The following is a 115343-nucleotide window of genomic DNA, read 5'->3' as shown; positions in this document are numbered from 1 at the left end:
TGTTGCCTCGCTCTGTGGTGGGAGAGTGAGGTGATTGTTAACCCTAAAGGTTATGTAGTCAATCCTTTGGGTTACACAGCCATGTCTTTTCTTCCAAAGCAAAACCGGTATGCCCCCTGGCAGAACTCATCAGATTCGGTTAGAGCTTTTAAAAGTGCGGATCTCCAGTGATTCATTCCGAAGTCTTGGCGCGATTGCTCATAGCATTGCTGAAGGTAACTGCGCAACGCATTTTCACCATGTACAGCCATTAGCTCTATGCTTGTTCTCAAAGATCCGATGTGAATATTTACTTGACTGACATATCTATCATTCAGATTAAGCGCTGAAAATTGATATTTAAGTCTTTGGAATTCATCATCATTTAGGTTTGGTGTCTTTTGAATGGAGTAGGTTACAACGAGCCCGCTAATATTTGCTGTGGCAGATGCAACTAAAAAAACTTCTTGTGGTACTTGCCCAAAATACACATGAGAGAATTGTGTGTCCGGCGTATCTCCGGCTTTGGCCCTTTTAAGATTATTACAGGCACTGCAGCTTGGAATTAGGTTTCTAGCATAAATTGCATGGGCTTTATACGTTGACCGTGGTAGATGGTGGTCTAAATCAGTAATAGCTCCGAAGCCGCAATATGGGCAGCACTCTGCATTCAGCTTGATTTTATCTCTATAGTCCTCTAGTCGCCCTCTGATCTGCACTTGTGAGCCATAGGCGTCGTGTATGGCTTGTCTTAGATCTAAAACAATATCCTCGCCTTTTAGGTTGTCATGGGGGTTTCCAGAGTTATTGTCGTACTCTTGATACAGCTCGCGAATGCGTTGTCTTTGGTTGTCGCTTATAGGGTATACAGGGTTACCGTTTACGAGAGTTAGAGCGGTTAACAGTTCGCGGTCTGTAATTTCTATATTAGGAGTGTTTAGTCTCCACATTTATAGCAACCCCTTGCTCGCCAGTTGACTCATAACATAAGCTCTGGCTTGCATGCTTAAACCGTTAGGTTGGAAGAAATACTCTATAGTTTGGACGCTTTTGTATTCGTCTATCAGTCGATCCAGTATCGTATGGAAATCTGTCACTGTTGAGTCAAGGCCAAAAACATCTCCAGTGAGAGTTCCAATGTTTTCACCAAAAGTTTCCTTTGGGGGTTGTGCTATCGTTGTTTTACTGCCTTCTCGCCTAATTATGAAGGTATGAGTTTTTAAAGACTCTTGCAGTACAACTGGAGAGTGTGTTGCCACAATGGCAAAAGCTTTTTTTATGTTTAGTAGTATCCTGACAGCATGCATTAATGCTGCAAGTAACGGTGGGTGAAGATGAGTCTCTGGCTCATCTATTAAAATTAGTGACGACTGAGTGGTGTGGGCAGCTAAATTTGTCAGGATCTGCATGACTATTTTGTGACCAGTGCTCCAGTCAATAAATAGATTGATGGGATCGTTTTCAAGTAGTTTTTGTGTTGTGAGAATATGTTTGAAACTTGAGAAGGAAGCGTCGCTAGAAATGCAATTTAATGCTCTGTCTAAAATGTGCGAAGCTCTATTCCTTTTGACAATAGTTAGGGTGTCATAGAATTCTTTAGCAAGGCGGTCTACAGGCTTTAATAGGGTTGTCTTGACCTTGTCGGAGATCAAAGGGGATAAAGTGTTATTTGACTCGCTTTCGATTGTGATTTTAAGTTCGGTAGCTATATCTCTGAGTCCGCAAAAAATAAATCGTCCTCCGCCTTCTTCAAGATCTTTTATTATTTGTAGTCTTTCATCGGGTTCTCCTTCTTGCTCAGGCTTAATGCCGGGAAGCCGAAAGCTATCAAATGCACTATAAGAAACAGTAATGATTCTAGGGAATCCAATTCCTTCAGGAGTAATTTTGCCTGCAGTTATAAAGTTAAGACTATTTCTATCTTTGGTTGTGGCGTAGGCAATACGCGCAAGGCGTGCGAGTAGAGTGCTTTTTCCGCAGCCGTTTCTTCCTATAAGAGAGATGATTCTGTTCGGTATAGGGTGAGATATACCGCTCACTCTATTTACAAAATCAGGCAGCGAATAGTCAAAATTTATACTTTGATCCCAGCCTGCAACATGAAATGTAAACTTTAAGTTAGAGTCTAAAAGCCCTTCAAATGTTTTGTTCAGTAATGAAGTGGCAGTTAGCAGGAAGCTTTCGTTTTCTGAGAAATCTCTGAATAAAGAGGTTTTCCAGCCTGGCTCGGTCCGAAATTCATTTCCGAAGCTTGGGTTGTGTACAAAGTCGTTCAGCGATTCTAAAACTTTAATTCGCAAGTCTTCGGTTAGCGCTGATAGACGCTGATAATAATCGAGAGATTGGCCTACAGAAATAAAATTACCGTCAAGAGCGTTAAAGTCTTCTGTGATTTGGAGGGTGTCTAGTTCTGTTTGACCACGCTTAAGTATCTTTACAGTGCCGATTAAATTGTGGCCTCTTTTACTTGCTGGGCCCAAGTAAACAAGACTGTATTGTGTCTCAAAGCTGTAGTCATTCCAGTTGTTTTGGATTAATGCGAATGAATCTTCGCTATCGTAGTTGGGAGCTGTTCTCGGAGGTAGTACTTGAAAGTCCATTTTTAAAAATCCTAGCGCTTATTTTATAGGTCTGAAATCTTCCACCGAGCCCTTCCACAAACGCTCCACTCTTCATTCATCCGAATAATGCGCTCTGGCCAATCAGGGTTGAGCGCGTACAGATACATCTCGCTGCCTTCCTGCCTCAATTGTTTCAACGTAGTGGCTTCATCGCTCGCGCGTTTGGCGGCAACAAAATGCCCCGCAAATGCCTCAAGTGACGGGTCTATAACGACCTTGTCACCTTCCATGAACTTCGGCTCCATGCTGATGCCTTCTACACGCAGAATGAACGCACGCGGCCCAACAGGCCCGGGTGCCTCGATCCATTCCTCAGCATCGCGAGGATCGAAACTTTCTTCTGATGAGCACCACGAGCCAGCAGCAATTGATCCGATCACAGGTAGTTTCCTGCCGGTGTAGCCAATAACGGAGCCGTTGTCGAAGTTCGCATAGCCATGTGGCACATCAAGCGATCCGTTAGGCAGGCTTAAGGCTCGTTCGATTTCGCGCGCAATTTGATCACCAATCCCTTTGGTTGGGTTCTTCCCGCCGAAAGCGCTCACTTGCGCAGGCGCTTTGCCTAGCAGCTCGGCAATGTCGATCAGGCGTAGTTTTTTCTCGGCCAGGATGTGGCGGAAATTGTGCAGTCGGGTATCTGAAATTCTCATGCCGTGATTGTGCCCAGATTAACCTAGGGGGTGAATGTCCTTATAGGTGTTGCAAAAGTTAACCTTTGTGGTTAAATAGCACCTCCCGGAGGTACACCACATGAAATTGCGTGACTACATCGACAGCCTGGATTCAGAAGCTCTGCTGGCTTACGCCGGCCGTTGCAACATCGCGGTGAATTACCTGCGCTTGCATGTGAAGTACGCGAGTAAAGATCCAAGCGTTTCGCTGATCAGGTCGCTGACCCGAGAAAGCGAAGGCTGTGTATCGCTTGCTGAGGTTCTTGAGCACTTTGGTGTGACGGAAAGCAAAGCGGCATAGAAAGAAAAAAGGCGACCCATAAGGCCGCCCAGTTCCTCCCAGCACACACCACCACAGTGTCGCCGGGTCGCGGTAAAGGTAGGCGGGCACACCACATGCTAAACCACCTCTCTTTAACCGCGCTTTCCAAAGCTCGGAAGCTTTGGGTTGCTGCCTTCTCCACCACAGAGGTGGCAGCTGTTGCGCCAGAGGTGAGCGACGGATCGTTCGCCTCGGCACGGTGCCGGTTTTGATCTTGAGAATCTAGACCGGCTTTTTGGGCCTCTTCAAGCCACGCGGCAAATGTACCACCACTGCACGCCGCGCGGCACTGGCAACATTCAAGGATTAATGCCATGAGCCGTATTGCTCTGAGTTGCACCCAGCGAGCGCGACGCGAAATTCTGCCGCTCGATTTGGCGCTTTATCATGCTGCCCGCGATTACCCGGGCGGCGCTGCTGCCATTGCCGCCACCACCGGCCGCAACCCCACCACGCTGCAGCACAAACTCTCGCCAACCCATCCCAGCCACACGGTGAATGTTCAGGAGTTCGCCGAGATTCTGGAGCTGACCAAAGACCGCCGCATCCTGGATGCGGTGCACGCGTTAGTGGGCGACACGATTTGGCAGGAGCTGGCCGAGGCTTATACCGACGATATGCCCGAGACGCTGACCACCGGCCTTGCCGTGTATTTCCGTCAGGTCGCCGATCTGGCAGATACCTGGGCCAAGAGCATTGGCGATGGCGTAGTGACTGACCGCGAGCTGGCCGAGATTCGCCTGCAGGTGTTTCGCGGTATTCAGGGGTTGCTGGGAATGTTCAACCGCGCTTGCTACGTCAACTCGACCACGCGAGGTGCCGACCGTGGCTGATATCGCTGATTTTGCCAACGACCTGGTGCAGGAGCGTATCGATCAAGCACTGGCAGCGCGTAAGGCGTTGCCGGTGTTTGAGTCTTTCGAGTTTTGCGTGGATTGCGATTCGACTATCCCTTTGGCCCGTCGCTTGGCCGTCACCAGTTGCACCCGCTGTGCAGCCTGCCAACAACTGAATGAACAAGTAGGTACTCGTTATGCTCGATGACGTTCTCGGTCAATTCGCTGACCACGGCCTTGAGCCTGCGCAACCGCTGACTTACGGCAAGCTGACCCGATGCAAGACCACGCAGGATAAGGGCAAGGAGAAAAACGGCTGGTACGTGATCCATGAGCACCGCACCGAGAAAAACGAAATACTGATTTTCGGCAGCTTCGGTGATTGGCGGTCGGGCGACAGCAATAAGATCAAGGTCAAGGCCGGGCGCATGAGTCAGGAAGAGCGCGACGTCATGCGTGCTCGTCAGGAAGAGGCCAAGCGTCGGGCTGCAGAGGTTGCCGCCAATGCGGCGCGTCGGGCTGCTAATCGTGCCTCGGGCTTGTTTAAGCGCATGCCCGAAAAGGGTCGTAGCGCCTATCTGGAACGGAAGCAGATCGTCGGTATCCGTGTGCGTTATGCCCCGCGCACCGGCGCATTGCTGATCCCCATGACCACCGCGCGCGACCAGATCGTTGGGCTGCAAGTGATCTACCCGGAAAAGCAAGAAGACACCGGCCGCGACAAATCCTATTGGCCGCATGGCATGTCCAAAGAAGGCGCCTATCACCTAATCGGCCCGCACCCTGAACCGGGCGAGCCGGTGTTGGTGTGTGAAGGTTATGCCACCGGCGCGAGCCTGAATATGGCCACCTCGTTAACGGTGGCCATTGCTTTTGATGCAGGCAACCTCAGCGCCGTGGCCAAGGCCATGCGCGAGCGTTTCCCCGGCAGAGCGTTGATTGTCTGCCGCGATGATGACTGGAAAACCAAACGCCCAAATGGCGAGCCTTGGAACCCCGGTGAAGAGAAGGGCAGTAACGCAGCGTTGATCGTCGGTGGCCAAGTGGTCGGGCCGATCTTTTCAGGCGAGCGCGAGATCAAGTGGACTGACTTCAACGACCTGCACTGCTCCGAAGGGCTGGACGCAGTGCGCCGTCAAGTGTTGGCGGTGGTCAAACCGCCGGCAGCGGGTGGCTGGAAAGACCAACTGGCCCGCACTGAAAACGGCTCATTGATCGCGCACATGCAAAACGTCGAGCTGATCCTGGGTAACGATGAGCGCTGGTCGGGTGTAATCGCTTTCAGCGCGTTCAGCTCCAAGATCGTCAAGTTGCGCACGCCGCCGTATGGCGGTGGCACCGGCGACTGGGGCGATATTGATGACATTCGCGTGATGAAGTGGCTGGCCCAGCAATACAACCTGCGGGTTAAAGCTTCCAGCGTGATCGAGGCCGTCAGTGTGGTGGCTCACGACCATGCGTTTCACCCGGTGCGCAACTACCTCAACCAACTGGAATGGGACCGCGTGCCGCGCCTCGATACGTGGCTGAACAAAGTCATGGGTGTAGCCCAAAGCGGCTACAGCGCCAAGGTCGGCAAGCGCTGGATGATCTCGGCGGTTGCACGGGTGATGCGTCCGGGCTGCAAGGCTGACTCGGTGATGATCCTTGAAGGCGGGCAGGGCGAAGGCAAGTCGACGGCCATGAGTATCCTCGGCGGTGACTGGTTTATGGACACGCCGTTTGCCTTGGGCGACAAGGACGGTTTTCAGGCGATCCGGGGCAAGTGGATCATCGAGCTGGGCGAGCTGGACAGCTTCAACAAGGCCGAAAGCACCAAGGCCAAACAGTTCTTCTCTGCATCCACCGACACCTACCGCGAGAGCTACGGCCGCAGAACAAATGACGTGCCACGCCAGTGTGTGTTCGTGGGTACGACCAACCAAGACGAATACCTCAAGGACGCCACGGGCAACCGGCGTTATTGGCCGGTGGCCTGCACCAAGGTCGATCTGGATCTGCTGCGCGACATGCGCGACCAACTCTGGGCTGAAGCTATGTTTTGCTACAAGGCTGACGAGATCTGGTGGGTCAATCGCGACGAAACCGCCATGTTCTCCGAAGCCCAGGACGAGCGCTTTGTGGTGGATGAGTGGGAAGGCCCGATTCTGAACTGGCTGGAAGAGTCTCAGATTGGCGAGACCACCAGTGGCAGCGAAGTGTTGGCCAGCGCCCTGAAGCTCGACTTCGGCCATTGGGGCAAGCCTGAGCAAATGCGCGTCGGCGCGATCATGCACCGGCTTGGATGGCGGCGCGTGCGACTGGCAGCGTTGGCCAAGAGCGGACAACGGCCTTGGGCGTACAAGAAGCCGGACAACTGGGGCGGTCACTCAGCCTTGCAGGTGCAAAAGATCGAGGAGCCTTGCTTTGATTAAGCGCATCGACACCTTGCTCAAGCTCTGGGCGGAAGACCTGCACAGCGAATCACCCGAAGGTACGGGCAGCGGCAACATGATTGCCATGCTGATGGAAACCAAGGGCGAGCTGATACGCGGTACGCGTGGCAGTCGGGTGCTGCTCGATGAGTCGGCTGACATCGAGCTGATCGTCAACAAACACCTGCCGCCGCAGTTGTCGGTGTTGGTCCATGAGCACTACTGCAACCACGACAGCTTCTTGTCGCAGAAGATGATGCATTGCGGATGCAGTGCGCCGACCTATTACCGTCGCCTTCACGAGGCACACCAGTGCATCGCTAACCTGTTGCTCGGGAAGGTGGCTGCGTGATCGTTTCCTTGCTCCGTGCCTGTCTTGCCTTGTTGGCCCGCCTTGTCCCGCTGCTTTCTATGGCAGTGGGTCAGGCGCAGGCCACGTCTTTGCTGGTCTGTCCCACCGTCCCGCTTGAAAGTGCCTCCCGCCCATGTGAGCGCAGCGGGCATCTATACGCGCGCTTCACGCGCACGCGTGTTTTTATAAATCTCCCTTTATACGAGGAAAAGGTAAAAGAAGTAGGACAGTGGGGCACAGCCTTTGATTTAGGCGCTCTCCCTTGTCCCACCTCGAATGTGAACAGTGGGGCAGGGCAGACAGCCCCCAAAAGCGTAAGCCGGGGTGATGTATTCGCCGACATTCACCCGGTGTTTCCCCGCCTGACCCACTTATTCGCCGATGGCATTAAAAGCGGCTTGCTGCCATGAGAATCCACCTGTAAAAAGTAGCCATCTTCGATAGGTGCGACCGCAGAGAGCGGCAGGCACCCACCACTAAACCCGGCCATTGCGCCGGGTTTTTGCGTTTATGGGGCAGGCGATGACAACAGAGCAACAAGCGTTAGCTGATATGCCGATCTGGTTACTGATCGTCCTCTCCATGATCGGCGGGGTGTCCGGCGAGATGTGGCGGGCGGACAAGGACGGGGCGCGAGGCTGGTCACTGGTGCGGCGGTTGGTATTGCGCTCCGGTGCCTGTGTGGTTTGCGGCTTGTCAACGATGATGCTGCTGCACGTCAACGGCGTTTCGCTCTGGGCGTCCTCGGCGCTGGGCTGCCTTACGGCAATGGCCGGGGCGGATGTCGCCATCGGCCTTTATGAACGCTGGGTCGCCAAACGGCTGGGTGTTTGTGAAATTCCGCCCCGTTCTGACTCCTCAGAATAATTCCCGTCTCTCCAAACATGCCGGGGACCCTGTGGAATTTCGGGGGGTACGGGGCAGGAAACCCGCGGGAAATCGTTAGCCGCTGGGCTGGCAGCTTATTGAAATTCAATCCATTGAAATTGAAAGGCTTGCATTGAAAAGCCGTTGAAAAGGAGGGCTTGTGACAGACCCCATCTTTCTGTCGAAGAGCGCCTTTGCGGCTCACATCGGCAAGGCGCCGAGTTACATCACCTGGCTTCGAAAGAACAACCGACTGGTGCTGTCGGCGGACGAAAAGCTGGTTAACGTCGACGCCACCATCGCGCTGATTCGCGAGACGGCCGACCCCAGCAAGGCCGCCGTCGCGGCCCGGCATCAAGCGGATCGGGTGCAGCGCGACGTGACCAGCCAGTTGTCCCCGCTGGTCGAATCCACGCCGAGCATGGCTGCGCCGCAGCCCGCCATCGGCCCGGCTGGCAAGCAACCTGACTTCCAAAAGGCCCGTGCCCATCGCGAGTACTACCTGGCGCAATTGGCCGAGGCAGAATTCCACAAGGTGCAGGGCTCGCAGGTCGAGCTGGAAGCAGTAAAAACAGGCGCGTTCAATGCGGGGCGTTTGCTGCGCGATCAACTGCTGGGCATGCCACCGCAACTGGCCCCCGAGTTGGCCGCCATGACTGACCCGTGGGAAATCGAACGCCGCCTTACCGCTGCAATCCGCGCTTCGCTGGAAGACGCCGAGCGCATGTCGTCGGCTGACCTGGTTCACGCCCTCAACCACAAGAGTTAACCCATGCACACGGAAATCCCGAACGGTGCAGAGGTGTACCGCGAGGCGTATTTCCGTGGGCTACGGCCTGACCCTTCGCTGTGGGTCGACCAGTGGGCCGACGAGTACATGCGTATCCCGCGTGACACCGGTGCCGCCGAGCCCGGTCAGTACCGCACCTCGCGCACGCCGTATGCACGCGAGCCCATGCGCTGCCTGTCACCGGCGCACCCCTGCAAACGCGTGGTCACGATGGTGGCTTCGCAGTTGATGAAAACCCAGATCGCACTGAACTGGATTGGCGGCCTGATCCACATGGTGCCGTCCAACATCCTGACCCTGCTGCCCAGCCTCAGCTTGGCCAAGCGGGTGTCGTCGCGAATTGGCAAGACCATCAAGGCCACGCCGGTACTGCGTGAGCGCGTGGCCGCGACCCGCTCGCGTGATGCGCGCAACACGATGGACACCAAAGAGTTTGAAGGCGGCTCGCTGTACGTCACCACCGCCGGTTCTGCGGCCAACCTGGCCGAGCTGTCGGCGCGCTACATCTACGGCGATGAGATCGACCGCTGGGACGTGGACGTGGGCGAAGAGGGCGACCCCATCGAGCTGGCCGAAACCCGGGGTAGTACCTTCGGCCGAAACGCCAAGTTCTACTTCTCCAGTTCGCCGACGATCAAGGGTGCGTCGCGTATCGCTGACCTGTTTGAGACCAGCGACCAGCGTTACTACTACGTGCCGTGTCCGCACTGCGGCCATATGCAGGTGCTGGAATGGGAAAACCTGCACTACTCGGCCGATTACCGGGTGGTGCATTACCAGTGTGCCGCGCCAGATTGCGACGTGCTGATCGAAGAACACCACAAGGGTCAGATGCTGGCCCGGGGCGAATGGCGCTCCCACGCGCAGGGCGACGGCGAAACCATCGGCTTTCACCTCAACGCCCTGTATTCCCCGCTGGGTTGGATGGACTGACCGTCGCTGGCCAAGCAGTTTGAAAAGGCCAAGAAGGCGCAGAACCGGGGCGACCTGGAGCCCATGCAGGTGTTCTACAACACCCGTCTGGCCAAGGTCTGGGACAGCGCCCAGGAACAAACCAAAGCCACGGTATTGAGAGACCGCGCCCGCCTTGAACCCTACGGCCTCGGCGCGATGGTTCACCGCGTGCTGATGCTCACCGCCTCGGTCGACGTACAAGCCAACCGTCTGGAACTGATGGTGATGGGCTGGGGTGTGGGCATGGAGCGCTGGGTGATCGACTTCCAGATCATCTGGGGCGATCCGGCAGACGAGCGCACCTGGGCTGTGCTAGATGAAAAACTAAAGGTGCGCTACCCGCACCCATGCGGCGTCGGCTTGGGCATTCTCGCCACCGCTGTGGACTCCGGTGGCCACCACACCGACGAGGTCTACCAGTTCTGCCGAGTGCGCCGGTGGCGCAACATCTTCGCCATCAAGGGCGCGAGCAAGCCGGGCAAACCGGTGATCGCACAACGCCCGTCGATGGTCGACGTGACCTGGAAAGGCCAGACCGAACGCAACGGCGCCGAGCTGTGGTTCGTCGGTACCGACACCGCCAAGGACTGGATCTACAACCGTTACCCGTTTGAAGACGGGCCGGGCGCCTTGCACTTTGCCAACGACTTGCCGGACGAGTTCTTCGACCAGTGCGTGGCCGAGCGCAAGGTGGCGCGGTACGTGCGCGGTCACAAGCGCATTGAGTGGGTGAAGGGCAAAGCCGAGCGCAACGAAGCCCTCGACTTGATGGTGTACAACTTGGCGATGGCGCATTACCTGGGCCTGAACCGCTACAAGGAACACGACTGGGAACGCATCCGCCAAGCCCTGGCTCAGGCCGGTTTATTCGATGAGAAATCGGTACAGGCCGAGCGCCTCACCGCCCCGGTCGCAGCTCCTGCGTCGCCCGTGCAACAAGTGGTCGCATCAGTTCCACTCTCAGCCACCCCGGCTCTGCCACCGCAGCCGGTCGCACGACCCCCACAACGTCGCAGCTCCAGCAGCGGCTACCTCAAGAGACGCTGACTATGTCCTTTACCCAAAAGCACCTCGACGCCGTTGAGTCGGCCATCGCGCGCGGCGAGAAAACCGTGCGTTATGCGGATCGCACCGTGGAGTACCGCACGGTCGATGAGTTGCTCAAGGCCCGCGATCAAATCCGCACTTCGTTGGTCGCATCAGCCGGACCGCGCTCAAAAGTGGTCCGGCTTTACCACGGAGGCAAGGGACTCTAATGGCGCGCCAATACCCAACCCTGACCCGCAACGGCTTTCTGTTGCCGGAGCGGATCAAAGCCAGTTACGAAGGGGCCGGTGAGGGCAGGCGCTCGGCCAGTTGGGACGCGCCCGATGTGGGCATCAACAGCCTCAACACCCCGGCCTTGCGCAACTTGCGCGCCCGTTCACGCTCGGCGGTACGCAACGATCCGTACGCGTTCAACGTCATCGACAAACGCGTCAGCAACCTGATCGGCACAGGCATCACCCCGCGTCCCAAAACCGAAGATGATGCCCTGCGAAAATTGCAGCAAGACCTGTGGGATGACTGGGTCGACGAATCAGACGCCGATGGCCTGACCGACTTCTACGGCCAGCAGGCGCTGATTGCCCGCACTGTCGAAACCGCCGGTGAGTGCTTTGTACGCTTACGGCCACGCGGTCTGGACGAGGATCTGGCAGTGCCATTGCAGCTCCAGGTACTCGCCCCGGAGTTTGTGCCCCATGACAAATTTGAGCCGTGCAAAAACGGCAACAGCATCCGCGCCGGGATTGAGTTCAACCCGGCGCACAAGCGCGTGGCCTATCACATGTACCGCGTCCACCCACGCGATGCCTCGTCGCTCAATGCCGGCTACAACCAGCTGGTACGCGTTCCGGCGGAACAAGTGCTGCACATCTTTGAACCTGTAGAGCCCGGCCAGTTGCGCGGGGTGCCGCGTTTGGCCCCGGTGCTCAAACGCTTGCGCAGCCTCGACAACTACGATGACGCGGTGCTGTTTCGTCAGGAAGTGGCCAACCTGTTTGCCGGTTTTATCTCGCGGCCACCGCCCGAAGCCACGCAGCAACCGCGCGATCCGATCACCGGCTTGCCGCTGACCGAAGACCGCGACGGCTTCACCCCGATGGTCGCGCTGGAACCCGGCACCATGCAGGAACTGGGGCCGGGCGAAGAGGTGGAGTTTTCCAAACCGCCGGACGCGGGTAACAACTACCCGGACTTTATGCGTCAACAACTGATGGCCGCAGCCGCCGGGACCGGCACGCCTTACGAAATCCTCACCGGCGACATGCGTGAGGTTAACGACCGGGCGCTGCGGGTAGTACTCAACGAGTTCCGCCGTCGCCTGGAGCAACTGCAATTCGGCGTGTACGTGCACCAACTTTGCCGTCCGGTGCGGGCCGCATGGCTGGACATGGCTGTGCTCGCCGGACGCCTGACACTGGTCGACTACGCCCAACGGCGCCGCGAGTACCTGCGCACCCGCTGGGTGCCGCAAGGCTGGGCCTATATCCAGCCGGTGCAAGACATTCAGGCGCGAATGATGGAGGTCAACGCGGGGTTCAACTCCCGCAGCGAAATGGTCCTGCGTCAGGGTTACGACGCCGAAACCGTCGACGAAGAAAACGCCGCCGACCAAAAACGCGCCCGCGAGCTGGGCCTCAACTACAAAACACTGGTCGACCTGCCCATCGAACCGGCCGACAAGGAGACGCCATGAACAGGCTACGCATTTTCAACAAGGCCGGTGATCCACCGCTGCCGCAGGACAAACACTGGTACAGCCTCAAGGCCAGCGGCGAGGCCGAAGCCCGCAGCATCGAGGTGTACGTTTATGGCGAGATCGGCACCTGGGGCATCACCGCCAACCAGTTTGTCCGCGATCTGGCGGCGCTCGATGACGGTGTGTCGCCGATTGTGGTGGCGTTCAACAGCATCGGCGGCGACCTCTTTGATGGCTTGGCGATTCACAACGCCCTGTCGCGGCTGGGTGAGCGCTGCACCGGCCGGGTCGATGCCTTGGCAGCTAGTGCGGCCAGTGTCGCGGTGTGCGGCGCACACAAGGTGGTGATCGCGTCCAATGCCATGCTGATGATCCACAACCCTTGGACCTACGCGGCAGGCGATGCAGAGGATCTGCGCAAGGTCGCCACGGCGCTGGATCAGGCGATGGAAGCCATCATCGCGGCGTACAAGGCCAAGGCGCCGAACATTGATGAAGTCGAACTGCGTCGACTGGTTAATGCCGAGACCTGGCTCACCGCGAGCGAAGCGGTGGCTCTGGGGCTGGCCGATGAAGTGGGTGAGGGCGTTAAGGTCAAAGCGTGTTTGGGACAGGGCGGTGTGTTGCAGCGTTATCAGCATGCGCCGCAAGCCTTGCTGGCTCAGTTGGACGAGCCGCCAGAGCTACCGCCAGAACCAGAACCAGAAACGGAAAAGCTGCCCGTTGTTGACTCGGCCGCATTGGCCTTGCTGATCACCCAAAGCTGCAACACGGCTGGGATCAGCAACCTGATCGAACCCATCATCAACACCACCAAGTTGGCCGACGAAGCTACGGTCAACGCTGCGATCAGCAACGCCAAGGCCGTGCGCGACCTGTGTGTCGCGGCACGCTTGCCCGAGTTTACTCAGCAGTTCGTAGCCTCCGGTCTAACCGCCGAAGCGGTGCGCGGTCGTCTGTTCGACAAGCTGGTCAGCGGCGGCGGGTTTGAGATCGACAACAGCCTGCCGATCAACGACGACCCGGTGCCGAAAACCCAGGCCAAACAACCTGACACCAACGCGATCTACGCGGCCCGTCGCGCCGCCCAGACAGGGGTAAAAGCATGACCATCAAACATGAGCCGATGCACGCGGGTGAGTTCCTGCTCTCGGAAGGCGCGGGCAACATCTCCCGCGAAGCCATCAATGTGGCCGCAGGCCCGGCATTGAACCCCGGCCAAGTCCTTGGGCTGGTCACTGCTTCGGGCGAATTTGCCCCGTACGTGCCGACCGCCGAAGACGGTAGCCAGACCGCCGTCGCTATTCTGTATGGCCCGCTGGGCGAGTCCGACATTGTGCGCCGTGGTCGTGCAGTGGTGCGCCTCGCCGAAGTCAGCGAAGCGCACCTGACCGGCCTCGATCCCGAAGGCGAAAAATCCTTGGCTGAGCACTTTGTGATCGTGCGCTAAGCCAACCGCCCCCTTATTGCACCCCGCCACCGAGCGGGGTTTTTACTTTCTGGAGAGTCCCAATGGCCGACATCGCCATCTTTGAAGACGATGCGTTTTCTGTTTCGTCGCTGACCGCTGCCATCAACGAACAACCCTACCAGCCCGGCCGCTTGAGCAGCCTTGGTCTTTTTCAGGAAGAGGGCATCACCACCCTGACCGTGCAGATCGAAAAAGACGGCGACACCCTGGCCTTGGTGCCGGCCGGTGAGCGCGGCACTTCGGGCCTGATCGTCGGTGCCAGCAAGCGCACGCTGATCCCGTTCAATACCGTGCACCTGCCGGAGCGCTTCACCATCAAGGCTGACGAGATTCAGGGCATTCGTGCCTTCGGTACCCGCAGTGAGTTGCAAGCGGTTCAGGACGTGGTCAATGCACGCTTGCTCAAAGCGCGTCGTCAGCTGGACGTGACCCACGAATTCCAGCGAGCCGGCGCCTTGAATGGTCAGATCCTCGACGCAGACGGCAAGACGGTGCTGCTCGATCTGTACAAAAGCTTCGGCGTTGAACGACAAAGTATGTCGATGGGGTTGAACATTGCAGAGACGGACTTCCGTGTTAAGTGCGGTGAAGCCCTGGACCTGCAAGAAGATGCGCTGGGCAGTGTCACCAGCACCGGTGCCCGCGCGTTCTGCGGCAAGCACTTCTGGAACAAAATGATGGGCCTCAAGGCAATCAAAGAGACCTACGTGAGCTCGGCACAAGCCGCAGCGTTGCGCGGTGATGCTCGTGAGAGCTTCGAGTTCGGCGGCATTGTCTGGGAGCGCTATCGCGGCAAGATCGCAAGCGTGGCGTTCGTCCATGACGACAAAGCCCTGCTCGTACCCGAAGGCGTCCCCGACCTGTACATCTCCGCCTTCGCCCCGGCCGACTATATGGAAACGGTCAACACCCAGGGCATTCCGTACTACAGCAAGATCGAACCGATGCCGTTCAACAAAGGCATGGCCGGCGAAGCGCAGTCCAACCCGCTGCACATCTGCACCCGACCGCGCGCGCAGATCCTGCTGGAGTTGTAGCCGTGGGCATCCGCGATCTGGTGGCCGACATCGACAGCGTGATCTTCGACGTGCTGGCCGACACGGGATACATCGAAGGCCGCGCCGAGCCGGTGCTGGGCATGTTCTCGGCGCCGTGGAAACAGCCGCAAATCGGCCGTCTCAATACCGGCCTGCGCGAACCGCATTTTGTGGTGCGGGTCGCGGACTCGGACGGCCTGAACAAAGGCCTGAAAGTCACCATCGACCTGCCTGCGCTGGATGGTGGCGGCGATTACGACCTGTTGCAACTGGAACCCAGCGGTGACGGGCTGGTGTCACTGATCTTGAGGAAACGCCTATGAGTATTGGCAGTTTCAGTGAAGTCAAAAAGAACAGCGGCATGCTGCATATTCAGGCCTCAGCCGAAGACCTCAAAGCCTTCGCTGACTTGGTTACCTTGGTGCCCGGTGCTGCCGCCAAAGCGCAGCGCCGGGCAATCAACAAAACCTTGGGTTGGTTACGCACCCATATCGCCCGGGCCGTGGGCAAGCAGGAACGCATCGCGGTCAAGGCAGTGCGCCAACGCTTGCGCAGCTACCCGGTAGACGGCGGCGCACTGCGCGGCAAGTTGTGGTTCGGCATCAACCCGCTGGAAGCCAGCCGGGCAGGGCGCGCCCGGCAGACGAGAGCCGGGGTGTCCGTGGCCGGGCGGCGTTACCAAGGCGCGTTTTACAAAAAGGTCTATGGCAATCAGGCCGAAGTGTGGATTCGTACCGCGAGCAAACACTTTGACCCGGCGGATTACCCTGATAGCAACGTCACCTCTCAGACCGGGCCCAGCTCTGGATTTGTGGGTGAAAACAGCGACCGCTTTCCGCTGGCCAAAGCCAAAATCTCACTGGAAGCCGTGCGGCCCCACTTTGAAGCCTGGAGCCGCAAAGCCGACGACCGTTTGATGCAGATCCTCAAGCAAGAGATGAACTTCGAGCTGCAAAAATACTTGAAGGGGGCGCGCCGTGTCTGAGCAACCCTTTAGCCTCGACCAGCTGTATCAGGCCATCGAACAGCACATTGGGCAGCATTTGCCGGGTGTGCAAATGGTCGGCTTTTGGCCGGACGTTCAGCACCATATCCCGCTGCCTGCGGTGTTTCTCGACATTGCCGAGATCGAACCCGGACAGGAGGCGGGCACCGGACAAACCACCCTGACCATCACCTTCGAAGCTCGGGTGATTGTCGACGTGATTCGCGCCGACCACTACCCGCAAGCGGTGCATCTGGCCACGCAACTGGCCGTGTTATTGCGCGCTCAATACTGGGGCTTGCCCGTGCAGGCCGCAGAGTTCCAGCGCTCGACCCAAGACTGGACGCGCCCCGAGCTGGACGGCTACACCGTGTGGCTGGTCGAGTGGACACAAACCGTCTACCTCGGTGAGCTGTCGTGGCCGTGGCCCGATGAGCCGCCCGGATCGCTGCTGATCAGCGTCAACCGTGAAGACTACGTCGCCCCCGAGGATCTGTAATGAGCTACGCCATCGCCGAACATGACCGCATGATCGCGGCCATGCTGATCCCGTGCTATGTGGTCGCCGTGGACTTGGCGGCATCGCCACCGGCCTGTCGGGTCTCTACTGGCAACTGGACCAGCGCCTGGGTGCGTTGGCACAGCGTGGCGGCGGGCAAGGCCCGGCACTGGCGCTCACCGAGCCTTGGCGAGCAGGGTGTGCTGTTCAACCCCAGCGGTCAGGCAGGCATGGGCACCTTTGTGCCGGGCTTGTACGGCGACGCCGGGGCACCGCCTGACAATCGTGATCATGTCGAAGTGTGGCGGTTTGATGATGGAGGCTCGCTGGTCTACGACTGGCAGGCCAAGAGCTACACCATCACCTTGCCCAGCGGCACTGTGACAATCGAGGTCGGCGGCAGCTCGGCGGTGGTCACCGACAGCGCAATTACTGTCAAGGCCGAAGCGATCAACCTGACCGGGAAAATCACCCTGAATGGCGACGTGGTGATCAACGGATCGAGCTTGACTCACAACGGGCTGAATGTGGGATCGACGCACACCCACAAAGGCGTAACTCCCGGTGCGGGATTAACGGGCATACCGTCTTAACCAACCTCGCTACGGCGAGGTTTTTATTACCTGGAGAACACCATGAGCAAAACACCTGACGACAAAGCCACCGTCCCGGCGCTGGAAAAGAACGCCCCGGTATTGAGTCCGGCTCGCGTCTTTCGCGACAAGGTCTACACCTCACGCACCCTCATCCTGCCCAGCGGCGCCGCGCTGCCCGTCGCCAAAGGCCGTGTCCACGCGGCGGACGATCAGCAGTTCCAGTTTCTCGGCACCCACCCGGACTTTGAACGCCTCACGGAGTAACCCGCCATGATCGGAATGGATCGCCACACCGGCGCGGCCCTTTCCGGCGTTGAGCATTTGCGCCAATCCATTGCCGACATCCTCACCACCCCGGTGGGCAGTCGGCGCATGCGACCGGCCTACGGCTGCCAGTTGCGCCGCTTTGTCGACATGCCGATCACGGCGGGCTGGAAAAGCGCGGTACAGGCCGAAGTCGCCCACGCCCTGAACCTCTGGGAGCCGCGCTTCAAATTGCAGTCGGTGCGCGTCTCGGCAGTGCTCGAAGGCGTCATCAGTTTTGAACTCAAGGGCCAGTACCTGGGCGATGCCGTAGCAATGGAGGTGAGTGCATGAGTACCGTGGATTTGTCGGCCCTGCCGTCACCGGAAGTGCTGGAATCGCTGGACTTTGAAGACGCCTATCAGGAGGAACTGGTGGTGTTTCGCGCTTACATGGGCGACAACTGGAACGCGGAGCTGGAGAGCGATCCAGTGGTCAAGCTGCTGGAACTGGGCGCGTATCGCCGGTTGCAGATCCGCGCGCGGATCAACGATGCCTCCAAGTCGCTGCTGTTGGCCTACGCCCAGCGCACCGACCTCGATCACCTCGCGGCTAACGTGCGGCTCAAACGCTTGGTGATTCAGGAAGCCGATCTGCAAAGCGTGCCGCCGGTGCCGCAGGTGATGGAGCTGGATGACGCGTTACGCGAGCGCATCCAGCTGGTGTACGAGGGCCTGACCACCGCTGGGCCGCGCAACAGCTACATCCTGCACGCGCGCAACGCCTCGGCGCTGGTGGCCGATGCTCAGGCCGAAAGCCCAAGCCCGGCTCACGTAGTGGTCACAGTGTTGCACCTGGAGGGCAACGGCGTGGCCGATCCAGCGCTGCTGGCCAAGGTGCTGGAGTACCTCAGCGACGAAGACATTCGCCCGGTCGGGGACCGGCTCACGGTGCGCAGCGCCGAAGTGAAGGAGTACCGCATTGACGCCGTGCTGCACATGGCCGGTACCGGCTCTGAAAACGAAGCGATTCTTGCCGAAGCGACCCGACGCCTCGCGTCATGGATCAACCCGCGTCGGCGTCTGGGCGTGGAAGTCGCCCGCTCGGCGATTGATGCGCAACTGCACATCACCGGTGTTAGCCGTGTGGACTTACCGGGCTGGGTCGATATTCCACGGGCCAAGCATCAAGCCGCCTACTGCACCGGCTACAGCGTGACCCAAGGCGGTGCCGGATGAGCCTGTTGCCGCTCAACAGCACCCAACTGGAGCGGGGCATCGAAGCGGCGATTGACCACAACCCCGCGATTCCGATTCGCACCCTGTACAACGCGCGAACCTGCCCGGTCCACTTGCTGCACCAGTTGGCGTGGGCATGGTCGGTAGACCGTTGGGACAACCGCTGGAGCGAACAGACCAAGCGCGCCGCGATTGAGTCGACGTTTTTCATCCACGCGTACAAGGGCACCATCGGCGCGTTACGCCGCGTGGTCGAGCCGCTCGGCTACCTGCTGGAAGTGATCGAGTGGTGGCAAACCGTGCCGCAGGGCGAGCCGGGCACCTTCGCCCTCAAAGTCGGCGTGTTGGAAACCGGCATCACCGAGGAAATGTACCAAGAGCTGACCGCTCTGATCGACGACGCCCGTCCTGTCAGCCGCCACATGAGCGGCTTGGCCATTAGCCTGGAAACCAGCGGCACGGTCTTCATGGGCGCCTGTGTTTACGAGGGCGACGAACTCAGCGTTTACCCCCCGACTCAACGGGACATCGACGTCAGTGGCTACGTGCCAATCGGCGGCCGCGAACATCATATCGACACGATGGACATTTACCCATGACCGATCAAAACAGCCAATTCTTCGCCATCCTCACCGCCATCGGTGAGGCAAAACAAGCCAATGCCGACGCCTTGGGCATCCCGTGGACATTCTCCAAAATGGCCGTGGGGGATGCTAACGGCACTGAGCCGATGCCTGATCGGTTGCAAACCAAGCTCATCAACGAGCGACGCCGCGCGCCGTTGAACCAGGTGAAGGTTGATCCCAAGAATGCCAGCGTCATCATCGCCGAACAGGTCATCCCGGAAAACGAAGGTGGCTGGTGGGTGCGTGAAATCGGTCTGTACGACGCCGCCGGCGATCTGGTGGCCGTTGCCAACTGCGCCCCCACGTTCAAGCCGCTGCTGACCCAAGGTTCAGGGCGTACGCAAATCATTCGGCTCAACTTGATTGTCAGTAGCACGTCGAACATTGAATTGAAGATTGACCCCTCCATCGTTCTGGCGACCCGCGAGTACGTGGACACCTGGTTTACCAATGTGCTGCCGCCTACGCGTCCAGCGGGCACTTACACCAAGGTTGAGATCAATACCCGGGGCATTGTGGTCGCAGGCAGCAACCCCACCACGTTAAAGGGGTACGGCATCACCGATGCTTTACCCCTCACGGGCGGAACACTGACGGGCGCGATCAATTTGACCGATGCCAAGAGCCTTTATATTCGAACTGTTGAGTCGCAGACTTGGGCTGCTGGAGTCATTGCCGGGCAGTTTGGTGGAGAGAAGGCCGGGGTTGGGTTTCTGGGAAGTTACGGAACAGTTACGCGGGCGTTTATGGCGTTGGGGGCAACGCCTTGGGTCAACGGCAATGGCATGCGCATCTCGGCTGACGGCGTGGAAATAGCAGGGCCGATTACCGGTGAGGGTTCAGGATTGACCAATCTTAGATTTTCAGCCCTGACAGGTACGCCCAACTCACTCGCCGGCTATGGCGTTGCCTTTGCCAGCCAAAGCGAAGCGGAAACCGGTGCTGATACCAACAAGCCAATGAGCGCATTGCGGGTATTTCAAGCCATCGCCAAGAAGGTTGTTCAAGCCACCGAGAGTGCATTGGGCATCGCAGGTATCGCCACTCAGATGCAGGTCAATGCCGGCACCGACAACAGCACCATCGTCACGCCTAAGAAATTGCGCTGGGGGTTTCAGATGGTGATTGGCCGAACTGGCTACATCATTTTGCCAACGTGGCTAAACGGCTGGATTGTCCAATGGAGTGCTGCCATCTCGCTCACAGGCTCTGCAATCAACACTACACGTTTCCCTATTCCGTTCCCTAATGATGCCGGGGCTGTGATTGTAGGGGCGTACAACAACGCTTCATCAGGCGACTACACCGTCAGACTTAGCGATGGCGTGAACGGGGCGAACGGCGGTGCAGTTTCAAACGACAGCTTTAAAACTTACAACACTGGCGTGACAGGTTCTGCGGGCCTCTCTTACATCGCAGTAGGCAATTGAGTTCACATTATGAAATATGCGACGTTTCACCCAGACGGAACACTCAACCTGCGTCTGATCAAGGGCACTCACGTCATCCCTGACGATGCTATCGAAGTCGACTCAGTGCTATGGCAAAAACTGATCTGTGAAGCAGACGGTATCTGGACACTGGGCACAGACGGGGAAATTACCAAGCAGCCCTTTCCTGTGATCGAACAGACGCGTGAAGACATTGAGCGTTTGAGACTGGGAGCCTACGCCGAACCCGTTAGCGGATCTGACCGCTTCTTTGCCGAAGCGAACCGCATGCAGGTCATGGGTGAGCCGGGCTGGGAAGCCGTCCGGGATGCTGGCATCAAACGTTTCAATGAGATTCAGGCGCTGTATCAGTGGCCTGAATAGCCAGAGCGCTAACCCTAAGTTCAACACACTACACAAGCCCCGCACTGCGGGGCTTTGTCGTTTCTGGAGCATGACCCTATGAGCACAACCAGCCGTTTTCACGGCGTCACCGTCGCGCTGGTCGATACCGGCGCGCGTACCATTGCGCTGCCGTCGACCTCTATCATCGGCCTTTGCGACACCTTCACCGTCAGCCCGGCCGCATCGGCCAAACCCAATGACCTGGTGCTGTTGACCAGCGAGCGCGAAGCCATTGCCGCGTTCGGTGAAGACGCTGCCATCACCCGCGCGGCCAAGGCTGTGTTCTTGAAAGCCAAAGCCGTGATCGTCGCCTGCGGCGTGGCCGTGCTGGAAGACGCCGCGCTGCAAACCTCGGCCATCATCGGCGGCGTGCTGGCCTCGGGTCAGCGTACCGGCCTGCAAGCCTTGCTCGACGGCAAAAGCCGTTTTAATGCCCAGCCGCGTCTGTTGATCGCGCCCAAGCATTCCGCCACCCAAGCGGTGGCCACTGCGATGGACGCTCTCGCCGGCAAGCTGCGCGCCATTGCCATTATCGACGGGCCCAATACCACGGACGAAGCCGTACTGGCCTACGCGCAAGAGTTCGGCAGCAAGCGCATCTACATGGTCGACCCGGGGGTGCAGCACTGGGACACCGTAACCAGTGCCACGATTGATTCGCCGGCCTCAGCTTTTGCTGCGGGCCTGTTCGCCTGGACAGACACCGAGTACGGCTTCTGGGCCTCGCCGTCGAACAAGGAGTTTGTCGGCATCACCGGCACCTCGCGGCCCATCGAGTTTTTGGACGGCGACGAAACCAGCCGCGCCAACCTGCTCAACAACGCCAACATCAGCACCATCATCCGCGACGGCGGCTACCGCCTGTGGGGCAACCGCACGCTGTCGACCGATTCCAAATGGGCCTTCGTCACCCGCGTGCGCACCGTCGACATCGTGATGGACGCGATTCTGGCTGGGCACAAATGGGCGGTCGACCGCTCGATCACCAAAACCTACGTCAAGGACGTGACGGACGGCCTCGAAGCCTTTATGCGCGACCTGAAAAATCAGGGGGCGGTGATCAACTTTGAAGTCTATGCCGACACCGCGCTCAACACGGCCAGCCAGCTGGAGCAGGGCAAGGTGTACTGGAACATTCGTTTCACCGACGTGCCGCCTGCCGAGAACCCTATTTTCCGAGTCGAAGTCAGCAACCAATGGTTGACCGAAGTGCTGGAACCCGCCGCCTAAGGAGGCCGCTCAATGATTCCTCAAGTGCTGTATGACACCCACCTGTTTATGGGCGGGATCAGCTTTGCCGGCGACGTGCCGTCCGTGACCCTGCCCAAGCTCACCGTTAAAACCGAATCCTTCCGGGGCGGCGGCATGGGCGGTGAAATCGAACTGGACGTGGGTCTGGAAAAACTCGAAGCCAGCTTCGTCACCATTGGCGTGCGCCGTGAGGCCATGAAGTTTTTCGGCCTGGCCGACCAGACCAGCGGCAACGCAGTGTTTCGCGGTGCCTTCAAAGGACTTGGCGGCAAAGTCACTCCCGTCATCGCCACCATGCGCGGCTTACTCAAAGAGCTGGATATGGGCGACTGGAAGCCCGGCGAAAAGGCTGAAAGCAAGTACGCGATGGCGCTCCAGTATTACAAATTGGAAGTCGAAGGACGTGTGATTTACGAAATCGACATGGTCAATTGCGTGCGCGTGATTGATGGCGTCGACCAAATGGCAGATGTACGCAGCGCCCTGGGCCTATAAGGAAATCTCGCATGACCATCACCACTGAAAAGAAAGTACCGAGCTGGCTCAAACTGAGCGACGAAGGCGTCACCGTGACCCTGCGTTATCCGACCGAGCTGAACAATGTCAAAACCGACACCCTGGTGATGCGCGCACCCACGGTGCGCGACGTACGCGCTGCCGGCGCAGTCTCCGGTGGCGATGCCGAAAAGCGTGAATTGCATTTGTTTTCCAGCCTGACCGAAGTCGCCCCCAACGAGCTGGAAGGGCTCAAGGTAGTGGACTACAACCGCGTGCAGGAAGGCTATTTTCGTCTGGTCGACGAAAGCGAACTGTAACCCCGTCACCCTGAAACAACTGGCTAAGCGCTTGGCGTCGGAAACGAGCTTTTCCGCTGCCGAGATCATGGCCATGCCGTTCTCGGAAATGATCTGGTGGCTCACGGACTGAGCCACCTGCCGCGCATCACAGGGTAGGGCAAACAGATGGCAAACAAACTCGCACTCGGGCTGGTGATCGGTGGGGCCGTCAGCTCCACCGTGGGCTCGGCCTTTAAAGAGGTGGAAGGGCGGATCAAGAAACTGGAAGCCGCCGGGGCCAAGGCCCGGGTCATGCAACGCCAGATCGGCGACACCATCCGGTTGCGCAACGAATGGAAAAAAGCCCACGACACCGGCGCCGCCGGCGCATCAACACTCCTTAACAAACTCAATGCCAACCTCGACAGCCTGCGCAAGCAAGGGATCGAGGTCGGTCGTCTCGACAAGGCCTATCAGGCGCTGGGTCGCACTGCGCAACAAGCAGACCTGAAAGCCAAAGGTCACACGCAAATTAACCAAGGCCGGGCCACGGTCAAAAGCAGCATAGGCAAGGCCGCTGTCGGCGTGGCCGCACTGGCTGCCCCGACCAAAGTCAGCGCCGATTACAACGCAATCATCCGTGACATCGCGATCAAGGCCGGCGTGGCCAATGCCCCGCAAGAACAACAGATGTCGCGCACCATCATCACCACCTCGCGTGACACCGGACTGGCCCGCAACGAAGTGGCCAACGTGGTCAACGAACTGGTGGGTGCCGGCATGGACTTGGCGAAGGCGCTGGAATACGCGCCGGTGGCGGCCAAGTTCGTGGTGGGCCAAGGTTCGGGCAGTGCTGAAACGGCAAAGATGATCAACGCCCTGGGGCAGAACGCCAAGATCACTGACGCCAAAGAGATGCAGCAGGCACTGGAAGCCATCGCCTTTCAAGGGCAGGCGGGCAGTTTTGAAGCCAGCGACATGGCGCGCTGGTTTCCTGAACTGTTGGCCAACATGGGCAAGCTCGGCATCACCGGTATGGATGCGGTGACCCAACTGGGCGCCATGCTCCAGGTGCAAATGAAAACGGCGGGCGGCGCCGACGAAGCGGCCAACAACATCAAAAACTGGATGGACAAAATCGGGTCGTCACAGACCGTTGATGCCTACAGTAAAGCCGGTATCGACTACGAAGGCTCGATGCGTACAGGCCTGCAAGAAGGCATGTCCACGCTTGAGTCAAGCATGGCATTGGCCAAGAAATACATCGAGCAGACCGACCCCAAGCGCGCCGCCCAAATGGCCGAAGCCACCGCGCAAATCAGCAAGGAAGCCAACCCCGAAAAAGCCAAGGCCATGATGGCCTCGCTGGAACAGGCATTGCGCACCGGCGACATCTTTTCGGATATGCAGGTCAAGGCTGCGCTCACGGCCTATATGCAAAACAAGGAGCTGTACGGCCAGCTCAAACGCGAGTCCCGCGATGCCAGCGGCATCCTCGACAAAAACCTCAGCGAGCGTCGCGAATCGTCTTCGCAGAAATGGGCCGAGATGGCCCAGTCGATGGACGACGCCATGCGCTCGGTGGGTGACGCCATTAGGCCGATCACTGACGGCGTGGCCGAAGGGCTGACCTCGGTGGCCAAGGGCATCACCGCACTCAGCGACCGCACCCCGGGCTTGGCAATGGGGCTGACCGTGCTGGCCGGTGGTGCCCTGACCCTGCAAGGGTTGTGGGGCTCACTTAAAATCGGTAAGGGCCTGTTTAACCTGGCCCGGGGCGCGATGGGCGGCCGTGATGGGAAAGGCGTGCAGAAGGTCTTTGTCACCAACGCCGGCGACGGCGATGAAAAGGAGGAGGGCAAAGGCTCCAAAGTTCTGGCCCTCGCCGAGATAGGCCTTAAAGCTTTCGCCGGCAAAAAGGACGGTGACGGCAATGCCGCCGAAGGGGACGAAGCAGACAGCGAAAGCAAAGGCTTCAACCCCATCGAAACCGGCCTCAAGGTACTGGATGTGCTCCGCGAAGCCAAAAACGACGAAGACGGCGGTGACGACTCCGGGCCGCAAAAGGTCTTTGTCGTGAACGCGGCTGCGATGGGTGGCGGTGCCGGTGGCCAAGGCCGCCGTCGACGCGGCAGCAACCGCAACACGCGTCGACGCGGTGGCGGTCCGCCACGGCCACCCCGGCCACCGGTACCGCCCGTTCCACCTGTCCCGCCAAGCCGTACCGCGCGGGCAATGGGACTGGTCGGTAAAGCCAGCAAAGTGATCCCGGGTGCCGCCTTGTTTGAAGGCGTTATGAAGGGCGTTGATACCTTCCAGAATGCCGAAACGCAGGACGAGAAAGCCGAAGGCTACGGCGCAGCAGCGGGCAACATGGCCGGTGCATTGGCAGGCGCTGCCGCCGGCGCGGCCATAGGTTCCGTGGTGCCTATCTTGGGCACGGCGGTGGGTGGTCTGATTGGCGGCTTGCTCGGCAGCATGGGCGGCGAATCGCTGGGTATCAGCCTGGGTAAATCGTGGTTCGGCAGCGATGATGAAAAGCCCGCTGAACCTGAGAAACCTCAAGCCAAGCCAGCGGGTGACATGCCGGCGCCGGTGGTTGTTAGCCCTGTGCCGTATGACCCGCGTGGCCCGAATGTACAAAATCCCTTTGTGGTTCCAGCTGTGATCACCACGCCACGGTTCCCGGGCACGGATCGAGTGTCCCCATCACCCATGCAACAGGAGAGGGCTGCCAACCAGGACGCGTCACGCGTGCTGCCCGGCGCAGTCAACATGGGCGACGTGGTGCGTTCGTTCGCAAGTGCCACACCGCCGGCGCCGCTGGTCATGCCGCCGAAGGTTGAGCCAGTGCTCAAGGTCGAACCGCCAAAGATCAATCAAAAAATTGATGTCAACGCGGCGCTGTCCGTCACGGTGCAAGGCGACGTCAAAGACCCGGCCGCGTTGGCTCGGGAATTACAGCCGCACCTGCAACGGCAGATCGAGCAAATCAACCAGCAAATGTCGAACCGCAACCTCTACGACGAACCGCACCTCTGAATAAGGAGACGACATGGCCTATATGGAACAGCTGCTGGCAGGCTTGAAATACCTGACGGCCGCCGGCGAAACCGGGCGGCGCAGCCTCGACGGCATGCTCGGTCCGGTGAATGGCGCCATCAACGAAATCACCGGCGCCGCCTCCGAACTGGACGACTTGCCCTTTATCGGCCCGGCAGTTGGGGCCAAGGTTCAACGGCTGATGCGCGGAGTCAGCGCCGCCCAAGCCAAAGCCGGAGCCGTGGTGGCCACCTACAACAAAGCCACCCGGGCAGCCTCGCAAATTGATGAACGCCTAGGCGTCCTTAAGGAACAGACCGGCAAAGCCGCAACAGCCCTCAACAAAATTGCCGGCAATGTCAGCCCCTCGCTGGCCAACATCATCCCGACCGGCGCCTTCGGTGCAGATGCCACCCCAGCCGCCGAAGCGGTCAAACCGTTCCCGCACCTGCTGATCATGCAATCGCTCAAAGCGGGGTCAACCCCGTTCTACTTCAACCTGGAAACCGCCGCGTTTGACGAACTCAAACGCTCCAGCGAATACCGCTGGGCCTCGCAAGAACGCCTCAGCCGCCGACCGGCTCAACAGGCAGTCGGCATGGGCGAAGAACGCATCACCCTCAGCGGCTCGATCTTTGGAGGGTTCAAAGGCGGCATCAAACAACTCGACACCCTGCGCAGCATCGGCGCCCAACTGCAACCGCTGGGCCTGACCACGGGCTACGGCGACGTACTGGGCAACTGGTGTTTAAAGAACATCGAAGAAGAACAAAGCGCGCTGCTGCAAGGCGGCATCCCGCGTAAGCAGGGCTTTACCTTGGAGTTTGTGCGCTATGGCGACGACCTGCAGAACAGCTAGTGGTGACGTTCTCGACATCCTTTGCCAAAACTACTACGGCCACCTCAACGGCACCGTTGAAGCTGTACTCGATGCCAACCAAGGGCTGGCCGATGAGGCGCAGCCCTTTCGGGCGGGGGTGATTATTCACCTGCCGGGTTTGCCGGTACCGAGTGATGAGGTGGTGATGCTCTGGAGTTAACAGCGTTTCGTTACGCGTAACGCTCAACCACTTAGCCCGCCATCGCGCGGGCTTTCTTTTGTCTGGATTTCACCTCATGACCCCGACCTTTCGAATTGTTGCTGACGGTGCCGACATTACCGCCTTGATAAATGACCGCCTGCTGTTGCTGCGCACCACCGACAAGCCCGGCATGGAGTCAGACGACTTTGAGCTGCGGATCGATGACCGTGACAGCGCCGTGACGCTGCCCAGTCGCGGGGCAAGCATTGAAGTCTTCCTGGGCTACGACGGCAGCGCTTTAACCCGCCTCGGGCGCTACACCGTGGACGAGGTTGAACTGTCAGGCCCACCCGATACGCTGGTGATCCGTGGTAAAGCCAGCGACATGCGCGGCAGTGGCAAGACCACCCGCAGCGGCAGCTGGGAAAGTGTGAGTCTGGCCAGCATCGTCAATGACGTAGCCGCACGTAATGGCTGGTCGCCTGTGTGTTCAGTGACCACCGTGGTGCCCCGGGCTGACCAGCTTAACGAGTCAGATTTTAACTTCATGACACGTTTGTCAAAGCAGTTTGACTGCACCGCCAAGGTGGCGGACGGCAAACTGCTGGTGATGCCGAGACAGGCCGGTCAAAGCGCGAGCGGCACGGCGCTGGGCACCATCACCCTCACACGCAGCGACGTCAGCCGCTGGCAATTTCGCCTCAATGATCGCAGCACCCACAAAGCCGTCAGGACACAGCATCAAGACAAAAAGACCGGCCAGTTGAAGGTTGTCACCCTGGACAACGAAGAATCCCCGGATGGCCTGCCGCCCGTGCATACCGACCGCCACATCTATCCGAACAAGTCAGCTGCCGAACAAGCGGCAAAGGCCCGCCTCGCTGCCTTCAATCGTTCGACCGCTGCGGTACGTCTGGAAATGCCCGGCCGCACCGATCTGTTTGCCGAACGAACGATCAACGCCCAAGGCTTCAAGTCCGGGCTTGATGGCGAATACCTGGTGGACTCGGTGGAGCAGGTCTTTACCCAAAGCGGCTGGAGCACCACCGTCGAATGCAACGGCGGCAAAAAGGGCAAAGCGAAGGCCAAAGGCAAGAAGCCCAAAGCACCCCTCAAAGTCGTATCACTAAAAGCAGAGTAAACCCACACCCAGCCGGCCATGAGCGGGCTTTATCCTTAAGGCAAGCCTATGTCGATCACCCAGCAACAACTCCAGCAGATCCTCCCCAACGCCGGCCAAACAGCCGGCGTTTTTGTTCCTGTGCTAAACACCGCGATGTTCCGCTTCCAGATCGTCGGCACGAAACGCATCGCCGCCTTTATCGCCCAGATCGGCCACGAGTCTGGCCAGTTCCGCTACGTCCGAGAACTGGGCAATGACCAATACCTGAGCAAATACGATACCGGCTCACTGGCCAAGCGCTTGGGCAACACCCCCGAAGCGGACGGCGACGGTCAAAAGTATCGAGGCCGTGGCCTGATCCAGATCACCGGCCGGGCCAACTACATGATGTGCGGCGAAGCGTTGGCCCTAGACCTGATCAACCAACCCGAGCTGCTGGAAAAGCCTCAGCACGCGTGCATGTCAGCGGCTTGGTTTTGGGCGAGCAGGGGGCTCAACACCTTGGCCGACGCGGACCAATTCGACACCATCACCCGCCGCATCAACGGCGGCCAAAACGGCGCAGCTGATCGTCAAGCGCTGTATGCCCGCGCCCTCAAGGTGTTGGCGTGAAGCTCGATGCGGTGAAGTGGGGAGGGGTATTGCTGCTAATGCTTGGCCTCATGGGGGGCAGTGCATGGGCTGCATGGGCGTGGCAGGCCAACGCCTACGGCCAGCAACTGGCCAAACAAGAAACCTCCCATCAAACAACCCTGACCCATCTGGCTAATGCCAACTCAGCGCTAATCATCGCGGAGCAGGGCAAGCGCCTCGCCCTGGAGCAATGGCTGGCTGCCAGTGACCAAGCCCACTACCGAGCTCTGACTGATGCCAAAACAAATCAAACCCGCCTGCGTGATCGGCTTGCTACTGCTGACCTGCGGTTGTCATTCCTACTCGACACCACCGCCACAAATGGTAGTAACGGAATGCAAGCCACCACCGGCCCCGGCGGCGTGGTTCATGGAACCGCGAGAGCCCAACTTGACCGAGCGCATGCTCAACGAATTATCGGAATCACCGGCGACGGCGACCAAGGACTGATCGCGCTGCAAGCCTGTCAGGCCTACGCCAAAGAAGTCTCACACACGAAATAAAAGGAGCGGCCGAAGCTGGATGCGTCAACATCCAGCCCGGCCACCAAACCCGCAGAGTAGTCCTGCAAGCCCAGTCAAGGCTCCTGCTCTGTGCACAAAGCGGAGCGAGCCTAGCACCTGTCTATCCATACAGTAAAGGTCTTGCAAACAATGTCCTCACCCATCATTCCTTGGATGGGCGGCAAACGCCGCCTGGCCGACCGCCTTATCCCCTTGTTCCCACCCCACGAATGCTACGTCGAAGTCTTCGCCGGCGGCGGGGCGCTGTACTTCCTGCGCCCGCAGCCTGCTCCAGTCGAAGTGCTCAACGACATCAACGGCGACCTGGTCACCCTGTACCGCGTGGTGCAGAACCATCTGGAAGAATTCGTGCGTCAATTCAAATGGGCACTCAGCTCACGGCAGATATTCGAGTGGCAAAAAATGACCCGCCCCGAAACCCTGACCGACATCCAGCGCGCCGCTCGTTTCTTCTACCTGCAGCACCATGCCTTCGGTGGCAAGGTCTCAGGTCAAAGCTTCGGTACCGCAACGACAGCTCCAGCAATCAACCTGCTGCGCATTGAAGAAAACTTGTCTGCAGCCTGGCAGCGTTTGTCCGGTACCTACGTCGAAAACCTGCCCTGGCTTGAGTGCGCCGAGCGCTACGACCGGCCACACACCTTCCACTACATGGATCCACCTTACTGGCAGACCGCTGGCTACGGCGTGGACTTCCCGTTTGAAAACTACGAACGCATGGCTGACTTTATGCGGTGCTGCAAAGGCAAGGTGATGGTCAGTATTAACGACCACCCGGACATTCGGCGGGTGTTTGAAGGGTTTCATTTTGAGACGACCGAGATCCGGTATACGACCACGAATCAGCGGCAGGGGAAGGCTGAGGTTACGGGGGAGTTGATTGTTATGAATTGGGAGCCTGGTATCTATAGTGGGCTATTTTCAACTCACGTGGACGTTGCTTGAAAATGGTTTTCTCTTAACCGCTAAACCTGGATCTAGAAATGGCTTTTCTTTATTCTGTTTGAGGGGCGAGATATCTGAATTCGTCTCATTGGTAGTGCCAATAAGCTTTGGACACTTGCGGGCGCGTTTACAGATGAGGCGTTTTCTGAGCGCGCTTCTTTAGAATTCTGCTGGAGCGCAACAGGTGGTGGTAGTACTATATTAAGGTAGTGGGTGTCGTTTTGATTCGGAGGGATCTCCCTTATAGAACGATGATTTTTTAAATAACTATCAATGCTAGGGAGTAGCTGTGAGCACTACAACTCAAATTGAATTGAGACGGACATTTATAGCTATGTTGTTTGCGCTTGTGGCGGCAACTGTGGCTCAACAAATATCTGAACTATTGTTTGTGGTTACAGGCGGTTGGGACTCGGCTTCAAGTCCGACAAAAATGTTTTATAACTTGCTTGCTGAGAGAGGTGCACTATTTGCAACGCTTTCGCACTCCCTGCTAGCTCTTCTGTTAGTTTCAATGAGTTGGGTTATGTGGTCTAAGTCTCAAGCGGGAGGACTGAAAAAGGATATATCTTCTATTTTTTCAAAAGAGTTTGTTATATTGCTTGTTGAAGTGTTTTTGGTTGTTCTTTATTTTGCGATCGTCAAAACGGTTGAGCAGAACTTTCAAGAATATACCAGTAAAAAGACGATATCTGCCTATGTTGGGATTACGTCGGCAAGGCCGGAAGCCCTTCAGTTGATGTGGGTGTTCTCAGTCTATTTTGTTTGGGATTTTATCGTTGACGTTGTAACTAGTCCGAGAATCGAGCAAGGAGTTGCAGTGCCATCTAATATGTTATCATATCTGACGGGGCTTGTAGCATACTGCTCGATATCTTTTATTTGTATTCTCGGCGCTTGGTTGATTAGTGGTGTTTCGGCTTCCGAAGCGACTCCTTATGAGTCTGTTCTGGGAGACATAGCTCTGTTGTCAATTTTGTTGTTTTTTGTTCTTGGTAAGCAGCTAGAGTTTTACACAACTAACTGGATTCCAGCGGAGGCGACCAGAGATAATACGATGCGAAAAACGCCTCCAAGCGTTAAAGCGTGTATAGGTATGGTAGTGCTAGTCGCAGTTTATATATATATAGTGATGGTGTTGATATGGCCTCCGAGTTTCCTGAAATAATAGGTTTGATTGGCCCAATAAGGGCCGGGAAGTCTACAGTCACTAAATACCTTGTCGAGCGGTATGGCTATACGCAAGCCTCCAATTCGGATGTATTGAGGAAAGTACTAGCTGATATTGGATTGGACCAGACTAGAGATAATCTTGGAACGCTGGGGAATTCAATTTTTGGCATTTTTGGGAATGATCTGATCGCAAGATATAGAGTGGAAAACCTGCATCGTGGTAGAATTGTTGTAGATGGTATTAGATATCCAGAAGAGTTGGTGCGTTATTCTGAGGTGCCTGGATTCAGGTTGTTAGGCGTGGACGCTTCTGCTGGAAATCGCTTCGAGCGCTCTGTCCGAGATTCTGATCAATTTAAAGATAAGAATCTAACTCGAAATAAGTTTGATGAAATGAAGTATGCGAGGAGTGAGGCAGAGGTGCCTCAGCTTTTGCTCAAGGCCGATCGGGTCATATACAACGACGGCAGTGTAGAGCAACTACAGTTAGAGGTCGATCAAGCTATCCAGGATTGGATAGCTTGATGTGCCGGTTAATTTGTGCTGATTCGCTCTAGCGTTTTGGCACAGTTGTATATATGAGTTAGGTTTTTCCCAAGTATCCAGTATTCGTGGTCTCTGCAAAGATTTTTGGTGTCATGGACTTTTTGAATGTTAAAGCCGGCTTTTTCTATATCTTCAGAAAGTTTTCTTCTTGCCTCAACCGTCCTTCGATAGACGTTCGCAACCATTGCGCCCAGCGGGCTCATTGTGCGATAGAGCTCAGTTAGTTGATTAGGGTAGAATGGGAAGTGCAACACGAAAACTGCCATTACTAACTCGAAGTGGTCATCGCCGAAGGGGAGTGTGTATTGGCTGTTTGAAAAAATATGGCAGTTGTTTTTGTTGTTGCAAAGTTTTTTGATTACTTCTGGATCAGCATCTGATATTACATATCCAGTACTATTTTCAGGCTGGTCATAAAAAATAGGATTGGGCCCAGCTCCGATTTCTAGAAACGTTTTAGGTTCGAGCTCTTTTGCAACTTGCCTGAATAGTTCGCGCACATCTACATTAGTCTGGCTAATTAGGTCGGGGAAGCTTGCTCGCGCTCGACATAAGTGGCTGACGTCGTCAGGGTTTAGTTCGTCGAGATAGGGGGTGTAGGTATAAAAAAAATCCATGAATCGATAATAGGTTCTTCCTCGAAACTCTGTCTCCTCCGGACCTTTGTAGTTCCCTTTTACCTTGAGAACATCAGGCTCAATCATTTCAAAGTCGCGATCACTCATTCTCCACTCCATGGGAAAATTATTTTTTTATAAAAATCAAAATGTCTTCGCATTTAACACTGGCCATTAGCCGGCGTCGGCTCGATTTTATATCTCTTTCTCTTCGTAGGCTTAAGTGGAATCCTTCTGCTTCGGCTGCAAGGATGAGCTCGTTAGTTGTGGATGCTCTAGCTCCGGATTCACCCACGACGAGAGCCATCGATGAGCCTTTCTTTAGTACGCGATGGCATTGCGTAAAGAATGAGCAGATAAAGGCCATGTATAATTCGTGACTATTTTTTCTGGTTCGATTTGATCTGGCCCCTGACTCGTGAGAACGTAGTTTCTCAAAGTCTCTATATCCGAGTTGCTCTGGTGCTAGCTCGTCTTTATCAAACCACAAATAACTAAGTCTTTGCGATTTTACATAGTCCGCAACCCCGTAATAGGGCGGAGAGGTTACAATAAAATCTATGTGCTCATCAGGAAGTTGTTGCATGTTGGTGACGCAATCGCCGTGAATCAGTCTGTATCTAGATCTAGTTTGTTTCCTAGTCTCGTTCTCAGAGTGAACTTGTACCAGTTTGTGGGACTGGTCAGTGATTTTTATATAGTCATTGGCAGCATTTATGAAAGTAGATAATGCGTCCTTGAAAGTTATTTCGAAAGGCTTAGGTTTTACATTGTCGCAAACCCATCCCCAGTGACGCCCTTGTGAAGAGGTGTTTTTTAGGACCCCTGAAAATATCGCAAGGAGACAGCGTCTTGTATCATTATTGCTGATTTTTAAGATGGCCGTCAGTAATCTATTTAAAGTATTGAGAGTGTCTATGTGATACCACGCCGATAGTTCTTCGGTGTGTGGGTGCGGAATTGTTTCTTGCGTGGAAAATAGTTTTTCAGAATCTCTGATTATAGTGTCAATGTGCTTGCGTAAGCTTTTTGGATCAGGGAAATGAAGTTTGGCCTGGCTCATTAGTAAAGCAACAGGGTTTGTATCCATTCCTATAAAGTGTCGGCCTAGCCGAATAGCTTCAACGCCAGAGGTTCCAGAACCGTTAAAAGGATCAAGCACCAACCCCCCTTTTTCTGTAAAAACAGGTATTAACGTTCCTGGAATTGCTGCTACATAGGTAGCAGGGTACCAATGTAAAGAGTGTATTCCAGAGTTGCCTAGGTTTGGAAATGACCAGTCAACACTTTCAAGTTGTTCATTAATGTTCAAGTTGAAGCTCGTCCGTCTTGGAGTAAAAACTTCCTGTGTATGTTTCGGGGAAATCAAAGTCAAAGCTTTCCGGTTCAAAAAGGTCGGTGAAGGATTTTATAATCGCCCGCCGCCATTTGTTAGACTGAGCTTTAGTCAGTTTGGCTTGAGATGGACTCTTTTTAACAAGTGCTATCATACAGCTGGTAGAATTTTTGCCCAAATGGATGATTTTGTTATCATCAAGGGTGATTTTAATGGCTCTGCTGATCAAGCCTTTTTCGTTCCATACAAAGTAGCCGGAGTTTTTAACTGTCTCAGCTACGTTGCTACTCATGTAGTCTGATATCTCCTTGTTTTTAAGCTTTTTAGGAGAGGAAAAGTTTTTGAACCATACATAGTCAACGAGTTTGTATTCGCAGCCTGATATGAGTTGCCAGCCTAACTCTTCAGTGACGCTTCCTTTTTCACGTAATTTTTCTTCAAACTCCGGCTCTGTCATGTACCAATCTGTAGGCGTTATGATGTCGTGGTCAACTGCTAGTCGGACAAGGTCAGTTTGTAGTGCGTTGTAAGGGATGCACTCGGGATGAGCAATTATCATTGTATAAATACGCTCTCTAAACTCTAGCCATTTGTGCAAAGGCTCAATAGCTTCCTTTGTGAAAATTAGCCCGCTTAAACCTTTTAGACGCATAGAGTTGCGTATGATTTTAATGTTTTCTTTTGCTCCTTCCCAACCTAACATCGCCGCCATGCGGTGCACGTTATCAATGTTGTCTATATCAATATCGGCAGAAATAGGGCTGGTAGTACCTTTCTTCGGGCATACTATGTTTATAACTGACTCAATATCGACTCCATGTTTTTGTAATATAGGAGTTAGTTTTAGCTCTTTTTTTCTTATAATGTGTTGATATGAGTTTCCACTTCCCAGTGTGCCTCGGATGATTTTTGCCAAATTTTCTTCATGGCTGAAATCAGGCGTGATGAACTTAAGCTCGGACTCAACTAGGTGCCCATATGGAGGAATGGCTGCATCGTGGAGTAAAGCTGCTGCCAAGAGAGCTTTAGTGTCGCTTAATTTAAGATTGGCTTTGTGTGCTAGCTCAACAGCCAAAAATGTTACGCCTATAGAATGGGGAAGTCGGCGGGACCTTCCTAATTCTTGGATGAGCGGCACATCAAAGTTCATTTGCCTCATGTTTCTCAGTCGGTGGATCTCTGGACTGTCTATAAGGTCTGCGAGTAGTGAGGTTAGATTCTCATCAGAGAACCGCATGAGCCCATGTAAAATGTCGTGGAATTCCATATGGCCCTTCAATCAAAGCGTGTGCAGGGTGTACGTCCCAAATCGGGTACTATGCTGTGATTGTACACACATAACGTGAACAGATCATTTGTGCTGGCTTGACGTTGAAAAGCCCCGACTTTGCTGACTCGCCGCGATCTGTAGCGGCTGCCCTCGTGCGTTTTCATAACGTTCTCTACCCAACCATACACGCTTGCTTGAGGCGGGGTAGAGATCTCCAGTTTATGCCGAATGCATCTCTTCCTCGAACTCGTTCTCTACTTCCTGTTCAAGTTGATGGCGCGTCCATTGCTGCTCAATCACCGGGTTTTCCTGGATCTGCTGCTCAATGCGAGTGGTCTCGCGATATTCGAGAGCTTCAGCTGCCATCGTCCAAAGGGTCTCAACGCCAAGGATTTCGAGCTCAGCTCGAATCTCACTGATCCCAAGGCGGAAAAACTCCTTACGCGGATTGACCTTGTTCATCTGGCGGCGCAGGAAGTGGCGGTGCAGGGTTTTCTCGAGGGTCGGGGCGTCATCGCTGAAAATCATCGCATGCACGTCGAACTCGAATGGAACACTCGCATCCCCAAGCTCACGAATGCGGTCTTTAGGTTCCAGACGGCGAGTCATGCCAATTTTGAAGACCTCCTCGCCAAACGAACCAACGTTAGAAATTACGTAAACATGGCCGGTTCTGGTTTGCTGTGCCATTGACAGAGCACGTTGGTTTTTCTCTTCTGCAGCCTGGAGCTTGATTTCCAGCTCCCGCAGCTTGGCTTCAAACTCTACCCTCTGTGCATCATTGGCATTCGCTGCTTGCTGAAGAACCTTATCCATCGCTTTTTTGATGGTGTCCTCTTCCTTCGCCGCGTCTTTCATTGCGCGTTCAAACTCACGGCGGGCTTTTTCCTCTTCGCGTATTTGTTCGCGCAGTAGACGCTGCTCCTCGCGGTCTTGCTCTTTCAGCACGCGAGTTGTTGCGGCCCACTTCAGTTCCTCTAGGCGCGAGGCGAGGTATTCATCTGTGATACGTGCGTTTCTGAATGCGGTGCCGTTGTGGTTAACCAAGGCAAATGCATCCCGAATTTCTTGCTCCAGCTTTCCGTGGTTATCAGCTTTGTTTCTAGAAAGGATTGAATCGACTTTACCGTTGAATGCATCGATGACAAATCGGATGGCCGTGTCACGTCGATTTGCTTCTGCGTAATCACAAGTAGCAGCCCGGACAGCCTTGACCATCCAGCGGCTCATATCACGTGCCGCTTTGAGTTTCTGGCCCGCTTCAGTGAAGGAAAACTCTTCTGCAAGATCATCCAGCAGATTGTAGGTCGGCACTATGTAAGCATCACCGTAGCCTTCGATGATGTTCTTCATCGCTTTTGCTGTGTCAGCAAATTCCTTTGCACGGTTCATGGCGCTGTAAGCGTCACCTGCAATTTCTTCTGCGCGTTTGTTGGCGGCTTCGACAATCCTGCTCGCAGTTGCGCGAGCTGAAGCCATTTCCATCTCGCTTGTAATCAGCTCTTCTTTTGCTATGCGTTTGGCTTCATGCAATTCGACTGCAGCAGCTATTTTCGAGTGGGCGAAAACACTCTCAGCTTGTGCGTTGAGTTCTTTGGCGTGCGCCTCCGCATCGATGATGGTTTGATACTTGGAAAGGGCGTCGACGCGATTCTGCAAGGCTGTATTTTCCTGCCCCTGGCGGTCAACACGGCTTATTAGTGCTGAGTTTTCTTGCTGCTGGCGATCAATGATCTGCTCTCGTTGGCGAAGTTCAGCAGTTAGCTTGGCTGTGAGCTTTGTTTTTTTTATTGCGATGACCAGCAGCACAAGGGTGCATAAGCCGAAAATGATGAGGAACAGTTCCATGTGATCTCACTCGAGCGATTTGCTAGATTTGTAATGGATGATGGCGGTTGGCTATCTAGGGGCGAGCAGGGTATCCGCCATTGGCGTCAAAGGGTAGGGGGAGTATTTGGTATCGGGAAAATCGGAGGTGTAGGACGGTTCTGATTTTGTTGTATGTCAGGGCTTGAAGTGTTTGAAAGTATGTTGAGTTTTCTATATACGGGTTCCAGAATCGTAACACATCAAGTATGCGCAAAACCCACCCTACAGCCCACGGTTTACCGTTTGCCAATACACGAAAATCAGTGTTTTTTGTCTGTTAAAATATATATATTTCTTGTTTACTTACAATGACTTAAGAGATTTTACGAGGGGGCATGGGGTACTAGGGAGCTAACTTGCGACATTCAATCAGAGCAGCCAAAAATGTACTGTCACTGATTGGACGGACTGGGAAGGTGCTGTTGCATTGGGCGAAATCGTTATGAGCTGCTTGCTTTAAATTTGCTATAGCAAGGGTTTTTTACAATCTATCTACTTGATTTATAAGGATTTATTAATTAAATAGATCCCATCCATCATAGGGGCCACGCTAAAGCGTCTGGACACCGCAGAGCCTGTGTTTACGTGGGGTGTGGCTGAATTCTGTACCATTTTGCTCTACGTGTTTTAGGCGTGTTTTGAGGGGTAAAAGGGCGGTTTCGAAGGTGCTGGTACAACGTACCATCTCATTTTCGAATTGTACCCGTTAACTATGGCCACGATCAGAGGGCGTAAACGCATCGACGGCAGCATCAGTTACACGGCACAAATACGCCTGATCCATGATGGGGTGCAAGTCTACCAAGAGAGCCAGACATTCGCCCGTAAACAGGCGACACAGGCGTGAAACTGAGCTGGACCAACCCGGCGCCATTGAGGGGGCAAGCCGCGTGGACACTCCGGTCATTCGCCGACTGTTTGAAGAATTCACGTTGATATGGTGGATATTCGCGACAGGGGAAGGCTGAGGTCAGTGGGGAGTTGATGATTATGAAGTGGACGCCGAAGGCGTTGGGGATGTTGTTTTGATGTGAGGGGCTCGCGGGCATGAGTCCGGACCCGCTACGTGAGTTATCAGAGGCCGCATTTCAGCTCACGTTACAGGTGAGTTGAAATATGTATTTATCGTCATTGAAACGCTTGCCTATCAAAGCCTCGATGCTAGACAGTTGGGTGCTGCTAAGGTTGTAGCCCTCATCACCTCGCTGTGGAGATGACCAGTTCATGATTTTGGCTAGTTGGGCTTCGCAGCCATCTGGTAGAGCAACTTCAAAATCTAGAAATTCGTTCTCTTTATTGAATGCTTCGACGATAAATTTCATGGTTCTACCTCTCTGTTTTTATCAGCATCTTTAGTTTGTTCACCTGTTTCGTGATCAAACTCCCCAAGATGTTTTCCGCGCTTGTTGTATTTCTCAACAGCGCCATGTTGGGATGTACACCGGCTCTGGCACAGAGGGTTTTGCCCATGCGGCCCAAGACGCGCCACCGTTTGGGCGACGTTGATGCCAAGGTGAGTCTAAAAAAGGGTCGTCTTTATCGTCCTTCTTCTTCATGCGAAGTCCCTGCAAGAGTCCATTTCTAACCGAGGAGGTTGATGCCAAATTTCTGCTCGAGTCATTTTTATTTGGTAACTGAGGTTTTCATCGCCTCGTTACACTTCTGGGGATTTGACGTGCTTCAACCCCGGCGCGCGCCGTCGTCTTTCGCGTGTATCGACGAGCATCGTAATTTCCTTATCAGAGGTGCAGTACTCCGTGTGTGTCTAGGAAAAGTAACATGCTGATCATTGGACTGCCCCCTGCGCCATAGACATCTCCAGCCTATGCTGAGGCCAATCAGGAGGTGCCATGAGCAACCCACGTTATCCCGAAGAATTCAAAATCCAAGCGGTCAATCAAGTGACCGAAAAGAAGCTGCCTGTCGCTGATGTGGCAGCACGTCTTGGTGTGTCGACGCATAGCCTCTATGCCTAGCAAACCTCAAGCAGAATGGCAGCAAGACGACGATCAGCACGCTGAACTGCGTCGTCTACGAGCCGAACTCAAGCGTGTCACCGAAGAGCGAGACATCTTAAAAAAGGCCGCCGCGTACTTTGCCAAGGAGTGCGATTGAAGTACGCCTTTATCAAGCAGTGAGCGGACGACTATTCGATTCGACGGCTTTGCCTGACGCTGAAAGTCCATCCCAGTGGTTATTACACTTGGTTATACGAAATGCGTTTCCGAGGCTTGGTGAAAAACACTGCTCAGAGGGTGACGCTGTTCGCCCTGTCGAACCTTTGGATGGCGCGTCGATATTTGACTCCCCAGCGCAGGAGAGGTGCGTCTGTAATGAGGGAAATAGCTGCTGCGAGGAGCGTTCAGCGGCAAACATGGATGGAATAGGCGGCAGACTTGATCGGTTTTGAACGGCTGCCGTTTTTTGAAAGCACCTATGGATCAGCAGTCGAAAAATAGCGGCCTACTTCAGACCATCTCTAAGCCACCTGAGTAGCAAACATACCTACCGCATCGACCACTCGCTTAGCGCCATCCTGAATCTCAACAATTACTTGTCCTGCCTGTGTCGCTAGTTCAAGACCTTGCTCAGCTTGGGACTTGCTGTTTGCCATATCAGAGACGGTCTCATCTACCAGCTTCTGGTTCTGCAAGACAACCGATGCGATTTCTTCAGTGGCCGCGCTGGTTCGTCCAGCCAGTTTCCGCACTTCATCAGCTACCACCGCAAAGCCTCGACCTTGCTCGCCTGCGCGGGCAGCTTCAATAGCAGCATTTAATGCCAGCAGGTTGGTTTGTTGGGCAATGCTGCTGATTGTCTGAATAATTGAGCTGATCAATAGTGACTGTTTACCCAGCGCTTCGACCCCCTCAGATGCAGCCTGCATATCAACTGCGATTTTGCGCATGGTATGCATTGTGTCGTTGACTACGACAGCTCCTCGCTGAGCGCTGACATCTGTTTGCTGAGAAATTTCAAATGCAGTCAGGGCCGCTCCACTGACTTCTTGTTCATGGGCAACCTGGTCGGTCACCACCGTAGCAAATTTTACCACTTTGCAAAGTGTCCCTTCGGTGTCATAAACCGGGTTGTAGGTTGCTTCCAGCCATACAGGTTGGCCGCGACTGTCTATACGTTCAAATCGCCCGGCAACAAATTCACCTTTGTTCAATGTAGACCAGAAATCCCTGTATTCCTGGGACGAAACTTGTTCGGGCTTACAGAAAATACTGTGGTGACTCCCCTTGGCTTGTCCTAGGTTGTAGCCCATCGCTCGTAAAAACTGATCATTTGCCATTAGCACATGCCCCGAGAGGTCGAACTCGATGACTGCCGTCGACCGAAGTAATGCCTCAATGAAGGAGGCGTTTTCCGATGCTTTCTCTACTCGGGAGGTAATGTTTGTCGCGTAGCAAGTGACATGACTCAATTCGCCGCTCGTTTCTGAGATTGGCTGCCAATGCGCATGAAGCCACACTAATGACCCGTCAGCATGCAGATACCTGTAATCGTCGGTGACGGATTTACCTGCGGCAACTGCTGCTCGAAAGTTATGAAAGCACAGCAGCTTGGAGACGTACTGCGGAACAATCTCGGCCATGGCGCGACCTATAAGCTGACCCGGGCTGTAGCCCAACGTATTTGCAAAGTTTTCGTTGCATTCAGTGATTTTAAATGTCGAATCGATACTCAGCATTAACATTTCACGGCGTAGGCCATCACGCAGTTGGCGTAGCTCCGACAGTTCGTCTGCCTGAGTTTGAAGCTGTTTCTTAAGCGTATTGTTGAACATTGAGAGCCGCCTCTAGGGTCATACCGATACCTATCGGCAAGTTATGCCGCATTGTGAGGATGTCCGATGGGAAATCCCCCGTTTCCAAACCGCGTTTCATTTTTAATAGGGCTCATGACTGCTTCTGCACGATAACTGCCTGCCACGAAGGGCAGTTCCCCGCCAGAAGCAGGCTTTTACGAACGACGAGTTCTGGCAAAAATCGGACGTTAAAGTCATCACCGTAGGCCCCTTTTTAACCCTACAACGGCAGTATTGCGTGACTTTGTTCAAATGCTTGCTTTGGATTGGAGCTCCGTGCATACGTTGCATACCAACGCGAGCATGATCCGCCAGCGCTGCGGAACGGTGACCAATGAGCACGGATCGGATTTAGTCAGCATGTTGCAGCTGGCATTGAAGTTGTAGCCGCTTGTAGCTCTGCACACTGAGTTCTGTGCATCCCACTAGCGTGTTGTTTGGACAAAAAACCGCCTCGGCTACGCCGAAGCGGCAGACTTCTCAACTATTACTGACCTTTGACGTAGTCTCGTAGCCGTTGAAAGACATCTTCATAATGGAGTGGTGAGCGTAAACGGAAGGCGCATCTCTTCGACAGGCCCGGTATCCCGGCCACACATTTCGTCATGCACGCATTGCTGCACCAGCACGCAAGGAAATGCCGGTACGGTGTGCAGCAAGTCCCGCAGGTGGGGGACTGAACGCAGGTGCATCGGCTTGGCCGCCTCGTCAAGCAGGGTGAATTGCCCGTGATCGAGGCGGATCCGTGCCAAATAAACACCGCCTTCGAGTGACAGCAGCTCCAGCTCGCGTATTTCACTGTTGGCCGCATGTTCGGTTAGGGTTTGCAGGTTCATGCTTCACTCCTTGCCTACCAGGGCAGGCGTTCTCCATCGTAAACAAAGAAATGGCCGCTGTCGGCCGGTGTCAACTGGTCAATCAAGGTCAGTAATTGGGCCGCGGCAACGCCTGCGGGGCGTGCGCTGTCGGCTACGCGAAAAGGGTGCGACAGCCCCGACACAACCGTGCCTGGATGCAGGGTTAGCAACCGGCTGTACGGGTGGGTGCGGGTCAGTTCGATGGCGGCAGTCTTGATCAGCATGTTCAGTGCGGCTTTGGAAGCCCGGTAGGCATACCAGCCGCCCAAACGGTTGTCGCCAATGCTGCCGACCTTTGCCGATAGCATCGCCATCGCTCCGCGCGGTGCGAGCAGCGGTAAAAAGTAGCGCAACACGATGGCCGGCCCCAGCGTGTTCACTTGAAACACAGCCTGCAGCGCCTCCGGCTCGATGGCGCTGATGCTTTTTTCCGGTTTGATCCCGTCGCGATGGAGCAGGCCGGCCGCGTGTACGATCAGTTGATAGGGCGCTTCTGCGGCCAGTTCGGTGGCGGCGCTGGCAATCGTTTCCGGTCGTTCAAGGTCCAGCTCGGGAACGGTATGGCGCCCTAGCGCACGAACCCCGGCGCAGCGCGGATCCTGCCTCAGGTGTTCGCAAAACGCTGTGCCGAGGGCGCCGCTGGCACCGATCACCAGCGCGCGATACCCGTCGTCGAGGGAGGTCATGGTCAGGAGGTGGTTCATTGGCTCACCCCGGCGCCCTGGCGGCGGAAGAATATCGTCACCTGACCGACCTCAACCCCGAACTTGGACATACGGGTGCGGTTGATCAATGTGTCTTCGTCCATCAAGTACATCCAGTCGTCCATGCTCATTTCGTAGGTCGAATCATCGACTGGCAGGTTCAGGTTGTATCGCCAGTGCAACGTGTTTCCGACGACGTGGCCCCTGGCGATACCGACCACATCCTCCGCGCGGCCGCTCCAGCGTCCCTGGCCCTCTGGCGTGAGGGTCCAGACGCGACGCTGGCGGGTGCCGTCGCTATAGAGGAAGCGCTCGTCGAGAATTAGGTTGTTGCCTTCGCGACGGCTGACGATGTTGACCTCGAAACGCTTGGCCACCTCACCGTTGCGCTTCTGAAACATCCCCCAGGCTTTGACGGGCTGGCTGAAAAAATGCTCCAGATTCAACGCCGGTTGCTGATCCGCATACCGGGCAACATCCACACTGGTACAGCTCGTGACGCTGAGTACCATTGCCAGTAACAGCAGAAATCGGGTCATTGCCTTAATCCCTAAAGTACACAAGTGTGAGGATGAAGTTTCGAGCGATGCAGCTGTACATTTTGCAGTCAGTGTATAAGTTTATCGTCGTCCGATGAGCTGTAGGAATTCCTGCCTCGTCGTCGAACTATCACGGAAGTTGCCCAGCATTACGGAGGTAGTCATGACCGAATTCTGCTTCTCTACGCCGCGCATCATCATGCACATGTGCCTAGCTTCAATGACCACGGCCACACCGGCGGCATCAGTAATCTGCTGGATAGCTTCAGCAATCTGCCGGGTAAGGTTTTCTTGGATCTGTAGGCGACGTGCGAACATATCAACCACTCGCGCGACCTTCGACAGCCCCAGGACTCTGCCGGTGGGGATGTACGCCACATGCGCCTTGCCGATGAAGGGCAACATGTGATGCTCACACAAGGAATAAAGCTCGATGTCCCTGACGATCACCATTTCATCGCTCTGCGACTCGAATAAGGCTCCGTTAGTGACGTCTTCTAGGCTCAACGTGTAGCCATTGCACAGGTACTGCATTGCTTTGGCGGCACGCTTGGGCGTGTCTAACAAGCCCTCGCGCTCGGGGTTTTCACCGAGACCGACGAGAATTTCCCGGTAATGGCTGGCTAATAGTGGGTTCATTCAATTTCTCGCGGTTGGGCTATGAGTGTGTGCAAATCCATAGTCAAATAGTTATACAGGAAAAACTTCTTGTATAGGTTTGTTTAAGGTAGGCTGAAAAAAATCACCTGACAATGAATTGGCAATCTTTTTTTTGCAGATGCGAAAACCTCATTTCTCGTTTGCCCAATGACTGACCCTGCCTGGCCCAGCTTTTCAGGTTTCGCGGCATTCGGTTATGGAATAGCCTCTTTGCCAAGCGTGAGCATGGGATAGGGCATTGGCTGATTATTACGGGCTCTGAACACGCTTCATCATGGAGATATCATCATTTATGGAAAATAAACTGGTTTCCAAGACAGCGGTCGTCACCGGCGCGGCTCAAGGCATCGGCGCCGCCATTGCAAGGCTCTTTGTGCAAGAAGGTTGCTTCGTTTACGTCACTGATATTAACGACGATCTTGGTAATGCGGTTGCAAGCTCGTTGGGTAGTAGCGCCTGCTTTCAGCGTCTGGATGTGCGGCGTGAAGAGGATTGGCAACGATTGGCCACGCAGATTACAAATAAAGGCCGGAATTGGAATATCCTCGTGAATAACGCGGGCATCACCGGATTCGAGAGCGGTGCTGAGCGACATGACCCGGAACATGCAAGGCTGGAAGATTGGCGTTCCGTGCATCAAACTAATCTCGACGGAGTATTCCTCGGATGCAAATACGCCATTCGCTCCATGCGCCAGTCAGGAGCCGGTTCCATCGTCAACATTTCCTCTCGCTCCGGCCTCGTTGGCATTCCAGGGGCTGCAGCGTATGCGTCGTCCAAAGCTGCCGTTCGCAATCACACTAAAACAGTGGCGCTTTACTGCGCCGAACAAGGACTGAGCGTTCGATGCAACTCGATTCATCCGGCGGCCATCCTTACTCCCATGTGGGAACCCATGTTAGGTAGCGATGCCGGTCGCGAAGAGCGAATGGCTGCGCTGGTTCGAGACACTCCGCTCAGGCGATTCGGTATGCCTGAAGAAGTGGCCGCTCTGGCCTTGTTGCTCGCGTCGGATGACGCTACGTACATCACGGGCAGCGAGTTCAATATTGATGGTGGTCTGTTGGCTGGGACGGCTGCGACTCCGGCAGTCCTGGACGACAGCGAAACCTAGGACATTAAGATCGCGCCTGCGAAAGACAGTTTTTGACCGATTGTGTTGAAAAAGTCGATCCTTCCAGGCTGCACACGTATTGATTGCTGCAAATGCATTTTTTAAGCGCAGCTACGCCAAATCTGCCCCCGAAACCCTTTGTTCAAAGTAAAGATTTCAATTTCAAACGCGTACTTTTCTGCGTTGGAAAGCATGGCCGACTTTTTCAACAGAATCGGCCAAAAGCGGACATTAACGGATGGCTTAATTTAGTTATGGTTTTTGTACTTAATAGCGCTGGGATTATTTTTTTTGCAACGCGCTGCACTGCTCAGGCTTCAGACCAACTGTATCTACACCAAAAGGCTGTCCCGTCTACACAGCTTTGCGCAATGCATTGGCAACCAGTGTAAAGGCGGGGGACGGTTGTCGACGGCTGGGGTAATACAAATAGTAGCCAGAGAACGGTGGGCACCAATCTTCCAGCACCCGCTCCAGCCTACCTTCACGCAGGTGCGGCTCAAACTCTTCTTCTGGCAGGTACGCGATGCCCAGCCCGGCCAAGGCCGCATCTACGATATGGCTGGACGTGTTGAAAATAAGCTGGCCGTTTACACGCACGTTCACCTGCTTGCCTCGCTGCTCAAAGTCCCATACATAAAGCCCGCCAGATGTCTGCATACGCTGGTTGATACAGCTATGGTTCATCAGGTCGCGCGGGTTTTCGGGAATGCCACGGCTGGCAAAGTACTCTGGCACGGCGACAGCAGCCATCCGCAATTGCGGGCCTATCGGAACTGCGATCATGTCTTTGTCGATGGTGTCGCCCAGGCGCACACCTGCATCAAAACGATCCGCCACAATGTCCCTGAATCCGTAACTCACGTCGAACTCAACGTTGATGTCCGGGTATTCGTGGAGCAGCGCAGATAGTTTGGGTAGCAACGTGGTGCGCAGAACATGATCGCCGCAGGTGATACGTACGGTGCCCGCAGGCTTGTCGCGCATTTGCGTCAGGTTATCCAGTTCCGCCTCAATCTCATCGAAGCGATTACCGATCGCTTGCAGCAGCCGCTCGCCCGCGACAGTCGGCGAGACGCTGCGGGTGGTGCGCGTCAGCAACCTGATTTGCAGGCGCGATTCCAGACCTCTGATGGCCTGGCTCAGTGCCGACTGGGTAACTCCCAGTATCCCGGCGGCACGGGTGAAGCTGCCTTCACGCGCCACTGTCACGAATGAAAGCAGATCGTTGAGGTTTCCTCTGACCATGGTACGCAGCACCTTATGCAGCTATTGATTAGCTCAACTTATAGCCTTGTTAAGCATTCATTAGCTAGTCGCGTGAGTATTCGTTCGCCACCATGACCGGCATGAATACGATTAGTCGCGAGGACCCAATGGCCACTGTTTCAACCAGCAACGAGGCTCCTGCCTACTGGAGCGGGGTCTTTGCAATGACGCTGTGTGTTTTCGCCCTGATCGCTTCTGAATTCATGCCTGCCAGCCTGCTGACGCCGATAGCCCTTGATCTTCAGGTTAGCGAAGGGATGACCGGGCAAGGCATTGCGATTTCGGGGGCATTTGCCGTGCTAACTAGCCTGTCGATCTCGTGGCTTGCCAGAACCCTCGATCGCAAGCTGTTGCTGATGGCACTGGCCGGGTTGATGGCCGTCTCGGGCTTGATCGTCGGGCTGGCCCCCGACTATCAAACTTACATGGTCGGCCGTGCGCTCATCGGTGTGGTCATTGGCGGTTTCTGGGCGATGTCCGCGGCGACGGCTATGCGCTTGGTACCCGCCCCGCAGGTGCCGAAAGCACTAGCCATCTTCAACGGCGGTAACGCGCTGGCTACCGTAATTGCCGCACCGTTGGGCAGTTATTTGGGCTCGATTATTGGCTGGCGCGGTGCTTTTCTTTGTGTAGTGCCCATCGCGGCGATTGCTCTGACCTGGATGTACATCAGCCTCCCGCCCATGAAGGTGGGACCGCGTAGAACGGAATCAGGGAACGTGTTCAAGCTGTTAAAGAATCGTTCAGTGGCACTGGGTATGGTCGGTTGCGGAGCCTTCTTCATGGGGCAGTTTGCGCTATTCACCTACCTGCGGCCCTTCCTTGAAACGGTAACGCGCGTCGATGTATCCATGCTTTCGTTGATCTTACTGGTGATCGGCTCGACAGGCTTTATCGGTACCTTGATTATCGGCCGATTTCTAAGGCGCAGCCTGTTCCAGACATTAATAGTCATTCCGGTCTTGATGGCCTTGATCGCTCTGGCACTGATCCCTTTTGGCCACTCGACCTTCGTTGTTGGTGCACTGCTGGGGTTATGGGGACTGTTGGCGACTGCGGCCCCGGTGGGCTGGTGGAGTTGGGTAGCACAGGCGATGCCAAATAATGCCGAGGCTGGAGGCGGCCTGATGGTAGCCGTGATTCAACTGTCCATTGCTCTGGGCTCAACCGTGGGTGGACTGCTGTTCGATAGTCACGGCTATCAGCGCACGTTTTTCGCTAGTGCAATCGTGCTGCTGCTGGGGGCAGCGGTGACGGTACTGACGTCACATGCAACATCCTCTAGAGTCCCTTGAGTTACGCAACGTTCCAGGAGAATGGTTATGACCGGGAGCATTCACCCGTCGCAAATGCCTAGCAGCGCGAAAGCTGGAGCAAGCGGCCACTTCGTTGGCTTGGTGTGCTGTATTCAGCTCTCGTGCTTGGCAGTTACATCTTAATGAATGATGCCGCGTCGGCGTCTTCGATTACGGAGAAATCTCGCATGTGGATGACCGTCGGCGAGCATAGGCTGGAGATGTCTATGGCGCCGGGGGCAGTCCATTTAAGGCAAAAGGGTGTCTAGGAAACCCGGGGCGATTCATGTTGAAGCCCTGCGAGTTCCTTTTTCACTGACCGCACCTTGGTGACAGCCCCCCCCCCCCGCAAGCTTGACCCTCGGGGAAGGTTTGCGATCAGTGTGCAGCGAGCGCGGCAGTCTTCATAAAGGCCCTGCCACGCGCTTTGAGATTCCCGGTCAAGCAGCAGGAAGGGTACTGTTTGGCCGCCAACGGTTATTCAAGGACTCCGGGGTCGCGCCGTATCTCTTCGCGCGCCATGGCTTCCCACAAAAACGGAAACCCATTGGCGTCGGTACGCTTGCCGGTGGCCAAGGCTACGTTTGAGGGCAAGGGGCTGCCACCACCTAGCGTCTCTACATGCCATGCCAAACGGCTGCGCCATTCCAGGGTAATCGCTCGCAAGTGCGCCTGACGAATGCCATTGGCGACGATCAACACACCATGATTTGCGAGCATTGCCCATTTTTGCGAGCCCAATGCGTCCACCACGGCGCGGCCCAGATCAGCGTCTTCAACCGTGCCACGGTACTCGTCATAGAGCACAGGGGCTGTGTCGACCAATGCGGATGTCTGGTCATAAATCGGTGGGATACGGCCTGCGGCTGACCAGATCGAGCCCCATTGCGGGTGATTGTGGATGACCACCCCCACATCGTGGCGGGCAGCGTGCACCTCGATGTGCAGGTTGATTGCCGGGGTAATGTTCCAGTCGCCTTCGATCACTTGGCCTTGCGCATCGAGCCGCACGATGTCCGAAGCGGTTACTTCTGACCACGTCAATTCCCAAGGGTTGGCAAGGTAAGTGCCGTCATCCTGGCGCACAGTGATGTGGCCAGCAATGTGATCGTTGTAACCTTCTCGGGACAAAACCCGGCACAGCAGCGCAACGGTTTGCCGGGCGGTCAGCTCGGGTAGCAGGGCGTGACGGCCTGGCCGTGGGATGTAGCGGGCGAGCATGTCGTAATTAAGCGTGTCCTTTAACATGACGGCTTCCTTCTTCTGAACGGCGATGCTAAGCAATGGTTTATCCATGACGGGCGTGGGCAAACACCGAAGTGCGTTGCATGCGTCGTTGATGCGGTTTGTAATCCAGGATGGCGTTGTGGAGTACGCTGCGGTTGTCCCAGAGCACCATGTCACCGACCGTCCAGCGGTGGCGAAAGCCGAATTGCACGTGCTGGCAATGTGCATGCAAGTAAGCAAGCACCGCCTCGCTTTCGGTGCTGGCGAGGCCTTCAATGTGGGTGGTGTAGGTCGGGCTGAGGTACAGCGCCTGGCGTCCTGAAATGGGGTGTCTGATGACCAGAGGGTGGAGGTGCCGCCGGTTCATGCTGACGACCTCCAGATAGCGTTCATGTGTGACGACGTTCTGGCGCAGGGCGGCCGTGATAGGCGCGTTCATGTCGTGCCAGGCACTCAGTCCCTCGAGGTAGTGCTTCATGCGTTCAGACAACGCCTCGTAGGCGGTGGTCATACTGACCCAGCAGGTGTCACCGCCGGTAGGCGGCAGTATCTGGGCATGGGTCATGGTGACGACAGGCGGGTGGGGCAAAAAGCTTTCGTCGTGATGCCACATGTCAGCCCTGTCGCCCAGCTTGGAGTCGATCACCGTAATTTCTTCAAAACCATTGCCCAGATTGGGGTAAAACGTGTGGACTTCGGGCTCCCCGAAATACCGTGCGATGGCCAGATGTTGTTCGGGTTTCAGCCCGGGGGCATGCAGCACGATAACTTCATGTTTGATAAGAGCGGCTTCAAGGGCCTCCAATGTCTGCGGCAAAACGACAGAAGAAAGATCCAGATCGACGACTTCGCCTCCCAGATGTGGACCCAGGGGCAATACAGTGAACGTTGAAGACATAAACAATCTCCTGGCAGGGCGCCAACACCTGAGCGGATCAAGCGCATGGCGACACGTTTAGATGTTGTCGGATCGACCGCAATGATCATACTGAGGGCACCCGCGTTGAGATATTCGCATTCCAGAACACCCTTTACGTTTGTCTAACGTGCTGATTTACATGGGTTAATTGGATTTCATGCGGATGCTGAGAAGGTCGGGCTCGGATTTCCATACAGGAACAGGCACACAACATAATGGACCTGATAACAACACAGCAGGCGCTTCCGGCTTTACGCAAGCGACCCTCCCAGTCGCGCTCACGTGCACTGGTCGAAGCGGTAGAGCAGGCGTGTTTGCGGATTCTCGATGAATCCGGGGAGGACTCGCTCACCGTGGCCCGCATTGCAGACGTTTCCGGCGTCGCAGTCGGCTCGATCTATCAATACTTTCCCAACAAGGACGCCATCATTGCCCTGCTGTACGAACGTGTACTCGACCAAGAGGCCGAACAACTCTTGAGGGTGCGTGAGCGGCTACGGGGCGTACCGTTGAAATCGGCACTGCGGGAAATTCTCGGAAATATCGTGCGTGTTGAAACGCGCCTGTTCAAATTGAACAAGGCTTTTCACTTGCGGTACCACTCGGCCCTGCACTTGGGCATGTGGCGCGGGCCCTACAAGACGGCAGGGGAGTTTATCGAGGCGACCTGGCTGCCACTTTTGACGATGTATAAAAGTGAGATCACAACACCGCATCCGGAATTGGCCGCGTACCTGCTCGGCCAAGGATTGCGCGAGGTCATCCGTGGCGTACTGCAAGACATACCGGAGCAGCTGGAGTCGACGGCTCTGCAGGACAGTCTGCTGGCAATGGCCATGGGCTGCCTGAGTCCATGCACGTTTGGCTTGAGCAGCAGGCAATAGCGCTAAGCGTTATTGCTGCAGCTGGTATTTCGCTTTGAGCGTGGGGTGGACCTTGAGGGTGTCATCAGCTGCCCACTCCCATTGGCTGTCCAGTTCCTGAGCCACTGACTCGAGGCTCACACCGGGCTGTAATGCGCAGTAAGTTTGCTTGGGCTCGAAATACAAGGTGGGGTTTTCGAGGGCACTGTGAGCCTCGGTCACGAGTGCGAGGGCATCTTCTATGCCTGCAACGTTTAGGACGCTGGCCTGACCGGCCTGTTCGAACTTCAATACAAATGTCACTACAGCGTTCCTTGTCGAGTGGAACCTCGCTACGAGGCGCCATGTTAATGACAGCTCGTAGCGTAGTCTCTTAGCGGAAGGTCTGTAGTACTAATTACTGCGCTAGCCTGGGAATGGCTGAACGCTGTTTCTCAACTGCCTTTTGCCGAGACGATGCTGGCAACCAGCCGAGGCTGGCAGTTGAGGTAAGCCGAGGACTGGAGCCAACGCTTGTCGGGGTACCACGCGAACATGAACTGTCCGTCCTTGAGTTTGTCTACCACTTTACGCGCCACTTGCGGCCGAACCGCTGGGCAGCCCTGGCTGCGGCCGATGCGGCCCTGGCGCTCGCTCCAGAGCGGATTCACATAGCTGGCGGCATGAATCACGATGGCCCGGTCGCGTGCCCGGTCATTGATGCCAGGCTCAAGGCCATCCATGCGCAGTGAATAGCCATGGGTGCCTTTGTAACTTTCTTGAGTGCGGAACAAGCCCAGGCTGGACTGGTAGCTGCCTTCGTCATTGGAAAATTGGGTGGCGAAGTTTTCCCCGGAGTTTTGCCCGTGAGCGACCAGATCGCGTAATACCAGGCGCTTGCTTTGCAGGTCGAAGATCCACAAGCGGCGCGCAGTAGATGGCTGCGAGTAGTCAATCACTGCCAGATGCCGAGCCTGGCTGGCGCCATTGTTCACGGCGCATTGCATGGCGCTGATGGCACTTTTTAGTGCTTGGGGATTGAGTTCTGGTGCTGCCTGGGCGAGGCTGTTGAACAGTACCGGTGTAGAGGGGCTGGCGGCGAACACAGGGCTGGTAAACAGGCCCACGGTCGCGGCGGCCAGACAAAGCCGTCGCAGGAAAGTCAGCATAGGTCTAGGGTTCTCACTGTTGTATAGGCTCCAAATGTCCCGTCCAGACAGGTGCTGACCTGTGCAACGTCGACGGGTGATACGGTTATCCATCAACCATGATGGCCATGGATTGGAGTAAAGCAGTTGATCAAAAAACACGCATGTTACTTGAGCATTGCTTTGCTCGCAGCGCCATTGGTCGCTCTGGCCGATGAGGTGCCCGTTGATCCGGCGACGATGATTGAGGTCGCGCTGACGGATTTGCCCCGCGAGTGTCCTGCGCTGGCCCCACGCATTAACGCGCCGGCTCAGCAGTTATTGCAGGCGTTTTACCAAGGTCAGCACTTTCAACCGGTGTGGTCGGTGGATGGGCGTCTTGCCGCGTTGCAGGCCGAACTGCCCACGTTGGCCGATGATGGCCTGGACCCGGCGCACTACCCGTTGCCCAACGATCAGGGCTTATGCGCCGACATCGATACCAGCTTTCAATACTTGCAAGCCCTGCAGGATCTGCATTTTGGTCGTTTGAACCAATCGCGTTTCGAGCCGGTCTGGCACTCCGGCGATGAAATGCCTGATCGGCAGACCCCGATTCTGGCAATTGCCGGGCCGGGCCTGCAGGACATAGGCAGCGCATTTGACAAGGCGCGCCCTGCGCTGGAACGCTACCAGAACCTGCGCAAGGTGTACGCCCGTGAACGCTTGCAGCCGCTGCCTCACTGGCCTGTGGTGGGGCAGGGGCAACTGCTCAAACCCGGCATGCAGGATGCGCGGGTGCCTGTGTTGGCAGAACGAATGCTGAGCGAGGGGTACCTGAGCCACATGCCCACGCTGACGAACAATACCTACGGGCCGGAACTGGCCGCTGCCGTAAAGAGTTTTCAGCGTGATCATTCGCTTCAAGCCGATGGCGTCATCGGGCCGGGCACTCTGAAGGAGATGAATGTCAGTGCGCAAGCGCGCCGGGATCAATTACGCATCAATCTGGAGCGTTTTCGCTGGATGGCTCAGGACTTCGAGCCCACCAGTCTTCTGGTCAACGTCCCGGCCGCGTTGCTGATGGTCTACCAAAATGGCATGCCTGTCTGGCAAACCCGTACCCAAGTGGGCAGGCCGGACCGGCAAACGCCGTTGCTCAAATCCCGTGTCACACGCTTGACCCTCAACCCGACCTGGACCATCCCGCCGACCATTTTCAAGCAGGACAAACTGCCGCAAATCCGCCGCGATCAATCGTACCTGGCGCGCCATGACCTGCAAGTGCTCGACAGCAGCGGTCGGCAGCTTTCACCTCAAGAGGTCAACTGGGAACGTCCGGGCAATATCTTGCTGCGTCAGGGCGCAGGTCCGCGCAATCCATTGGGCAAGATCGTGGTGCGGTTCCCCAATCCGTTCGCCGTGTATCTGCACGACACCCCGAGTCAGGCACTGTTCAGCAAAGCCCCGCGCGCTTTCAGTTCAGGGTGTGTACGGGTTGAATCGGCCTTCGAACTGCGGGACTGGCTGGTCAGCCCTTCGGAAAAAGCCCGCACTGAAGAATTGCTCAGCACCGGGCGCACCTATGAGTTCCGACTGGAACAGCCCATGCCGATCTTAATGACGTACTGGACCGCCCAGGCTGACAAGGACGGTAAAGTGACGTATGCGCCCGACGTTTACGATCACGATCCAGCGTTGATTGCGGCCCTGGCCCGTAAATCACCCGTCAACTGACGGGCTTCGCAAGCGGCCAAAGGGGTGTACAGCACCCCTTTTCACCGGCCACACACCTTCGACCCCCGACGCAATTTGTCCCCGAGACGACTCACTCAGGAGAGCACTTCATGAACAGCTGGCCAGACTCACGCTTCATTGACGTGGCGGGCATTACGGCCCCGATTATTCAAGCGCCGATGCTGGGGGCGGGCGCGGATATGATGATGGGTGTGGCGAAGGCGGGCGGTTTGGGCTCACTGGCCTGTGCAACCCTCGATCTGGAGACAATTCGCGGCGAAGTTGCCACGTTTCGTGCTGCGTGCGACAAGCCCTTGAACCTGAACTTTTTTTGCCATGTCGCGCCTGTAGCCGATGCTGAACGTGCTCAGCACTGGAAGTCGCTATTCAAGGGTTACTACGACGAACTCGGTGCTGACTTTGACGCACCCACGCCCGTCTCCAGCCGCGCGCCTTTCGATGAAGCAACCTGCACCCTCGTCGAGCAGTTGCGACCGGAAATTGTCAGCTTTCACTTCGGTTTACCCGCCCCGGCATTGGTGGCTCGGGTCAAGGCCTGTGGCGCCAAAATATTGAGCTCTGCCACCACGGTCGAGGAGGCGCAGTGGCTCGAACGCCATGGCTGCGATGCGATCATTGCCATGGGTTACGAAGCCGGTGGCCATCGGGCAATGTTTTTGAGCGATGAGCTGACCACCCAGACCGGCACATTTGCATTGGTGCCGCAGATCGTCGATGCAGTCTCAGTCCCGGTGATCGCAGCCGGGGGCATTGCAGACGCACGCGGGATTGCAGCGGCCTTTGCCTTGGGCGCAAGCGCGGTGCAGATCGGTACGGCCTACCTGTTTTGCCCGCAAGCCAAATTGACTCACCCCCACCGGCGGGCGTTGCATGAAGCGAGCTCCAGCCAGACGGCATTGACCAACCTGTTCACCGGGCGCCCCGCACGCGGAATTCTCAATCGGGTGATGCGTGAAGTCGGGCCGATAAACCCTCTGGCTCCGGCTTTTCCCTTGGCTGGAGGTGTGCTGTTGCCGCTCAAGGCCAAAACAGAGCCTCAGGGGTCGGGGGATTTCATCAACCTGTGGGCGGGGCAGGCATTCGCCCTGAGCCCTGGACGGACCCAGGAATTGTCTTCCTATGCGCTCACACACAGGTTGATAAACGATTACGCGAACCGCCGCCCGCTGTAATCAGGCACGTTGGGGAGCATGGACGTAGTGGGTTTGCGCCGCATGGCCTGCGGTGCGAATCAGCAAACCGACCGAGCCTACTACCGGCAAACTGACGAGCAGCAGCGCGTAACGCAGTGACTCGATGCCAAACGCGGGTTGCAGCGCATCGCTAAGCAGCCCCGCCAGCAGGGGGCCAACACCGATGCCCAACAAGGTTGAAATAATGGTCTGCAAAGCCATGGCGGTACCGCGTCGGCTGGCCGGCACCAGTTGCGTTACCAGGTTGTAGGACGGCGCCACCCACCACACGGCAAAAAAGCTGTAGAGCGCGCACCACAGCATTGCACTGGGGATCGGTATGCTGCCCAGTTGCATGAACACGGTGCCTGGCCACAACAGGTAGGTCACCAGCGCACACAAGGCTGCGAGGTGCCCGATGATAGGAATTGCGACCTGCCAGTGCGGGTTGCGCGGTGTCAGGCGGTCGCTCAGCCAGCCGCTGAACAGAGCACCGATACCGGCAACGCCGCCGCATATAAAACCCGCCAGCAAGCCTGCGTGTTGCAGCGACAAACCGTGGGAGCGCACCAGAAAACTGGTGTTCCACATACCGATGGCATACGAACTCAAGGTGCACAGGCCGCCCGCCATAATCAGGCAGCGGTAGGCCGAATTGGCCCAGAGTTTGCGCGCCTCACCGCCCAGGCTCTGCAGCGGGTGGGCGGCATGCGCACCGGCCAGATCCCAGCGCCCCCGGGCCGGGTCTTTGACCACAAACGCCAGTACGGTTGAGAACAGCAACGCGGGCAGGCCAATCGCAATAAACGCCGTACGCCAGCCATAGTGTTCAACCACCCACGCCCCCAGACTGAGCCCGATGACCGCCGAAAAGGTCGGCGCTGCGGTAAAGCAGCTGATCGCAAAAGAGCGGCGGTGGGGCGGGTAAAGGTCGGCAATGATCGACATGGAGGCTGACGTGGTGGGTGACTCGCTCACCGCGACGGCCATGCGCGCCAGTGCCAGCATCCAGAAACTTACCGCCAGCCCGCAGGCCATGGTCGCGATGGCCCACAACAGACACGCCACGGCCAGCAGGCGAGTGCGCGACATGCGATCGGCCAGACGCCCGGCCGGCAGCCCGAGCAGTGCATAGACACCGGCAAATGCCAGCCCCGATATCAGGCCCAGTGCGGTGTCACCCACGCCGAACTCGCGTTTGATCGGTTCAATCATCACCGCCAGAATCTGCCGCCCGACAAAGTTGTCAGCAAAGACGGCAGCCAGTAATAACAGCAGGCCGTGGCTGCGCCAGCCGACGTGGGTGTTGGACATGGTCGATTCTCTGTGCGCTGAATATCCGGGGCGCTGGCGAACGGCCGCCAGCGCTCGCAACTGCGGGGTGGTCAGGCGCGTTGACGGGCCAGGGTCATGGCGGTGTCTTCGATCATGTCCTCCTGACCGCCGACCATGCCGCGACGCCCCATTTCCACCAGGATCTCCCGCGCGGGGACGCCATATTTCTGCTCGGCGCGTTTGGCGAACAGCAGGAACGACCCATACACCCCGGCATAGCCCATGGTCAGCGCATCGCGATCGCTGCGAATCGGGAAGTCCATGATTGGCACCACCAAGTCTTCGGCTACGTCCTGTATGCCAAACACGCTGACCCCCGTTTCGATGCCCATGCGGTCACACACCGCCACCAGAATCTCCATGGGCGTATTGCCCGCACCTGCACCCAGGCCGGCGGCTGCGGCGTCAATCCGAGTGGCGCCTGCGGCGATAGCGGCGATGGAGTTGGACACGCCCATCGACAGGTTGTGATGGCCATGGAAGCCGATTTCTGTGTCCGGGTGCAGCGCGGCCCGCAAGGCACTGACGCGGGCACTGATGTCGTGGGGCAGCATGTACCCGGCGGAGTCGGTGAGGTAAATGCAGTTGGCGCCAAAGCTCTCCATCAGCTTGCCTTGCTTGACCAGCCCTTCAGGGCTGTTCATGTGCGCCATCATCAGGAACCCGACAGTGTCCATGCCCAGCTTGCGGGCGTAGGCGATGTGCTGCTCCGACACGTCGGCTTCGGTGCAATGGGTCGCCACCCGGATCGTGCTAACGCCCAAGTCATGGGCCATTTGCAGGTGATCCACCGTGCCGATGCCGGGCAGCAACAACGCCGACACGTTGGCGTTTTTCATCATCGGGATCACAGCCGACAAGTATTGCTCGTCGGTATGGGCCGGGAAGCCATAGTTCACCGAGCTGCCGCCCAGGCCGTCGCCGTGGGTTACTTCAATCAGTGGCACCCCAGCAGCGTCAAGGCCGCAGGCAATGTCTTTCATCTGTTGCAAGCTGATCTGATGACGCTTGGGGTGCATGCCGTCGCGCAGGCACATGTCATGCACGGTGATTTTTTTTCCGCGAAGGTCCATGGTCGACTCCTTAAGCGAGGGCAGGTTGCGGGGCGGTGGCGCGCAGGTGCAGGTCGCCCGACAGGATTTGTTCGGCAAACATTTCGGCGGTACGTGCCGCTGCCGCAGTCATGATGTCCAGGTTGCCGGCGTACTTGGGCAAGAAGTCGCCCAGGCCTTCGACTTCCATGAAAATCGACACGCGGTTGCCGTCAAACACTGGGCCGTTGACCAGTTTGTACCCCGGTACGTATTGCTGCACTTGGGCGATCATGTGGGCAATCGCTTGGCGAATGGCGGCTTGATCGGGCTCGGTTTCGGTCAGGCAATGCACGGTGTCGCGCATGATCAACGGCGGCTCTGCCGGGTTGACGATGATGATGGCCTTGCCTTTTTTGGCGCCGCCCACCTGCTCGATGGCGCTGGCAGTGGTACGGGTGAATTCGTCGATGTTCTTGCGTGTGCCGGGGCCTACGGATTTGGACGCTGCGGTGGCGATAATTTCGGCATACGCCACGGGCTGAACACTGGACACTGCTGCCACCAGCGGAATGGTTGCCTGCCCGCCGCAGGTGACCATGTTGACATTCATCGCGCCGCGTTCGAGGTTGGCGGCCAGGTTCACCGGCGGTACACAGTAAGGGCCGATGGCGGCTGGTGTGAGGTCGATCATCAACACGCCCAGCGCATTGAGCTTGCGGCTGTTTTCGGCATGGACATAGGCCGAGGTCGCGTCAAAGGCAATCTGAATGTTGTCGTTCAGCACATGGGGCAACAAGCCGTCTACGCCCTCACTGGTGGTTTTGAGCCCCATGTCCCGGGCGCGTAGTAACCCTTCGGACGTGGCGTCGATGCCCACCATCCACACCGGTTCCAGCACCTCGCTGCGCAACAGTTTGTAGAGCAGGTCGGTGCCGATGTTGCCGGGCCCGATCAGGGCGCATTTGATCTTTTTGGTCATCATTGAGCTCTCGATCACAGGTTCAGGACACGAAACGCAGACGGGCGCTGCCCAGCCCGCTGAGGGTCAGGCTGACGTCGTCCCCCGGCAGCACGGGTACCAGCGGCGCCAGAGCACCGGAAAGGATGATTTCGCCTTTGCGAAACGGGATGTCGAACTTCCCCAGCGTATTGGCCAGCCACGCTACGGCTTCACACGGGTGCCCCTGCACCGCAGACCCCAAGCCATTGCCCGCGGGCTGACCGTTTTTCAGCAGGTTCAACTGCACCTTGGCCAAGTCCAGCTCACGGGGGTTGATGCGTTCATCACCCAAGGCGAAGACGCCGCACGAGGCGTTGTCGGCCACGGTGTCTTGAATACGGATTTTCCAGTCGACGATGCGCGAGTCGACGATCTCAAAGCACGGGGCAACCCACTGCGTGGCGGCCATTACGTCATCGGCGGTGATGCCCGGACCGTGAAGGTCTTGCCCAAGCATGAAGGCGATTTCGCCTTCGGCCCGGGGTTGCACTAATTGATGGGTTTGAAAACTCACGTCACTGTCATTACCGACCCGCATGCGATCGGTTAAAAAACCGAAGTCGGGTTGATGCACGTCGAGCATGTCTTGCACCGCGCGGCTGGTAACGCCGATTTTTTTACCGACAACCTGTTCCCCCAAGCCTTCACGACGTTGCAGGAAGCGCAGGGAAATGTGGTAGGCCATTTCCAGCGTGAGGTCCGGGTAGCGTTGAGTCAGCGGCGGTACGCTGCGGCGCTCGCGCAGGGCGTGAAACAGCTCATCGCCCAGCGCTTCAATCAGTTTGCTGTCCATATAGGTTCTCTCTGGCCCTGCCGTCGCGGCCTGTACCCGCGACGACGTTTGCGGTAGTGGCGGTATTAGCCCGGCCACACGCTCGATTCGGCGCCGCCGTCCACTTCAAGGATTTTACCGGTGACCCAGCGCGAGGCCGGGGAGGCGAGGTACAGCGCAGCGGCGGCAATATCTTCCGGCTCACCGAGGCTTTGCAGCGGTGTGGCCTTGATCATGCCTTCGCGCATGGGCACCGGCAGCACGCGGTTCAAGGCATCGGTGAGGATTGGCCCCGGTGCAATCCCGTTGACCCGCACGTGCGGCGCGAAATCCTGCGCCAACAGACGTGTCATGTGGCTCAGCGCAGCCTTGGCAGTGCCATAGGCGCTGAACTGGGTCTGCGCATATCGGGCAGCACCTGACGTTATGTTGATGATGTTGCCGCAGCCAGCCTCGCGCATGTGCGGCACACACAGCTGGGTCAAGTGGTAGGCCGACGAGACGTTGAAACGCATGATTTCTTCGAAGCGTTCAACGGTCAGGGTCAACGGATCATTTGGCCCGGCGCCCCCGGCATTATTGACCAGGTGGGTGATGCGTCCCATGTGCTCGCGTGCCTGGGTGATGAGGGCTGCGCGCTGTTCGGCGTCATTCACGTCGCACTGCACAGCCAGGGCGCGTCGCCCCAGGCCGCGCACATCCTCGGCCACCGCTTCGACATCGCTCAGGGTGCGAGCAGCCAGCACCACGTCGGCGCCTGCTTCGGCATAGGCCAGCGCGATGGCACGGCCGATGCCGCGCCCGCCGCCGGTGATGACGGCCACGCTGCCAGTGAGGGTAAAGCGTTGAATGATGTTCATGAAAATCCCTTGTTTTTGTTCTTGGAAGGCCTGCGCATCATGCACAAGACTCAGCGTGGCGCCCACAGGTCAGGCAGGCCGGGATCGCTGGCGGCAATCAGGCGCTTGAGTAGCACCTTGAGCGCCTGTGTATCGCCGGGGCCAAGCTTGGACGACAGGTCTTCTTCGACCGCCTTGGCCAGTGCCAATTGCTGCACCGAGGTCTCGCGGCCTGTGGCGGTCAGCACATAACGCGGTGCCTGATGACTGCCCTCGACGGCCACCAGATTTTGTTTCTCCAGAAAGCGCATGCTGGCGGCCGTCACGACATGGCCTGTATAGCTGACGAAGGTGTTGATTTCGGACAGGCTGAGGTTGTCACGGATGCACAGCACCGAGAGGATGAAAAACGCGTGTTCGTCCAGTTGCTGATTGCTCAACAAACGGTGCAAGGCGTCCAGCAATTGGTAGTGCGCACGCCCGAGCAAGTACCCGAGCAAGTCCTCGGTGTAGCTGCACTCGGGTGGCGGCGGGGTGGTGGCCAGGCGCAGTTCACTGCGGGGTTTGCGCGTGGCCAGGGCATATTGCCCGCTCTGGAACGCAAGCGGGGCGCGGTCGCTGTGATCGAAAGCGAGCACTTCCCCGACAAAAATCACGTGGTCGCCGCCTTCGTACTGGAACGCGGTGCGGCACTGAAAACGTGCCGTGCAGTCCTGTAACAGCGGGGCCTCACTGATGCCGTTGTCGAGCTGGATTTCTGCGAACTTGTTCTCGCCCTGCATGGCAAAACGACCTGACAGCGGCTCCTGCTCAGTGGAGAGCACGTGCACGTTCCAGTGTTTGCCGCTGGTAAAGACCGGCAGGCTGCGCGCGGTCTTGGCCAGGCTCCACAACACCAGAGGCGGGTTGAGTGAGACCGAGTTGAAGCTGTTGGCGGTGATGCCGATGGGCGAGCCGTCTTCCGCCTGTGTGGTGATGATCGTCACCCCGGTGGTGAACGTGCCCAGCGCCGTGCGGAACGCCTGCGGGTCGAAGCTGCTTTGCATTGCCATGACGAACCTCATGGATTGAATTTTCGTGCGTGCAGTATTCGCCGCCAGGCCACGCACTACATCGTCTCAACGGACTAACGTAGTCGGCCGATTATCGTCCGATCGGACGAGGCTTTTGGCACCGCGATTGGCTAGTTTCCACGTCACTAACCCGCCGGTTTTTTTCACAGGACTTGCCCATGACCTCCATCTTCGCCACTCCCGAGCAACTGTCGCAGGTGTTAACGGCCCAAAAGGAGGCGTTTATCGCCCACGGTCACGTCAGCGCTGAACAGCGTCGGGAGCGTCTGCAACGAGTGATCGACCTGGTGGTGCGCTATCAGCAACCCTTGGTGGATGCCATGGACGCGGACTTTGGCGGTAGGCCCCAAGGGTTTTCGCTGATGAACGACGTGATCGGTTCGCTGGCCTCACTCAAGTACGCCCGCGACCACCTTGAGCACTGGATGGAAGACGAACCCCGTGAGGTCTTTGCACCCTACGGCCAGTTGGGCGCCAAGGCGTGGGTGATGCACCAGCCCAAGGGCAGCGTCGGCATTATCGGCACCTGGAATGCGCCACTGTTTACGTTGCTCAGCCCGTTGGCGTGTGTGCTGGCGGCGGGTAATCGGGCCATTCTAAAACCCTCCGAGGTGGTGCCGCGCACCGCCGCGGTGGTGGCCCGAGCATTTGCCGAGCTGTTCGACCCCCTTGAAGTGGCGGTGGTTAACGGTGATGCCGAGCTGGCGGAGGTCTTCACCTCGCAGCCGTTCGATCATTTGGTGTTCACCGGCAGCACGGCGGTGGCGCGTTCCGTGATGCGCAATGCGGCCCTTAACCTGGTGCCGTTGACGCTGGAATTGGGTGGCAAATCGCCCGTTATCATCTCGCACACAGCCGACCTGGCCAAAGCGGCGTTTAGCATTGCAGCTGCCAAGGGCAATAACGGCGGGCAGATCTGTATTAACCCGGATGTGGTGTACGTACCGCAGGGGTTGCTGGATGACTTTCTGGGCGCGCTGCGCACCGCTTATGGCGAATTGTTCCCGCGCATCGACGACAACCCGGACGTGGTGGCGGTGATTAACGCCCGGCACTTGCAGCGCGTCGAAGGCTACGTGCAGGACGCCCGTGACCGCGGCGCACGCGTCGAGAGCTTTCCGCAACCGTTGCCGGTGGATGAGCAGCAGCGGCGTCGGCCTTTGCAGGTGGTGGTGAACCCGCCTCGCGACAGCCAGATTTTGCACGAAGAAATCTTTGGTCCGGCGCTGGTGGTGCTGCCATACGCGCAGCTGGACGAGGCGCTGGCAGACATTCACAGCCGCGAGCGTCCCTTGGCGCTGTATTACTTTGGCCAGAGTGAAGAAGAGCAACGGTACGTGTTGCAACACACCTGGTCCGGTGGCGTGACGATCAATGACGTGATGATGCACGCCGCGCTGCACGATGCACCCTTCGGCGGCATTGGCGCGTCCGGCATGGGCCATTATCACGGCCGTGAAGGTTTCCTCGAATTCAGTCACATGCGCACGGTGTTCAAGGCGCCTGCCAACGACCCGCGTCGTGAGTGGGGGCTGTTGCCGCCCTATGGCGAACACTTTTTACCGACGATGCAATCGATGGTCACGGCCGATTGATTACACCGCGTGCGGCCCCCAACACAACCACCCAGCTGGAGAATGACTGTGCCAAAGCCCCCTGTGTCCATGGATGAACTGCAACCCCCGGCTGGCTGGCCACGCCGCCATGTGCTCAAGGCCGGAGCCGTGGCAGTGGGTGCCGGGCTGTTGGGCCGTTTTGCCCAGGCGGCTGACAGCAATGCGCTGTCGCAAACCGATTACCTGAAGCTGGATGCCTGGGGCATGGCTGATGCCGTGCGCAAGGGCGAGGTCAGCCCGCAGGCGTTGCTGGCAGCGGCGATGGCGCGCTGTGATGCGGTCAACCCCAACGTCAACGCGGTCAACCTGCGTCACGATGAATACGCCACAGCCTTGCTCAAGACCCGTCAGGGCAATGGTACGTCCACTTCCGGAAGCCTGGCTGGCGTGCCGATTCTGGTTAAAGACCTCAATACTTATCTGCAGGGTACGCCCACCACCAATGGCTGCCGCTTGTTCAAGGATGCCGACGCGGCACCTCATACCAGTACCTTGATTGCCCGTTATCAAGCGGCCGGCGCCGTACCGTTTGGCAAAACCACGTGCCCGGAATTCGGCCTGACCACGACCACCGAGTCGTTGTTGTGGGGGCAAACCCGCAATCCGTGGAACCTGGCCATGAGTGCGGGCGGCTCTTCCGGCGGGGCCGCGGCGGCGGTGGCGGCCGGGATTGTGCCCGTCGCGCATGCCACCGATGGCGGCGGCTCGATTCGGATTCCGGCCTCGTATTGCGGATTGGTGGGGCTCAAGCCTGGGCGTTATCGCACGCCCAGCGGGCCGGGCAAGTTCGAAGGCTGGTTTGGCGCCAGTGTCGGCAACGTGGTGTCGCGCAACGTGCGGGACATGGCGTTGTTTCTGGACGCAGGGCAGGGCCATGAAGCCGGTAGCCCGTATTGGACGAAACCCCTGGCCCGGCCTTACGTCGAGGAGTTGCAGGCCGCGCCGGGGCGCTTGCGAATCGGTGTGGTAACCGATTCGCTGACCGGTGCGCCACTTGACCCTGACGTCGCCCGGGTACTGGATGAAACCGTTCAGCGCTTGTCGGCTTTGGGCCACCACGTAGAGCCTGTGCGTTTGCACGTTGATCCACGGCAACTGTTTGGGGCTCATGGCGCAGTGATCGGTGACGCACTGCTGAGCCTGGTCCACGACCGCGAGCAGGCGCTGGGGCGCAGTGCGACACCTGAAGATCTAGAGCGCATTAGCACGTGGTGTTGGGCAACGCGCAAAAAGTAACCGGCGAAGCGTTGTACCGCGCCCGCCAGTCGTTCGAGTCTATAGGTGGCCACATGGAGGAGCAGTTCCGGCAGCGCGACGTGATCCTGTCGCCGGTCACTGCTAACGTCACACCGGAGCTGGGGTTGCTGAGCCTCGATCAGCCCTGGGACAGTTATGCCCACAACGCCATGGGCAGTGCCGGGTTTACCGTGCTGGCCAATGTCAGCGGGCAGCCAGCCATCTCGCTGCCGGTGGGCATGAGTGGCACTGGCATGCCAATTGGCATGATGCTGACCGCCCCGATGGGCGGGGAGGATGTGCTGCTGCGCCTGAGTGCGCAGCTGGAACAGGCGCACCCGTGGGCCAAATTGCCCACCCTTTGATGCACCGGCCCGCGTCTTGACATTGACCTGTTACAACGCACTGCGTAGCCTTGCGCGTTCGAGGTTCTTCGCGACGCGAAGCTAAGAAGGGAACGCGGTAAGCCGCGGCTGCCCCCGCAACTGTAAACGGTCAATTGCCTTGCAATGCCACTGCTCTCTGGAGCGGGAAGGCGCAAGGAAAGGCGCAGCCACCGGCTGCTGCCAGCCGTCAGCCAGGAGACCTGCCTCGTGAGCGTTTTTTACTTCAACCGGGCGGGGTGATCCGGTGGCGAATACGGCCGTGCAGTGCGTGCGGCCGTCGTCCCGTATGCCCGCCGCTTTGCCAAAGGGCATCCGATGAAAACACTGGCCAAAACACCCGTCACCATCGTCACCGGCTTCCTCGGCTCGGGCAAAACCACCTTGCTGCGTCACATGCTGGACAACGCGCAGGGCCGTCGCATTGCCGTTATCGTTAACGAGTTCGGCGAGTTGGGCATTGATGGCGAAATCCTCAAACAGTGCTCCATCGGGTGTACCGAAGAAGAAGCCAACGGCCGCGTGTATGAACTGGCCAACGGCTGCCTGTGCTGCACCGTTCAGGAAGAATTCTTCCCGGTGATGCGCGAGCTGGTGGCGCGTCGCGGCGACATCGACCACATCTTGATCGAAACCTCCGGCCTGGCGCTGCCAAAGCCGCTGGTCCAAGCGTTTCAATGGCCCGAAATCCGCAGCGCCTGCACAGTCGATGCGGTGATTACCGTGGTCGACAGCCCGGCCGTGGCAGCGGGTACCTTTGCTGCCTTCCCGGATCAGGTGGATGCCCAGCGCAAACTCGACCCGAACCTGGACCACGAGTCGCCGCTGCATGAGCTGTTTGCCGACCAATTGGCCAGCGCCGACTTGGTCATCCTCAACAAAGCCGACCTGATCAGCCCTGAAGACCTGGCCAAGGTGCGTCTGGAAGTCGCTGAAGAACTGCCGCCTGCAGTGAAAGTGATCGAAGCCAGCAGTGGCCGTTTGCCGCTCGACGTGCTGCTGGGGCTGGGTAACAGCTCGGAAGCGCACATCGACAGTCGCCACAGCCATCACGATCATCACCATGAAGGCGATGACCACGACGACCACAATCACGACGCATTCGACTCCATTTCCATTGAACTGCCCCAAGCCGAAGAGCGCGTGTTGCTGGATGCCCTCACGCAGTTGGTGATCCGGCACGGCATCCTGCGGGTCAAGGGTTTTGCCGCGATTCCGGGCAAGCCGATGCGCTTGTTGATTCAGGGCGTGGGCACCCGCTTTGACAAGCACTTCGACCGCGCCTGGGCGGCGGATGAGAACCGCGTCACCAAGCTGGTACTGATTGGCCAGGACCTGGATGCCGCGCTGCTGGAATCCACCCTGCGCACAGCACTGAGCGCATAAGCCATGCATTTGCTCAGGACCCAGCCCGGTGGCTTTGTATCGGACGACAACATTGCTGACTTGGGGCAAACCCCCGCCGAGCTGGTAATCCTGTGCAGCGGCGACTCAAGCCTGGCATTGCTGGCCGAAGCGGCGCAGCAATTGCCTGAAGATTACCCGAGCCTGCGCTTGGCCAACCCGATGCAGGTTCAGAATCACGCCTCGGTCGACCTGTATGTCGATCAGGTGCTGCAACACGCCAAGGTCATCCTGCTGTCGTTGCATGGCGGGATTGGCTATTGGCGCTATGGCATCGAACAGTTGATGCAGTTGGCCGAGCGCGGCGTGACCTTGATCCTGGTGCCCGGCGACGACCGCCCGGACCCTGAGCTCAGCGCGCTGAGCACAGTGCCCGCCGAACAGGCTGAACGCCTTTGGCATTTTTTGCGTCAGGGCGGGCGGCATAACGCACTGCAACTCTACAACTGCCTCGCTAGCCAATGGCTGGGGCGCGCTTACCCGTGGGGCGAGCCGCAAGCCCTGCCGCGTACTGCGATTTATCACCCGGTGCACCCCACCCCGCAGCTCAGCGACTGGCAGGCAGATTGGCAGCCCGGCTTGCCCGTGGCCGCCTTGCTGTTTTATCGCTCGCATTTGCAAGCGGCCAACACCGGCTTTGTGGATGTGTTTTGCCAACGCCTGCAAGCAGCGGGGATCAATCCGTTACCCCTTGCCGTGGCCAGCCTCAAGGAACCGGGGTGCCTGACGGTGGTGCAAGACCTGCTGGATGAGGTCGACGCCGCCGTCATTCTCAACACCACCGGTTTCGCTCAGTCCAGTCCGGAGGCTCCGCACCTGCGGCCGTTCCGGCGCGACATCCCGGTGATTCAGGCAATTTGCGCCCAGGACAACGAACCCGGCTGGCGTGCCAGTGAACAAGGGCTTGGCCCGCGCGACCTTGCCATGCACATCGCGCTGCCGGAGCTGGACGGGCGCATCATCAGCCGTCCCATCAGCTTTAAAGATCTGGCCTGGCGCAGTGAGCGCAGTCAGTCAGATGTGGTGTGTTATCGCGCTCAGCCCGAGCGCATGGACTTTGTCGCGCAACTGGCGCGACGCTGGGTTGAGTTGGCCCGCGTGCCCAACCCGCAGAAGCGCATCGCGTTGATCCTCGCCAATTACCCGACCCGTGACGGGCGTATCGGCAACGGGGTAGGGCTGGACACCCCGGCCGCGGCGTTGAATATCCTGCGGGCCTTGAAGCAACAGGGTTATCCACTCGAAGGCGAACTGCCCGAGTCCGGCACAGCGTTGATTCAAGCGCTGCTCGGCGGCGTCAGCAATGACCTGGAAAGCCTCGACCTGCGCCCCTGCCACCAAAGCCTGGGTCTGGACGAATACGCGGCGCAGTTCAGGGCGCTGCCGCCCGCTAATCAACAAGCCGTGCTGGCGCGCTGGGGACGACCGGAAAATGACCCGATGTTTCGCGGCGGCCGACTGATGATTGCAGGCCTGCGCTTTGGCCTGACCTTTGTTGGGATCCAGCCCGCCCGAGGCTATCAAGTGGATGCCAGCGCTGTTTATCACGACCCGGATCTGGTGCCGCCCCATGGCTATCTGGCGTTCTACTTCTGGCTGCGGCACACCTATGGCGCGCATGCTGTCGTGCACGTGGGCAAACACGGCAATCTGGAGTGGTTGCCGGGTAAAGGCGTGGGGTTGTCAGATGAATGCTGGCCAGACGCTTTGCTGGGCCCGTTGCCCAATATTTACCCGTTCATCGTGAATGACCCGGGCGAAGGCGCACAGGCCAAGCGTCGCACACAGGCGGTGATCATCGACCACCTCATGCCACCGCTGACCCGCGCCGAAACCTATGGTCCGTTGCGCGACCTCGAGCTGCTGGCGGACGAATATTACGAAGCGCAGTTGCTGGACCCGCGCAGGGCGCGAGAGTTACAGCGCGACATTCTCAAACTGGTGCGCGAAACCCATATCGACCGCGAACTGGAGCTGGACGAAAAGCTCGATAGCGACGCCGATGCAGCCATCTGGCTGCCGCGTCTGGACACGTACTTGTGTGACCTGAAAGAGTCGCAGATACGCGACGGGCTGCATATTTTTGGCGAGTCGCCCGAGGGCCGTTTACGCATTGATACGCTGCTGGCGCTGCTGCGCATACCCCGTGGCGACGGGCGCGGTGCGCAATCCAGTGTGTTACGGGCGCTGTCCAAGGCGTTCGGCCTGGGTTTCGATCCGCTCGATTGTGCGCTGGCCGAACCCTGGACCGCGCGACGCCCGGCGCCATTGTTGGCCGTCAGCGATGCCCTGTGGCGCACCGCTGGCGACACCCGCGAGCGCCTTGAGCTGTATGCCGCCGGGCTGATCGAACACGCGCTGGCAGGCACATTGGCACTGCCCTGCGACGATCAATGGGCCGAGGTGCGGAGCATTTTTGACGCCTTGCTGCAGGTGGTTGCACCCCGGCTCGACGCCTGCGGCCCCGCCGAGATGCAGGGCATGCTCGACGCGCTCCAGGGTCGCTTCGTGCCAGCCGGGCCCAGTGGGGCACCGAGTCGCGGGCGGCTGGATGTACTGCCCACAGGGCGCAATTTTTTCTCGGTGGACGTGCGCAACCTGCCGACCACCACCGCGTGGCGCATCGGTTTCCAATCCGCCAATTTGATCCTTGAGCGCCACTTGCAGGATCACGGTGATCATCTGCGACAACTGGGGTTGTCCGTCTGGGGCACGGCCACCATGCGCACCGGTGGCGACGATATCGCCCAAGCCATGGCGCTGATGGGCGTGCGCCCGGTGTGGGCCACTGGCAGTCAGCGCGTGGACGACTTTGAAATCCTGCCGGTGAGCCTGCTCGACCGGCCGCGGGTGGATGTCACGCTGAGGGTGTCGGGGTTCTTCCGCGATGCGTTTGCCAACCTTATCCGCCTCTTCGATGCGGCTGTGCAGGCTGTGGCAGCACTGGACGAGCCGGATGACGTGAACCCGCTGGCGGCCAAAGTGCGCCAGGAACGCGCGCAGTTGGAGCGCGAAGGGCTGGCCCCGGAACTGGCGGCGCGTCAGGCTGGCTGGCGGGTGTTTGGCGCCAAACCCGGCGCCTATGGCGCCGGTGTGCAGAACGCCATCGACGGGCGTTTGTGGCAGAGCCGTGACGATCTGGCCGAGGTCTATCTGAACTGGGGCGGCTATGCCTATGGCGGAGCCGATGAGGGCACCGCGGCCCGCGGCCCGTTCGCCCAGCGCCTCAGCCAGCTGCAAGCGGTGGTACAGAACCAGGACAATCGCGAGCACGATTTACTCGACTCCAACGACTATTACCAGTTCCAGGGGGGCATGCTCGCTGCCGTGGAGAGCCTGAGTGGCGGGCAAGTCGCCAGTTACCACGGCGATCACAGCCAACCGGATTTACCGAAGATTCGCACCCTCAAGGAAGAACTGAACCGGGTGGTCCGTTCCCGTGCGGCCAATCCGAAGTGGATTGAGGGCGTCAAACGGCATGGCTATAAAGGCGCGTTTGAAATGGCGGCGACCCTGGACAACCTGTTCGCGTTCGACGCCACCACGCACCTGATCGACGACCATCAATATGCGTTGCTGGCCGATGCCTATTTGCTTGACCCGGACACCCGGCAATTTGTGCAGCAACACAACCCTCATGCGCTGCGCGACATGACCGAGCGTCTGCTGGAGGCCCAGCAACGCGGTCTGTGGAGTGAACCGGGCGAGTACCGGGACGCGTTGGAAAACCTGCTGCTGGACATTGAAGAAGACTGATGTGGACATTGACATGACTGATACCCCGCACTTCCCGCTGTCTGCGGTCGTGGGCGCCGAGGACTTGAAACTGGCGCTGTGCCTGACGGCGATTGACCCGAAAATCGGCGGGGTGTTGATTGAAGGCCCGCGCGGGATGGCCAAGTCCACCCTGGCTCGCGGGCTGGCGGATGTGCTTGCCAGCGGTCAATTCGTCACCTTGCCGCTGGGCGCCACCGAAGAGCGACTGGTGGGCACGCTCGATCTGGATGCGGCACTGGGACAGGGCAAGGCGCAGTTTTCACCGGGCGTGCTGGCCAAAGCGGATGGCGGGGTGTTGTATGTCGATGAAGTGAACCTGCTGGCCGACCATTTGGTGGACGTGCTGCTGGACGTGGCCGCCAGCGGTATCAACGTCGTGGAGCGCGACGGGATTTCCCATCGTCACCCGTCACGTTTTGTGCTGATTGGCACCATGAACCCCGAGGAAGGCGAGCTACGGCCCCAATTGCTCGACCGCTTCGGTCTCAACGTCGCCATGAGCGGCCAGCCACTGCCCGTCGAACGCGGCGAAATCATTCGTCGGCGTCTGGACTTTGATGCCGATCCGCAGGGGTTCTGCGCGCACTGGCGAGCCAGCCAGGAGGCCTTGCGCGCGCGCTGTCAGCACGCACGTGCGCTGCTTGGCGCTATTGCGCTGGATGATGCCTCGCTGGCGACCATCACGCAACGCTGCTTTGCGGCGGGCGTTGACGGCCTGCGCGCTGATCTGGTCTGGCTGCGTGCCGCCCGTGCTCATGCCGCGTGGCGTGGCGCCAACCGTATTGAGACACAGGACATCGACGCCGTGGCCGAGTTTGCCCTGCGCCACCGTCGTCGCCAGCAATCGCCGCAAGGCCCCACGCCGGATCAACCGCCACCCCCCGAGCCTTCTCCAGGCACGGCGGCGGACGCGGGGCAGGGGTTGTGGGGCCAGTTGCCGGTTCAGCCACAGGCCACGGGTGTGCGCCGTGAAGTGCCGAGCTGGCCAAAAAAGCCTTAGGCATCCGCCCTCGTGCAACGGTGGGGGCGGATGCCAGACCCCGGCCGGGTACCCTGGACAGCGGTAAGCAAGGCGCCAGCCGTGCAGCGCCTTGTGGGGGGGTGGATTGGGTGCAGACGTTGTTGCAGGGGCGGCCGCGGCAACGCAACGACCTGGCCTTCAAAAACCGGCGCAGCACGGCACCACAGGTGTGGCTGGTGATCGTGGATGCTTCGGCTTCGACCCGGCGTCATCACGCACTGACGGACGCCAAAGGCGTGCTGGCCGAAGTGTTCGAGGATGCCTATCGGCAACGTGCACGGGTGGCCGTGATGACGGCCAGCGGTTTGGGTCCGCAGTGGCACGTCAGCGGCATCAAAGCAGCCAAAGGGTTGGAACACTGGCTGCAAGGATTGGGCGCGGGGGGCGGTACGCCGTTACTGGAAGCGGTGAGTCAAGCCAGTGAGTGGCTCAAAACCCGGCGCCGGCGTTTCCCGCTGGAGGAGCAACGCGTGTTGTTGCTCACTGATGGGCGGCTCAAGGCATGGCGCACGCAGCCAACACTAGAATGCCCGGGCCTGTTGATCGACATGGAACGTGGACCGATTCGCCTGGGCAGGGCCCGGCAAATCGCCAGCGATCTGCACATCGATTACCGGCACCTGGATGAACTTCAAACCCTGTAGCTAAAAAACGCGAGGCTGCGATCAGGTGACCTGTCTTGTCACCTTGTCGCAGCCTCGTTGCGCAACACACATACACGCGGGCTGATTAAGCCGGCATTACCCAAGGCTGCAACGCGTAGCCTTCTTCGCTCAGCTCGGCGCGGGCTTGTGCCAGCAGGCTTGCGAGCTGTGCGGCATCGGCGCAGGCACTGCGCGGGATCTGTTTGCGGCCAATGCGGGTGCTGGTGCGGTCAATCACGGTCAGGCTCAGTTCGCCATGGCCGTCCTGTGCAGCCCACGCCACGCACTGGAAAGGTTGAAATGCGTGGCCGGCAATCAAAAGTGCTTCGTTGAAACGGAGCGGGGCGTTCATAGGGGTCGTCTCTCAAATAGGCCCATCACGTGATTAACCGTCGGCTGGGCTTACCGTGCGGTTGGTTACTTGTACTGATGACCGATGCCCCCACGCAGGTCACACCCATTTGTGCTTTTTTTTAACGGTTTTTCATTTCACTGATCTGGATCAGCGTTTAGTTGCGTTCAAAGACACGGATTTACGTTGCGTGTCTGTGACTATGAGTGGGCAAAGTTCCGTTTGATATTAGGCTTATAAGAAAACAGTACAAGCGCGGGCAAAAGTAAGGCTAACGTTATGAGCAATCTCCTCAACTTACTGTTTTTACTAATCTTTTAATATTTTGGCGTCAAGGAACAGTCATGCTCGCATTGTCCGCATCCCGCCGTTTGTTAGTGGTTGATCCTTGTGATGATTGTCATCAGATAGTGCCCGGGCTGCGTAACATTGGCTGGGATGTGGACAGTTGCAACCTGGACGCTGTCATTGATCGCTCATGTGACGTCGGTCTTATCCGGTTACAACCTTTTCATCTGGAACGGCCCGAAGCGGTCAAAGACATGATTAGCCGCAGCGGGACAGAGTGGATTGCCGTGCTCAGCCCTGACACGTTGCAAATGAAGACCGTGGGTGATTTTGTCTGCGAGTGGTTTTTTGATTTTCATACCCTGCCTTTTGACGTGTCGCGGGTTCAGGTCACGTTGGGCCGTGCATTTGGCATGGCGCGCTTACGGGGCCGTAGTACGGACCCGATTGAAAGCGCCGGGCACGAGTTGCTGGGGGAAAGCCGCGCGATCCGGGACCTGCGCAAACTGTTGGGCAAACTGGCTCCCACTGAGTCGCCGGTCTTGATCCGGGGCGAGAGCGGCACGGGCAAAGAATTGGTCGCCCGAACCTTGCACCGCCAGTCCCAGCGCCACGCCCGGCCATTTGTGGCAATCAACTGCGGAGCGATCCCGGAACACCTGATCCAGTCGGAGCTGTTTGGCCATGAAAAGGGCGCGTTCACCGGCGCCCATCAACGCAAGGTCGGGCGTATCGAAGCGGCCCACGGCGGGACATTGTTTCTGGATGAAATTGGCGATCTACCCCTTGAACTCCAGGCCAACTTGCTGCGCTTCTTGCAGGAAAAACACATTGAACGGGTGGGCGGTAGCCAGCCGATCCCGGTGGATGTGCGGGTGTTGGCGGCGACGCATGTGGACTTGGAAGCGGCGATCATCAACGGGCGTTTTCGCGAGGATTTGTATTACCGGCTCAACGTGTTGCAGGTCCTCACCGCACCCTTGCGTGAACGTCATGGTGACATGGCCATGCTGGCCAACCACTTTGCACGGTTTTACAGCCAGGAAACCGGGCGACGACCGCGTACCTTCAGCGAGCAAGCCCTAGTGGCCATGGGCAATCACGACTGGCCGGGCAATGTCCGAGAGCTGGCCAATCGGGTTCGCCGCGGCTTGGTGTTGGCTGAAGGTCGTCAGATAGAGCCGTGTGATCTTGGACTTGAGACCCGGCAGGCGCCCAGTCTGACCATGGGCACACTGGAAGACTATAAGGACCGTGCTGAACGTCAGGCGTTGTGTGATGTGCTGCAGCGCCACAGCAACAACCTCAGCCTGGCGGCCAAAGTACTGGGCGTGTCACGGCCAACGTTTTACCGTTTGTTGCACAAGCATCAAATCCGCTAGGGCGGGGTGAAAAGAACAGGCCCGCTGCGTTCACCCGCAGCGGGCCTTTTCCGTTGGCGACGTTAAAAGTAGTAAGGGAATTTCAGGCTGAACGTGAAATCGGGCGCATCTTCGGTCAGACCGATCGAGAGGTTGGGCACGATGGTCAGGTTGTCAGTGGCGGCAATGGTCATACCGACGTTGAAGTACCCGGCGTTGGCGTCGCTGGTGGTCAGGGTTTGCCAGTCTTGACCCTTGTATTTGATTTTGCTCTTGCTCTGGATCAGGTCAGACACCGAGAACGACATGCTCATCTTTTCGTTCAGCGCAAAGGCCACGCCCGCACCAATCTGGTAACTGTCGCCGAGTTTGACGCTGCCGGGCTGAGACTGACCGGCGGTGCTACCGATGTCACTGAACGAATCTTCCAGGTTGTAGGTGTAGGAAAGGGAGCCGAACAGCACCGCCGGGTCGAAGGTCTTGACCAGCGAAATGCCCGGTGTGATGGACCACACCCCATTACCCGTGGGCAAGCTTTCGGGGTAGATGATGTTGTTGTTCTGCCCGTCGGTGACCAGCTTGATACCGAACGGATCCTTGCCGGTCGGTGCCTTGACCCTGACCGAGAATACGGCATCAGGGGTGTTGGGCGATTCGTCGAGGAATTTGTACGCCACGCCGACGTTGACGTCGCCAAGGGTGGGATCACGGGTGACAGTTCTGTCGGACGCTGCCGACGCATCGCCGCCATTGGCGCCGCCGGACTGGTAGGTCGATTCCCGATACACCACAGGCACGTTGACATCGAACTGCCAGCGATTGTCGAGGTTGTAGCGTGCCGTCAGGTCCAGGGTCCAGTTATCGGCTTTGATACGGTCCAGGTTCAGGTTGCCCAGCAAGATGGAGTCCAGCGCCAGAAAGCCATTGAGCGTGAGTTGGCGGGTGTCATAGCGCGAATACGTGACCCCGGTTTCGACACTGAACTTGCCGCCGCCAAAGAAGCCGCTGGCTTCGTCGTACAGGTTGGTCACACTTTGCGCAGGGGCCGAGTCGTCCTTTAGCGACTCGCCGTAAGAGCTGCCACTGGCGCCGCCCGCGGCACCACCACTTGATTGGGCAACGGTTTGTCCGCGCTTGAGATCGGCCGGGGATTTCACCAACCTTTTCGGGGCCGGGACCGCCGGTTGCTCTTCGACTTGGCGCACTCGCTGCTCAAGCACTGCCAACGCTTTTTGCTGCTGATCGTAACGCTGGCGCAACTTCATTAATTCTTGTTTTAACGTTTCTACATCAACCTCCGAGGCCGCCTGTAACAGCGTGGAGGGAAGCAGTGCGCTCATACATACAACTGCGCGAAAGGTAAACGATCGATGCATGAAATAAGCCGTCCGGGGAGTCCATAAAGTTGTGGGACAGCCTAGTTCAATATCCTGCAGCACGAAGGGCTTTTAGTTGATTGAGGTTTGAATTAAGTCCGTCGGTACTGGGCAGTTTGTTGCCCAGTACCATATTCAATTGAGTCATGTTATTCACGGCATTGCCGCCGCCCAATAACGTAGTGTTCTGTAACACGCCGCCTTGAGCGATTTGTTGCAACGAGTTGCCCTGATTGTTGTTGGCAGCGATAGCCATTTGAATAGCTCCGCTGTTCATCGTCACACTGACGCTACCGGCCGTGTTGCTTAATAAAACCGGGTTATTGGTCGTCAACACACTGCCTTGTTGGTTGATCGCCGGTGTTTGACCGGATTGGCTGATGGTGATGTCGACGTTGTTGAGCGCGCTGTTGTTATCACCGGCGGCCCGCACGCTCTGCACCACCCCCTGGCCACTGCCCAGGCCGGCCCCCCCCAGCACGGTGCCGGTGCCCACATCGGATTTGCCGGCTTGCTGGGTGCCTTGCTGCGAATAGGTGGACACATAAAACTGCGGTTTGACCGAATTTTGCAATTGCAGGCTCGTACTGGCCCCAATCGTTGTGCCTTGCGCATTCGTCCAGGTGCTACTCATGACCAGACCGAAACTGATAATGCGCCCGGGCATGACAAAACGTCCGCGCAACTCTGACAGTTCCTGATCTTTCAACTCGATCGGTTTGAATGGCGTTTCTGCGTGCACTTGCAGGCACGTCGCCAGGCAACTAAGCGCCAGCCAATAGTGGATGTTCATGTGCTGCTCCCGGGAGCATCCTGCCCGCCATGGTGAGTGTGTGCCGTTAAAAAAAGTCACTCTGGATAAAGCCGAAGTCCAGCAACTCGGCATCTTTGACCGGGCTGAACGCATCCAGCGTGTTCTTGGCCGAAAGCGGAACCGGTGGGGTGCGAAGTGCATTGGTTTTGTCATAACCGGGACCAATGACGGCAAACACAATACCGTTCCAGCCTTTAACAAAATCTTCCTGGCTATACCGCTTGTGGCCCAACACCGGGTCGCCGATGTACACCCAGTTGTCTTGAGCCCGTTGCAGGACCACAAAATGCTTGTAGCCCCGGATGTCCAACAGCACGACCACCGGGACATTGATGTTTTGCAGGCTCTGGGCCGGGATGCGATACCCCCGCGCGCGCATGCCGATACTTTCGATGTAGTGCTTCATGTCCAGCATCGAAAAACCCTGGGTACGGACCAGGTCTTCGTTGGCATTGACCAGCATGCCCTTGATCACGTGGTCTTCATCCACATCCAGCCAGTAGGCCTGACGCAAGATAGTGGCCAACGCTGCGGCACCACAGCTGAAATCGGTTTTTTGTTCCACCAGATCGCTGAAGCGTCGTTCTCGAATACTTTGTACCGGTTTAAAAATCAGGTTGCCTCCTGGCAAGGCAGCGACTGGCATCTGCGCGGCCTGCACCATACCGGTTAACCCAAGCAACAGGGCGAGCGCGATTCGCAACATGATGGAGCCACCTCACACGAAGAAAGGGCCTCTGATTCAGAGGCCCTTCAGTACGCCATGTTACATGGCGGTTTTGCCGACACTGCTGATGGACAGTGAATTGCTCTGCTGGTTGCCCACCCCGGCAGAAACGTTGGCACCCACGTTGCCGGAGGTGTATTTGATGGAGTCATTGACGTTGGAATTGTTGCTCACCGGTACGCGGGCGCTGCTAGAACCACCGCTCCATGGCGTGTGGGGGCTGACCGAGCTGAGGTCGTTGACCACGGTCAGGTTATTTGAGGTTTGAGTCGCCCCGGCACCGGCGGTTGCCAGATTGCCGCCCGACACGGCGATCGCCAGGTTATTTTTCTGTTGGTTCAGGTCGCCAGCGGTGACGTTTACGCCAACGTTGCCGGAGGTGTTGCGCACCGAATCGTTGAGTGTGGCGCCGTTCTGGGTACCGTGGTTGTTCACTTTGTTGTAGTTGCTGGTCTGACTGGCGCTGGTCAAAGCAGCCGCGGTGCCGAGCACAAAGTTTTGGTCATTGTTGGCAATGGCGGTGGCGTTATCCTGCTGGTTGCCCGCGCCGGACGCGGCGTTTACGCCGATGTTGCCGTTGGTATTTTTGATCGAGTCATTGACCTTGGCACCGTTGAGTGTGCCGTTGTTGGCGATGTTGTTGTCATGACTGACCTGCACATCGGCAACCACGGCGCTGGCGCCATTGGTGGCTGTCGGGGTTGGGGTAGGGCCTGGGCGACCGCTGTCAGCCTGGGCAGCGACGGCCATCAGTGCAGCCAGAGCGAAGACCAGTGGTTTAAGAGCCATTGTTGGTTTCATGGTGATTCTCCGTGCTTCATCGGTTAAGTAGGTGTTGGCGTTTTTAATGCACTGCGTGTTAACCAAGTCACTGAGTGACCCGTAGATTCAGGGTGTTAGCCATGCGGTTCCCCACCCCTGCACTCTGGTTGACTTGAACCACTCCGCGGCTGCCGGTGAAGGCCTGATCGCTGGTGACGACCTGGCGGCTGCCCGTGTTGAGTGATCCCGCTCCCGAGTTCGGTTGCAACGCCACGTTCTGTTGGGAAAGGGCGTTGTCGTCCATGCTTTGCGCGATGGCACTGACACCCACCCGCACAGCATTGACCATTTGATTGTTGGCACCTGCAGACTGGTTAACCCCCAGGATGCCGCTGCCCCGGCTGAATGAGTCCCCGCCAATACTGGCCCGAGCATTCATGGCCGGGTCGGCTGAGCCGGACAGTTGCTGCGTTATCCCGGCCGATGTCTGAACCTGATGACCGATGGCAATGGCGCGGCTGTTGACCTGCTGCTGTTGGTTGCCCGCCGCCTGATTGATCATCAGGTTGCCGGTGTAGTGCGCACCCGAGGCGCTGATGTCGGCCTGGTTGTTGTCAGCCAGCACCTGAGTGGAGGCCAGCAGGGTGAGCACCAGAATGCTGATTTTCATGTTATTGACCCCCGCCCATCGAGCTGAGGGGGCGCATGCCTTGCTCAATGCTGCGATTGATCTGGCCGCCCAGACTGCCCATTGAGCCCCCGCCACCCCCCGTACGGCCACTGCCGCTCAAGCCGGGCAAACTGCCGCCCTGGCTGACCATGCCCGGCAGGTTGTTGGTCCCGGTGTTGATGACACGGGTAATGCTCGACCCGGTGCTGACGCGGGCAAAATCACCGTCGCCCAGTTCATGTTGTGAAGTGACTGCCGTGATTTGAGCGCCAGGGTTGGCATTGACGGTGGTGGGGTGTGGATCAGGAGGCGGGACAATGCTGCCGACGGCGCGAGGGTAAACATGGCGCGTAATCACAATTTCGCCGGTGCCATCAGCCTGGGCGCTTACGCACACAAGTACTGCACTCAGGCTGAACGCCGTAAGCAGATGACGAGTGAGTAATGTGCGTGAAGTCCCCATGACAGCGTTCCTTCTTCAATGCGCTGGCCCTGATCAGCGTTGAGAAGGAGAGAGCAGAAGCTGTGCCACTTTTGAAAGGGGCTTTAAAATCAAAGCGTTACAGTTGAATCGCAGGTTCACGACCGCTGAGCTGTTTCAACCGTGATACGCGCCAGTGAGCGAATCAGGTATCGAAGCAGGGGCACAACAGGGTATTTAAGGCTTTAAGGGCTGTGTAACGAGGGTGTTACAGCACGCCCGCCGCGACCCTGATCCCCTTGCTGTGCACGGGTTACGCGCCATCGGGGTGTATCAGCAGCGGACACTTTTCTTTGAAAAGCAGTATTAAGTGGCCAGTAACTGACTGACGGCGTGCAGCGCGCATGCCTGTCGGTCCTGCCAGTTCCCACGAATAATGCGCAGCGGCTGGGCATGGCGTTCCAGCCAGTCCCGGCTTTGCTCGAAGAAATGTTGGCGTTCGGCCAGGCTGGGTTGGCAGCGCAGGCCGTCGGGGGTCCACTCCACATCATCGGGGGACAGCAACAGATGCAAATCGTAATGGCGGCTCAACAGCTCAGGCTCCAGCCAATCCGGGCAAGCGCCGAACAATGTGGTGCTCCACAACATATTGCTCAGTAAATGGGTGTCGAGGATCAGCAAATCGGGCTGTTGCGCACGGGCGGCGTCCTCCCAAGCCAATTGCCCGCGGGCGATGGCCGGGATATCGGCCAGGCAGGTGTCCCGTGGGTGAACGTCCATGAAGTGACGGACGTATTCGCCCACCAGCAAGCCACCGAAGTGTTGATGCAACTGCGCGGACAGCCAGCTCTTGCCGCTGGATTCCGGACCCGCCAATACCACGACCTTCATGTGCGCAACGCCGGGTCGACACGCCAGTCGCGCCACCCCTGAATCGCGATCACCGTGAACAGCGCGTAGAGCCCGGCGGTCAGGTACAAACCCTTGTAGACAAAAAGGCCGACGAATATCACATCCACCACGAACCACAACGCCCAGCACTGCAAGCGTTTTTGTGCCATCCACAGTTGGGCAACCAGACTGAAGGCGGTCAGCGCGGCATCCAGCCAGGGTTGTGCCGCGTCGGTCCAGTGGGCCATGGCTGCGCCGAGCGCGAGGCTGCCCACAGCGCCGATGGCCAAACCGGTCAAGACCTGACGGGTCGTGAGCGCCGTGACCTGACGCCCTTGATGTTGCGTCCCGGCGCGGGTCCATTGCCACCAGCCATACAGTTGCAACGCGGCGTAAATCACCTGCAGGAGCATGTCCGAATACAGCTTCACTTCGAAGAAGATCCAGCTGTAGAGCAGCACCATGACCAGCCCGATCGGCCAGCACCAAGGGTTCTGTTTGACTGTCAACCAGACGGCGATGACACCGAGCGCAGCGGCAAACAGTTCAAGCCCTGACATGGAGGTTCCTTGGCGTGGGGAAAAGCCGGGGATTGTAACCGCAGCAGAGTCCTTTGGGGCACTTGATCCGTCAGGGTTTTTTCAGCAGCACCACCTCATTCTTGTCAAAGCGTGCGCTGAGTACCGGGACCGTGTTGCCCAGCAGTGTGCCTTGCAGGCCCTGATAGTCGGTGCGGTCCATGATGATCCACGCCTGCCCGTTGAGGGCTTCCAATTGCGCCGGGGTTTGAGTGAAAAGGGGCTGCACGTCACGGTCAACATTGACCATGAACTTGATGGCTTTGGCATCCTTGCCCATGCCGTGCACTACCAATGGCAGGGGTGTTTGATCGATCAGGCGCATGGCCTCATGGGTGAATTCGCGTGTGTCGTACACACGCCGTTCGAAGGGTTCGTAGACCATGATGAAGGTCGACCACACAGCCAGTACTGCGCAGAAAGCCAGTAGGGTGGTGCGCCATTGCGCTTTGAACAGCGCCCCCACCGCCACTAACTGCAACAGGCCGAGCACGGCCAGGGCGGTGGTCAATTCTGGTAATTGCTCTCCCAGGCGTTGACGGGCTAGGACCAATCCCGCCATCAACAGCCCCGGCATGAGCAGGAACAGGCCCAGTGTGACGCCGCGCAACAACATAAATGCGCGCCCCTGCGTCACTTGAAAAGGGTAGGCCGCAATGATCGCCGCCATGGGCAACATGGGCAGCAGGTAACGGGCTTTTTTGGCTTGGGGGATCGACAGGCCGATCATCACGATCAACCCGGCACCCGCGCAGTACTTGACCAGCGTCAAGGCCGCACCGGTCTGTGTGCGCCCGGTCAGCGCAAGGGTAAGCAGCACCAGCGCCGCCAACGGGTATGCCAGCGCATAGTTGCCGATGGAGCTGGTGAAGTAATACAGCACACTGCTGGCGCCTTCAGTGCCGTCCATGCGCCCGGTCACTTGCATGCGAATCACTTCACGGACGAAGGTTTCACCGCCGCTGACCCATGCCAGCGCCAGCAAGACCCCGATGCATGCCACGAGCAAGGCCAGTGCCTGCAGGCCAGTGGTCAGCATCCGCCGCCATTGGCCGCTGAGTACGTAATAAACGCAGAGCATGCCGGCAGGAATGACCAGGCCGATGGGGCCGCGGATGGCAAACCCCAGAACCAACAACGCCAGCAAACCCGCGTGTCGACGGGGGGCTGCCAAGTGGTCGTGGGCGTAGGCCAGATAAAAGACCCCGAGGCTCACAGCGGCCAGCATTTGGTCCAGCGAAACGGCGCGGGTTTCGGTGATAAACGTCATGCTCAGCACTAGCAAAGCGACGCTCATCAGTGCCCACTGACGTGAATGAGGCGCCACCAGGCGCCAGGTCAGCATTACGATCACGGCGCTGGCAAGCGCAGTGGGCAACCACGCCGTAAGGCTCGTGACCTGACCGAAGGGGGCCGACAGTAACCAGATGAAAAGGGTCGAGGTGGCGCTGTAGTCGGGATAGGGCTGGCCATAGGTGGTGGGAAAGAAGCTTGGCCCGTGGCGCAGCATTTCCTTGGCGAACAGAATAAAGCGCGAATCAAAGCCGATCGCTGCCTGATTGTGCTCCCCCAACACAAAGAGCAGCAGCGCCAAGGCGCCCAGAATCAAGGACTGCCTGCGTTGTGTGTGTAAAGCCAGACGGGATGAATGGGCAGGCATGCGGAGTTTCCTGTACCTGAAAAAATGCACAAAAAAACGCCGCCACTGTTACCAATGGCGGCGCTGCGAACGCTTTAAACGCTTGCCGCTAGAGGCATTGAGGGCGATACCGGCAAGTTGCAGGATTCACCACGGCCCATCGGGAAGTATTGCAAACCGGCTTTGGCCAGCCGCTCGCCGTCGTACAGGTTGCGGCCGTCAAAAATCACCGGGGTTTTCAGGCGCTGTTTGATCAGGTCAAAGTCCGGTGCCTTGAATTGCTGCCACTCGGTGCACACGATCAGTGCATCGGCACCGGTCAGGGTGGATTCAGGCGTGCCCATCAGGCTCAGACGCGGCTCGTCCCCGTACAGACGTTGGGTTTCCTGCATGGCTTCCGGGTCGAAGGCGCGAACGTGCGCGCCCGCCGCCCACAACGCTTGCATCAGCACGCGGCTCGGGGCGTCGCGCATGTCGTCGGTATTGGGCTTGAAGGCCAGCCCCCACAGGGCAAAGGTTTTACCCTTGAGGTCACCGTTGAAAAACGCGTTGATGCGCTCGAATAGCTTGTGCTTTTGCCGCTCGTTGATGGCCTCCACGGCCTGCAGCAAATCGCTTGAGCAGTTGGCCTGCTTGGCGCTGTGGATCAGCGCGCGCATGTCTTTAGGGAAACAGGAGCCGCCATAGCCGCAGCCAGGGTAGATGAAGTGATAGCCAATGCGCGTATCGGCACCAATGCCCAGGCGCACGGCTTCAATGTCGGCCCCCAGGTGTTCGGCCAACTCGGCGATCTGATTGATGAAGCTGATCTTGGTGGCCAGCATGCAGTTGGCGGCGTATTTGGTCAGCTCCGCACTGCGCAGGTCCATAAACATGATGCGGTCATGGTTGCGGTTGAACGGGGCGTACAGGTCCCGCATGACCTCGCGCACTGGCTCGCGTTCGCAGCCGATGATGATGCGGTCCGGACGTCGGCAATCGGAGACCGCCGAGCCTTCCTTAAGAAACTCGGGGTTGGACACCACGTCAAATGGCAGCGTGCGGCCAGCCTGTTTCAAGGCGTTATTGATGTGCAGGGTCAACGCGTCGCCAGTGCCCACCGGGACCGTGGATTTCTCCACCAAAATCACAGGTTCTTCACGGTGACGGGCCACTGCATCGCCCACGGCAAACACAGCGCTCAAGTCAGCCGATCCGTCTTCACTGGGCGGGGTGCCTACCGCAATGAACAGGACCTGACCGTGTTCCACTGCCAGCTTTTCATCGCTGGTGAAGCGCAGGCGCTTGCTGTCGAGGTTCTCGCGCACCAGTGCGCTGAGCCCCGGTTCAAAGATGCTGACATGACCTTGCTGCAACAGCTCAACCTTGTTGTGGTCGATGTCCATGCAGATCACATCGTGACCGACTTCCGCCAACACCGTCGCCTGCACCAGGCCTACATAACCACTACCGAATACACTGATTTTCATGCGCAGTTCCTGGAACTTGGGGTACGTCGAGAGTTGATCGTGAGCACGCCGAAAATGACCAGCGTTACGCCCAGCGTTTTTGAAAGCGTGAAGCTTTCATGGAACATCGGCAGGCTGGCGGCCAACACATACACCAGGGCGTAGCTGATGCTCAGTAACGAATAAGCCCGGCCCAGCGGTAAATCGCGCAGGGCCATTAACCAGCACAGCATTGACAGTGCGTACGCCACAATTGCGCCGCACACCACGGCCAGCGCCGGTAGCCAAACATCCCCCTGACTGAGTGCGCTCAGCCATTGGGCCGGCTCAGGCAAGCGGGTCATGCTCCAGCGCATACCCAGTTGGGCGCTGCTGACCAGCAACACACTGGCGATGGCAAAGGTGAATCCACGGCGCAGACTCATGCGTGTTGCCCCAGCAGCGCCACACCGGCGATCACCAGCCCCACGCCACACCAGTGGCGCAGGTCGATGGGTTCTTTGAACAGGTAGCGCGCCACCAGCGTAATCAGCACAAAGTTCAGGCTGAGCATCGGATAGGCCACCCCGACCTCCAGCCGTTGCAGGACCAGCAACCACACCAGCAGACCCAGCCCGAGGCACAGCAACGCAAGCCACAACCAGGGCGAGCGCAGCATGCCCGCCATGCCCACATCCACCCCACGCCAGCTTTCGACCGCATATTTCTGTGCGACCTGCCCGGCGCAGGTCAGCACACAGGCCATGAGCAATAACGCAAGGGTCATGGCGCGCTCTGCGGGAAGATCAGAATCACCATGTTGCCTTCGTCGTAGCGCTTGGCATCTTTGGGCAGCATGTCCATTTCATGGCTCTCATCGCTGCTTTTCACCCGCATCACCACGCCCACCGGGCCTTTCAGGCGCGCAGCAGTCAGCCATGGACCGACCTCGGCCAGGCCGATGCTTTTGCCTTGAGCGTCGTCGTAGGTCAGGCCGTATTTCACTTCGCCCTGGGTGTTGTACAACGTCACATCCGGACGGCGCAGGCGCCAGGCCAGCGCCGAGGCCGCGCCCAAGTCGTTGCTGAGCAGCGACGTGGCAGGCGCCAACTCTTGAAGGTGCTCAAGGACGAACTGGTCCGGCATTTTGTTATGCACCACGCTGCTGGGCATGGCCGCTGGCAGCAACAGAACCAGCACACCCATGCTCAGGGCCGGGGCTGCCCACAGCGTCAGCGGGCGCCACAGTTGCACGGCACCGGCGACGATCCAGGTCAGCAGCACGATCACCAACAGGGTCATGTGCAGCGGTTCGTTGTCGTAGAAAGGTGTTTTGATCTGGAAATAGATCAACGCCGCCAGTGCCACGCCAGCCAGCAACACGTTAACCAGTGCATTGGTGCGCAAGGCGCCGGTTTGAGCGTGCTCCACGCGTTGCATCAGTGCGTAACCCAGCAGCAAGGCTAACGGCAGCAAGCACGGCATGATGTAGGTCGGCAGTTTGCCTTTGCTCAGGCTGAACAGGGCCAGTGGCAGCAGCATCCACAACAGTACAAACACTACCTTGGCGTTGCGCCGGTTGTGCCAGGCATCTTTGAAGGTCACAGGCAACAACGCGGCCCACGGCAAGCTGGAAATCACCAACAGCGGCAGGTAGAACCACCACGGGCGGCCGTGTTGCGCGTCTTCACCGGCGAAGCGACGAATATGTTCATGCCAAAAGAAGAAGCGCCAGTAGTCAGGTTCCTGTGCATGCACCGCCAGCACCCATGGCAGCGACACCAGGGCGGCGACCAACATGGCCAGCAGGCCGTATTTGACCATTTCCAGAAAGCGCTTCTGCCAAACCATGTAGGGCAGGGCGATCAGCACCGGCAGTAAAAAGGCCAGAAAACCTTTGGTCATGAAGCCCATGCCGCAGGCGAAACCCAATACGGCCCAACTGATGGTCCGCTCGCGCACGGTGCGGCTGTCCACCGCAAACCACAATGCAACGAGACTCAGGTTGACCCAAAAGGTGAACTGCGGGTCGAGGTTGGAGTAGCCCGCCTGACCGGCAATCAGGCCGAAGGTCATGTACACCAGCGCGCAGGCAACGCTCTTGCGCGGGTCATTCCACAAGCGGCGTGCCACGAGGTATGCCAGCAACACGCTCAGGCCAGTGGCCAGCGCGGAGGCAATGCGTACCCCAAACAGGTTTTCGCCAAAAATGGCCTGCCCGATGGCGATCATCCAGTAACCGGCAATCGGCTTTTCGAAGTAGCGCAGGTCCATGAAGTGCGGTGTGACCCAATTGCCATCAATGAGGATCTGCTGGCCGATCTGCGCGTAACGTGTTTCATCCGGGATCCACAAACCGTGGGTGCCCAGCGGCAGCAGGTAGAACGCGACAAAAGCCAACATCAACAACGGGATAGCCCAGCGATTCATCGTCATGGCTGTTGCACTCCCAGCCAGCCTTCACGGCCTTCCAGCACGCCACGGCTCAGTTGCCCGGCCGCAATACTGTCGAGATCGGCGGGTAACAGATCGCGCAAAGGCTGAAAATGAATACCGCGGGCGCGGGCTTGTGCCAGCAGCTGCCGGAAGTCGTTTGCCATAAGAATCCCTTCTACTTCTGCATGAATGGTGTACGCGTTCAGCTTTTGTGGGCTGAAGCGATCAAGAATGTAGGCGTTGAAGTCAGCCGCACTCAGGTGCGGACCCACCACTTCATCGAAGGTGGGTAAATCGACAGGGATTTGCGGCGCGCCCAGCTGGCCATCGGCCAGTCGTGGCCGGAACAGGCTGTGCCCGCGGCAATCACTGTTGTAACGAAAACCAAAGGCCTGCTTGGCCTCAACCACACGCTCATCTGCGCGCCAGCCAGCGGCAGCCGAACACTCGACTGCTTGCCCGGTGATGTCGCTCAGGGTGTCGACCCCTCGACGGATCTGCTCGATCAATTGCGCTTGCGACCAGCGCCCGGCGTTGGCTTGCCAGGCGTGATGATCCCACGCGTGCAGGCCCACTTCATGGCCTGCGGCCAGGGCCTGGCGCATCAAATGCCCCAGATCCTTGCCAATCGGCTTGCCCGGCCACGCCGTACCCGCCAGCAAAATGTCCCAGCCATACAGGCTGGCGGCTTTGGAGCGCAGCATTTTCCAAAAGAATTGGGGCTTTATCAGCCGCCACAAATGGCGGCCCATGTTGTCCGGCCCCACGCTGAAGAAAAACGTGGCTTTGATCTGAGCTTCATCCAGCAGTTCGAGCAGTTGCGGAACCCCTTCACGGGTTCCGCGGTACGTGTCGACGTCGATACGCAGGCCTGCTTGCATTAGCGTTTTTCCGCGATTTCTACCATGGCTTCACGCAGGAAGAAGTCCAGAGTCTTGCCAATGGTTTCGCTCAGCTCGGTGGTCGGCGTCCAGTCGATCAGGCGACGGGCGTTTTCAACGCTCGGTTTGCGGTGGCTGACGTCCTGGTAACCGGTGCCGTAGAACGACTGGCTTTCGACGTCGCGGAAACCGGCGAAGGGCGGGAAGTTATCGCGCAGCGGGTGTGCTTCGAACTGACGCAGCAACTCTTCGCCCAGTTGACGGATGCTGGCTTCGTTTTCCGGGTTGCCAATGTTGATGATCTGGCCGTCGCATTTGCCGTCGCGGTTCTCAATGATGCGTGCCAATGCTTCGATGCCATCGGCCACGTCGGTGAAGCAACGCTTTTGTTCACCGCCATCCACCAGGCGGATTGGCGTGCCTTCCACCAGATGCAGGATCAGTTGGGTAATGGCGCGCGAGCTGCCCACCCGTGCCGAATCCAGACGGTCCAGACGTGGGCCCATCCAGTTGAACGGACGGAACAGGGTGAATTTCAGGCCTTTCTGGCCATAGGCCCAAATCACGCGGTCCAGCAACTGCTTGGAAACGGAGTAGATCCAGCGCTGCTTGTTAATCGGGCCGACGATCAGGTTGGAGGTGTCTTCGTCGAAATTCTTGTCCTGGCACATGCCGTACACTTCGGACGTCGACGGGAAGATCACACGCTTGTTGTACTTGACGCAGTAGCGGACGAGCTTGAGGTTTTCTTCGAAGTCCAGTTCGAACACGCGCAGCGGGTTACGGGTGTACTCAATCGGCGTGGCAATGGCGACCAGCGGCAGTACCACGTCGCATTTTTTGATGTGGTACTCGATCCACTCGGTGTGGATGCTGATGTCACCTTCCACAAAATGGAAGTTCGGGTGGCTGCGCAGGCGGTCAATGGCGTCGGAGCCGATGTCCAGACCGTACACTTCGTAGCGGTCGTCCTGCAGCAGGCGCTCGGACAGGTGGTTGCCGATAAAACCATTAACCCCGAGGATCAGCACGCGGGTACGGCGGGCAGGGCGCCCGGACTCACTGCCGCGCAGCCGCGAGCCGTCCACCAGACCCAGTTCTCGGGCCAGTTGCGGGCCGCTCAAGTACAGGCCGTCGGCGTTGCGCTGCCCGGCGGTGATGACCAGCGAGTCTTTGCCGCACGCGATACGCAGCGGCTCACAGCTGATGACGTGGCCCGGTGCCAGACCTTCATTGCCGGGCATTACCTCGGCGGCCCAGACAATCAGTTTGTGCTCGCCCACTGCGCAGAACGCGCCCGGATACGGTTGGGTGACTGCCCGCACCAGATTGAACAATTCTTCTGCCGGGCGCGCCCATTGCAACAGGCCGTCAGCGGCGGTGCGACGCCCGAAGTAGGTGGCTTTGGATTCGTCTTGCGGGGTCTCGGTCAGCTTGCCTTCAGGCAGCAGTGGCAAGGTTTCGGCCAACAAGGTTGCCGCGCTTTCGCGCAGTTTGGCGTGCAGGCTCAGCGCGGTGTCGGAGCGTTCGATGCTGACCCGTTGCTGGGCCACAATGGCGCCGGCATCCGCGCGTTTGACCATGCGGTGCAAGGTTACGCCGGTCTCGGTCTCGCCGTTGACCAGCACCCAGTTAGCGGGCGCGCGGCCACGGTAGCGCGGCAACAGCGAACCGTGCAGGTTGAAGGCGCCTTTACTGACGCTGGCGAGCAATTCCTCGCCCAGCAAATGGCGGTAGTAGAACGAGAAAATGTAATCGGCGTTCAGTTTGCGAATGCGCTCGACCCACAAGGGGTGGTTGGCGTCTTCCGGCGCATGCACCGGGATACCCTTGCGCGCACACAACTGAGCAACTGAACCGTAAAAATTGTTTTCCTTCGGGTCGTCAGCATGGGTGAACACCGCTGCGATTTCATAACCGGCGTTGAGCAGGGCTTCAATGCCAGTGCAGCCAATATCGTGATAGGCGAAAACTACGGCTTTCAAACTCATGATTGGACCTGTGTCGAGGTAGGAATAGAAGAAGGCGTGGTCGAAACGTCAGCGCTGGCAGGTGCGGCGCGCACGATTTTTTCGATAAAGAAACGTGGGCGTGCCCGCACATCGCTGTACATGCGGCCCAGGTATTCACCCAGCAGGCCCATGCCAATAAATTGCCCGCCGGTGAACACAAACAACACCGCGAACAGAACGAAGGTACCGTCTCCGGCCCACGTGGCGCCGAAGATCAGGCGCAATACGATCAGCAGGATCGCGAACAGGCCGCCCAGCAGGGCCATGCTGAAGCCGATGATGCTCAGCAGGCGCAACGGCGTGGTGGTCATGCAGGTCACCAGATCGAACATCAGGTTGATCAGGCGCATGGGGCTGTACTTGGAGTCGCCGTGCTCGCGCTCGGCATGCTCGACCAGCACTTCGGTGGTGTGCCGCGCGAAGCTGTTGGCCAGAATCGGGATGAAGGTGCTGCGTTCGCGGCACGCCAGCATGGCGTCGACGATGGTGCGGCGATAGGCGCGCAACATGCAGCCGTAGTCGCTCATGGCGACCCCGGTGGAGCGCTGCACGGCAAGGTTGATCAGGCGTGAAGGCCAACGGCGCCAGGCGGAGTCCTGACGGTTATTGCGCACGGTACCGACCACGTCGTAGCCCAATGCGGCCTGGGCCACCAGGCGCGGGATTTCTTCCGGCGGGTTTTGCAGGTCAGCGTCCAGAGTGATGACGACATCGCCCCTGGAATGTTCGAAACCGGCCATGATTGCAGCGTGCTGCCCGTAGTTACGGTTCAAAATAACCGCCACCACCGGGCTGCCTTCGCGCTCTGCGGCTTCTTGCAGGATGCTGGCCGACTCATCGCGACTGCCATCGTCCACCAGCACAATCTCATAGGGTTGCGTCAGCTGGGCACAGGCGGCTTCGGTGCGCCGCAGCAACTCGGGCAAACTTTGTTCTTCGTTGTAGACCGGAATGACGATCGACACACACTGGATGGGGTAGGGTTTCAAAGTATTCGTTCCAGTCAGTTTCAATGGCACAAGACGACAGGTCTTAACCCGACACACACAGGCGCACTGCAGAATTACGCCCACAGGGATTAAACCTATTGTTGGCAAAGGTAAAGACGCCGAAGTCGGTTATCTACATGATTTGCCTACGAACTCTGGTAACTGGCTCGCCACGACAGCGCATACGTTAAACGCACTTTTGTGAAAAACCTATGAAAGACAGATCAACACGGCATGTTTTTCAGCAACCTGACAGGTGCTATTCAGGAAAGTAGTTAGCGCCCTGTAAGTTAATTAGCTTGCAATCTGCAGCTTTCTTCTGAAGGTCACTGCCTGGCAATTAAAGGTCGGTTAATTCGCTAAGCAAGCTAACTAACCAAACAACTAAGTCATTAATGCCAACATGCATTTAATCGCGTTAATCACCAGTCAGATGGCGCCGGCCACAGCCATTGACGCTGTTGCCGGGGTTTTAGTTCATGCAGGGATTGCCGCGCAGGGTTTAGGCCTGTGAATGTGGAGTCACGAACGTTTGCCGGGGGTGCCTGGACAGCAACGGAGGATGCCAGTCACCGCCTGCCGGGGATGCATGCATCATGTTTGGGTCCAGACGGCCAACTCATAACCATCCGGATCGCTGAAGTGAAACCGCCGCCCGCCGGGGAAATCAAAAACCGGTCGGGTCACGGTCCCTCCCGCGGCAATGATGTCGCGCTGGGTTTGCAGCAGGTCATGGGTGTACACAATGATCAGCGGTCCCCCCGGGCGAACCGCTTCTCCCGTGGTGAAACCGCCTTTGAGCCGGCCATCGCTGAATTCGCAATAGGTAGGGCCGAAATCCGTGAAGGTCCAGCCCAGTGCTGTGCCATAGAACGCTTTGCTGCGTTGAATATCGCTGACATTGAATTCGATATTGTCGATGGCGTGCTGGCGAGCATCTGTGTCCATGGTTCTCTCCTTGAGGTGGGCGCCAGAGAGTGAAGCACAAAAGTACTCGCCGCAGTCAGTCCTCAGGCTTCGCGCCCGGCTTGATGACCCGCGCGGATCGCGCCTTCGATGTAGCCAATGCTGTGGCAATCGCCGATGCTGCGCGCCTGCAACCCGGCCCGGGTCAACGCGTCGAGCAGGCGAGTGTCAGGTTGAGCACCCATCGCCAGTACCACTGAGTCGCCAGGGCTTGTCCCCAACTGGCCATCAGCCAAACGATAGTGGACCGCGCTTGCGTCAATCGATGTCACGCTGGCCCCGGTGATCAGCTCACCGCCATGGGCGCGTATCTCATGCAACACGCGCCAGCGCCGCACGATGGCCAGCTCCCTGCCCAAATGGCTGCCGCTTTCCAGCACGCACACCTGTCGACCGCGGGCGAGCAGGAATTCCGCCAACTCCAGGCCCACCAGACCGCCGCCGATGATGGTGACCCGTTTGCCCAGCGGCATCCACACCCGTGACAGTTTCTGCATGGCTTCGCTGCTGTCGGTTACGCCCGCCAGACTGCCCGCTTTCATCAGCGTGCGTTGAGTGAAGGAGAGTTTGCGCTTGGCAATTTCATCAGCCCGGTCACCGGTCATCAGTCGGCGCAACTCATCGCCGCTCCATACATGGTCCTGATCGGCGCCGGGAATCGACGGCGCAGCGCGCTCGGCCCCGACGGCCACCAGCACCTGATCGGCAGCCAGATCCCGCAGCAGGGCAGGCGAGGCTTCGGTGCCAAGCCGAACATCAATCGCTGATTGCTCAACCTGCACACGCAGGTTATCCAGCAAGCGTGCGTTCTCGGCGTACGCCAGCCCCGCGAAAAACAGCGTGCCGCCCAGGCGATCGCTGCGTTCAAGCAGGGTCACGCGGTGCCCGCGCATACTGGCCACCCGTGCGGCTTCCATACCGGCCGGGCCCGCGCCGATCACCACGATATGTTTCGGCTGTTCACACGGCGTAATGACGTACTCGAACTCATGCCCTGTCATGGGGTTGACCGCACATTTGACCCGCTCGTTGACGAAGATCTGGCTCACGCACACATAACAATAAATGCATGGGCGGATGGTGGATTGTTGATTGTTGAGCAACTTGTTGGGCAGCTCGGGATCGGCAAGCAGTTTGCGGGCCATGGCAATGAAATCGCAGTCGGCACGCTTCAATGCGGCTTCGGCGGCTTCGGGTTCGAGGCGCCCGACGGCTATCACCGGCACATTGACGCTGCGCTTGAGCGCGGCGGTCCATTCCATAAAGCCGCCCGGCTGATGCACCAGCGGTGCCTCGGTAAACACTTCACCGCTGGTGATGCGTGCGCTGGCAGACACACTCACCGCGTCCACGCCTGCCGCTTCAGCCAGACGTGCCACCGCCTTGGCGTCCTCCAGATCAATGCCGCCTGGGGTGTGCAGCTCCTGGGCATCCAGACGCAACCACAGTGCAAAGTCGGCGCCGACTCTGGCGCGCACGGCGGCGATGATCTCGAGCAACAGCCGCGCCCGGTTTTCCAGCGAGCCGCCGTACTCATCGTCACGCTGGTTGTAATACGCGGAGAGGAACCCGGCGATGATGTAGCCGTGTGCCGCATGCAGTTCCACACCGTCGAAGCCCGCGCGTTGAGCGCGCTCGGCGGCGCTGGCGAACCACTCGGTCATTTGCGCGATGTCGGCCCGGTCCATGACCCGGATCGGTGAGCCTTCGGCGCGCCGTTTCATGGAACTGACGAAGTTGGCCAATTCTTCCGGGGTGAGGGCGGCCATCATGTCGCTTTGCAGCACCGGTGGCACCGAAGGCACCCACAGCTGGCGACCTTCGGCCATGTCCCGCACCGAAGTCTTGCCTGCGTGTTGCAGTTGCATGGCGATCTTGGCACCGTGCTGGTGAACCCGTTCCGCGAGACGGCTCAGCCCCGGCAGGAATTCATCGCTGGACACACCGACCTGAAACGGCTCGGCAGTCCCGGCGGGAAAGGCCACCGAACACACGCCCATGATCAACAACCCGGCGCCGCCACGGGCCCGGGCTTCGTAATAGGCCTGAATGCGTTCGCCGCAATGGCCATCGGCTTCAGCGAAATTGGAGCCCATGGGCGCCATGATGATGCGGTTACGCAGCGTGAGTGAACCGATGCGGCCGGGTGCCAGTAACTGAGGGAATGTTGTCATTGTCATGTCAGCCCAAGCAGGTGTGATTATTCGTTCAAAAACGCCAGGCACGTGGTGTTGAACAACGTCCGATGTTCAACCTGCACCCAATGGCCACAGCGGTTAAGCAGGATGAAGCGTGCATGGGGCGCATGCTGGAGCACCTTCAAGGCGCCGCTGGCCGGGTTGAAGTTATCGTCAGTGCCCCAGAAGCCTAAAATCGGCACCTGCAGTTCTTCGAGACGCTCGGTCATGTTCGGCACCATCATCGTGGTGAACAGGTTGCGCGGCTGATGCACGGCCACTGCTACGCGTTCGGCCAGCAACGTGTCATCCAGCTGCGAGCTGTCGAACAGTTGCAGGCTCATGATGCGCCGCATTTGCTCGATGCCCAGCGGGCCAGCGTTGTACAGCTCGACCATGCGCTGGATACCGATCATCTTGAAGTAGGTTTCCCGCTCTTCAACGCCGCCGGGCGCCATCAGGATCAGCTTTTCCACCCGTTGCGGTTCGGCCAGTGCCAGCCCGAGGGCAATCGCGCCGCCCAGGGAATTACCCAGCAAGGTGGCGCGTTTGACCCCGACTGCCGTGAGAAAGCCAGTCATGGCTGTGACAAAAAAATCCAGGTTGTACTGTGCGTCTTCCGGTTTGTCGGACCGGCCAAAGCCGGGCAGGTCCACGACCAGATTGCGAAAACCTGCGGCGGCGAAGGCTGGGTAATTGCCTTTGAAATTGCTGAAACCGCTGGCCCCAGGCCCGCTGCCATGCAGCCACAGCACCACCGGGCCGCTGCCCTCATCCAGAAAGTGCAGGCGCAGGCCACTGTCCAGCGTGACGAAATGCCCAATCGGCAGGGGCAGGTCTTGTTCAGTCATGACTCAATCTCCAGTAATCAGGCGGTGACCGTTTTGGCCAAAGGCGCGGCCGCCGGGGTCGGATGGATCAATTGGTTGCGGTAGCGAGGCAAGGCCAGGGCCAGGAACACCGACGCCAGGACCAGCAACGACACACAAGAGGCGAGGGCATAACGCAGCCCTTCGTTGCCCAGACGGTGTGCAAAACCGTCACTGAGCATGCCGATCAGCAACGGCCCGACACCGACCCCCAACAGGGTCATCGCCATCACAAAAATCGACGTCGCCTGTGCCAGTCGCGTGGCCGGGAACAAATGCGATATGGCGCCCAAGCAAGGGGTTGCCCACCATGTGCCGAAGAAGCTGAACACCGAATAAAACAAAAACGCGGTGGGCACGGGGGTGTTGCCGACATAAAACGCAGTGCCGGTTGGCCACAGGAAATACGCCAGCGCGAAGGGAATGCTGATGAGTGTGCCCAACAGTGGCACCCCGATTTGCCACCCCTTGTCGCGGCGTGCCAGGCGGTCGCACAACACACCGCAGGTCAGGGTGCCGAGCGTGGCGCCCGCACCGCCCGCCACACCGGCCAGCAGACCGGCGTCTTGCAGGCTAAGGCCATGGAAGCGAATCAAAAAGCTCGGGCTCCAGGTGCCGATGGCATAACCCGCGATGGCCGCCGAGCCGCCGGTGAGCACAATCCACACAAACGAGGGCATTTCAAACAACTGGCGCAGGGTCACGGCCCAATGGTCCTGGATCACGTCGGCGGGTTTGACCAGCTGTGCGGGTTTAGGCGCCCGCACGGTGAGCAACAGTAACAAACCGAGAAAAATACCCGGGGCGCCGATGATCACAAACGCATTGCGCCAGCCGTAATGTTGAGCGATCCAGCCGCCGAGTCCGAGGCCGAAAATTGCCCCGAGGCTGGAGCCGAGCATGAGCACTGAAAGCGCGGTGGAACGGCGTTCCGGCGGGTACAAGTCCGACACCATGGCCATCGACGGCGCAGTGCCACCGGCTTCGCCAATGGCGACCCCGATTCGTGCCAACACCAGCATGCTGAAACTGGCCGCCAGGCCGCAGAACATCGTCATCACACTCCAGGCGATGCAACTGAAGGCAATCACTGATTTACGCCCGACCCGATCAGACAGACGTCCGAGGGGGAAGCCGAACAGGGTGTAAAACACCGCAAAGGTAACGCCTGACAGCAGGCCGATGCCGGTGTCGGAGATGCCGAATTCGGCTTTCACCGGTTCGATCAAAATCGCCATCAGCAAGCGGTCGATGTAGTTGAAAACATAAATGGCGGCCAGTACGCCTAATGCGTAATGCGTTCGCCAGGTGGGGCGCAAGGGTGTGCTCACGGCGGGTACTCCCGATTTTTGTTCTAGTGGGAAGGGTTATTTCACAGGCGGGTCGAAAACAGCATCGTCCGTTCAGACCACGTGTCGCGCCTGTGCCAATTGCGTGTCTGTGGGGCATGCCCCACAACTTTGCCAGTTGGCGTCGCCCAAGGCTGCGAACCCTGTCACGTCATCGTCAGCGCCTCGATATCCGGTTTAGTCCCATCGGACGATGTTCAGCCGTTCCCTGCAGTCAATGATTGCTCCTGTATCCCGCCGTCAGCCGTCACACGCTGCAGTCGGGCAGCAATCTGGCAAGCGGGAGAAGCGTATGAAGCTAATCAACAAAGTGGCGTTTGTAACCGGTGCAGGCCAAGGCATGGGGCGTGCCATCGTGCGGCATTTTGCCGAACAGGGCGCCCATGTGGTGGCAGCGGACATCAACCTGGAGGCAGCGCGCCAGACCATCGAAGGGCTGGGCGACAACGCCATGGCCGTGGGTTGCAACGTGGCAGACAGCGATTCGGTCGCCACCGCCATGGCGGCGGTGTTTGCCCGGTTCGGGCGTTTTGATGTGCTGGTGAACAACGCCGGTATCGGCTCTATCGATGCTTTCGCCGACACCCCCGATGAGCATTGGCAGCGCGTGATTGGCGTGAACTTGACCGGCCCGTTTTTCTGCAGCCGTGAGGCGGTGAAGCTGATGCTCAAGGCGGCAACGCCGGGCGTGGTTATCAATATCTCCAGCACCGCCGCCATCACGGGCGAAGGCCCGAGCCACTACTGCGCGGCCAAGGCTGGCGTGATGGGCCTGACCCGCAGCATGGCCCGTGAACTGGCCGGCCAGGGCATTCGCGTCAACACCATCGTCCCTGGCCCGACCAACACCCCAATGATGGCCGACATCCCGGACGACTGGATGCAAAGCATGCTCAACGCCATCCCCCTGGGGCGCATGGGCGAAACCGATGAAATCGCCCGGGTAGCAGCCTTTCTGGCCAGTGATGACGCCAGTTTTATCACCGGGCAAAACCTCGCCGTCAACGGCGGCATGGCCTTTATCTAACAGCGTATCGAGGAGCAGGTCATGGGCAGTCGTTTACAAGGCAAGGTTGCATTTATCACCGGCGCAGGTTCTGGCATTGGCGCGGCTACTGCGTTGCGGTTTGCCGAGGAGGGCGCGTTGGTCGTGCTCTGCGGGCGCCGGATCGAACCGCTGGAAGCAGTGGCGGCGCAGGTGCGTGACGCCGGCGGTCGCGCTGAATGCGCGGTGGCGGATGTGAGTCAGGAAGCGGCGTTTGTCGCGGCGATCAGTGCTGCGGCCGAACGCAACGGGCGGCTGGACATTCTGGTCAACAACGCAATGGCCTACAGCTGGGGCGCGATTGACAGCACCTCGACTGCCGATTGGCACACTAATTTTTCCACCACAGTGGACGGTACGTTTTGGGGCACGCGCACGGCCATGGTGCTGATGCGCGCGCAGGGCAGCGGCTCGATCATCAACATTGCGTCGATCTGCGGGGTGTTCGGCACGCCGTGGATGGCCGGGTATTCCGCTGCCAAGGCTGCGGTCATCAACTTTAGCCGTGCAGCGGCCAGTGAAGGCGCCAGCCACAACATTCGCTGCAACGTGGTGATTCCGGGCGTGGTCGAGACGCCGGCCACCGGCGGCATGCTGACGGACGACAAAACCCGTCACAACACCGAAAAGCTGATTCCGCTCAAGCGCGTTGGCCAGCCCCGCGAAGTGGCCAACGCCATTTTGTTCCTGGCCAGCGACGAGGCCTCGTACATCACCGGCGCCAGTTTGCCAGTGGATGGCGGGCGCAGCAGCGAGCTGTACACGGTTCTGGAATAGCCCGACCGGGCGACCGCTTTTAAAGATCGTTTTAAGGACACCGCTTATGGAACAGAACGCCTTGCTCGCCCGTCTCGACCGGCTTGAGTCGATCGAAGAAATTCGTCAACTGGCTGGCAAATACGCCTTATCGCTGGACATGCGCGACCTCGATGCGCACGTCAATCTGTTTGCCGAAGACATCCGCGTCGGGCGCGAGAAAACCGGGCGGGCGCACCTCAAGGCGTGGGTCGACGACACGCTGCGCCATCAGTTTCAGGGCACCTCCCACCATCTGGGCCAGCACCTGATTGAGTTCACCGACGCCGATCATGCGATTGGCGTGGTGTATTCCAAGAACGAGCATGAAACCGGCCCCGAGTGGGTAACCATGCAAATGTTGTATTGGGATGACTACGAGCGGGTGCAGGGACGCTGGTATTTTCGTCGACGCTTGCCGTGCTACTGGTACGCCAGTGACTTGAACAAGCCGCCGATCGGTTCGCAAAAAATGCGCTGGCCGGGACGCGAACCCTACGCGGGCACCTTCCATGATCTGTTTCCGTCCTGGAACGATTTTTGGGCCAAGCGCCCGGACAAGGATCAGTTGCCTGAAGTGGCCGCTGCCGCGCCCCTGGGACACTTTCTTGCCACCCTGCGCCGTGGGGCTGGCGCACCGTCGATTCGCGTGCGCTGAGGAGCTGCCATGAGCATTTTGTTTGAGCCTGTGCGTCTGGGTGATTTGCAGTTGGCCAACCGTATCGTGATGGCGCCGATGACCCGCAGCCGCGCCGATGCCAACGGTGTACCGACGCCCGAGATGGTGGAGTATTACCGCCAACGCGCGTCTGCCGGGCTGATCATTGCCGAAGGCACTGCGCCCTCGGCCAGTGGGCTGGGCTATTGCCGCACCCCGGCGATTTACACCGCGCAACAGGTAGCGGCCTGGAAAGCCGTCACCGAGGCCGTGCACGCCGAAGGCGGCCTGATAGTGTTGCAACTGATGCACGTCGGCCGGGCTGCGAGTGCGCACAACAAACCCGCCGGGGCTGCCACCGTGGCGCCCTCCGCGTTGCGAGCGCGCACCCAATTGTTCACCGATGTGGCCGGGCTGGTCGACACCGACGAGCCGCAGGCGTTGTCGTTGCAGGACATTGCGCAGGTGATCGAGCAATACCGGCAGGCCGCCCTGAATGCCCGCGAAGCCGGGTTTGATGGCGTCGAGTTGCATTGCACCAGTGGCTACCTGCCGATGCAGTTCATGGCCTCGGGCAGCAACCTGCGCGAAGATCACTACGGCGGCAGTGTGGAAAATCGCGTGCGCTTCCCGGGCGACGTGCTGGCGGCCATGGCCTCAGCGATCGGGGCCGGGCGTGTGGGACTGCGCTTGTGTCCGGGCAACCCGTTCAATGACATCAGCGATGACGATCCCCTGGCCACTGCCCAGGCCTTGTGCAAAGCCGCTGAACCGCTGGACCTGGCCTATGTGCACATCATGCGCTCGCCCTTGCCGGAGCTGGATGCCTTTGCCCTGGCGCAACGTCATTGCAGCAGCGGGTTGATCCTCAACGACGGCTTTGACGGCCCCGCCGCCGAGGCAGCTCTGCGCGCAGGGCAGGGCGACGCGGTGTCGTTTGCGCGGCACTTCATTGCCAACCCGGACCTGGTGCATCGCTTGCGCAACGGCCTGCCACTGGCACGTTTCGAGCGCAAAACCCTGTATTCCCCCGGCCCGGAAGGCTACAGCGATTACCCGTGTGCCGAGGCGGTGACGCAATGAATGACATGACTCGCATCAATGCGCCCCTTGCCACCCCTCAACAGCCGGTGCCGCGCGAACAGACTCAGGCGTTGCTCGACCGCCGTTCCGCGGCCAGCGCACAGATCAAACCGTCGGACTTGTACACCCTTGCCGATCGCCTCGAAGCCCAGGCGCTGCGGTTTCCAGAGCGGACTTTTTTGATCTACGGCGGCAAGACCTTCACCTACGCGCAGGTCGATGCCGAAGCCAATCGCATGGCGCATGTGTTTTATGACAATGGTCTGCGCCCCGGTGATGTGTGCGCGATTGCCATGGAAAACCGCCCTGCGTTTTTCTTCAGCTGGTTCGGGCTGGTCAAGCTCGGCGCAGTGGCAGCGTTCATCAACACCCAGGTCAGCGGCAAACCCTTGGTGCATGCGCTGGAATCCACCGCGGCCAAGGCGGTGGTTGTGGGCGAAGAATGCCTGGGCAATGTCTTGAGCACCGAAGGCTTGCCGGACGTGCCGTGGTGGTTGATCCGCGACCCGGAAAACCCCTGTGATTTGGCATTACCGGCCTGTGTCGATGTGAGCATAGCCGAGCAACTGGAGCGAGCGCCGCGTACGGCTTTCGCGCGTTACAGCCGCGCCAGCATCCCGGCCGAGAGCACCACGTTGCTGATTTTCACCTCGGGCACCACCGGCCTGCCGAAGGCGGCGCGTTACAGCCATATGCGCTGGTTATCATCGGGGGACGTGATGGAAGTGACCCTCGGCGCCACCTGTGAGGACGTGTTTTATTGCTGTCTGCCGTTGTACCACGGCGCAGCCGCCACCTCCGTGACGTCCACCGCCCTGCGGGCGGGGGCGAGCATTGTGGTGCGGCGCAAGTTCAGCGTGCGTGAGTTCTGGCGCGACGTGCGTCAATACAACATCACCACTTTTCAGTACATCGGTGAAATCTGCCGTTACCTGCTCAACCAGCCGGTGGTGGCAGGCGAGCGCGAACACAGCTTGCGCTACATGCTCGGCGCTGGCCTGACAGCTGACTCCTGGCAGCGATGGATTGAGCGCTTCGGGCCGATTCAGGTGTTCGAAGGCTGGGGTTCCACGGAAGCCAACGCCAACCTGATCAATGTCGACAATTACGTGGGCTCATGCGGCCGGGTGCCTGACTGGAGCCGCACCAATTTGCGGCTGGTGCGCTATGACGTTGAAAGTGACACCCACCCGCGTGACGAACAGGGTTTCTATCAAGCGTGCGGACCGGGCGAAGTGGGCGAGGCGATAGGGTTTATCGTCAACCATCCGCACATCGGCGGCGGGCGTTTTGAGGGTTACACCAGCGAGCAAGCCACTGAAAGCAAGATTCGCCGCGATGTGTTTCACAAAGGTGACGCGTACTGGAGCTCGGGCGATCTGTTGCGTTATGACGAGCACGGCTATTTCTATTTCGTCGACCGCATTGGCGACACGTTCCGCTGGAAAAGTGAAAACGTGTCGACGCTGGAAGTGGCGGACACCCTGAGCGATTTGCCGGGGCTTGAGTTAATCAACGTCTACGGGGTGCAGGTGCCGGAGCACGAAGGGCGGGCAGGCATGGCCGCCATTCTGATGCAGGACGGGCATTGTTTTGATCCGCAGGCGTTTTACGACCTGACTGAAGCGCGCTTGCCGCGTTATGCCGCGCCCGTGTTTGTGCGTGTGTCGGCGGCGGCGGACCTGACCACCACCTTCAAGCTGCGCAAGGTCGATCTGCAGCGCCAGGGCTATGCGCCGTGCCTGTTTGCCGACCCTTTGTTTGTGCGCGACGACAGCAGCGGCACGTATCAGCCGTATTCGCTGGAGGTGCTGGCGCGGGCGGGTTTGCCGCCTTTCGTGAGCAGCGATCATGAGTGACATCGACGCGCAAGGGCATGCATGGCGTGACGGTCTGCGTTACCCGTGGCCGCAGCCCCCGGCCAGCGGGCATGTGCTGGAGGTGGCCGAAGGCGTGCTTTGGTTGCGCATGCCGCTGCCGTTCGGGCTGGACCATATCAACCTGTATTTGCTGCGCCACGGTGAGGGCTGGGTGGCCGTGGATACCGGGCTTAACACCGCGCAGTGCCGTGAGGTATGGGAGCAGGTGTTTGTCGACGTGATGGCAGGTCTGCCACTCAAGGCGGTGATCTGCACACATTTTCACAGCGATCACACAGGCGTGGTGGGGTGGCTGGCCGAGCGTTTCCGCTGCCCGGTGCTGATGACCCTGGGCGAGTTCGACGCCTTGCACCACGGCCCGCCCAGGGCCACAACTCCGGACTGGGCGTTTCTCGATTTTTATCAAAAGGCCGGTTTCAGTGCCGAGCAAACGGCCGCCTTGTTACCGCTGATTCAAAGCGAGCATTTCCGCCCGCAGGTTGCGGCCGGGTTTGTCCGGTTGCGACACGGCAGTGAACTGGTGATCGGCGGGCGCCATTGGCAAGTGGTGATGGGCAACGGCCATTCTCCCGAACATGCCTGCCTGTACAGCGCGCAGGACGGCTTGCTGATTTCCGGAGATCAGGTGTTGCCACGCATCACCTCGACCGTGGCGGTGCATGTGACTGAGCCCGCCGCCAACCCCTTGCAGGACTGGCTGGATTCCATCGAGCGTTTGCGGGTGATCCCCGACAGCGTGTTGGTCCTGCCGGCTCACGAACGGCCTTTTTTCAACCTGCATGCGCGGCTCGATCAGTTGCGCGACCACCACCACAACCATTTGCAGCAGTTGCTTGATGCCTGCGCTCAGCCGTGTTCGGGGCTGGAGATGATGGGCGTGCTGTTCAAAAAACTGTCGGGCCGTTTTGACGAGTTGATGGCCTTGGGCGAGACGCTGGCGCACGCCAACTACCTGATGGCCCAAGGCAAGCTTGTACGTGAAGAACAGGGAGGATTGCACCGTTACCGGCGTGCCCGGACAGGAGACTCGACGTTCAACCCGCTTGTGCTGCGCTGAGCGGGGCCTTATGCGCCAACCAACGCAATGACGCTTGAACCCATCGATGCGGCCAGCGTGTCGCGAATCAGGAGAGGCAGTGTGATTAATAAAAACAACAATAAATGTCCGGGGCTGCGCCCGCACACGGTTCAGGTCACGGGCCTGGCCGCCGCCGTTGCGTTGTTCGCCGGCCCGCTGTGGGCCGGTGAGACCATCGAGTTTGATAACGGCGCGACTCTGGATTGGTCGGTCACCACCAGTTATGGCATCGGCATGCGCCTGGGTAAGCCCAGCGACCGCTTGATGGGCATCAACGCGGATGACCCGAACCGCAACTTCGACCAGCACAGCCTGACCACCAACCGGCTGGGGGCACTGGGCGAAATGATTCTGCGCAAAGACAACTACGGCGCGGTGGTGCGGGCCAGCACCTTCTATGACGACGTGTATCACCGCAGCAACGACAACGACTCCCCGAATACGGTAAACAAATACGGGAGCAATGACACCTTCACCAGCGACACGCGCACCTACAGCGGCGGCCGCACGCGCCTGCTGGATGCTTATGTGTTCGGCGGCTGGCGGTTTGAAAACGACACCATGCTTGACGTCAAGGCCGGGCGGCACATCGAATCCTGGGGCGAAAGCCTGTACTACCCTGGCGTGAATGGCGTACAGAACCCGTCCGACGCGGTCAAAGCAGCGCAACCGGGGGTAGAGGTCAAGGAAGTGCTGCTGCCGGTCGGGCAGGTTTCGGCATCGTACCGGATCAACCCCGTCGTCACCCTCGGCGGCTATGTGCAGTACGAGTGGAAAGGCACCGAGTTGCCCCCGGTGGGCAGCTACCTGTCGACCTCTGACGTAATCGGGCCGGGCCGTGAGTTCCTGTATGGCGCCGGCGGCGCCAAGGTGCCGTACAACGGCACGGACGATCCGCGCGACAGCGGTCAATGGGGTGCGCAGATCCGTTTCCGGCCACTGCCGGAACTGGAAATGTCGCTGTTCCATGTGGTTTACCACGACAAAAACCCGGCCACCGCGCTGATCGGCTATGACCCGCTGCCGATCAACAACGGCCAGTACGCCTACACCAGCAACGGTTATCGCATTAAATATTTTGAAGACATCAAACTGACCGGGATCAGCGCCACCACCAAGATTGGTGACACGCAGGTTGGCGCAGAATGGTCGTACCGCGACGGCGCGCCCGTGATGGTCAACACCGGGCTGGGGCCTGTGCCGACACGGGGCAAGGGCCAGCAACTGCAAGTCTCGGCGATGCGCATTCTGGGGGACCGCCCGTGGGCCAGCCAAACCACCCTGACCGGGGAAATCGTCACCGTGCGTGTGGATGACGTGGACGATGTGTCGGGCGCGCCGAACCTGCTGGGCCTGCCGCTTGACCCGCGCTATGCGGGGGCTGTGCAGCCATCCAATGACTACACCTACAAAACCGGGTCGGCCTGGCGCACACGCTCGTCCAGCGCCTACACCGTGGGTGCCTCTTTCAGTTATCCGGGCGTGTTCACCGGCTGGGACCTGGAAGTGCCGTTTATCTACTCCGATGTGTTCAGCGGCGCCGCACCGATGTCCGGGACCATTGCCGGGGTGGCGGGGGATCGACGCCTGAGCGCGGGCACCACGTTCAAGTATTTGAGCAATCTGGAAGTGGCCTTCAAATACATCGCGTACTTGGGGGAGCCGGACCCGATCAAGCGGCCGCTGGCAGACCGTGACTACGCAACGTTCTCGATGAAATACACGTTCTGAGCCTTTCGTCCCTGTTCTCGCTGCACCGCGCATCGGGGGCAGGGCCATGCATTCGACATAAAGAGAGAAACCCATGGGTCTTAAAGGTCATGCGGCCATTGTCGGCAGCGCGCAGTACAAACCGGAAAAATATGCCACGGCTCCGCGCATGTTCCATCTGGAGCAAGTGGCGGATCTGGCAGCCCAGGCCTTGCGTGACGCCGGGCTACAGGCCAGTGATCTCGACGGGCTGGTGATTAACGGCCCGCACTTTCACGAAGCGTCAGTGTTCGTGCCCGCCATGACGGCCGAGTATTTGGGGCTCAAGCTTAACTTTGCCGAAGTGGTGGACTTGGGCGGCTGCACCTCGGTAGGCATGGTGTGGCGCGCCGCCGCTGCCATTGAACTGGGATTGTGTCAGGCGGTGCTGTGCGTGCTCCCGGCGCGCATGGCGCCCATGGGCCCGGACGAAGACCCAAGCTGGATGGCCCGGGCCATGCGCTTTGGCGGCCACAGCACAGCATTTGGCGCACCGGAAGCGGAGTTTGATTTGCCCTATGGCCATATGGGGCAAAACACCGGTTACGCCATGATCGCCCAGCGCTATGCCGCGCAATACGGTTACGACCCGCGGGCGTTGGCGAAGATCGCCGTGGACCAACGTACCAATGCGCAATACAACCCGCAGGCCATGTTTTATGGCCAGCCGCTGACCATCGAACAGGTGCTGGCGAGCAAAAAGGTAGCCGACCCGCTGCACGTACTGGAGATCGTGATGCCGGTGGCCGGTGGCGCCGCGATGGTTATTGCCTCTAAAGAAGTGGCGGCCCGGGCTCGCAAGCGGCCTTCGTTTATCACCGGATTTGGCGAACACCTGGCCTTCAAGTCCCCGTCCTACGCTCAAGACATGGTCCACACCCCCATCTGCCCGGCATCGCAGCGGGCGTTCACCATGGCCGGGCTTAAACCCCAGGACGTGGACGCCGCGCAAATCTACGACTGTTACACCATCACGGCGCTGCTGACCCTCGAAGATGCCGGCTTCTGCGGCAAAGGCGAGGGCATGAGTTTTGTGCGCGAACATGATTTGACTTGGCGTGGCGACTTCCCGATGAACACACACGGCGGCCAGCTCAGTTTCGGTCAGGCCGGGTCGGCGGGCGGCATGAGCCAGGTGATCGAGGCCGTCACGCAAATCGCCGGCGAGGCGGGCGAGCGTCAACTCAAACGCTGTGACACCGTCTACGTCTCAGGCACCGGCGGTGTGATGAGCGAGCAGGGCGCGCTGATACTTCAGGGAGCATGAATCCAATGTCCAATAACAAACCAATGCCCGTGCCGACCGAAATCTCTGCGCCGTTTTGGGAAGGTCTGAAAGCCGAGCGCGTCTTGATACAACAGTGCAACCCGTGCGGCCAATGGGTGTTTTACCCGCGTCGGCATTGCCCGGCGTGTCTGGCCCAGGACCTGAGCTGGCGTGAAGTCAGCGGCGAGGCGACCCTTTACAGCTTTACCGTAACGCGCATTGCGACCCTGCCGGACTTTGCTGATGAAATGCCGCAGATACTGGCCGTGGTCGAGCTGGACCAAGGCGTACGCATCAATACCAACCTGGTGGGGCTGGAGGAGGCCGACGTCAACATTGGCATGCGCCTCAAACCGGTGTTTGCAGAGGTGGACGCCAAGGGCAATCGCCTGTTGCGCTTTACCGGCGTGCAAAAGGATGCTAACGGGCTCAAGCAGCGGCCTGGCGCCGAGCAGTCCGCACCTGTGGAACCGGCCCGGGTCGCGGTGCGCCAGATCGCCCTGAGCGATGACGCGGCCTTGCAGGCGCTGGTCAGCGAAACGTTCAGCCCGTGGAGCAATCAGGTGGTCGTCGATCAGGCACTGATTGACGCTTTTGCGCAGTTGTCCGGCGATGATTACTGGATTCACACCGACCCGGAACGGGCGCGCAAACAGAGCCCGTTCGGTGGCACCATTGCCCACGGTGCACTGGTGCAGATCCTGCAATCGCGGATGCAACTGAACCTGGGATACGAGATCACCGGGTTTAGCAACATGGTCAATTACGGATCGGACCGGTTGCGCTTCCCGTCGCCGGTGCCCGCCGGGGCCACCATTCATGCACGGGCGCGGGTCAAGAAGGTGGAGAAGGTGAAAAGTGGCACCCAGCTGACCCTTGAACTCAACACCCACGTGCTGGGCAACGAGCGGCCATCGGTCATCAACGAGTTGGTGATTCTGTACATGTAAGCCCTTCGTACCGTCGCGGTTGTCCGGCGCAAAGCGTGAGTGCCGGGCAACCACGACAACCTCTGCGCCCGTTAGTCTCAACGGACGATGATCCCCGCCACCTTCCTTCCCATACTGCCCTCAGCCAATACAGACAGGCGTTGAGGAGCAGGCATGATCGACATTCGCGGTTTGAGCTACTTCGTTGCACAGTCCCCCGATCCCGTTGCGTGGCAGCGTTATGCCGAGGATGTGCTGGGCATGATGGTGACGCCAGCCCCCTCGGGCGGGCTGTACGTGAAGATGGACGAACGCCCGTTTCGCATGCTGATCGTGCCCGGTGACGAGGCACGCTACCTGGCGTCGGGCTGGGAACTGGGCAACGAAGCGGCCTTCAACGCCGCCATCGACATCCTCAATCAGGCCGATATCAGTTGGCGTCAGGGCAGCGCCGAGCAGTGTGAACAACGGGGTGTTCAAGCGCTGGTCCACGTCACCGACCCATCGGGCAATCGCCACGAATTAAGCTGGGGCCATCGTTCCGATTGCCAGCCTTTTGTTTCGCCCCAAGGCGTACCGCGCTTTATCACCGGCGACATGGGGCTGGGCCACACCGTGCTGCCCGCGCCGAACTTCGACGCGACCCTGGCGTTTGCCAAGGACGTGCTCGGGTTTGAGCTATCGGACATTTTCAACTTCCGGCCCGACCCTTCGGCGCCGCCGATCCGGATTCACTTTTTGCATTGCAAAAACAGCCGTCATCACAGTTTGGCGCTGGCGGAGTACCCGGTCCCTTCGGGCTGTGTGCACGTCATGGTCGAGGTCGACAACATGACCGAAGTGGGCCGCGCCCACGACCGGCGCCTGGCCCATGACGTGCCGCTGTCGGCCACGTTGGGACAGCACCTGAATGACCGGATGACCTCTTTTTATATGAAAACCCCGTCGGGTTTCGATCTCGAATACGGCTATGGCGGCCTGCTGGTGGACTGGCAGGCGCACAGCGCATTCGAATTCACCCGGGTCAGCCTCTGGGGGCACGACTTTTCTGTCGGCCAGCAGTAAGGAGCGTTAGATGAACAAGCAAATGACAGCGGCCGACGTGGTCGGCCAATTACGCGATGGCATGACCATCGGGTTCGGCGGTTGGGGCCCGCGGCGCAAGCCAATGGCCATCGTGCGTGAAATCCTGCGTTCGGACGTCAAGGACCTGACCGTGGTCGCCTATGGCGGCCCTGAAGTCGGCATGCTCTGCGCCGCAGGCAAGGTCAAGAAGTTGGTGTTCGGTTTTGCCACGCTGGATGCCATCCCGCTGGAAGCCCACTTTCGCAAGGCACGCGAAGCCGGTGGGCTGCAACTGATGGAACTCGATGAAGGCATGTTGCAATGGGGGCTGCGTGCAGCGGGCATGCGCCTGCCGTTTTTGCCGACCCGTTGCGGTCTGGCCACTGATGTCACGCGGTTCAACCCCGAGATCAAACAGGTGCAATCGCCCTACGACGATGGCGAGGTGTTGCTGGCCATGCCTGCCCTGAATCTCGATATCGCGTTTTTGCATGTCAATGTGGCCGACCGGCTGGGCAACACGTTGGTGACCGGCCCCGACCCGTACTTTGACCACTTGTATGCCCGTGCGGCCAAACAATGCTTTGTGTCCTGCGAACGCCTGGAAGACCGTTTGAGCCTGGATGCTCAGCAAGCGCGCTTTAACACCTTTGAACGCTATTTGGTCACGGGCGTGGTGCATGCGCCGTTTGGGGCGCATCCGACTTCGTGCCCGTCCGATTACGGCTGGGACCTGAGCCATTTGAAGCGCTACAGCGCCAGTGCTGCCGAAGACGGCGGCTGGGCCGCGTATGTCGCCGAGTTCGTGACCCCCGGCGAAAGCGCATATCAAGCCAGCAATGGCGGTGTTGATCGGCTGAGCGCATTGCCGCTGCCAGTGTTTTGAGGAGCATGAATATGTCTGCTGATTGCGAATTTTCCCTGGCTGAACTGCTGATCGTGGCCGCGTCTGACGCCTGGCGCGGCAACGGCGAGGTGATTGCCTCGGGCCTCGGCGTTATCCCGCGTCTGGCTGCCAGCCTGGCCAAAATGACCCACAGCCCTGAACTGTTGATGACCGACAGTGAAGCGTTCCTGGTGGAAGAGCCTATTCCCTTGGGACCACGGGGGGATTACGAACCGCGCTACTCGGGTTATCTGTCGTTTGAGCGGGTATTCGAATGCGTCTGGGGCGGCCGTCGCCATGCCATGATCGGTCCGACGCAAGTGGACCGTTGGGGCCAAACCAACCTGTCGTGTATCGGTGATTACCACAAGCCCAAAGTGGCGATGCTCGGCGTTCGCGGCTTGCCCGGTAACAGCATCAACCACCTCAACTCGTTCTTTATCCCTGCGCATAACACCCGGGCATTTGTGGCGGGTGAAGTGGACATGGTGTCCGGCGTGGGCTTCAACGATGAACGCTGGGAGCCGGGGATGCGCCGTGACCTGATGGACGTCCGTCTGGTCGTCACCGATTTGTGCGTCATGGATTTCGGCGGGCCAGAGCGGGCGGCGCAAGTGCGTTCGCTGCACCCGGGCGTGAGTTTTGAACAGGTGCAAGCGAACACCGGCTTCCCGTTGCTCAAAGCGGCAGACCTGCAGCCCACCGTGGCACCCACTGCGCAGCAGTTGGCGCTGATCCGCCGACTTGACCCCCATGACTACCGCGCAGCTGCGCTCAAGGGCAACCCGCCCGGCATCCGTCAGGCCTGACGCCAAGGACATTTCTCATGAGCAGCGACAGTGAATTTGTGCAGCGCGCTGATGGCGCTGTGTATGAAACCGATGAACCGGTGTTGTACGCGGTGGTGGAGGGCGTGGCCAGTGTGACCCTCAACCGGCCGACGGTGAACAACGCGCAGAACTCGCAAATGACTTACGCGCTGGACGATGCGTTCAGGCGTGCGGTGAACGATGACGCGGTCAAGGTCATCGTGCTGCGGGCCAATGGCAAGCACTTTTCGGCCGGCCACGACATCGGTACGCCGGGGCGTGACATCAATAAGCCCTTCGAGCGTGCGCACCTGTGGTGGGATCACACCAACAAGCCCGGCGGGGAGTATTTGTATGCCCGCGAGCAAGAGGTGTACCTGGGCATGTGCCGGCGCTGGCGCGAATTGCCCAAGCCGACAATCGCCATGGTGCAAGGTGCCTGCATTGCGGGCGGGCTGATGCTGGCCTGGGTCTGCGACTTGATCGTGGCCAGTGACGATGCCTTTTTTCAGGACCCGGTGGTGCGCATGGGGATCCCGGGGGTGGAATATTTCGCCCATCCGTATGAACTCAACCCGCGGATTGCCAAGGAGTTCCTGTTTACCGGGGACCGCATGAGCGCTGAACGGGCCTATCAAATGGGCATGGTCAATCGGCTGTTCAGCCGCGAAGCACTGGAGGCCGGGACGTATGCGCTGGCCACTGCCATTGCCCGCCAACCGCGCATGGGGCTGGCACTGACCAAGCAGGCGATCAATCATGTCGAAGATTTGCAGGGTAAGCGCACGGCCATGGACGCGGTGTTCGCCTGGCATCACTTTGCCCATAGTCATAATGAGTTGCTGTCCGGTGACAAACTGGGCGGTTTTGATGCCAAGGCCATGGCCGAGGCTAACAAAGCGGCTGCGGGGGAGCGTTGATGAGCGATTACCTGAGCACCCCATTGACCCAGGCACTGGGCTGCCGTTACCCAGTGGTGCAAACGGCGATGGGCTGGGTGGCGGACGCCAATTTGGTGATCGCCAGTACCCGCGCCGGCGCTTTTGGTTTTTTAGCGGGGGCGACGATTGCCGCCGATCAGCTCGAGGGCGAAATCCAACGGGTGATTGAGGCCACGGGCGGCAGCAACTTCGGGCTCAATTTTCATATGTTTCAGGACAATGCGGCGCAATGTGTTGACCTGGCCATTGAATATCGCCTGCGTGCGGTGAGTTATGGGCGCGGGCCGGACCGGCAGACCATTGAACGTTTCAAACGCGCCGGGGTGTTGTGCATTCCCACCGTGGGTGCCCTCAAGCATGCAATTAAAGCCGTGGAACTGGGCGCCGACATGGTCACCGTGCAGGGCGGTGAGGGCGGCGGCCATACTGGTGGCGTACCGAGCACCATCCTGTTGCCACAAGTGCTGGATGCGGTGCAAGTGCCGGTGATTGCTGCGGGCGGCTATTCCACCGGGCGCGGCCTCGCCAGTGCGCTGGCCTGCGGTGCGGCGGGGGTTGCCATGGGTACGCGGTTCCTGATGACCCGTGAATCCCCGACGCCGGTTGCGACCCTGGAGCGTTACATCAAGGTCAACGACCCCCAGCAGATTCGGGTCACCACTGCCGTGGATGGCATGCGTCACCGGATGATTGAAAATGCTTTTATCAATCGCCTGGAACGTGCCAGTGCGTTTGGCCGTTTGCGCATCGCGTTGGGCAGCGCCTGGCAGTGGAAGCAACAGACCGGCATGAGCCTGCGGCATATGCTCGGGGTCTTTGCCCAGTCGGTCAAAGAAGATCCGGGCGCGTTGTCGCAAACCGTAATGGCCGCCAACCAGCCGGTGCTATTGCAGCGTTCGATGGTTGACGGCGTGCCGGACGAAGGCATATTGCCCAGCGGCCAAGTGGCGGCTGCGATTGGCGAGCTGAAAAGCTGCCAGCAGGTGATTGAAGAGATGGTGCAGGAGGCTGAGCGGTGTTTGAGGGCCGTCAGCACACCGTATAACCGCTAGCCGATTCGCACCCAGCGCTGTTCGTGGGCTGCGGTGCGGATGGCGGCGGCCAGGCACTCCACGTGCCAGGCTTCTTCGAAATCCGGGCCGGCGGCGGGCAAGCCCGTGCAGGCTTGAATCACGGCGTGGGCTTCGAGGGTTTTTAGCTCGTTGTAGCCCAATTGATGCCCGGCCGCCGGGCTGAAAGCGGCATAGCCCGGCAGTGAGGGGCCTGCCAGGATACGTTCGAAGCCTGTTCGTCCGTGCAGGCACACGTGCAGTTCGTTCAGGCGCTCCTGATCGAACCTGAGAGTGCCCAGGGTGCCGCTGATCTCGAAGCTCAGATGGTTTTTACAGCCGTGCTTGAGCCAACTGCTGCTGAAGGTGCCACGCGCGCCATTGCGAAAGCGCAGCAAGGCGTGGGTCTGGTCATCGACATGGATCGGTCTGGGCCGGGTATCGACAGCACTGGCGGGTCGCAGCGGGTGTACGGTCTGGCTGTCAGCACACACCGTTTCAATATCGCCCATCAGGTAGCGCGCGAGGGCCAGTAAGTGGCTGCCCAGATCCGCCAACGCTCCCCCCGCATGTTCGGCTTCGCAGCGCCATGACCAGGGCGAGGCCGGGTCGGCCATGAAATCTTCGCTGAACTCACCCTCAAAACTGATAAGCCGCCCCAACTCACCCCGTTCGATCATGTCGTGTGCCAGCACCAGCATCGGGTTGTGCTGATAGTTGTAACCGACCCGCGTGACCACGCCTGCGGCACGGGCGGCCTGACGCATGTCATCGGCCTGTTGCAGACTGACGGCCAAAGGCTTTTCGCAGTACACGGCCTTGCCGGCTGCAAGGGCCGCCATGGCCATCGGGAAATGCAAGTGGTTGGGGGTGGTGATGGCCACCAGATCAACCTTGGGGTCGCTGATTAACTGCTGCCAGTCACAGTGGGCGCGTTCAAACCCCCAGGCCGATGCGCAGTGTTGTGCCCGTTCGGCGTCTGCATCGGCCAGCGCAGCCAGGCGCAGTTGCACCGGCAATTCAAACGCGGCGCTGACATTGCGAAACGCCAGCGCATGGGCGCGTCCCATAAAGCCGGTACCGATCAGGCCTATTCCAAGTGAACGCATGGCAACTTCCTTTGGATTTTTATTGTGAGGAAATGCCTTTATGGAATTAAATTTCTGAAAATGCAATAAGTGGAATTAAATTGCCGGCGGGTGTCAGGACAAGAACCCGCCATCAACATTCAGCGAAACACCTGTGGTGTAGGTCGATGCATCGCTGGCCAGGTACAGGACAGCGCCGGCCATTTCTTCCGGGTTGGCCACACGGTTGAGGGGTATCTGTTGCAAAACACCCTTTAGGATCGCGTCGTTCTTGACCAGCGCTGAGGCGAATTTGGTGTCAGTCAAACCGGGCAGCAATGCATTGCAGCGAATGCCAAAGGGCGCGCATTCCTTGGCAAACACTTTGGTCATATTGATGACAGCCGCTTTGGTCATCGAGTACACGCCCTGAAACGCACCCGGCGAGACGCCATTGATGGAGGCGACGTTGATGATGCTGCCGCCGCCGTGTTCGCGCATCAATTTGCCGGCTTCGACCGACATAAAGAAATAGCCGCGTATGTTCACGTCAACGGTTTTCTGGAAGGCACTCAGGTCGGTGTCCAGCACGTGACAAAACTGCGGGTTGGTTGCTGCGTTGTTGACCAGAATGTCGAGGCGACCGAAGTCTTCACGGATGCGTGCGAAGGCCTGGTGGATCTGCTCCATCTCACCGATGTGGCAGGCCATGGCCATTGCTTTGCCACCGGCGGCAATGATCGCGTCGGCCACGGGCTGGCAACCCTCCAGTTTGCGGCTGGAAACAATAACGTGAGCCCCCTGGCGGGCCAGCAGGTGAGCAATGGCCTCCCCGATACCGCGGCTGGCGCCGGACACAAATGCGATTTTGCCATCAAGGTCGAACAGTGGCGTGCGGGTCATGCGGAATCCTCGTGCGAATGGGCTTAAAGGCTGGATTGGTCGATGACCTTGAGGCTCATGTGTTCCAGCAAGGCGTTCATATGGACGAACTGGGCAAAGCGTTTGTCCTGTGTCTGGCCGTGGTAGAAGCGGTAATAGATTTGTTGCACGATGCCCGCCAGACGGAATAACCCGTAGGTGTAGTAGAAATCGTAGTTGTCGATCTGAATGCCTGAGCGTTCTGCGTAGTAATCGACGAACTCACGGCGCGTCAACATCCCCGGCGCATGGCTGGGTTGACGTCGCATGCGTTGCAGCGCAGGGGGATCGTTGGCTTCGATCCAGTAGGCGAGGGTGTTGCCCAAGTCCATCAGCGGGTCGCCGAGGGTGGTGAGTTCCCAATCCAGCACGCCAATGATCTGCATCGGGTTATGCGGGTCGAGAATGACGTTGTCGAAGCGGTAGTCGTTGTGAACGATGGCAGGCGTCGGGTGATCCGGCGGCAGGTGGGCCTTGAGCCACGCCTTGACGGTTTCCCAGTGCGGCGCATCCGGGGTCAGCGCCTTGTCATAACGGTCGCACCAGCCGCTGATCTGGCGTTGCACGTAGCCTTCAGGCTTGCCCAAGTCAGCCAGGCCGCAAGCGGTGTAATCCACCTTGTGCAGCTCGACCAGGGTGTCGATGAAGCTGCGGCACAGCGTGCCGGTCTGGCCGGCCGTGAGGTTGAGTTCTGGGGGCAGCTGCGCGCGCAAGATGATCCCTTTGACCCGTTGCATGACATAGAACTCACTGCCGATCAGCGACGCGTCGGTGCAATGGGCATAGGCTTTGGGGCAATAGGGGAAGGCATCCTTGAGGTGATTGAGAATGCGGAACTCCCGGCCCATATCATGGGCGGACTTGGCCTTGTGACCGAACGGTGGACGCCGCAGCACCAGCTCCATGCCCGGGTATTCGATCAGGTACGTCAGGTTGGACGCGCCACCGGGAAACTGGCTGACGGTGGGCTCGCCGCTCAACCCGGGAATATGGGCCTTGAGAAACGGGTCAATCTGGCTGGCGTTAAGTTCTTCGCCAGAACGGATACGGGTGGACGAGTCGGTGAGCGCCATAGCTATCTCTTCTGCTTATATTTGCGGCCTGACAACATTCGCTAATCTAATGAGCCTGCCGACCGACAACAAGTCGTGAACGGCCTTAATAGACGTGGGTGTTAATGGCCAATCAGCGTGTCTGATAGCGCGCAGCCCCAACCTTGCGGCCAAAAAAAACCGAAGCTGCGTGGGCTTCGGTTTTTTGTCGTGCGCGAAACTTAGCTCGGGAACAGTTCGCTCAGCTTCATTGCCAGCATCATGTCGCCTTCAGCGCGCAGTTTGCCGCCCATGAACGCTTGCATGCCGTCGGTTTCGCCGCTAACGATGCCTTCCAGGGTTTCGCCGTCCATCACCAGGGTGACTTGTGCGTCCGGGTTTTCGCCTTCCTTCAGTTCGCAGGTGCTGTCTTTGACGATCAGCGAGAAGTTCTTGGTGTCATCAATGCGAAAGCCGAATACCAGGTCCAGACCGGCAGCAGCGGCTGGGTTGAATTTGGCTTTCATTGCTTGAACGGCATCAGCTACAGACGTCATGGTTCGATCCTTTTGTGGTGGGTTACGGCGACCCGTAGGTCGCGGTTGCCGGCGCTCAACGATAGGTGATGAGTGACGGCGTCTTCAACAGTTGCAAATGCAGGTGACTGTTAAAGGAAGCCAGTGTGACCTCGCGGCCTTGAAACGTGAGGCGGCTGAGCGAGGTATTCGCAATGTGCCAAGTGAGCTTGAAGGCCTCGTTGGCGGGAATTCGGGTCAGTACGTGGAGCAGGGCGGTGATGGTGCCGCCGGAAGTGAACACGGCAATGTTGTGCTGCCCGGCCTCGGCGTGCTCCAGCAACCGGTTGAGCCCGCCTTGTACGCGCTCGACAAAGGCCAGCCAGCTTTCGAGCTCCGGGGTGTCCCAGGTTCCGCTGAGCCAGCGCGCCACAATCAGATCAAAAATCCGCTGGAACTCGGCCGGGTCTTCGGCCGCATGGGTCATCGCTGCAACGGCATCGGGCTCATCCGGCAACAAACCGGGTAGCAGCGCACTGAGCACGCCGAACGCATCGAACTCATTGAACGCCGGGTCAACTTCCAGTGCGGGGGCGGATAGCCCGGCTGCGCTGAATTGCTGCAGGGCGTGGCGGGCGGTGTCTTGCTGGCGGGATAGGTCGCCGGACAGGCAACGGTCAAAGCGCAGGCCCAGGTCAACCAGATGCTGACCGACGATTTGTGCCTGGCGCACACCCAGTGGCGACAACACGTCGTAGTTATCAGCGCCGAAAGAGGCTTGGCCATGTCTTATTAGATAGATGCTGCCCACGTCCGCTTTGTCCCGGTACGTTGAAAGTCAGGCGAGGTTAGGAGCAAGGCGGGAAGCTGTCAATGAAAAAACATACGCTTGTTTGAATTGCGTCCGGCACGTGTCCACGCGGTGTTTCACGGCTGGCAGCTGCAGGTTGGCGCCGGTATGCTGGTCGTCATTACGCCACCCGGACGTCCAGGGTGGCATCGTTTGAAGGAGTGTCTGTGGAATTTCTTGCCGATTACGCCAGCTTTCTGGCTAAAACCGTGACATTAGTGGTTGCAATCGTGGTCGTGCTGGTCACGTTGGCGGCCTTGCGCAGCAAGGGACGTCGCCGGTTGACGGGTCAATTGCAGGTCACCCGGTTGAACGATTTTTACAAAGGTTTGCGCGAGCGTCTGGAACAGTCACTGTTGACCAAGGATCAGTTGAAAACGTTGCGCAAGGAGAGCAGCAAGGCCGACAAGAAGCTGAAGAAACAGCCCGATGAGAAGCCGCGTGTGTTCGTCCTCGACTTCGATGGCGATATCAAGGCCTCTGCCACTGAAAGCCTGCGCCACGAGATCACCGCGTTGCTGACCCTGGCTACCCCGGCCGATGAGGTGGTGCTGCGGCTGGAAAGTGGCGGCGGCATGGTACACAGCTATGGTCTGGCGTCTTCCCAGTTGGCGCGGATTCGTCAGGCGGGCATTCCGTTGACCGTGTGTATCGATAAAGTGGCCGCCAGTGGCGGCTACATGATGGCTTGCATTGGGGCGAAAATTATCAGCGCACCTTTCGCCATCCTGGGTTCGATCGGTGTGGTCGCACAGTTACCTAACGTCAATCGGCTGCTAAAAAAACATGACATTGATTACGAAGTACTGACCGCTGGCGAATATAAGCGCACGTTGACTGTCTTTGGCGAAAACACTGAAAAAGGGCGTGAAAAGTTTCAGCAGGATTTGGATATCACCCATCAATTGTTCAAGAACTTCGTCGCGCAGTATCGCCCGCAATTGGCAATCGATGAAGTTGCCACAGGTGAGGTATGGCTGGGGGTTGCAGCCGTTGAAAAGCGCCTGGTCGACGAATTGAAAACCAGCGATGAGTATTTGTCTGAACGCGCCAAAGGCGCGCAGCTCTATCACTTGCATTTTGCCCAACGCAAAAGTCTGCAAGAACGTGTCGGGCTGGCAGCCAGTTCCTCAGTCGAGCGGGTCGTTGATTCATTATGGTCACGTGTGACGCAAAAACGTTTTTGGTAAGTGTGCATCAAGTCTGCTGCGCGTCAGTGTGCAGCAGACTTCCTGACCCACGTGTTGTATGCACTGGGAAAGGGAGTGTCCTCACCTGCAGCAGGTCGTAACTATGTAGTCCATGGATTTTAACGCCCGAGATTAAGCTGGTCTTCTCCTTAGAAGACGGGCTTTTTTCATGGCACCCTTAAATGGCTATAACCCTTCCAACGCTGTAAGGCAGGTGACGCACACGGCAAACGTTCTGGCCCAAGCCCCGGTCAATAATAAATATGAAGCCCTTGTTGCTACGTTGTTACCACGTTGGTTTTTGCGCGCTCCGGAATCACTGCGCAATGTGTTGAAAGAGAGCATGTCGCGCCTGCATGAATCGCAGAAAATAACGTCGCAGATAGTGGCCAATGTTCAGCCGATAGAACAATTCTGCGAACCGCTCTTAAAAATGGCATTGGCGGCATATGGCTGGGGAAGGCTTGACGTCAAGAGTAATGCGTTAAAGCAGGTTCACCTGGTTAATAACTTATTGATTTTTATTGCCCGCCAGCACATCAAACTGGTGGATTCGGCCGCCCGTACCTTATTGCCTGAGTCAATGATTCCAGAGTCCCTGGAACTTAATTTGGTCGCCAGTACGTCTCACCTTAATTTATTGCAAGCGGCCATGCAGAACTTTGAACATTCCGAGACGGCCGTTGGCGGCTTTGATGCGGGTTCCTGTATTTATTCATTGGGACCCGACAAGGCGGAGGTTCCCAACAGCACTTTGACGCCGGAAAAATTTGCCCAGATTTGCCGTGATCTTAACTTGGGACTTCAATATCAACTGCACCTCGACAGGCAATTAAGGATGCTCCGATCAACTTGCTGCGCGGCGGCGGCAAGTCGTAATTTGCACGGCACGCAGCGCTATTTGCTCAAAACG

The 115343-nt window shown here is 58.4% G+C and carries 110 protein-coding genes, 8 pseudogenes and 1 riboswitch; of the genes and pseudogenes, 66 read left to right on the top strand and 52 right to left on the bottom strand.

The features are described from left to right. Positions 1 to 71: 71 nt before the first annotated feature. Genes CJF39_RS22800 through CJF39_RS08270 form a run of 3 tightly spaced genes read right to left on the bottom strand, consistent with a single transcriptional unit; the run spans position 72 to position 3250 of the window. Positions 72 to 929 carry an HNH endonuclease signature motif containing protein gene (locus CJF39_RS22800; RefSeq protein ID WP_141232173.1) on the bottom strand — a complete coding sequence of 286 codons (858 nt, stop codon included), beginning with the start codon at positions 927 to 929 and terminating at the stop codon, positions 72 to 74. Further along, positions 930 to 2579 (bottom strand): AAA family ATPase, encoded by a 1650-nt coding sequence (locus CJF39_RS08275; protein WP_094992980.1) that lies wholly within the window; start codon positions 2577 to 2579, stop codon positions 930 to 932. A 23-nt stretch (positions 2580 to 2602) separates the two neighbouring features. Beyond that, positions 2603 to 3250, bottom strand: a complete 648-nt coding sequence (locus CJF39_RS08270) for a LexA family protein (RefSeq protein ID WP_094992979.1) — start codon at positions 3248 to 3250, stop codon at positions 2603 to 2605. A 100-nt stretch (positions 3251 to 3350) separates the two neighbouring features. Here CJF39_RS08270 and CJF39_RS08265 point away from each other — a divergent pair, with 100 nt between their 5' ends. The 35 genes and pseudogenes from CJF39_RS08265 (at position 3351) to CJF39_RS08095 (ending at position 32093) form a co-directional block, all read left to right on the top strand. After that, positions 3351 to 3572 carry a hypothetical protein gene (locus CJF39_RS08265; protein ID WP_094992978.1) on the top strand — a complete coding sequence of 74 codons (222 nt, stop codon included), beginning with the start codon at positions 3351 to 3353 and terminating at the stop codon, positions 3570 to 3572. A 335-nt stretch (positions 3573 to 3907) separates the two neighbouring features. Next, a complete protein-coding gene (locus CJF39_RS08260; RefSeq protein ID WP_170942656.1) occupies positions 3908 to 4426 on the top strand; it encodes a phage regulatory CII family protein in 519 nt (172 codons plus the stop codon). Further along, positions 4419 to 4637, top strand: a complete 219-nt coding sequence (locus tag CJF39_RS08255; protein WP_094992976.1) for a TraR/DksA family transcriptional regulator — start codon at positions 4419 to 4421, stop codon at positions 4635 to 4637. Before CJF39_RS08260 ends, CJF39_RS08255 begins: the two co-directional genes overlap by 8 nt. Beyond that, a complete protein-coding gene (locus CJF39_RS08250; protein WP_094992975.1) occupies positions 4627 to 6843 on the top strand; it encodes a VapE domain-containing protein in 2217 nt (738 codons plus the stop codon). Before CJF39_RS08255 ends, CJF39_RS08250 begins: the two co-directional genes overlap by 11 nt. After that, a complete protein-coding gene (locus CJF39_RS08245; protein WP_094992974.1) occupies positions 6836 to 7195 on the top strand; it encodes a hypothetical protein in 360 nt (119 codons plus the stop codon). The genes CJF39_RS08250 and CJF39_RS08245 overlap by 8 nt, the downstream gene beginning before the upstream one ends. Positions 7196 to 7717: 522 nt before the next feature. Further along, a complete protein-coding gene (locus tag CJF39_RS08240) occupies positions 7718 to 8062 on the top strand; it encodes a phage holin family protein (protein WP_094992973.1) in 345 nt (114 codons plus the stop codon). A 160-nt stretch (positions 8063 to 8222) separates the two neighbouring features. After that, on the top strand, positions 8223 to 8831 hold the full coding sequence (locus CJF39_RS08235) for a terminase small subunit (protein WP_094992972.1): 609 nt from the start codon (positions 8223 to 8225) through the stop codon (positions 8829 to 8831). Between the two features lie 3 nt (positions 8832 to 8834). Beyond that, positions 8835 to 10853 (top strand): annotated as a pseudogene (locus tag CJF39_RS08230) (phage terminase large subunit family protein). A gap of 2 nt (positions 10854 to 10855) precedes the next feature. Further along, entirely contained in the window at positions 10856 to 11062 is a 207-nt protein-coding gene (locus CJF39_RS08225) for a phage head-tail joining protein (protein ID WP_094992971.1), read from the top strand. Next, a complete protein-coding gene (locus CJF39_RS08220; RefSeq protein WP_094992970.1) occupies positions 11062 to 12546 on the top strand; it encodes a phage portal protein in 1485 nt (494 codons plus the stop codon). The genes CJF39_RS08225 and CJF39_RS08220 overlap by 1 nt, the downstream gene beginning before the upstream one ends. Then, positions 12543 to 13658: a head maturation protease, ClpP-related gene (locus tag CJF39_RS08215; protein ID WP_094992969.1), complete on the top strand. Its 1116-nt coding sequence runs from the start codon at positions 12543 to 12545 to the stop codon at positions 13656 to 13658. Before CJF39_RS08220 ends, CJF39_RS08215 begins: the two co-directional genes overlap by 4 nt. Next, a complete protein-coding gene (locus tag CJF39_RS08210; RefSeq protein WP_047275417.1) occupies positions 13655 to 13999 on the top strand; it encodes a head decoration protein in 345 nt (114 codons plus the stop codon). The genes CJF39_RS08215 and CJF39_RS08210 overlap by 4 nt, the downstream gene beginning before the upstream one ends. Before the next feature lie 62 nt (positions 14000 to 14061). Next, positions 14062 to 15057: a major capsid protein gene (locus tag CJF39_RS08205; protein ID WP_094992968.1), complete on the top strand. Its 996-nt coding sequence runs from the start codon at positions 14062 to 14064 to the stop codon at positions 15055 to 15057. 2 nt (positions 15058 to 15059) lie between these two features. Then, complete coding sequence (locus CJF39_RS08200) at positions 15060 to 15380, top strand: head-tail joining protein (protein WP_094992967.1); 321 nt, start codon at positions 15060 to 15062, stop codon at positions 15378 to 15380. Beyond that, a complete protein-coding gene (locus CJF39_RS08195; RefSeq protein ID WP_094992966.1) occupies positions 15377 to 16042 on the top strand; it encodes a hypothetical protein in 666 nt (221 codons plus the stop codon). The genes CJF39_RS08200 and CJF39_RS08195 overlap by 4 nt, the downstream gene beginning before the upstream one ends. After that, on the top strand, positions 16035 to 16541 hold the full coding sequence (locus CJF39_RS08190) for a hypothetical protein (protein WP_094992965.1): 507 nt from the start codon (positions 16035 to 16037) through the stop codon (positions 16539 to 16541). Before CJF39_RS08195 ends, CJF39_RS08190 begins: the two co-directional genes overlap by 8 nt. Then, positions 16541 to 17134 (top strand): phage baseplate assembly protein V, encoded by a 594-nt coding sequence (locus CJF39_RS08185; RefSeq protein ID WP_094992964.1) that lies wholly within the window; start codon positions 16541 to 16543, stop codon positions 17132 to 17134. The genes CJF39_RS08190 and CJF39_RS08185 overlap by 1 nt, the downstream gene beginning before the upstream one ends. Before the next feature lie 42 nt (positions 17135 to 17176). Further along, positions 17177 to 17401 carry a hypothetical protein gene (locus CJF39_RS08180; protein ID WP_094992963.1) on the top strand — a complete coding sequence of 75 codons (225 nt, stop codon included), beginning with the start codon at positions 17177 to 17179 and terminating at the stop codon, positions 17399 to 17401. Between the two features lie 6 nt (positions 17402 to 17407). Continuing rightward, the gene (locus tag CJF39_RS08175; RefSeq protein WP_094992962.1) at positions 17408 to 17734 is read left to right on the top strand and encodes a GPW/gp25 family protein; all 327 of its coding nucleotides are present in this window, start codon (positions 17408 to 17410) and stop codon (positions 17732 to 17734) included. After that, positions 17731 to 18618, top strand: coding sequence for a baseplate assembly protein (locus tag CJF39_RS08170; protein ID WP_094992961.1), 888 nt, complete (start codon positions 17731 to 17733; stop codon positions 18616 to 18618). The genes CJF39_RS08175 and CJF39_RS08170 overlap by 4 nt, the downstream gene beginning before the upstream one ends. Further along, complete coding sequence (locus tag CJF39_RS08165; protein ID WP_094992960.1) at positions 18615 to 19217, top strand: phage tail protein I; 603 nt, start codon at positions 18615 to 18617, stop codon at positions 19215 to 19217. The genes CJF39_RS08170 and CJF39_RS08165 overlap by 4 nt, the downstream gene beginning before the upstream one ends. Further along, complete coding sequence (locus CJF39_RS23310; protein ID WP_094992959.1) at positions 19214 to 20674, top strand: phage tail protein; 1461 nt, start codon at positions 19214 to 19216, stop codon at positions 20672 to 20674. Before CJF39_RS08165 ends, CJF39_RS23310 begins: the two co-directional genes overlap by 4 nt. Before the next feature lie 9 nt (positions 20675 to 20683). Continuing rightward, entirely contained in the window at positions 20684 to 21058 is a 375-nt protein-coding gene (locus CJF39_RS08155; RefSeq protein ID WP_094992958.1) for a hypothetical protein, read from the top strand. Between the two features lie 78 nt (positions 21059 to 21136). Next, entirely contained in the window at positions 21137 to 22309 is a 1173-nt protein-coding gene (locus CJF39_RS08150) for a phage tail sheath subtilisin-like domain-containing protein (RefSeq protein ID WP_094992957.1), read from the top strand. Positions 22310 to 22321: 12 nt separating this feature from the next. Beyond that, on the top strand, positions 22322 to 22825 hold the full coding sequence (locus CJF39_RS08145) for a phage major tail tube protein (protein WP_094992956.1): 504 nt from the start codon (positions 22322 to 22324) through the stop codon (positions 22823 to 22825). 11 nt (positions 22826 to 22836) lie between these two features. Next, positions 22837 to 23145: a phage tail assembly protein gene (locus CJF39_RS08140; RefSeq protein WP_094992955.1), complete on the top strand. Its 309-nt coding sequence runs from the start codon at positions 22837 to 22839 to the stop codon at positions 23143 to 23145. A 147-nt stretch (positions 23146 to 23292) separates the two neighbouring features. Beyond that, a complete protein-coding gene (locus tag CJF39_RS08135) occupies positions 23293 to 26148 on the top strand; it encodes a phage tail tape measure protein (protein WP_094992954.1) in 2856 nt (951 codons plus the stop codon). Positions 26149 to 26161: 13 nt separating this feature from the next. Next, on the top strand, positions 26162 to 27007 hold the full coding sequence (locus CJF39_RS08130) for a phage tail protein (protein WP_094992953.1): 846 nt from the start codon (positions 26162 to 26164) through the stop codon (positions 27005 to 27007). Continuing rightward, positions 26982 to 27188: a tail protein X gene (locus CJF39_RS08125; protein ID WP_094992952.1), complete on the top strand. Its 207-nt coding sequence runs from the start codon at positions 26982 to 26984 to the stop codon at positions 27186 to 27188. Before CJF39_RS08130 ends, CJF39_RS08125 begins: the two co-directional genes overlap by 26 nt. Positions 27189 to 27264: 76 nt before the next feature. Next, positions 27265 to 28311: a phage late control D family protein gene (locus tag CJF39_RS08120; RefSeq protein ID WP_094992951.1), complete on the top strand. Its 1047-nt coding sequence runs from the start codon at positions 27265 to 27267 to the stop codon at positions 28309 to 28311. A 48-nt stretch (positions 28312 to 28359) separates the two neighbouring features. Further along, positions 28360 to 28905, top strand: coding sequence for a glycoside hydrolase family 19 protein (locus CJF39_RS08115; protein WP_094992950.1), 546 nt, complete (start codon positions 28360 to 28362; stop codon positions 28903 to 28905). Further along, on the top strand, positions 28902 to 29429 hold the full coding sequence (locus tag CJF39_RS08110) for a lysis system i-spanin subunit Rz (protein ID WP_094992949.1): 528 nt from the start codon (positions 28902 to 28904) through the stop codon (positions 29427 to 29429). Before CJF39_RS08115 ends, CJF39_RS08110 begins: the two co-directional genes overlap by 4 nt. Before the next feature lie 150 nt (positions 29430 to 29579). After that, the gene (locus CJF39_RS08105) at positions 29580 to 30395 is read left to right on the top strand and encodes a DNA adenine methylase (RefSeq protein ID WP_094992948.1); all 816 of its coding nucleotides are present in this window, start codon (positions 29580 to 29582) and stop codon (positions 30393 to 30395) included. Positions 30396 to 30684: 289 nt separating this feature from the next. Beyond that, complete coding sequence (locus CJF39_RS08100) at positions 30685 to 31563, top strand: hypothetical protein (protein ID WP_141232172.1); 879 nt, start codon at positions 30685 to 30687, stop codon at positions 31561 to 31563. Beyond that, on the top strand, positions 31539 to 32093 hold the full coding sequence (locus CJF39_RS08095) for an AAA family ATPase (RefSeq protein WP_094992946.1): 555 nt from the start codon (positions 31539 to 31541) through the stop codon (positions 32091 to 32093). Before CJF39_RS08100 ends, CJF39_RS08095 begins: the two co-directional genes overlap by 25 nt. 8 nt (positions 32094 to 32101) lie before the next feature. On the opposite strand, the gene CJF39_RS08090 is transcribed toward CJF39_RS08095, so the two are convergent. From CJF39_RS08090 to CJF39_RS08075, 4 genes are all read right to left on the bottom strand, one after another. Then, entirely contained in the window at positions 32102 to 32839 is a 738-nt protein-coding gene (locus CJF39_RS08090; RefSeq protein ID WP_094992945.1) for a class I SAM-dependent methyltransferase, read from the bottom strand. Positions 32840 to 32858: 19 nt separating this feature from the next. Beyond that, positions 32859 to 34043, bottom strand: coding sequence for a DNA methyltransferase (locus CJF39_RS08085; protein WP_170942655.1), 1185 nt, complete (start codon positions 34041 to 34043; stop codon positions 32859 to 32861). Then, entirely contained in the window at positions 34033 to 35217 is a 1185-nt protein-coding gene (locus CJF39_RS08080; RefSeq protein WP_170942654.1) for an HD domain-containing protein, read from the bottom strand. The genes CJF39_RS08085 and CJF39_RS08080 overlap by 11 nt, the downstream gene beginning before the upstream one ends. Positions 35218 to 35556: 339 nt before the next feature. After that, the gene (locus CJF39_RS08075; RefSeq protein WP_094992942.1) at positions 35557 to 37185 is read right to left on the bottom strand and encodes a DUF4041 domain-containing protein; all 1629 of its coding nucleotides are present in this window, start codon (positions 37183 to 37185) and stop codon (positions 35557 to 35559) included. 733 nt (positions 37186 to 37918) lie between these two features. Here CJF39_RS08075 and CJF39_RS23305 point away from each other — a divergent pair. Beyond that, a pseudogene (locus tag CJF39_RS23305) lies at positions 37919 to 38096 on the top strand (site-specific integrase); the annotation flags it as partial. 198 nt (positions 38097 to 38294) lie between these two features. On the opposite strand, the gene CJF39_RS08065 reads toward CJF39_RS23305, so the two are convergent. Then, positions 38295 to 38528 (bottom strand): pyocin S6 family toxin immunity protein, encoded by a 234-nt coding sequence (locus tag CJF39_RS08065; RefSeq protein WP_094992941.1) that lies wholly within the window; start codon positions 38526 to 38528, stop codon positions 38295 to 38297. Beyond that, a pseudogene (locus tag CJF39_RS08060) lies at positions 38525 to 38641 on the bottom strand (colicin E3/pyocin S6 family cytotoxin); the annotation flags it as partial. The pseudogene CJF39_RS08060 and the gene CJF39_RS08065, both read right to left, overlap by 4 nt. A 415-nt stretch (positions 38642 to 39056) precedes the next feature. Here CJF39_RS08060 and CJF39_RS23165 point away from each other — a divergent pair. Together CJF39_RS23165 and CJF39_RS22795 are read left to right on the top strand one after the other, a co-directional pair. Further along, positions 39057 to 39446 (top strand): annotated as a pseudogene (locus tag CJF39_RS23165) (transposase); the annotation flags it as partial. Beyond that, positions 39420 to 39540 (top strand): annotated as a pseudogene (locus CJF39_RS22795) (IS5/IS1182 family transposase); the annotation flags it as partial. The pseudogenes CJF39_RS23165 and CJF39_RS22795, both read left to right, overlap by 27 nt. Positions 39541 to 39685: 145 nt before the next feature. Here the strand turns inward: CJF39_RS22795 and CJF39_RS23655 are convergent. The 6 genes and pseudogenes from CJF39_RS23655 to folE form a co-directional block, all read right to left on the bottom strand. Next, positions 39686 to 40120, bottom strand: a pseudogene (locus CJF39_RS23655) (methyl-accepting chemotaxis protein); the annotation flags it as partial. Positions 40121 to 40222: 102 nt separating this feature from the next. Continuing rightward, positions 40223 to 40903 (bottom strand): annotated as a pseudogene (locus CJF39_RS23650) (PAS domain-containing protein); the annotation flags it as partial. 647 nt (positions 40904 to 41550) lie between these two features. Beyond that, positions 41551 to 41856 (bottom strand): DUF6482 family protein, encoded by a 306-nt coding sequence (locus CJF39_RS08045; protein ID WP_094992939.1) that lies wholly within the window; start codon positions 41854 to 41856, stop codon positions 41551 to 41553. A gap of 14 nt (positions 41857 to 41870) precedes the next feature. Further along, a complete protein-coding gene (locus CJF39_RS08040) occupies positions 41871 to 42581 on the bottom strand; it encodes an SDR family NAD(P)-dependent oxidoreductase (RefSeq protein WP_094992938.1) in 711 nt (236 codons plus the stop codon). Further along, entirely contained in the window at positions 42578 to 43120 is a 543-nt protein-coding gene (locus CJF39_RS08035) for a DUF3833 domain-containing protein (protein ID WP_094992937.1), read from the bottom strand. The genes CJF39_RS08040 and CJF39_RS08035 overlap by 4 nt, the downstream gene beginning before the upstream one ends. An 81-nt stretch (positions 43121 to 43201) precedes the next feature. Continuing rightward, a complete protein-coding gene (gene folE, locus CJF39_RS08030) occupies positions 43202 to 43759 on the bottom strand; it encodes a GTP cyclohydrolase I FolE (RefSeq protein ID WP_094992936.1) in 558 nt (185 codons plus the stop codon). A gap of 313 nt (positions 43760 to 44072) precedes the next feature. Between folE and CJF39_RS08025 the strand changes: the two genes are divergently transcribed. After that, positions 44073 to 44894, top strand: a complete 822-nt coding sequence (locus tag CJF39_RS08025; protein WP_094992935.1) for an SDR family oxidoreductase — start codon at positions 44073 to 44075, stop codon at positions 44892 to 44894. 354 nt (positions 44895 to 45248) lie between these two features. Here CJF39_RS08025 and CJF39_RS08020 read toward each other — a convergent pair whose 3' ends face one another. After that, the gene (locus tag CJF39_RS08020) at positions 45249 to 46142 is read right to left on the bottom strand and encodes a LysR family transcriptional regulator (RefSeq protein ID WP_094992934.1); all 894 of its coding nucleotides are present in this window, start codon (positions 46140 to 46142) and stop codon (positions 45249 to 45251) included. Between the two features lie 128 nt (positions 46143 to 46270). On the opposite strand from CJF39_RS08020, the gene CJF39_RS08015 reads away from it, so the two are divergent. Next, positions 46271 to 47458, top strand: coding sequence for an MFS transporter (locus CJF39_RS08015; RefSeq protein ID WP_094992933.1), 1188 nt, complete (start codon positions 46271 to 46273; stop codon positions 47456 to 47458). Between the two features lie 477 nt (positions 47459 to 47935). Here the strand turns inward: CJF39_RS08015 and CJF39_RS08005 are convergent, their stop codons facing one another. Both CJF39_RS08005 and CJF39_RS08000 read right to left on the bottom strand, forming a co-directional pair. Further along, positions 47936 to 48706 carry a class II aldolase/adducin family protein gene (locus CJF39_RS08005; protein WP_094992932.1) on the bottom strand — a complete coding sequence of 257 codons (771 nt, stop codon included), beginning with the start codon at positions 48704 to 48706 and terminating at the stop codon, positions 47936 to 47938. Positions 48707 to 48746: 40 nt separating this feature from the next. Further along, complete coding sequence (locus tag CJF39_RS08000) at positions 48747 to 49583, bottom strand: TauD/TfdA dioxygenase family protein (protein ID WP_094992931.1); 837 nt, start codon at positions 49581 to 49583, stop codon at positions 48747 to 48749. Positions 49584 to 49819: 236 nt separating this feature from the next. Here CJF39_RS08000 and CJF39_RS07995 point away from each other — a divergent pair, with 236 nt between their 5' ends. Next, complete coding sequence (locus tag CJF39_RS07995; RefSeq protein ID WP_094992930.1) at positions 49820 to 50488, top strand: TetR/AcrR family transcriptional regulator; 669 nt, start codon at positions 49820 to 49822, stop codon at positions 50486 to 50488. Positions 50489 to 50497: 9 nt separating this feature from the next. Here the strand turns inward: CJF39_RS07995 and CJF39_RS07990 are convergent, their stop codons facing one another. Further along, positions 50498 to 50770, bottom strand: a complete 273-nt coding sequence (locus CJF39_RS07990) for a hypothetical protein (RefSeq protein ID WP_094992929.1) — start codon at positions 50768 to 50770, stop codon at positions 50498 to 50500. Between the two features lie 131 nt (positions 50771 to 50901). Beyond that, positions 50902 to 51615, bottom strand: coding sequence for a murein L,D-transpeptidase catalytic domain family protein (locus CJF39_RS07985; RefSeq protein ID WP_094992928.1), 714 nt, complete (start codon positions 51613 to 51615; stop codon positions 50902 to 50904). Positions 51616 to 51741: 126 nt separating this feature from the next. Between CJF39_RS07985 and CJF39_RS07980 the strand changes: the two genes are divergently transcribed. Together CJF39_RS07980 and CJF39_RS07975 are read left to right on the top strand one after the other, a co-directional pair. Beyond that, positions 51742 to 53310, top strand: coding sequence for a L,D-transpeptidase family protein (locus CJF39_RS07980; protein ID WP_094992927.1), 1569 nt, complete (start codon positions 51742 to 51744; stop codon positions 53308 to 53310). Positions 53311 to 53420: 110 nt separating this feature from the next. Further along, positions 53421 to 54503: an NAD(P)H-dependent flavin oxidoreductase gene (locus CJF39_RS07975; protein WP_094992926.1), complete on the top strand. Its 1083-nt coding sequence runs from the start codon at positions 53421 to 53423 to the stop codon at positions 54501 to 54503. Here CJF39_RS07975 and CJF39_RS07970 read toward each other — a convergent pair whose 3' ends face one another. The 6 genes from CJF39_RS07970 to CJF39_RS07945 all read right to left on the bottom strand — a co-directional run bounded on the left by CJF39_RS07970 (position 54504) and on the right by CJF39_RS07945 (position 60535). Beyond that, the gene (locus CJF39_RS07970) at positions 54504 to 55817 is read right to left on the bottom strand and encodes a spinster family MFS transporter (protein WP_094992925.1); all 1314 of its coding nucleotides are present in this window, start codon (positions 55815 to 55817) and stop codon (positions 54504 to 54506) included. Positions 55818 to 55888: 71 nt separating this feature from the next. Then, positions 55889 to 56911, bottom strand: a complete 1023-nt coding sequence (gene dmpG, locus CJF39_RS07965) for a 4-hydroxy-2-oxovalerate aldolase (RefSeq protein ID WP_094992924.1) — start codon at positions 56909 to 56911, stop codon at positions 55889 to 55891. Positions 56912 to 56921: 10 nt separating this feature from the next. Then, entirely contained in the window at positions 56922 to 57851 is a 930-nt protein-coding gene (locus tag CJF39_RS07960; protein WP_094993006.1) for an acetaldehyde dehydrogenase (acetylating), read from the bottom strand. 22 nt (positions 57852 to 57873) lie between these two features. Next, the gene (locus CJF39_RS07955; RefSeq protein WP_094992923.1) at positions 57874 to 58665 is read right to left on the bottom strand and encodes a fumarylacetoacetate hydrolase family protein; all 792 of its coding nucleotides are present in this window, start codon (positions 58663 to 58665) and stop codon (positions 57874 to 57876) included. A 65-nt stretch (positions 58666 to 58730) separates the two neighbouring features. Further along, a complete protein-coding gene (locus CJF39_RS07950; protein WP_094993005.1) occupies positions 58731 to 59504 on the bottom strand; it encodes a glucose 1-dehydrogenase in 774 nt (257 codons plus the stop codon). Between the two features lie 50 nt (positions 59505 to 59554). Further along, entirely contained in the window at positions 59555 to 60535 is a 981-nt protein-coding gene (locus CJF39_RS07945) for a flavin reductase family protein (protein WP_094992922.1), read from the bottom strand. Between the two features lie 179 nt (positions 60536 to 60714). Here CJF39_RS07945 and CJF39_RS07940 point away from each other — a divergent pair, with 179 nt between their 5' ends. The 6 genes and pseudogenes from CJF39_RS07940 to CJF39_RS07915 all read left to right on the top strand — a co-directional run bounded on the left by CJF39_RS07940 (position 60715) and on the right by CJF39_RS07915 (position 70637). Continuing rightward, on the top strand, positions 60715 to 62151 hold the full coding sequence (locus CJF39_RS07940; protein WP_094992921.1) for a coniferyl aldehyde dehydrogenase: 1437 nt from the start codon (positions 60715 to 60717) through the stop codon (positions 62149 to 62151). A 69-nt stretch (positions 62152 to 62220) separates the two neighbouring features. Beyond that, positions 62221 to 63773 (top strand): annotated as a pseudogene (locus CJF39_RS07935) (amidase). A gap of 44 nt (positions 63774 to 63817) precedes the next feature. Beyond that, a riboswitch (cobalamin riboswitch) is annotated at positions 63818 to 64016 on the top strand. 93 nt (positions 64017 to 64109) lie between these two features. Then, positions 64110 to 65177, top strand: a complete 1068-nt coding sequence (gene cobW / locus CJF39_RS07930; protein WP_094992920.1) for a cobalamin biosynthesis protein CobW — start codon at positions 64110 to 64112, stop codon at positions 65175 to 65177. A gap of 3 nt (positions 65178 to 65180) precedes the next feature. Next, entirely contained in the window at positions 65181 to 68951 is a 3771-nt protein-coding gene (cobN, locus tag CJF39_RS07925) for a cobaltochelatase subunit CobN (RefSeq protein ID WP_094992919.1), read from the top strand. 13 nt (positions 68952 to 68964) lie between these two features. Then, on the top strand, positions 68965 to 69972 hold the full coding sequence (locus CJF39_RS07920; RefSeq protein ID WP_094993004.1) for an ATP-binding protein: 1008 nt from the start codon (positions 68965 to 68967) through the stop codon (positions 69970 to 69972). Between the two features lie 110 nt (positions 69973 to 70082). After that, the gene (locus CJF39_RS07915; RefSeq protein ID WP_346010200.1) at positions 70083 to 70637 is read left to right on the top strand and encodes a vWA domain-containing protein; all 555 of its coding nucleotides are present in this window, start codon (positions 70083 to 70085) and stop codon (positions 70635 to 70637) included. Positions 70638 to 70722: 85 nt separating this feature from the next. On the opposite strand, the gene CJF39_RS07910 is transcribed toward CJF39_RS07915, so the two are convergent. After that, positions 70723 to 70989, bottom strand: a complete 267-nt coding sequence (locus tag CJF39_RS07910; protein ID WP_094992917.1) for a hypothetical protein — start codon at positions 70987 to 70989, stop codon at positions 70723 to 70725. 344 nt (positions 70990 to 71333) lie between these two features. Here CJF39_RS07910 and CJF39_RS07905 point away from each other — a divergent pair, with 344 nt between their 5' ends. Beyond that, the gene (locus CJF39_RS07905; protein WP_094992916.1) at positions 71334 to 72659 is read left to right on the top strand and encodes a sigma-54 dependent transcriptional regulator; all 1326 of its coding nucleotides are present in this window, start codon (positions 71334 to 71336) and stop codon (positions 72657 to 72659) included. A gap of 62 nt (positions 72660 to 72721) precedes the next feature. Here CJF39_RS07905 and CJF39_RS07900 read toward each other — a convergent pair whose 3' ends face one another. The 20 genes from CJF39_RS07900 to CJF39_RS07805 all read right to left on the bottom strand — a co-directional run bounded on the left by CJF39_RS07900 (position 72722) and on the right by CJF39_RS07805 (position 93604). Further along, the gene (locus CJF39_RS07900) at positions 72722 to 74014 is read right to left on the bottom strand and encodes a transporter (protein WP_094992915.1); all 1293 of its coding nucleotides are present in this window, start codon (positions 74012 to 74014) and stop codon (positions 72722 to 72724) included. A 46-nt stretch (positions 74015 to 74060) separates the two neighbouring features. Beyond that, entirely contained in the window at positions 74061 to 74807 is a 747-nt protein-coding gene (locus CJF39_RS07895; protein WP_094992914.1) for a hypothetical protein, read from the bottom strand. Between the two features lie 46 nt (positions 74808 to 74853). Continuing rightward, positions 74854 to 75534 (bottom strand): C39 family peptidase, encoded by a 681-nt coding sequence (locus CJF39_RS07890; RefSeq protein WP_094992913.1) that lies wholly within the window; start codon positions 75532 to 75534, stop codon positions 74854 to 74856. A 60-nt stretch (positions 75535 to 75594) separates the two neighbouring features. Further along, positions 75595 to 76356 (bottom strand): hypothetical protein, encoded by a 762-nt coding sequence (locus CJF39_RS07885; RefSeq protein ID WP_094992912.1) that lies wholly within the window; start codon positions 76354 to 76356, stop codon positions 75595 to 75597. A gap of 67 nt (positions 76357 to 76423) precedes the next feature. After that, complete coding sequence (locus tag CJF39_RS07880; RefSeq protein WP_094992911.1) at positions 76424 to 76987, bottom strand: adhesin; 564 nt, start codon at positions 76985 to 76987, stop codon at positions 76424 to 76426. A 1-nt stretch (position 76988) separates the two neighbouring features. After that, positions 76989 to 77450, bottom strand: coding sequence for a hypothetical protein (locus CJF39_RS07875; protein ID WP_094992910.1), 462 nt, complete (start codon positions 77448 to 77450; stop codon positions 76989 to 76991). Between the two features lie 324 nt (positions 77451 to 77774). After that, positions 77775 to 78299 carry an AAA family ATPase gene (locus CJF39_RS07870; RefSeq protein ID WP_094992909.1) on the bottom strand — a complete coding sequence of 175 codons (525 nt, stop codon included), beginning with the start codon at positions 78297 to 78299 and terminating at the stop codon, positions 77775 to 77777. Beyond that, positions 78296 to 78859: a nicotinamide riboside transporter PnuC gene (pnuC, locus tag CJF39_RS07865; protein WP_094992908.1), complete on the bottom strand. Its 564-nt coding sequence runs from the start codon at positions 78857 to 78859 to the stop codon at positions 78296 to 78298. The genes CJF39_RS07870 and pnuC overlap by 4 nt, the downstream gene beginning before the upstream one ends. A gap of 70 nt (positions 78860 to 78929) precedes the next feature. Further along, positions 78930 to 80537 (bottom strand): ArnT family glycosyltransferase, encoded by a 1608-nt coding sequence (locus CJF39_RS07860; RefSeq protein WP_094992907.1) that lies wholly within the window; start codon positions 80535 to 80537, stop codon positions 78930 to 78932. 74 nt (positions 80538 to 80611) lie between these two features. Then, the gene (locus CJF39_RS07855) at positions 80612 to 81985 is read right to left on the bottom strand and encodes a UDP-glucose dehydrogenase family protein (RefSeq protein WP_094992906.1); all 1374 of its coding nucleotides are present in this window, start codon (positions 81983 to 81985) and stop codon (positions 80612 to 80614) included. Then, a complete protein-coding gene (gene arnF, locus CJF39_RS07850; RefSeq protein ID WP_094992905.1) occupies positions 81982 to 82389 on the bottom strand; it encodes a 4-amino-4-deoxy-L-arabinose-phosphoundecaprenol flippase subunit ArnF in 408 nt (135 codons plus the stop codon). The genes CJF39_RS07855 and arnF overlap by 4 nt, the downstream gene beginning before the upstream one ends. Next, positions 82386 to 82730, bottom strand: a complete 345-nt coding sequence (gene arnE / locus CJF39_RS07845; protein WP_094992904.1) for a 4-amino-4-deoxy-L-arabinose-phosphoundecaprenol flippase subunit ArnE — start codon at positions 82728 to 82730, stop codon at positions 82386 to 82388. The genes arnF and arnE overlap by 4 nt, the downstream gene beginning before the upstream one ends. Continuing rightward, positions 82727 to 84373 carry a lipid IV(A) 4-amino-4-deoxy-L-arabinosyltransferase gene (gene arnT / locus CJF39_RS07840; protein WP_432760236.1) on the bottom strand — a complete coding sequence of 549 codons (1647 nt, stop codon included), beginning with the start codon at positions 84371 to 84373 and terminating at the stop codon, positions 82727 to 82729. The genes arnE and arnT overlap by 4 nt, the downstream gene beginning before the upstream one ends. Positions 84374 to 84375: 2 nt before the next feature. Continuing rightward, a complete protein-coding gene (gene arnD / locus CJF39_RS07835) occupies positions 84376 to 85260 on the bottom strand; it encodes a 4-deoxy-4-formamido-L-arabinose-phosphoundecaprenol deformylase (protein WP_094992902.1) in 885 nt (294 codons plus the stop codon). Further along, entirely contained in the window at positions 85260 to 87251 is a 1992-nt protein-coding gene (gene arnA / locus CJF39_RS07830; protein WP_094992901.1) for a bifunctional UDP-4-amino-4-deoxy-L-arabinose formyltransferase/UDP-glucuronic acid oxidase ArnA, read from the bottom strand. The genes arnD and arnA overlap by 1 nt, the downstream gene beginning before the upstream one ends. Continuing rightward, positions 87248 to 88261 carry an undecaprenyl-phosphate 4-deoxy-4-formamido-L-arabinose transferase gene (gene arnC / locus CJF39_RS07825; protein WP_094992900.1) on the bottom strand — a complete coding sequence of 338 codons (1014 nt, stop codon included), beginning with the start codon at positions 88259 to 88261 and terminating at the stop codon, positions 87248 to 87250. Before arnC ends, arnA begins: the two co-directional genes overlap by 4 nt. 594 nt (positions 88262 to 88855) lie before the next feature. Continuing rightward, positions 88856 to 89209: a VOC family protein gene (locus CJF39_RS07820; protein WP_094992899.1), complete on the bottom strand. Its 354-nt coding sequence runs from the start codon at positions 89207 to 89209 to the stop codon at positions 88856 to 88858. A 62-nt stretch (positions 89210 to 89271) separates the two neighbouring features. Next, on the bottom strand, positions 89272 to 91401 hold the full coding sequence (locus CJF39_RS07815) for an FAD-dependent oxidoreductase (RefSeq protein WP_094992898.1): 2130 nt from the start codon (positions 91399 to 91401) through the stop codon (positions 89272 to 89274). Between the two features lie 26 nt (positions 91402 to 91427). Continuing rightward, complete coding sequence (locus tag CJF39_RS07810) at positions 91428 to 92255, bottom strand: alpha/beta fold hydrolase (RefSeq protein ID WP_094992897.1); 828 nt, start codon at positions 92253 to 92255, stop codon at positions 91428 to 91430. Between the two features lie 17 nt (positions 92256 to 92272). Continuing rightward, the gene (locus CJF39_RS07805) at positions 92273 to 93604 is read right to left on the bottom strand and encodes a spinster family MFS transporter (RefSeq protein WP_094992896.1); all 1332 of its coding nucleotides are present in this window, start codon (positions 93602 to 93604) and stop codon (positions 92273 to 92275) included. 310 nt (positions 93605 to 93914) lie between these two features. Between CJF39_RS07805 and CJF39_RS07800 the strand changes: the two genes are divergently transcribed. The 14 genes from CJF39_RS07800 (at position 93915) to CJF39_RS07735 (ending at position 108859) form a co-directional block, all read left to right on the top strand. After that, a complete protein-coding gene (locus tag CJF39_RS07800) occupies positions 93915 to 94649 on the top strand; it encodes an SDR family NAD(P)-dependent oxidoreductase (protein ID WP_094992895.1) in 735 nt (244 codons plus the stop codon). A 21-nt stretch (positions 94650 to 94670) separates the two neighbouring features. After that, positions 94671 to 95444 (top strand): SDR family NAD(P)-dependent oxidoreductase, encoded by a 774-nt coding sequence (locus CJF39_RS07795; RefSeq protein ID WP_094992894.1) that lies wholly within the window; start codon positions 94671 to 94673, stop codon positions 95442 to 95444. Between the two features lie 46 nt (positions 95445 to 95490). Further along, entirely contained in the window at positions 95491 to 96120 is a 630-nt protein-coding gene (locus CJF39_RS07790) for a nuclear transport factor 2 family protein (RefSeq protein ID WP_094992893.1), read from the top strand. Positions 96121 to 96129: 9 nt separating this feature from the next. Further along, positions 96130 to 97203: an alkene reductase gene (locus tag CJF39_RS07785; protein ID WP_094992892.1), complete on the top strand. Its 1074-nt coding sequence runs from the start codon at positions 96130 to 96132 to the stop codon at positions 97201 to 97203. Further along, positions 97200 to 99062: a long-chain-acyl-CoA synthetase gene (locus CJF39_RS07780; protein WP_094992891.1), complete on the top strand. Its 1863-nt coding sequence runs from the start codon at positions 97200 to 97202 to the stop codon at positions 99060 to 99062. Before CJF39_RS07785 ends, CJF39_RS07780 begins: the two co-directional genes overlap by 4 nt. Then, positions 99055 to 100140 (top strand): MBL fold metallo-hydrolase, encoded by a 1086-nt coding sequence (locus tag CJF39_RS07775; RefSeq protein ID WP_094992890.1) that lies wholly within the window; start codon positions 99055 to 99057, stop codon positions 100138 to 100140. Before CJF39_RS07780 ends, CJF39_RS07775 begins: the two co-directional genes overlap by 8 nt. A gap of 81 nt (positions 100141 to 100221) precedes the next feature. Further along, on the top strand, positions 100222 to 101892 hold the full coding sequence (locus CJF39_RS07770; RefSeq protein ID WP_094992889.1) for a DUF1302 domain-containing protein: 1671 nt from the start codon (positions 100222 to 100224) through the stop codon (positions 101890 to 101892). A gap of 73 nt (positions 101893 to 101965) precedes the next feature. After that, the gene (locus CJF39_RS07765) at positions 101966 to 103177 is read left to right on the top strand and encodes a thiolase family protein (RefSeq protein WP_094992888.1); all 1212 of its coding nucleotides are present in this window, start codon (positions 101966 to 101968) and stop codon (positions 103175 to 103177) included. Between the two features lie 5 nt (positions 103178 to 103182). After that, on the top strand, positions 103183 to 104127 hold the full coding sequence (locus CJF39_RS07760) for an OB-fold domain-containing protein (protein ID WP_094992887.1): 945 nt from the start codon (positions 103183 to 103185) through the stop codon (positions 104125 to 104127). 153 nt (positions 104128 to 104280) lie between these two features. Then, complete coding sequence (locus tag CJF39_RS07755; RefSeq protein ID WP_094992886.1) at positions 104281 to 105171, top strand: VOC family protein; 891 nt, start codon at positions 104281 to 104283, stop codon at positions 105169 to 105171. A gap of 10 nt (positions 105172 to 105181) precedes the next feature. After that, positions 105182 to 106057, top strand: coding sequence for a CoA transferase subunit A (locus CJF39_RS07750; RefSeq protein WP_094992885.1), 876 nt, complete (start codon positions 105182 to 105184; stop codon positions 106055 to 106057). Between the two features lie 11 nt (positions 106058 to 106068). Continuing rightward, positions 106069 to 106866: a CoA-transferase subunit beta gene (locus CJF39_RS07745; RefSeq protein WP_094992884.1), complete on the top strand. Its 798-nt coding sequence runs from the start codon at positions 106069 to 106071 to the stop codon at positions 106864 to 106866. 17 nt (positions 106867 to 106883) lie between these two features. Next, on the top strand, positions 106884 to 107786 hold the full coding sequence (locus CJF39_RS07740) for an enoyl-CoA hydratase (protein ID WP_094992883.1): 903 nt from the start codon (positions 106884 to 106886) through the stop codon (positions 107784 to 107786). Next, a complete protein-coding gene (locus CJF39_RS07735) occupies positions 107786 to 108859 on the top strand; it encodes an NAD(P)H-dependent flavin oxidoreductase (protein ID WP_094992882.1) in 1074 nt (357 codons plus the stop codon). The genes CJF39_RS07740 and CJF39_RS07735 overlap by 1 nt, the downstream gene beginning before the upstream one ends. On the opposite strand, the gene CJF39_RS07730 is transcribed toward CJF39_RS07735, so the two are convergent. From CJF39_RS07730 to CJF39_RS07710, 5 genes are all read right to left on the bottom strand, one after another. After that, positions 108856 to 109965, bottom strand: a complete 1110-nt coding sequence (locus CJF39_RS07730; RefSeq protein WP_094992881.1) for a Gfo/Idh/MocA family protein — start codon at positions 109963 to 109965, stop codon at positions 108856 to 108858. The two genes, CJF39_RS07735 and CJF39_RS07730, sit on opposite strands and share 4 nt — an antisense overlap. A gap of 93 nt (positions 109966 to 110058) precedes the next feature. Continuing rightward, entirely contained in the window at positions 110059 to 110826 is a 768-nt protein-coding gene (locus CJF39_RS07725; protein ID WP_094992880.1) for an SDR family oxidoreductase, read from the bottom strand. A gap of 23 nt (positions 110827 to 110849) precedes the next feature. Then, a complete protein-coding gene (locus CJF39_RS07720; RefSeq protein WP_094992879.1) occupies positions 110850 to 111917 on the bottom strand; it encodes a phosphotransferase family protein in 1068 nt (355 codons plus the stop codon). A gap of 200 nt (positions 111918 to 112117) precedes the next feature. Next, positions 112118 to 112432 (bottom strand): SCP2 sterol-binding domain-containing protein, encoded by a 315-nt coding sequence (locus CJF39_RS07715; RefSeq protein WP_047274420.1) that lies wholly within the window; start codon positions 112430 to 112432, stop codon positions 112118 to 112120. 55 nt (positions 112433 to 112487) lie between these two features. Beyond that, positions 112488 to 113201: a histidine phosphatase family protein gene (locus CJF39_RS07710; protein ID WP_094992878.1), complete on the bottom strand. Its 714-nt coding sequence runs from the start codon at positions 113199 to 113201 to the stop codon at positions 112488 to 112490. Positions 113202 to 113407: 206 nt separating this feature from the next. Between CJF39_RS07710 and sohB the strand changes: the two genes are divergently transcribed. Both sohB and CJF39_RS07700 read left to right on the top strand, forming a co-directional pair. Next, positions 113408 to 114430, top strand: coding sequence for a protease SohB (gene sohB / locus CJF39_RS07705; RefSeq protein WP_094992877.1), 1023 nt, complete (start codon positions 113408 to 113410; stop codon positions 114428 to 114430). A 169-nt stretch (positions 114431 to 114599) separates the two neighbouring features. Next, the coding region (locus CJF39_RS07700) for a dermonecrotic toxin domain-containing protein (protein ID WP_349290207.1) at positions 114600 to 115343 on the top strand (744 nt) is incomplete at its 3' end.

This window comes from Pseudomonas lundensis (genome assembly GCF_002269125.1).
Lineage (GTDB): Bacteria > Pseudomonadota > Gammaproteobacteria > Pseudomonadales > Pseudomonadaceae > Aquipseudomonas > Aquipseudomonas lundensis_A.
The sequence above is the reverse complement of the archived record's forward strand: the minus strand, read 5'-3'. Positions and strand labels throughout refer to the sequence as shown.

Coding starts and splice junctions, on each gene's coding strand:
- CJF39_RS22800 (WP_141232173.1), bottom strand. CDS start 929: ATGTGGAGACTAAACACTCCTAATATAGAAATTACAGACCGCGAACTG.
- CJF39_RS08275 (WP_094992980.1), bottom strand. CDS start 2,579: ATGGACTTTCAAGTACTACCTCCGAGAACAGCTCCCAACTACGATAGC.
- CJF39_RS08270 (WP_094992979.1), bottom strand. CDS start 3,250: ATGAGAATTTCAGATACCCGACTGCACAATTTCCGCCACATCCTGGCC.
- CJF39_RS08265 (WP_094992978.1), top strand. CDS start 3,351: ATGAAATTGCGTGACTACATCGACAGCCTGGATTCAGAAGCTCTGCTG.
- CJF39_RS08260 (WP_170942656.1), top strand. CDS start 3,908: ATGAGCCGTATTGCTCTGAGTTGCACCCAGCGAGCGCGACGCGAAATT.
- CJF39_RS08250 (WP_094992975.1), top strand. CDS start 4,627: ATGCTCGATGACGTTCTCGGTCAATTCGCTGACCACGGCCTTGAGCCT.
- CJF39_RS08240 (WP_094992973.1), top strand. CDS start 7,718: ATGACAACAGAGCAACAAGCGTTAGCTGATATGCCGATCTGGTTACTG.
- CJF39_RS08225 (WP_094992971.1), top strand. CDS start 10,856: ATGTCCTTTACCCAAAAGCACCTCGACGCCGTTGAGTCGGCCATCGCG.
- CJF39_RS08220 (WP_094992970.1), top strand. CDS start 11,062: ATGGCGCGCCAATACCCAACCCTGACCCGCAACGGCTTTCTGTTGCCG.
- CJF39_RS08215 (WP_094992969.1), top strand. CDS start 12,543: ATGAACAGGCTACGCATTTTCAACAAGGCCGGTGATCCACCGCTGCCG.
- CJF39_RS08210 (WP_047275417.1), top strand. CDS start 13,655: ATGACCATCAAACATGAGCCGATGCACGCGGGTGAGTTCCTGCTCTCG.
- CJF39_RS08205 (WP_094992968.1), top strand. CDS start 14,062: ATGGCCGACATCGCCATCTTTGAAGACGATGCGTTTTCTGTTTCGTCG.
- CJF39_RS08195 (WP_094992966.1), top strand. CDS start 15,377: ATGAGTATTGGCAGTTTCAGTGAAGTCAAAAAGAACAGCGGCATGCTG.
- CJF39_RS08185 (WP_094992964.1), top strand. CDS start 16,541: ATGAGCTACGCCATCGCCGAACATGACCGCATGATCGCGGCCATGCTG.
- CJF39_RS08180 (WP_094992963.1), top strand. CDS start 17,177: ATGAGCAAAACACCTGACGACAAAGCCACCGTCCCGGCGCTGGAAAAG.
- CJF39_RS08175 (WP_094992962.1), top strand. CDS start 17,408: ATGATCGGAATGGATCGCCACACCGGCGCGGCCCTTTCCGGCGTTGAG.
- CJF39_RS08170 (WP_094992961.1), top strand. CDS start 17,731: ATGAGTACCGTGGATTTGTCGGCCCTGCCGTCACCGGAAGTGCTGGAA.
- CJF39_RS08165 (WP_094992960.1), top strand. CDS start 18,615: ATGAGCCTGTTGCCGCTCAACAGCACCCAACTGGAGCGGGGCATCGAA.
- CJF39_RS23310 (WP_094992959.1), top strand. CDS start 19,214: ATGACCGATCAAAACAGCCAATTCTTCGCCATCCTCACCGCCATCGGT.
- CJF39_RS08155 (WP_094992958.1), top strand. CDS start 20,684: ATGAAATATGCGACGTTTCACCCAGACGGAACACTCAACCTGCGTCTG.
- CJF39_RS08150 (WP_094992957.1), top strand. CDS start 21,137: ATGAGCACAACCAGCCGTTTTCACGGCGTCACCGTCGCGCTGGTCGAT.
- CJF39_RS08145 (WP_094992956.1), top strand. CDS start 22,322: ATGATTCCTCAAGTGCTGTATGACACCCACCTGTTTATGGGCGGGATC.
- CJF39_RS08140 (WP_094992955.1), top strand. CDS start 22,837: ATGACCATCACCACTGAAAAGAAAGTACCGAGCTGGCTCAAACTGAGC.
- CJF39_RS08135 (WP_094992954.1), top strand. CDS start 23,293: ATGGCAAACAAACTCGCACTCGGGCTGGTGATCGGTGGGGCCGTCAGC.
- CJF39_RS08130 (WP_094992953.1), top strand. CDS start 26,162: ATGGCCTATATGGAACAGCTGCTGGCAGGCTTGAAATACCTGACGGCC.
- CJF39_RS08125 (WP_094992952.1), top strand. CDS start 26,982: ATGGCGACGACCTGCAGAACAGCTAGTGGTGACGTTCTCGACATCCTT.
- CJF39_RS08120 (WP_094992951.1), top strand. CDS start 27,265: ATGACCCCGACCTTTCGAATTGTTGCTGACGGTGCCGACATTACCGCC.
- CJF39_RS08115 (WP_094992950.1), top strand. CDS start 28,360: ATGTCGATCACCCAGCAACAACTCCAGCAGATCCTCCCCAACGCCGGC.
- CJF39_RS08105 (WP_094992948.1), top strand. CDS start 29,580: ATGTCCTCACCCATCATTCCTTGGATGGGCGGCAAACGCCGCCTGGCC.
- CJF39_RS08095 (WP_094992946.1), top strand. CDS start 31,539: ATGGCCTCCGAGTTTCCTGAAATAATAGGTTTGATTGGCCCAATAAGG.
- CJF39_RS08090 (WP_094992945.1), bottom strand. CDS start 32,839: ATGAGTGATCGCGACTTTGAAATGATTGAGCCTGATGTTCTCAAGGTA.
- CJF39_RS08080 (WP_170942654.1), bottom strand. CDS start 35,217: ATGAACTTTGATGTGCCGCTCATCCAAGAATTAGGAAGGTCCCGCCGA.
- CJF39_RS08075 (WP_094992942.1), bottom strand. CDS start 37,185: ATGGAACTGTTCCTCATCATTTTCGGCTTATGCACCCTTGTGCTGCTG.
- CJF39_RS08065 (WP_094992941.1), bottom strand. CDS start 38,528: ATGAAATTTATCGTCGAAGCATTCAATAAAGAGAACGAATTTCTAGAT.
- CJF39_RS08045 (WP_094992939.1), bottom strand. CDS start 41,856: ATGAACCTGCAAACCCTAACCGAACATGCGGCCAACAGTGAAATACGC.
- CJF39_RS08040 (WP_094992938.1), bottom strand. CDS start 42,581: ATGAACCACCTCCTGACCATGACCTCCCTCGACGACGGGTATCGCGCG.
- CJF39_RS08035 (WP_094992937.1), bottom strand. CDS start 43,120: ATGACCCGATTTCTGCTGTTACTGGCAATGGTACTCAGCGTCACGAGC.
- folE (WP_094992936.1), bottom strand. CDS start 43,759: ATGAACCCACTATTAGCCAGCCATTACCGGGAAATTCTCGTCGGTCTC.
- CJF39_RS08025 (WP_094992935.1), top strand. CDS start 44,073: ATGGAAAATAAACTGGTTTCCAAGACAGCGGTCGTCACCGGCGCGGCT.
- CJF39_RS08020 (WP_094992934.1), bottom strand. CDS start 46,142: ATGGTCAGAGGAAACCTCAACGATCTGCTTTCATTCGTGACAGTGGCG.
- CJF39_RS08015 (WP_094992933.1), top strand. CDS start 46,271: ATGGCCACTGTTTCAACCAGCAACGAGGCTCCTGCCTACTGGAGCGGG.
- CJF39_RS08005 (WP_094992932.1), bottom strand. CDS start 48,706: ATGTTAAAGGACACGCTTAATTACGACATGCTCGCCCGCTACATCCCA.
- CJF39_RS08000 (WP_094992931.1), bottom strand. CDS start 49,583: ATGTCTTCAACGTTCACTGTATTGCCCCTGGGTCCACATCTGGGAGGC.
- CJF39_RS07995 (WP_094992930.1), top strand. CDS start 49,820: ATGGACCTGATAACAACACAGCAGGCGCTTCCGGCTTTACGCAAGCGA.
- CJF39_RS07985 (WP_094992928.1), bottom strand. CDS start 51,615: ATGCTGACTTTCCTGCGACGGCTTTGTCTGGCCGCCGCGACCGTGGGC.
- CJF39_RS07975 (WP_094992926.1), top strand. CDS start 53,421: ATGAACAGCTGGCCAGACTCACGCTTCATTGACGTGGCGGGCATTACG.
- CJF39_RS07970 (WP_094992925.1), bottom strand. CDS start 55,817: ATGTCCAACACCCACGTCGGCTGGCGCAGCCACGGCCTGCTGTTATTA.
- dmpG (WP_094992924.1), bottom strand. CDS start 56,911: ATGGACCTTCGCGGAAAAAAAATCACCGTGCATGACATGTGCCTGCGC.
- CJF39_RS07960 (WP_094993006.1), bottom strand. CDS start 57,851: ATGACCAAAAAGATCAAATGCGCCCTGATCGGGCCCGGCAACATCGGC.
- CJF39_RS07955 (WP_094992923.1), bottom strand. CDS start 58,665: ATGGACAGCAAACTGATTGAAGCGCTGGGCGATGAGCTGTTTCACGCC.
- CJF39_RS07950 (WP_094993005.1), bottom strand. CDS start 59,504: ATGAACATCATTCAACGCTTTACCCTCACTGGCAGCGTGGCCGTCATC.
- CJF39_RS07945 (WP_094992922.1), bottom strand. CDS start 60,535: ATGGCAATGCAAAGCAGCTTCGACCCGCAGGCGTTCCGCACGGCGCTG.
- CJF39_RS07940 (WP_094992921.1), top strand. CDS start 60,715: ATGACCTCCATCTTCGCCACTCCCGAGCAACTGTCGCAGGTGTTAACG.
- cobW (WP_094992920.1), top strand. CDS start 64,110: ATGAAAACACTGGCCAAAACACCCGTCACCATCGTCACCGGCTTCCTC.
- cobN (WP_094992919.1), top strand. CDS start 65,181: ATGCATTTGCTCAGGACCCAGCCCGGTGGCTTTGTATCGGACGACAAC.
- CJF39_RS07920 (WP_094993004.1), top strand. CDS start 68,965: ATGACTGATACCCCGCACTTCCCGCTGTCTGCGGTCGTGGGCGCCGAG.
- CJF39_RS07910 (WP_094992917.1), bottom strand. CDS start 70,989: ATGAACGCCCCGCTCCGTTTCAACGAAGCACTTTTGATTGCCGGCCAC.
- CJF39_RS07905 (WP_094992916.1), top strand. CDS start 71,334: ATGCTCGCATTGTCCGCATCCCGCCGTTTGTTAGTGGTTGATCCTTGT.
- CJF39_RS07900 (WP_094992915.1), bottom strand. CDS start 74,014: ATGCATCGATCGTTTACCTTTCGCGCAGTTGTATGTATGAGCGCACTG.
- CJF39_RS07895 (WP_094992914.1), bottom strand. CDS start 74,807: ATGAACATCCACTATTGGCTGGCGCTTAGTTGCCTGGCGACGTGCCTG.
- CJF39_RS07890 (WP_094992913.1), bottom strand. CDS start 75,534: ATGTTGCGAATCGCGCTCGCCCTGTTGCTTGGGTTAACCGGTATGGTG.
- CJF39_RS07885 (WP_094992912.1), bottom strand. CDS start 76,356: ATGAAACCAACAATGGCTCTTAAACCACTGGTCTTCGCTCTGGCTGCA.
- CJF39_RS07880 (WP_094992911.1), bottom strand. CDS start 76,987: ATGAAAATCAGCATTCTGGTGCTCACCCTGCTGGCCTCCACTCAGGTG.
- CJF39_RS07875 (WP_094992910.1), bottom strand. CDS start 77,450: ATGGGGACTTCACGCACATTACTCACTCGTCATCTGCTTACGGCGTTC.
- CJF39_RS07870 (WP_094992909.1), bottom strand. CDS start 78,299: ATGAAGGTCGTGGTATTGGCGGGTCCGGAATCCAGCGGCAAGAGCTGG.
- pnuC (WP_094992908.1), bottom strand. CDS start 78,859: ATGTCAGGGCTTGAACTGTTTGCCGCTGCGCTCGGTGTCATCGCCGTC.
- CJF39_RS07860 (WP_094992907.1), bottom strand. CDS start 80,537: ATGCCTGCCCATTCATCCCGTCTGGCTTTACACACACAACGCAGGCAG.
- CJF39_RS07855 (WP_094992906.1), bottom strand. CDS start 81,985: ATGAAAATCAGTGTATTCGGTAGTGGTTATGTAGGCCTGGTGCAGGCG.
- arnF (WP_094992905.1), bottom strand. CDS start 82,389: ATGAGTCTGCGCCGTGGATTCACCTTTGCCATCGCCAGTGTGTTGCTG.
- arnE (WP_094992904.1), bottom strand. CDS start 82,730: ATGACCCTTGCGTTATTGCTCATGGCCTGTGTGCTGACCTGCGCCGGG.
- arnT (WP_432760236.1), bottom strand. CDS start 84,373: ATGAATCGCTGGGCTATCCCGTTGTTGATGTTGGCTTTTGTCGCGTTC.
- arnD (WP_094992902.1), bottom strand. CDS start 85,260: ATGCAAGCAGGCCTGCGTATCGACGTCGACACGTACCGCGGAACCCGT.
- arnA (WP_094992901.1), bottom strand. CDS start 87,251: ATGAGTTTGAAAGCCGTAGTTTTCGCCTATCACGATATTGGCTGCACT.
- CJF39_RS07820 (WP_094992899.1), bottom strand. CDS start 89,209: ATGGACACAGATGCTCGCCAGCACGCCATCGACAATATCGAATTCAAT.
- CJF39_RS07815 (WP_094992898.1), bottom strand. CDS start 91,401: ATGACAACATTCCCTCAGTTACTGGCACCCGGCCGCATCGGTTCACTC.
- CJF39_RS07810 (WP_094992897.1), bottom strand. CDS start 92,255: ATGACTGAACAAGACCTGCCCCTGCCGATTGGGCATTTCGTCACGCTG.
- CJF39_RS07800 (WP_094992895.1), top strand. CDS start 93,915: ATGAAGCTAATCAACAAAGTGGCGTTTGTAACCGGTGCAGGCCAAGGC.
- CJF39_RS07795 (WP_094992894.1), top strand. CDS start 94,671: ATGGGCAGTCGTTTACAAGGCAAGGTTGCATTTATCACCGGCGCAGGT.
- CJF39_RS07790 (WP_094992893.1), top strand. CDS start 95,491: ATGGAACAGAACGCCTTGCTCGCCCGTCTCGACCGGCTTGAGTCGATC.
- CJF39_RS07785 (WP_094992892.1), top strand. CDS start 96,130: ATGAGCATTTTGTTTGAGCCTGTGCGTCTGGGTGATTTGCAGTTGGCC.
- CJF39_RS07780 (WP_094992891.1), top strand. CDS start 97,200: ATGAATGACATGACTCGCATCAATGCGCCCCTTGCCACCCCTCAACAG.
- CJF39_RS07775 (WP_094992890.1), top strand. CDS start 99,055: ATGAGTGACATCGACGCGCAAGGGCATGCATGGCGTGACGGTCTGCGT.
- CJF39_RS07765 (WP_094992888.1), top strand. CDS start 101,966: ATGGGTCTTAAAGGTCATGCGGCCATTGTCGGCAGCGCGCAGTACAAA.
- CJF39_RS07760 (WP_094992887.1), top strand. CDS start 103,183: ATGTCCAATAACAAACCAATGCCCGTGCCGACCGAAATCTCTGCGCCG.
- CJF39_RS07755 (WP_094992886.1), top strand. CDS start 104,281: ATGATCGACATTCGCGGTTTGAGCTACTTCGTTGCACAGTCCCCCGAT.
- CJF39_RS07750 (WP_094992885.1), top strand. CDS start 105,182: ATGAACAAGCAAATGACAGCGGCCGACGTGGTCGGCCAATTACGCGAT.
- CJF39_RS07745 (WP_094992884.1), top strand. CDS start 106,069: ATGTCTGCTGATTGCGAATTTTCCCTGGCTGAACTGCTGATCGTGGCC.
- CJF39_RS07740 (WP_094992883.1), top strand. CDS start 106,884: ATGAGCAGCGACAGTGAATTTGTGCAGCGCGCTGATGGCGCTGTGTAT.
- CJF39_RS07735 (WP_094992882.1), top strand. CDS start 107,786: ATGAGCGATTACCTGAGCACCCCATTGACCCAGGCACTGGGCTGCCGT.
- CJF39_RS07730 (WP_094992881.1), bottom strand. CDS start 109,965: ATGCGTTCACTTGGAATAGGCCTGATCGGTACCGGCTTTATGGGACGC.
- CJF39_RS07725 (WP_094992880.1), bottom strand. CDS start 110,826: ATGACCCGCACGCCACTGTTCGACCTTGATGGCAAAATCGCATTTGTG.
- CJF39_RS07720 (WP_094992879.1), bottom strand. CDS start 111,917: ATGGCGCTCACCGACTCGTCCACCCGTATCCGTTCTGGCGAAGAACTT.
- CJF39_RS07715 (WP_047274420.1), bottom strand. CDS start 112,432: ATGACGTCTGTAGCTGATGCCGTTCAAGCAATGAAAGCCAAATTCAAC.